The organism is Mucilaginibacter sp. GW821-FHT07G05 (assembly GCF_059418565.1).
This window is the reverse complement of sequence record NZ_JBWKQC010000007.1, coordinates 1-115,343: the sequence shown is the minus strand read 5'-3', so window position 1 is coordinate 115,343 and position 115,343 is coordinate 1. Positions and strand designations below refer to the sequence as shown.

Sequence of the window (115,343 nt, the reverse complement as noted above, 5' to 3'; positions counted from 1 at the left end):
GTTGGCTTTTGTAACACCTGGACGCTGGAAATATCGTGTACACAACCTGTTAAAATTTACGCGGGCATGCCCGTAGGTCAGTTAATTTATTTTGTGGTAGAAGGCGAGATAGAAACACTGTACAATACCAAGGCTAACGCCAAATACAACAACCCAACCACCCGCCCGGTTGAAAGCATGATGTGGAAGAACAAATTCTGACGAAACCACACTGTAAAACTTGTTGATGTAACAGCTATTTTATTTAATTGATAAAGGCTTTTTTGTAGCTTAGGCTCATTATTTACCTGAGAATGAGCTACCGTAAAACCCTTGCCTTATTATGCACCATGCTGTGTGCTGTTATAACCATTAGCTTTAGCACGGCAGATGACGACCCTATACAAAAAATAGCGGCACAGCTCGAAAAATGGCTCAGTGATAATCCGCCCGAAAAAGTTTACCTGCATTTAGATAAGCCCTATTACGCGTCGGGTGATACCATTTGGTTTAAATCGTACGTAACTATCGGCAGTACCCATCAGCTTTCGGGCTTAAGCGGTATTTTAAATGTTGATCTTATTAACGATAAGGATGTAGTAGAACAAAGCGTAAAGCTGCCTTTAATAAGCGGACTTGCCTGGGGCGATTTCGCACTGGCCGATACCATTAAGGAAGGGAACTATCGAGTACGTGCCTACACCAACTACATGCGCAATGCCGGCGAAGATTACTTTTTCGACCGCACCATCAACATTGTAAACGCTATCAGCAATAAGGTATTCACCAAAACAGATTATACCTATACCACCGTTAACGGCGTACAAAAAGTAAATGCCATTATTAATTACACCGATATTGAGGGTGCGCCCTACGCTGCTAAAGAAGTAAGTTACCAGGTAGAGTACGATGGTAAGCGGGTAGACCGCGGTAAAGGTATCACCGATAATAAGGGTAACCTCACACTTAGTTTTGATAACAAACCGCCATTTTTAAGCGGACAGGGTAAAATAGTTACCCAGGTGAGTATCGATAAAAAAGAGAAGGTAAGCAAAACGGTGATTGTAAAAGCGGCATCGGCCAAGGTTGATGTGCAGTTTTTCCCCGAAGGCGGTAACCTTGTAAATAGTCTGGCTTCGGTAGTGGCCTTTAAGGCGACAGGTGCCGATGGTTTGGGTAAAGATATAAAAGGGGTAATTAAGGATGAGCAGAATGCGGTTGTAGCCAATTTTGCTTCAGTCCATTTAGGTATGGGGCAATTTAACCTTACCCCGCAGGCCGGGCATACCTATAAAGCATACATTACTTATGCTGATGGATCAGAAGCGACGGTTGACTTGCCGAAAGCGCTTCCGCAGGGCTATGTAATTAATATTGACACGCGCGATGCCAATCGTTTAATTGTTAGGGTAGAGAATAACCTGCCCGGCGATCCTGGGATAATTTCACTGGTGGGGCAGTCGGATGGTAAGCTGTACTATGCCGCCAAAGGACGGTCGGGCGAGAAAAGCTTTGTAACCATGATCCCTAAAAGTCGTTTCCCGTCGGGCACTATACAGTTCACACTTTTCTCTGCAACCGGCGAACCGCTGAACGAGCGTTTGGTGTTCATTCAAAATAAATTTTCGATAAAGCTTGATGTTACCTCTGATAAGCAGGTATACAAAACCCGTGAGCATGTGAAGCTGAACCTGAGTTCGAAAGATGAGGAGGACAAGCCCCTGCAAGGCATATTTTCGGTAGCGGTTATTGATGAAACCAGTGTACCGATGGAAGAAGCCGCCGAGCATACCATATTTTCGGATATATTGCTTACCTCAAACATTAAGGGCTATGTTGAAAAGCCTAACTATTATTTCACTAATGTGAGCGATAAAACACGTGCCGACTTAGATGTGCTGATGCTTACACAAGGTTTCCGCAGGTTTGAGTGGAAACAGGTACTGGCGGGCAGCACAGCCCCGGAAGTATATCATCCCGAAAAAACACTTGAACTATCGGGCACGGCCACCTTTAAAGGTAAGCCCGTGGTAAAAGGCCCGGTAACCATATTTAACACAGCCGGTAACCTGTTTACCCGCGATACGGTTACCGATGCTAATGGCCACTTTAAATTTACCAACCTGCTGTTTAAAGATAGCGCAAAACTGGTAGTGCAGGTACGTACCGCCGAGGGTAAAACCGGGGTGAAAATTGAACTGGATAATACCAAGCTGCAAGCTGTCACCAAAAACAAGAACGCGCCGGATGTGAACATTAACCTCAACGAGGGCATGAACGGCTTTTTACACAATAATAAAAGCTGGTACGATTGGCAGGTTAAAAACGGCGTAGGCAACCGTACTATCTTGCTGAAAGAAGTAAACATCAGGCAAAAGAAAGAGTCGCCCGTTAAAAATTCGTCCAACATGAATGGCTCGGGCAATGCCGACCAGGTGCTCACCGCCAAGGATCTTAGTGTGGGCTGTCCGCAATTGGATATGTGTTTGCAGGGCAGATTAGTAGGGGTGATATTTAAGCAGGGGGTGCCGTATTCTACACGGAGCCAAAATACCCCGATGTCCATAGTGATTGATGGATCTCCCGTGGAAAGTGACGCGTTAAGCAGTTTATCGGTACCCGATATTGAAACCATTGAGGTATTGCGTACCATCGGTACCACAGCCATTTATGGTTCGCGCGGAGCGGGTGGTGTAATTATCATTACCACCAAAAGGGGTGATGGCGGTAGGTATGATCCGTCACGCTGGGATGCTCCGGGACTTGTCCCTTATTCGCCGAAAGGCTATTACCTGGCACGCGAATTTTATTCGCCCAAATATGATAACGAAAGCATGAGCCGTAACCAGCAATTGCTTGATCTGCGTACTACCATCTACTGGAACCCCAACATAATTACCGATGAAAATGGCAATGCCGCGTTCGATTTTTATAATGCCGATGGCAAAGGCACTTACAAGGTAGTGGTTGAAGGGATAGACAGCGACGGCGTATTGGGCCGCAAGGTATACCGGTACAAAGTACAGTAAATGTAAAACCGCACATTAGTAGCGCTTAAGCCATTTAGTTTAATAATTTTTGGTAAATTTGCGCCACTTATGCCAACCGAAGTACAGGAAGAAACATTTACACTTGAAGAGTTGCTGGCCGGGCTTAAAGAGATGCACCGCCTCATTTTGTGGAACGATGATGTGAATACGTTTGACCATGTAATTTATTGCATGATGAAGTATCTCGACTATTCGGAATCGCAAGCCGAAAAGATAGCCTGGAAAGTGCACAACGATGGCAAGTGCGCCGTACTGGAAGGTTCCTTCACTGAAATGGAGATCTACCGTAAAATATTACAACAAGAAGGGTTGACTGTTTCTGTAGAGTAATCTTCTCCCACTTACATAAAATCGTGTCATTGCGAAAATTTTAATTCTTTTTGGAATTTGAAGGAAAATGACGATGGCACACAACCACTCTCCACTGTCATGCTGAGGAACGAAGTATCTATCGGAGATAAGCATAGCCCCGCCGCTCATTTCCTCCCCACATGCAACAAGTTCGCTATGCCCGCCTTTGCACTCATGCCCTCCACAGTTCTGCACGTTTTCGCCCGAAGCTGTTTGCTGACGGAGAAGAAGAATCTATGACAGGATCGTAACTTTTCAACACCCTCTCCTTGGAGAAATTATCGGCAAATTATAGGATGAAAAGTTAAAATTGGCTCTTGCGGCAAAGCAAATCGCATAACTAACTCACCCGGTCTACGCTTCGCTGGACCACCCTCTCTCCGGCTTTGCCGCAAAGAGGGCTAAACAAAATAATAGATATAGAAACCCCTCTTTGCGAAGCAGAGCAGGGGTGACGAGCGAAGCGATGTCGGGGTGAGTCAATATTGAGCGATTCTTAGATTGACAGTCCTATTTCTTGGAGGGGGCGGGTAGGGATAACGCGATAGCAGGGGGGGGCACTATTTAATACCGACTGCCGAAGTAAAACCATTAATAAAAAAAGCTCTGAATTATATTCAGAGCTTTTTTTATTTCAATCTTGTCATTCTGAACATAGTGAAGAATCTTCTTCGCTTTATAAGGTCAGACGACAGATGCTTCGTACCTCAGCATGACAGTTGATAAGGTATACGAACTTATCTTTTATCGTTAATTATTCACCAACCGGGAAATTCCATCCATGGGTATCAGGGATAACGCCGTATTTGATATCGTTCAATGTTTTCAATACTTTTTGTGAGAACTCTCTTTCTTTAGGGTCAATTAAAAAGTACTCTTCGCCATTGTAGCTGATAGAGCCAACCGGGGCAATGGTAGCGGCTGTGCCTGCACCAAATGCATCGGTTAATTTACCGTTTTTGGCGCCTTCAACAATTTCGGCTACTGAAACGCGACGTTCTTCAACCGGTACGCCCCATTCCTGGGCCAGTTTTATCACAGTATCGCGGGTTACGCCTTTTAGTATAGTGCTTTGGGTAGATGGTGTTACCAATTTGCCATCTAATACGAACATGGCATTAGCGGCACCCATTTCCTCAATATAAGCATGATCGCGGGCATCTGTCCAGATCAATTGGTCAAAGCCTTCGTCAACCGCCGTTTTACCCGGCAGCATTGAGCTTGCGTAGTTACCGGCAGCTTTGGCAAAGCCCATACCGCCTTCGGCAGCGCGGGTAAAGTTGGTTTCAATTTTAACACGCAGTGTTTTTGAAAAGTACGGACCAACCGGGCAGGTTAATACCATGTATTTATAAGTACCCGATGGCTGTACGCCCAAAAACGGATCGGTAGCAAACATGAACGGCCTGATATACAGGGCGTGGTTATCTTGCGTAGGCACCCAATCGCGGTCGATATCAACTACAGCTGCAAGGCTTTGTAAAAATATATCCTCGGGCAGGGTTGGCATGCAAAGGCGCTCGGCAGATTTATTAAAACGCTCGGCATTTTTATCCGGACGGAAAATGACCACCTTGCCATCAGCATGTTTGTATGCCTTAATACCTTCAAAAAATGCTTGTCCGTAATGTAAAGCAGAAATTGCGGGGCTTAAACCAATCTCGCCATACGGAATGACCTGGAAGTTTTTCCATTCGCCATCGGCATAATCAGCCACAAACATGTGGTCTGAAAATATTTTACCAAATGGCAGGTTGTCGAAATCCGTTTCCTGCAAACGGGAATGAGTGGTTTTGGTTATCTGAATATCCAGCGTCTCAGTCATGATAGTACGTGTTATATAATCTTAAAATGGCAAGTTAAGTATTTTCAAGTGAAAAATACATGATATTACTTATAGATTGTTCATTATGTGAACGAAATAGTGGGAGTGTTGTAGGTTGTGTGTTGTAAGTTATGAGGATTTAGTGATGGTCAGAAGTGAATAATTGTCTTCCTCGTCAGTAAACAGCTTCGGGCGAAAGCGTGCAGAACTGTGATGGCCATAAGCGCAAAGGCGGGCATAGCGAACTTGTTGCATGTGGGGAGGAAAAGAGCGGCGGGGCAAAAGTTCCAGCCCTAAGTTCTGCACGATTTGCAGGGTAAAGGCATGTGCGGCAAAGAAGCCTTTTGCTGGACAAGGGTTTTGTTACTTTTGCCCTCAAAAGTAATGGGGCACTGCGCCCAAGAGCAGGCTGACATACATTACAGCACAAGCACAAAAAATTTATTTTAGTAGCTTGCCAAAGAGCGATAGAAGAGGCACTTCTTGCTATATGTCAACTTACAAAAAAATACTTCACTCCATTCAGCAACGCAGTTATTAAAAACTTACATCCCCAAGGCTGTCTATACAACCTGATTTTATCTCTTCATTTTTTACACAAAGCCCACAACAGCAGGCTACATATATGCACATTTACATGTATCTTTACGGCGTATTAATAATGACCATCATACTATGCTTAAAGGATTTTTCAACGTCCCTAAGCCACAAAACGAGCCCGTATTAAATTACGGTCCCAACAGCCCCGAACGCGTTACGCTTAAAGCCGCGCTCGAACAAGGCCGCTCTTATGTGGAGGACATACCCATGTACATTGGCAGCAACGAAGTACGTACCGGCAAATTAGTCGAAGTTCGTCCGCCACATGATCACCAACATTTATTAGCTAATTTTCACGAGGGCGATGCAAGCCACGTGCATGCCGCTATTGATGCAGCCCTTGCTGCCAAGGCCGACTGGGAAAACCTGGCCTGGGAACAACGCGCTGCCATATTTTTAAAAGCTGCCGATCTGTTGGCCGGCCCGTACCGTGCTACAATCAATGCGGCTACCATGCTTGGCCAATCGAAAAATGCTTACCAGGCCGAAATTGATGCCGCTTGCGAATTTATCGACTTTTTGCGCTTCAACGTACATTACATGACGGAGATATACGAGCAACAGCCTCCTATATCGCCAAAAGGTATCTGGAACCGTGTAGAGCAACGCCCTTTAGAAGGCTTTGTATTCGCGCTTACGCCATTTAACTTTACGGCCATTGCCGGTAACCTGCCTGCATCTGCCGCCATGATGGGTAACGTAGTAGTTTGGAAACCTGCTTATACCCAGGTATACGCTGCCAATGTAATTATGAAAGTGCTGATCGAAGCAGGTTTACCTGCCGGCGTGATCAACCTTATTTATGTTGATGGCCCTGTTGCGGGTGATATCATATTCAGTCACCCTGATTTTGCAGGTATCCACTTTACAGGTTCAACCGGTGTATTCCAAAACATTTGGAAAACTATTGGTACCAACATTCATAAATTCAAAACCTACCCGCGCATTGTGGGCGAAACCGGCGGTAAAGATTTTGTGCTTGCCCACGCCAGCGCCGATGCTGATGTGGTAAGTACCGCATTAGTACGTGGCGCTTTCGAGTACCAGGGACAAAAATGTTCGGCTGCTTCAAGGGCTTACATCCCGGCTTCGTTATGGCCTGCGGTTAAAGCCAATGTACAGCGCGATATCGCTTCGTTCAAAATTGGTCCGGTAGAAGATTTCAGCAATTTTGTTAATGCCGTTATCTCCGAGCTTTCTTTTGATAAACTGGCTAAATATATTGATGCCGCCAAAAACGACGAAGGTGTTGAACTGGTAGCAGGTGGTGGTTACGATAAAAGCAAAGGCTGGTTTATTGAACCTACCGTGCTTAAGGTTGACGACCCTCATTATGTAACCATGCGCGAAGAGCTTTTCGGCCCGGTATTAACCATTTATGTATACGAAGACGATAAGTTTGATGAGATACTGGACATTGTAGATAAAACATCTATCTACGCGTTAACAGGTTCCATCATATCGCAAGACAGATACGCCATTGCTAAAGCTACGCAGCAACTGCGCAACGCTGCCGGTAACTTCTACATCAACGATAAACCTACAGGTGCCGTTGTTGGTCAGCAGCCGTTTGGCGGTGCCAGGGGGTCGGGTACTAACGATAAGGCCGGTTCAATGATCAACCTGTTGCGTTGGGTATCACCACGTACCATCAAAGAAACCTTTGATCCACCGAAGGACTACAGGTACCCGTTTTTGGGATAATTGTTAGATAGAGACAAGAGTTAAGAATCCGGAATCAGGATTATATACGAAAGCCGATCAGTTTAATGCTGATCGGCTTTTTTGATTTTGTATCTTCTTGCGCTCGTTTGCAACGAGTGCTTAATATGGGTTGGCGATTGTATCGCCAAAGAAGCGTCGCAGATGCAAGACCACGGTAAGCACTCGTTGCAAACGAGCGCAGGTAAGCGTTTTCTTGTCTCCTGATTCTTAACTCTTGCGTCTTTAATTCCTGTTTCCTGATTCTTAATTCTCGATTCTAATCTCAATGCCTATCTGCTTCAGCAGCAACGAAGCGTTAAAGGTTTTACACTCGCCATGTTTAAGTTTATAGTCGAACAGCATTTCGCCGTTCACTACCTGTATATCGAAGTAGAAATTGCGTACATAATCCGGATACTTCTCTTCCAGTTTGGCAATTTGCAAGTCGTGGGTGGCAACCATGCCTACGGCACGTTTACTGATCAGTTGTTCTATCACCGCTTTCGAGCCCAGGTATTTATCTACCGAATTGGTACCACGCAGCATTTCATCTATCAAAAAGAAAACCTTTGGCTCGGTTGCTACCGCGCCAAGCAACATTTGCAGGCGGTCGAGTTCGGCTTTAAAAGTAGATGTGCTTTCGTTCAGCGAATCTTTGATTCGCATGTAACTGATAATGTTTATTACCGATACCTGCATGCTTTCCGCGCAAACAGGGGCACCGCAAAGGGCAAGCACCGTATTGATGCCCATGGTGCGTAAAAAGGTACTCTTACCCGCCATGTTCGATCCCGTAATGATATCGGCCTTAAAGGCATCATTCAGCGCATAGTCATTCGCTATTCTTTTACCCGGGGCAATTAACGGGTGTGCTATTTTATTGGCGGTAAGTGTGTAGCCATCGCCATCGGCAATTTGCGGAATAGCCCATTCGGGATAATTGATATGCAAACCTGCAATACTTATTAAGGCCTCAAACTCCGCCAATACCTCAAAAGAAGTTTCAAAATTGTGCACGTTATCGCGTTTCCATTGCTCAATAGCGATGATCTGCTTAATATCCCACACAAAAAACACATTGAGTATCACCCCCACAATAATGTTGAGGTGATAATTTAATTTATTGATCAGCAGTGATAGCTCATTAATACGTGCAGATGTATGCGCCTCACGTAACTGCTGCGACAAATTATTGCTGTATGCCGATTGCCACTGCTCATCCTCTGCCTTTTTAAAAGCGACGGCATAGCGAGAAAGTGTATCGCCAATTTTACCGGCTACCAGGTCGGTTTGCTTAATGTAGGATGCCTTTGAAAATACGATGCCCATATTGATCAGCGCCAGTATTACCGCCAATGGCTTTATCAGGGGTACAAATATGGCCGCTATGATCAGGGCAGACAACAGGTAGGGAGCTATCAGCGTATATCGTTTCAATGCTTTTTCGCCGGGCAGATTAAGCGGTACATGAAGGTAGTTAAACAGGCGTTTTAACTGGTTTACATCGGCATTGGCTGCAAATAACAGGCGTGCTTGCAAATCGAGCTTCCAGTTGTTTTTGGCCGATAGTTCTTTAACGGCTTCCTGTCTTTGTAAAATAACCTCCTTAGTGGCCGGTGCGCTTAGCCATGCGGCCAGTTTATCATTCCCCGGTGTAGTAGCCGCACGGTTAACGAGTTGAAACAGGGATGCCTTACCGAAGATATCCAGATCGGCAGTGTAATAATGCTTTTCGTTTATAAAACGTGCGCCACTATCGTACAGGTTGCCGTACGTGCGTATGTTATCGGCCTCGTTATCGTTTATTTTAGCAAGATCGTTATAATAATCGCGCTCGCGTTCAAATTTGCCCTGCCTGGCCACCAGCCACGCGAAAGCCAGCATCAGCACTACTACCGATACGGCGATGATGGTAAAGGTATCGTACATTACCCCGGCAGCAACTGCGGCGATAACCAATGCGAAAATACCAAGTCTTAAAAATGAGTAGGTATTGGCCAGTTTTTTAAACTTATCGGCCTCATTTTTCGCGGCTGCCGACCGCTGTGCGTAATCGTTTAGGATATCGTTGTTCATTATCTGTAAAAACAAAGCGGTAAAATAAAGGCTTATATTTTAAATAACCGTTTATTTGTAGGTTTTTATGAAGATTACTTTACTCACCGTTGGCAAAACCGAAGATGCTTATATAAAAGAAGGCATCGAAAAATATGTTAAGCGCCTAAAGCATTACACCAAGCTGGAAATGGTTGACCTGCCCGAGCTTAAAAACACCAAAGCCCTCACGCAGGAACAACAAAAGGTAAAAGAGGCCGAACTGATACTCAAAAAGATCACCCCGCTTGATCATGTGATACTGTTGGACGAAAAAGGCCTGGAGCTTAGTTCCACCCAATTTGCCGAGCTGATCAATAAGCGGTCGGTTAGTTCATCGGCCAATATCATTTTTGTAGTTGGCGGTCCGTATGGCTTTGATGCCACTGTGTACCAACGGGCCAATGATAAACTCTCGCTCTCGCGGATGACGTTTTCGCATCAGATGGTGCGCTTGTTTTTTGTTGAGCAATTGTACCGTGCCTATACTATTATTAAAGGCGAACCTTATCATCATTCTTAAAGCATTTAATTGATTTTCAGGTAAAATTTATACCTTGCCACTATGTCAGCAGGTCACGACCATTCGCATCATCACCATGATCATGCTCCCAAGCTCGATCATTTAAATACCGCCTTTATTGTAGGTATCACCCTCAACATGGGCTTTGTTTTGGTAGAAGCCTTCGCGGGTTTCTACAGCGGATCATTAGCTTTATTAACTGATGCCGGGCATAACCTGAGCGATGTAGCCAGTTTAGCGCTGGCATTGCTGGCCTATAAACTCACCAAGGTAAGCTCAAACAAAACTTATACTTACGGTTATAAACGCTCCACTATTATTGTATCTTTTTTTAACGCGGTGATACTTTTCGCGGCGATTGGTTTTATCGTTTACGAGGCCATTATGCGCTTCATTCACCCCGAAAAGCTGGCAGGTGGCACCATTGCCTGGGTGGCATTGGTAGGTATTGCCATAAACGGTTTTACGGCCTGGCTTTTTATGAAAGATAAGGAGAAAGACCTCAACGTAAAAGGCGCTTACCTGCACATGGCAGTCGATGCCATTGTATCATTAGGGGTGGTGATATCGGGCCTTGTTATTTACTATACCGGCTTTTACTGGTTGGATAGCGCGGTGAGCATCGTTATAGCCATTGTGATACTTACCGGAACCTGGGGCTTATTTAAGGATAGCCTGCGGTTAGAAATGGACGGTGTACCCAAAGAGCTCGACATTGAAAAAATAAAGGCCGAACTGTTAAAAACCAAAGGTGTTACCGATGTGCACCATGTACATGTATGGGCGCTAAGCACCACCGAAAATGCGCTGACTGCCCACCTCGTTATATCTCCGGAAGCTGTTGATAGTTTTGATGCCATCAAGCATGATCTCCGTCACCGACTGGAACACCTCGAAATAAATCACAGCACCTTTGAACCCGAGTTTAGTGGTAAAAAGTGTGAAGAATCGGAGTGTTCTTTATAAGTATCAGATCTTTTCTGTCATTGCTGCGAGGTACGAAGCAATCTCTACTTAGGTTGTGCTTGTGCTGTAATTAACGTTGGTCTGCTCTTGGGCGCAGAGCCCCATTACTTTTGAGGGCAAAAGTAACAAAACCCTTGCCCAGCAAAAGGCTTCTTTGCCGCACAAGGCCTCTGCGCTGCAAAACATGCAGAACCTGGGGCTGGAACTTTTGCCCCATGCTTCGCCGCTCATTCCCTCCCCACATGCAACAAGTTCACTATGCCCGCCTTTGCGCTCATGGCCTCTACAGTTCTGCCCGTTTTCGTCCGAAGCTATTTGCTGACGGGAAACGTGCTTCTGCTAATTGCTATTAACTTTGACAACTTTTTAAAAGTTGTCAAAGTTAACCTCCCCGCTGTCGCGAGTTTAGCACAGCATAACTCGTGACCCGGCATGGCGTAAGCTTTCAGCTTACTGATTGAAGTAGCACGTATGGACTGCGGCGGGACGCCGCGTAATAGTTGCCACTTGGCTATAGCCAAGCGGCGGCTGTGGTAAATTATGCAAAAGCATTACCGTAAATACCTCTCAAAATGCGGCATCGTAAGGAACGGATAGCACAAGCCCTGCCACAGCACAACTCAAACATAGTTCCTTGCGCAGCCGCGACTTTTTTCTTTGGTTACTTTCTTTTTTGAGAGAAAAAAGAAAGTAACATCCACTAACGTTCATTTAAAGCACAACCATTCCTAATGAAAAACTAACTAACGACAGGCACTTCACTCAACATACCCTCAAAAAAAACGCCATTACAAAAATTGCAATGGCGTTTCTATTATACTTTAAACCTGCTATTATTCGGCTTTTTTGGCTTTACTTTTAGCTTTCGCTTTAGGCTTTGCTTCTTCAACAGGAGCTTCTTCGGCGGCAACTTCTGCAACCGGAGTTGCTTCTTCAGGAGTTTCAGCAGGAGCGGCTTCTTCTTCATTGAAGAATGGCATATCTTTCAGGATTCCATACCAGGTAATGATCTTCTTCATGTCTGAAGCGTAAACCTTCTCCTCATCGTGGTGAGGGGCTACTTCCCTGAAAAACTCGCGAAGTTTTTTACCATCGGCTTTGGCATCGGGTACGCTGCCGGCAGCTTTTACGCGTTCAAAAACATCTTTTAGTTTAATATCTTCATCCAAACCAAAAATGGTGATCTCATCAAGCGCGGCCATTTTAGCTGTCGACAAGTTGGCTACCATTTTAGTTTTTTGCGCATCAAGGCTTTCCAGTACAAAACCGGTTTTGTTTTGCGCCAAAGCCTTCCATAAGCCCGGCTTGCCTGATACTGCTACTATTCCGTATAAATTCATTATGGTTTTATGGTAAGTAGTGAACAGTGAGTGTAATCCTATTGGTTACACCCGCTGTTCAGCAAATTAATCTTCAATTACTTCGATAGTTAAAATTTTATCGCCCTGGCGAATATCATCAACCACATCAACATTTTCAATTACTTTACCAAAGCAAGTATGGTTTCTGTCGAGGTGAGCGGTATTGTCGCGGCTGTGGCAAACAAAAAATTGTGAGCTGCCGGTGTTACGGCCTGCATGTGCCATTGAAAGTACACCACGCTCGTGATATTGGTTTTCGCCGGTAAGTTCGCAATCAATATGGTAACCAGCGCCGCCGCTGCCTGCTTTGTAAGCAGTTTCAGGCGATTTTGAGAACGGGCAACCACCCTGTATCACAAAATTCGGGATAACACGGTGAAAAGCTATACCATCGTAAAAGCCTTCTTTAGCCAGTTTTTTAAAGTTAGCTACTGTGTTAGGGGCATCCTTCTCGTAAAATTCAACAGTCATGTTGCCTTTTTCGGTCTTAATTATCGCTTTACTCATTTCTTTTAAAATAGGATGCAAAGGTAATAAAAAACGAGAAAGGGAAAAGCTTAAACCTTAAAGGTTAAAAAGGATGACACGAATATCGAAAAACACTAATTGCTGATCGTCAATCACTAAAGGAAAACCATAATACCTGAAATAATAAATCGTTACATTTGAATACACGCTATTTATACCCTGTGACGAATTACAAACTTGCAAAACATCTTTTAGCTATCGCCTTTCTGCTTTCGGCCTTTATAACCAGGGCGGCTTCAATTTTAATACCGATGGATGAGGAGCAGAAGGACCACCTTAAATCGTACGGTATCGCTTTTTTGTCGTTGCAATACGGGCAGGAGGTCGACTGGTTATTGAATTATCGAGGCGGCAGCTTTATGCTGAAGTACGATAAAAAGATAGAGGACGAATGCAAGATACGCGGGGTAAGCTACCAGGTAATTGCCGATGCCAAAGCTACCTCTATACTAACCGAGGTGAGCGATCCATCCGTTAACATGGATGTAGTAAAGCTGCAAAAGCCGCCCAAAATGGCCGTTTATTCGCCCAAAAGCAAGTTGCCATGGGATGATGCCGTAACGCTGGTGCTCAAATATGCCGAAATACCTTATACCGTTGTTTACGATGAAGAAGTAATAAAAGGCGAACTACCCAAGTACGACTGGCTGCACCTGCACCACGAGGACTTTACGGGACAATACAGCAAGTTTTACAGCACCTACCGTTATGCGCAATGGTATTTGGATGATGTGAAGAACCAGGAAGCGATGGCCAAAAAGCTGGGCTTTAAAAAAGTATCGCAAATGAAACTGGCCGTGGCCGAAAATATCCGTACGTTTTGCGCAGGTGGAGGTTTTCTGTTTGCCATGTGTGCCGGTACCGATACCTTTGATATAGCGCTATCTGCCGCTAATACCGATATTTGTGAAGCGATGTTTGATGGTGACGCGGCCGATCGCAGAGCGCAAAGCAAGCTTGACTTCAGCCAAACCTTCGCGTTTCAGAATTTCCATATCGATGTAAACCCGATGTCGCACCAGTTTAGTGATATTGATGTGAGCAGCACCCGTAATGTGGAGGCCACGCGCGATTTCTTTACGCTGTTTGATTTTTCGGCCAAGTACGATGTGGTGCCCAGTATGCTTACGCAAGATCATGATAAGGTGATCAAAGGTTTTATGGGACTAACCACCGCTTTCAACAAAAATGTAATTAAGCCCGGCGTTACCGTAATGGGCGAAATGAAAACCGCCAACGAAGCCCGCTATATCCACGGCGACTTCGGCAAAGGCCAGTGGACCTTCTACGGCGGCCACGACCCCGAAGATTACCAGCATGCCGTAGGCGACCCGCCAACCGATCTTAAACTGCACCCCAACTCACCAGGCTACAGACTGATCCTGAATAACGTACTCTTCCCGGCCGCGAATAAGAAGAAACAGAAGACGTAATGGGAGAGAGGCAAGAGTTAAGAAACAAGAATATAGAGTCAAGAAATAAGAGTTGAGAGACAAGAAATAAGAATCAGGATACAAGATGGCTGCTTACTATACCTGCGCTCGGCTCCGGACTGCAGGCTCTTAAGACGACTTGTCATCTCGAAACGCAGTGAGAGATCTTCTTCATCAAGCATGTCTGCTACTTGCTCGGAGCAGAAGATTTTTCGCTACCGCTCAAGAGAGTAGTTTCTCCTCGTACCTTGTTCGAAATGACAATATTTAATATTCCCTCCTATATTGGAGTCTGACACTTTTATTTCTTGACTCTATGTTCTTGTCTCCTGACTCGCCAGAGTTACTGATAGAAAGTCCAGCTCACCCCAAACTTCAACAGGGCATCCTGCATGGGATAGCGGTTAACTGTGTAAAACCCTTTGCTGAACAAGCCTTGGTTAGCGTAATCATATTGTACAAACAGGTTGGCGCTGTATAGCGTAGCTTTGAAAAATGCTGTAGCAACGGGGTACGATGTAAAAGTAACATCCGGTCCGTTGTAGAATTGGCCAAGGCCTATAGCATAGGATGGCGCTACGTAAGGCGTGTTGTACCTCACCGTAAGCCCTATGTTTGAATTAAGTACTTTAAACAGTGGCGTAGCGTAATACAAACTGCTGTAGGTGTATACCTCGGGCGTACGTAATACCGATTGATAATCTGTTTTTTGATATACGGCGTAGTTATCAAAATGCCACCTGCGCCATTGCAGGTTTTTACCCAAACTTACTTTCAGTAAGTTAATGGCGCTGCCCAATTGCTCCGGATGCGCGTCGTTAGCGCCCGGCGTGGCGGTGTAATACAGGTAATCATTAATCAGGAAGTACTCGGCTTTAAGGTCGAGCTGTAAGGCCTCGTTCACATAATTGAACGAGAGATTGGTAGTTTTTATATTATTAAAATCGTTATGGAAAATGTAGTGGTTACTTATCCAGTTGGTAGCCACCAGCGGTGCCGAACTGTTTTGGGTATACGCGCCGAAGATCACCTTACCAACCCGTTTACCACCCGATAGGATCAGCTTGGCATCGTACAAAAAGTTACCAAAATCGCGGCCCTGTACTATTTGTTTAATATCGGCTTCAAGCACCACAAGGTCGCTGAATTTGTAGCTGGCCTTTCCCTTTAGGGTAACATTCTGGAAGATGGTATTCTGCACCTTGTTTTTGCGGATGTACTGTGCGCCAAACTCGTTTACGGCTGTATCGGTAACTAATTGGGTGTAGTTATAAAAATCGTGCACGAGGCCTACATCCAGTTTCATTTCGTTCTTTACAAAACTTAACGATTTACCACGCAGGTAAAAACTGTACGAAAAATCGTTCTGCAAGTGGTTTACCGTAAGTGAATCGCTTGAGGTACGTGAGCTGAAATAATAATCGGGGAACACGTTATAAACATCCTGCTCATTTTGTATAAAATGATACTTACGCTTGGTAAACATAAATGTGTGTGCTACACGCTGCGTAGGCAATATCTTGCTGTTCTCGCTGCTGGTTGTGCTCAAACTGTCTTTACCATCTTTACGATTAAGGCTATCAATGTGGCCTATGTAGTAAAACTGCTTAATATACAAGGTGGTTTGTTTCCACTGCTCGTAAGTATTGGGCAGGCGCACGGTGGCATTATCTTTCAAAAATACCCGCCCGGCGGTGCTGGTAAATACCGAATCGTTCAGGATACTCCCGGTTTCGGGCGCTTTAAGATTGTTCATCAGTACGTTAGCCAACAGGTTATAACGCTTGCTTTTCGATTCGTACCAGGTAAACAAGGCACCGCTCATATCGCTCACATTTTGCTTGAGCACGCTGCTGGTAGCGTAATATCCCTTTGAGCCATTAAAGTTAAGGTTGAAACCAAAGTTCCAGTTGGGTTTAATGTTTTGGGTATGTATCACCTTCAGCATCTGCACCTTTGAACCACCGCCTACATAAAACAGGTTGGTAAACTGCACCCGGGCGTTGTAGTAATTAATATTTTCTTCGGATAACAGGTAAGGATCTAATGCGTGCAGGCCTACATCAAAACCAATAGTTTTGGCAGGCTCAAACAGTAAAGGCCTTTGCGCCACACCAATGTATCCCAAACCAATACGCGGACTACGCGGCTGGTGCAGCGGACTATAATTTTCAAAATTCACCAGGCCGGTATCCAGCGCGAAAACCTGCGTGCTATCGTTCAGCGCGTTTACGTTGGTTATTTTGATGAATTTGGAGTTGAACACTACCGAATCGTGCTTCTCTTCCTCGCGTTTACGCAGGGTGTCAATCAATTCAGAATCGGTTAGCTGCTTGGCCGCTTTACGTGTGCTGGTATCGCGCATGTAGTTGGGCTGCCGCTGACCGGGGTACTGGCTGGGGTTGTTAGTCCGGGTGGGGAACTGTGCAAACGCAGCCTGTACCGATAAACTTATCAGTAGTAGTAATATATATTTGAGCCTTGCCTGCATTAGTTATTGGCTATCAGTTCTTTTAGTATTTGCGTAAGTTTCGGCTCGGCCTCCTGTGCCACGGCCAGTATTTCTTCTAACGATACAGGTGTTAATACCTCCGGAAACCCTTCATCAGTCAACACCGATATAGCGAAAACGGGCAGCCCCATGTGGTTGGCCACAATTACCTCGGGCACGGTGCTCATGCCTACCGCGTCGCCGCCTATAATGCGGAGGTAACGGTATTCGGCACGGGTTTCCAAATTAGGGCCGGTAACGGCTACATATACGCCTTTGTGGCAAGTAATGTTATGTTCGGCAGCAATATCCAGCGCTTTGCTGATGAGGTCGATACGGTAAGGTTGGCTCATATCCGGAAAGCGAGGCCCCAGTTCGTTCTCATTACGGCCTATCAGCGGGTTTTGCGGTTGCAGGTTAATATGGTCTTCGATTACCATCAGGTCGCCTTTTTTAAAGGCCGGGTTTAACGAGCCGCTGGCGTTTGATACATACAGTGTTTTAATGCCCAATGCCTTTAGCACCCTCACCGGGAAGGTGATTTGCTGCATGCTGTAACCTTCGTAATAATGTAAGCGGCCTTGCATGGCTACCACCTTTACACCGCCCAGCGTACCAAATATTAGTTTGCCCGAATGAAACTCCAGCGTAGAAATAGGAAAATCAGGGATGTTGGCGTACATCATCTGTTTTTCAACCTCAATTTCTTTAACCAGGCCACCCAAACCGGTACCTAAAATAATACCTGCTTCGGGCTCAAAATCGCCAATGCGGCTTTTAATGTACGCCGCCGTACGTTGTATGTTCTCTAACATAGTTTATTATAAGTTGATCAAACTGCTGTTGCCCTTCATTTAAAAACTTTATGCCTATGGGCAGCACCAGTACAGGCAGTTTATTAACCTGATCGGCAAGTTCCTGTTCACCTAAACGTTGCGCGTCCTTTTCTGTTGTGATGATCAGTTTTTTTTGTGCCGTACAGGCCGAAAACTCATCAGCAAGTTTACTGATATTTTTTAAGGTAAACCGGTGATGATCGGGATAATTATGGTGGATGATATGCCTGCTTTGCTGCCCTATATAGTTAAGCATAGGCGCGGGATTAGCAATACCGGTTAATATAAATACAGTAGTATCGCCGTCAATTACCTGCTGTACGGCATCGCCCTTTAAGTTTTTTAAACGTTGATAAGCAATCGACGTGAAAAATAAAGACTGAAATGGAAAGGGTTTTACACGAGCTGCCATAGCTGCCTGTTCATCGGCAGTTAAATGATCGGGGCATTTACTTACCACAATAACATCGGCACGCCAGCGCCCCACAAGTGGCTCGCGCAGGTTGCCCGCGGGTAACAGTAATTGAGGTTCTTTGAGGCGATGGTAATCGAAAAGTAACACGCTGAACCCTGGTTTTAAGGCGCGGTGCTGATAAGCATCATCGAGGATAATAAGTTCGTGCGCCGGGGCAAGCTGTTTGATGCCCTCTACACGATCTTCACAAACGGCAACCGTAATATCCGGAAATTTTTGTTTGAACTGCGCGGGTTCATCGCCTATTTGCGTAGCCGAACTATCAGCTGTTGATGCAATAAAGCCTTTGGTTTCGCGACCGTAACCCCTGCTAAGGGTAGCTATTTTATGCTGATCTTTTAACAGGCGGATGAGGTGTTCCGTCATAGGGCTTTTACCCGCACCACCCACCTCAAGGTTGCCCACCGATATTACCGGGAGCTTGAAGCTGTAGCTTTTAAAAATGCCCGCATCATAACACCAGTTACGAATAATAACCACCAGGCCATACAGCAACGAAAACGGGAATAAAAGCAGGCGCAGGTATTTCATAATACAAGGCAAAGATAGAAAATATTAAAGAGCCTGTTATGTGCCTGTGAATCCGATATTGCAATTGGTCAATCACGCATGAGTAGTCTCTAAAATAGCTTTTAAATGGGTCGAGTTCCCCGTCAGCAAACAGCTTCGGACGAAAACGGGCAGAACGTTGGAGGCCATGAGCGCAAAGGCGGGCATAGGAACTTGTTGCATGTGGGTGGGGAAATGAGCGGAGGGGCAAAAGTTCCAGCCCAAAGCTCTGCCCGTTTTGCAGGGGTGGGCAGTGCGGCAAAGAAGCCTTTTGCTGGACAAGCCTTTTGTTACTTTTGGGCTCAAAAGTAATGGGCCACTGCGGCCAAGAGCAGACTGATGTTGATATAGCACAAGCAAAACCTAAGTAGAGATTGCTTTGCTCCTACCCATGACGTGTTAAAAAAACTGTCATTCTGAACGTTTGAAGAATCTTTTTCGCTATGCTTATCTGCGATAGATGCTTCGTTCCTCAGCATGACAGTGGAGAGTGGGTGTGAGCCATCGTCATTTTACCTTCAAAGTCCAAAAAGAATTAAAATTCTCGCAATGACGATGGTTTATAAAACGCTGATTGTAATCCCCAAATTAGGATGACAACGCATGCTCTACCCAGCTTTTACCCCAGTTATCCAATTCATCGGCACTCCAAAGAGTAGGGTAAAAAATGCGTTTTTGAAAGCGCGGAGGCAGGTACTTTTGCCAGTTGGTGCCACCTGTCGCGCTAATCTCTTCGGGTTCGCGGTGCAGGTAGCGCACTGCCGATTTATAATGCGACAGCGGCCAGTTCACGTTTACGTTCACATCAAAGCGTTTCAGTTCGGCTATTAGCTGATTTGTTAATTCGCCGTTTTGCTGAAGCACGTTGGCCAGCGCGTTAAAGTTTTGGTCTACCGTATTTTGGGCAAGCTCTATAAAGGTTTTTGAATATTTTTTTTCGAATTGTTTAAGGGTGAGGGTTTTCTTCCCGGTAGATAGTTCAGTTGCGCCAAACTTCCAGTATATGTGCTCAAACTGTTCTTCGAATGATGCATTGCTTAATTCCGCACGTTTATCTTTAGCCACAAGATTGATAAAATCGGTAGCGTAAATTTCTATCATACGGTACTGGCCCGACTGAAAACCGCTGGCCGGCAGCAACGACATCCGGAACTTCAGGAACTGCTCCTTTTCCATCCCATCCACCATAATCTCGAACGAATGGGTAAGCGCTTCAAAATAGCGGTTAATGCGTTTAAGTCGCGCCAAAAAGAAGTCCGCAGTGAGGTTTTCCCTGGCGGCTATCTGTTTGCACTCGTGCAGGGATAACTTAAAGTATAGCTCGGTGATCTGGTGGTAAATAATAAAGATCTCCTCATCCGGGAACGGGGTTTTAGGGTTTTGCAGACTTAACAGGGTATCCAGGTGAATGTAATCCCAATAGGTAAGAAAATCGGCATACAGCAAACCATCGAGATAGGAGGTCATATCCTGCCCCATGGCTTCGTATTTTTCCTGTAGCAGGGCGAGTTTTTTTTCTATTTCGGGCGAGATCATGGAACAAATATAAATGCTTATTACCTGGATTTCTTTTTCAGTTCATCAATCTTTTGTATCCTGTCCCTTATAAGAGTGGTCATTTGGCTAAAATAAACCGGGTCGTGACCGGGATCAAGCGTATGTGTGAATTTCATACCTAAAAAACGAAACCCTGCATAATACCCCCCGCCATCGGAGCAATCCGGGCAACCGAAAGATCGCATATCATACGCCAGTAATATAGGAACGCGGAATTTTAGCGAATCAAAGTCGCCTTTTATTATTTTGTGCACACTCGGGGTAGTGGTGCTGTCTGTTGAAATTTGATCTATTATGATGCTATCATCGGTGATTTCAAAGTTGCCTTTGCACAAACCTTCGCATTCACCTGCAAAATAGCCAATTACTAATGTGTTTGGCTGTATCCTGATTAATGCCGACAGAAAAATTATCGCGATAATTATTAATGTGAATTTTAAAAGCTTCGCTAATGTTTTGTTTTTGGGCATGACATAATAATATTGGTAAATATAATTTTTTGCCACATATTTGTACTATACAACAAGGTGATGGTGTGCCACCTAATTGAACCGCTGCAAAGCTGATGACGCCTACCCAAATAAGTTTTTATTTATTTGCATGTAGGTTATGGTAAAAAAACTCTTTTCGCAACACTATTCTATTTTAAAATATCTTGTCCGCTGGTCGCTGATCATTATACCTGTAGCTATAGCCATTGGCAGTATGGTAGCGCTTTTTTTGTGGCTGCTGGGTTGGGCTATACATTACCGCTTCGCCCATAAATGGCTTTTATATTTGCTGCCTGTGGCCGGTGTGGCTATTCACTTTTTATATAAGTGGTACGGCGCATCAGCAGAGCGTGGTAATAACCTCATAATCGACGAAATTCATCAACCCGGCGCGGGTGTACCTAAACGTATGGCACCGCTTATACTGATAACTACCGTTATTACCCATCTTTTTGGGGGTTCGGCCGGGCGCGAAGGCACGGCTGTACAAATAGGGGGCAGTATTGCCAACCTGTTTGCAAGCTGGTTTAAACTTACCGATGCTGACAAACAAGTAATACTTACCGCCGGTATTGCTGCCGGTTTCGGCGCGGTTTTCGGTACGCCGCTTACAGGGGCGGTTTTCGCGCTGGAAGTAATAGCCATTGGCCGCATACAATATACTGCCTTGCTGCCCTGCCTTATTGCAAGTATCATCGGCGACCTTACCGTTGCTGCCTGGGGCGTGCACCATACCCAATACCACATTGATCATTTAGCCGCCGGCGAATATTTTAACGGGCAGCACCTGCAAACCGGTTTCTTACTTTTGGGCAAGGTAATATTGGCTTCGGCAATATTCGGGTTGGCCGCATTGGCTTTCTCTAAAACCATACATGCTGTAAAAAGCATATCGCTTAAATGGATAAAAACTACCTGGCTTATACCTGCCTGCGGCGGTTTGATTATCATCGGCCTCACCTTTATTATTGGCAAGCCCGATTATTTAAGCCTCGGTGTCGACCCTGAATACCCCGGCGCGGTTACCATTGTATCGGCGTTTCAGCATGGCGGTGCCGATGCGTTCAGCTGGCTTTGGAAACTGATCTATACCGCTGTAACCCTCGGCACAGGTTTCAAGGGGGGCGAGGTTACCCCGTTGTTTTACATAGGCGCTACCTTGGGTAACACGCTTGCCACGCTGCTTGATGCACCTGTAAGCCTATTTGCCGCGCTTGGCTTTATCGCGGTATTTGCCGGGGCTACCAATACGCCGCTGGCTTGCACCATTATGGGGATAGAATTGTTCGGCAGCGAGTATGCGGTGTTATTTGGCGTAGCTTGTTTTACGGCCTATTATTTCAGCGGAAACTCGGGTATTTATAGTGCTCAAAAGGTAGCCACGCCTAAAATTATGGTAGATGAATAGCTAAATAAAATGATCATAAAAAACATATTGCGCCTGCATTGTTATAGCTTTATATCACAAACAACAGAGTTATGCAGATCAGTAAGATAATTATCGGGATAGACGACAGTAAGCACGCGGAACATGCTGCTAAATATGGTTTCGACATCGCGCGTAAGTTTAACGCTTCGGTAGGTTTGGTAAATATTATTGAACCGGTGGTAACGCCCTTAGATACCAGCGACAGCCTTTTAGCCATGCCGATAGTGACCAATACCGGCCCCGAAGAACTTGATCTGCTGAATACGCAAACTGATCAGTCCGAACGTATCATCGACCGCACCATTAAAGAACTGGCCGGTGATATCCCCGTTACCCACTTTAGCGAATACGGTTCAACTGCCGATGGCATCATTTCATGCAGCGAGCAGTTCAACGCCGACCTGATAGTTATTGGTACCCACAAACGCAGCGGCATAGACCGCCTCCTGATGGGCGACGTAGCCGAAGCCGTAGTACGCCTCGCCAAGATACCTGTGCTGGTGGTGCCGTTTGATGTGTTGTAAGTTGTAGGTTATGTGTTGTATGTGCCTGACGTAAATACTTACAACTCGCAACACACAACACACAACCTAATAAAGCAGCCTGAATTTTATAGTATGCTCAATGGCTTTTAGTTCGTTGAGTACCTGGGCGTCGTAGCCGGTGTTTACGTCGGTAATTACGTAGCCTATTTGTAGGTTGGTTACCAAAAACTCACCTACTATATTGATGTTGTGGCGGGCGAATACATCGTTTATTTTGGCCAGTATACCCGGTACGTTGCGGTGAATGTGTATTAAACGGTGCGCGTTGCTTACCCTTGGCGGTTGCAGATCGGGGAAGTTACAGCTGGTATGGGTTTTACCCTCGTTCATGAACGCGATCACCCTTTTCGGGATAAAGTCGGCATTACGGGGGTTGTATTTCGGATCGTCGAAAACGATGATGCCATTCTCGCAAGCTATTTCGGCCAGTTTACGGCTTTGCACCTTACCGAATATACCGATGATCTTCAACCTGCCAGCGTTCAGCAATTGCTCCGCTTTAGGCTGATTGTTTTCATCGCAGAGTAATATACCGGCTTCCTGCAAATATTTATCTTCAATGCTTTCACGCTGGCGGATATTGTACCCTTCCTTACGCATTTGCAGCAGGGCCTCTTCATCTACATTGCCCACTACCAAGCATTTAATGCGGTTTTTAGGGTACGATATAGCCCTCGGCAGTTTATTGATGTATAAGAATTCGTCAAAGCTCGGGGTAATGTGATCTGCCTTTTCAGCTACCGATTTACGTTCGATGTTCTCGGTAAAGGCAAAGAACTTTTTGATCATGCCCGATTCCTTTAACTGGAAATCAGAATAACCATCGCCAATGCCGTAAATATCCCCTTGCAGGTTCAGCTCTTTCAGCAGTTTTACCTTACCACCTTCCTGCGATAGCGGGTTGGTACGGTCATAACCTACAATGTTGCCATCGGCATCAAACTCAAAGGTATTGGCGTAAATGTTCTCTTTTTTGATATGATATTCGGTAACAACCGGGGTGATAAATTCTTTAAAGCCACCCGATACAATGAGTACCTCATTAGGGTGATGTTTAAAGAAAGCCGTATTACGCGAAAAGGAGGTGGATACTTTCTTTTTCAGGTGACTGATCAGCAATTTCAAATGCTCGCGGTTGGCTTGCAGTAGCTTTACACGCCCCTCTAAACTTTGACTGAAGGACAGTTTACCCTCCATGGCCAGGTTGGTAAGGTCTTCAATTTCCTGATAGATCTTTTCCCGGTCGGGATGGCTTTTGAGGGATATGCGGGCAAGCTCGTCTAATGCTTCAACTTGAGTGAAAGTGCTGTCAAAATCTATAATAAAGTGATCCATTACTGCTTATAAATGTGCGAAAGTGCAAATGTGCGATTTTTAAATTATTAACGCATGCTAAAAAATGAGCGACGTGGCTATTGGTCGCCGGGCTGAAATTAGAGGTAGTGTAACAGCGGCAAAAATAGGCATATCCGGGGCAGCCACCTAATACTTTATTAACCAAAAATAAAAAAGGGCGCTAATTGCGCCCCTGTTGTTATAATATGCTGATGACCTGTTATTGGCCAACTGTATCTTTCAACTGTTCAAGCTTGCGCTTTTCGGGTGGCAGGGCCAAAAACTTTTTGTAGCTATCGCTGATGTAAACTACCATGGTTTGTTTACTGTTGCCGGTTACAAACTCATAGGTTGGGCGATACATGGACATAAAGCTATCCAGCTCTTCGCCCCTAAGCGGTATCAGGCTGCTTACGTAAGCCTTTGAAAAAGCATCGTCAATGGCGCGTTCTTTTTCTTCTTTGGCGAAGAAACGTTTAAGGCGGCGGGCATTGCGGCCCTCGCGGCTAAACCACGATGATGGCGATAACACGTACACCTTACTTTTTGTATATATATCAGGGTACTCGGTATGCGGATCAAACTTTTGGCGGGTAGCATTAATGTTAACATCGCGCAGGGCGATAGGCAACGATACCATGCGGATCTTTTTGGGCGACATATCCGTAACGAAAACCGTATCAGACGTATAAGTAGGCGAGCTGAATACCAGCAGGTGCCCCGAAGCCGCCTTTATCTGGAAGTTACCATTCTTATCGGCCAGGAAAGCCTGTTTAGTAGTAAGATTTTGGATGAATACGTTGGGCAAACGGCTACTACCGCCGCCATCATAAACAGTGCCTTTTAAAAGCTGGGCATTAACCGAAGCCGAAGCCAGTAGCAGAATTAATAGGTAAAGGTATTTGAATTTCATAGTTGAATAATTGCTTTAAAGATAACCTGTTTAAACGGCTAATGGTTTTTTATTTAACATATTTAACACATTGATGATGTGCAAATGGCAATTAATGTATGATGAGCGTTCATTTACAACGGGATATTCCCATGCTTTTTCCTCGGGTTATTCACTACTTTATTCTCCAGCATTTTAAACGCGTGGATAAGTTTTACGCGGGTATCGGCGGGTTCAATCACCTCGTCAATAAAACCACGTTCGGCGGCACGGTAGGGGTTGGCAAATATCTGCGAGTACAGTTGTTCCTTCTCCTGCCACTTGGCTTCCTTGTCTTCGGCATGGTTTATTTCCCGTTTAAAAATGATCTCGGCCGCGCCTTTGGCACCCATTACGGCAATTTCGGCCGAAGGCCAGGCATAGTTGATATCGGCACCAATATGTTTGGAGTTCATCACATCGTAGGCACCACCATAAGCCTTGCGGGTAATTACGGTAACGCGCGGTACGGTTGCCTCGCAGAAAGCATAAAGTAATTTGGCGCCATTGGTAATAATGGCGTTCCACTCCTGGTCGGTACCCGGTAAAAAGCCCGGCACATCTTCAAATACCAATAGCGGTATATTAAAACTATCGCAAAAGCGAACAAAACGCGCGGCCTTGGTCGACGAATGAATATCCAGCACCCCGGCCAAAAACGCGGGCTGATTGGCTACAATACCAATGCTACGACCAGCTAAGCGGGCGAAGCCTACAACAATGTTTTCGGCAAAATCTTTATGTACCTCTAAAAACGAACCGGCATCTATCACCTGCGAAATTATCTCGCGGATGTCGTAGGGCTGTGAGGCGTTTTCGGGTAATATACTATTGAGGTCGGGGCGAATTTCATTTGCAGGTTGGTAAGGTAAGGCAGGTGCTTTGTCCTCACAATTTTGCGGCATGTAGCTAAGCAGGTTTTTGATGTGCTGTATGGCAACTATCTCGTTAGGGCAGGCAAAATGCGTAACACCCGATTTGGTGGCATGCGTAGTGGCACCGCCCAACTCTTCAGAAGTAACTTCTTCGTGTGTTACCGTTTTTACCACATTTGGGCCGGTAACAAACATATAAGAGGTATTCTCCACCATCAAAATAAAATCGGTGATCGCTGGCGAGTACACCGCGCCGCCCGCGCACGGCCCCATAATGGCCGATATTTGCGGCACCACACCCGATGCCAGCGTATTGCGGTAAAATATATCAGCATAACCACCTAATGATACCACACCCTCCTGTATCCGTGCGCCGCCCGAATCATTCAGGCCGACAACAGGCGCGCCGTTCTTGAGCGCGAGGTCCATGATCTTGCAGATCTTTTCGGCATGTGTTTCAGAAAGCGAACCACCGAACACGGTAAAATCCTGCGAGAAAACATACACCAGCCGGCCGTTAATATTGCCATAACCGGTTACCACGCCATCGCCGGGATAGTTTTCCTTTTCCATACCAAAATCGGTAGAGCGGTGGGTTACCAGCATGCCTATCTCCTGAAAGCTGCCTTCATCAAGCAAAAAGTGTAAGCGTTCGCGGGCGGTAAGTTTGCCCTTTTTATGTTGAGCTGCAATACGCGCTTCGCCGCCGCCAAGCAGAGCCTGTTCGCGCTTTTGCTGCAAGGTTTTTATCTTATTATCCACAATCAGGTATTAGTTAGTTGTTAAAAATAGCAATTTTATTGTAAGTATGCCGTTAATGGCGATATGCGCTCTAATCCCATTTTAATTTAATTATATTTGTGAGGATGAAAATCAGGAGATTTAAAATGTTTATTGGCCTGCTGTTTGTCGGCATCTTTTTCGGAAAGATGGTGATATCCATTGCGCCTGCATTTTTGTGTCTTGATAACAAAGCGGTAAGCGCCGTTATTTTACAGTTGGAAAGCGAAACCAAATCAGAAAAAGAATCGCCTGATAAGGACGCGTTTAAAGACAAAAAAGCATTCGACGAGTTTTATACCCACCATATTGGTTACAAACCACTTGTTGCAGAGGCTAACATACTCCATAATATGGAGAAGTCCCTCTATAAAAAAGTGTATTTCCCTACCGTAGCCACACCGCCGCCAAACGTTTAAATTGACCATTGCTACCCGGCCGCCATGCGCGTATACCGGTTAATTAGTGTTACTCAATTTTAATGTTTACATAATTATTTTATGACTCAAAATAATAATGGCGGGGGACCTAACGGCTTCTTCGACGTAAAGAAATATTTCCTGGCTAAAAATTTAACGAAGGACCTGCCTTCGAGTATAGTGGTATTCCTGGTTGCATTGCCCCTTTGTTTGGGTATTGCACTTGCATCGGGCGCGCCGCTTTTTGCAGGTATCGTCACCGGTATAATTGGTGGTGTGGTAGTAGGCGCGGTAAGCGGTTCGCAGTTAAGCGTGGCCGGCCCGGCAGCCGGTTTAACGGTTATTGTATTAAACGCGATTACGGGTTTAGGCTCGTACGAGGCGTTTTTGCTGGCCGTGTTACTGGCCGGTATAATACAAATACTGCTTGGCTTGGTAAAGGCCGGTACTATCGCCAATTATTTCCCGTCGGCAGTTATTGAAGGTATGCTGGCCGCCATTGGTATTATATTGATCATGAAGCAGTTTCCGCATGCCGTAGGGTACGATGCCGATTATGAGGGTGATGAAAGCTTTGCCCAAACTGATACGCACAATACCTTTTCGGGTATAACGGGCGCGCTTGCAAAAATTAATTATGGCGCTGTAATTATCAGCCTGGTATCATTAGCCATACTAATTTACTGGCCTAAATTTAAAAGGGGAGCAATGGTGCCCGCGCCTTTACTGGTAGTGGTAATGGGTATAATATTAGGTTTGGTATTTGGCGGAGGCAATTTAGCCCTGCTTGATAAACAGTTTGTAAACATACCCCTCGTAAAAAGCGCGGGTGAGTTTTTCACCCTGTTTAAAAGCCCCAACTTTAGCGCCATTACCAATAAAGAAGTATGGATAGTGGCCGTAACATTAGCCGTGGTAGCCAGTTTAGAAACCTTGTTGAGCCTTGAAGCTGTTGACAAGATTGACCCTATAAAAAGGATCTCGCCTACCAATCGTGAGCTGGTAGCGCAGGGTATAGGTAATATTACCAGCGGTTTGCTGGGCGGTTTACCTATGACGGCCGTAATTGTGCGTTCATCGGCTAACGTAAATGCCGGTGCCCGTACCAAAATGAGCGCTATATTTCATGGTGTGCTGTTGTTGGTATCGCTATTGCTTATACCGGGCGTTATCAACCTGATCCCGCTTTCGTGCCTGGCAGCCATCCTGCTCATGACGGGGTATAAGCTGGCCCGCATCAGCCTGTTCAAACATCTATGGCACAAAGGGCTCGATCAGTTTATCCCCTTCGTGGTAACCATTTTGGCCGTAGTATTTACCGATTTGCTGAAAGGCGTTGCCATAGGTATGTTGATCGGGGTGTTCTACATACTGCGTACCAACCTGCGTAACCCTTATTTTTACCAGATCATTAAAGATGGCGACAAAAAGGTTATCCATATTAAATTGGCCGAAGAGGTATCGTTCCTTAACAAGGCCGCTATACAGGTAACGCTTACCAGCCTGCCAAAAGGCAGCGATGTGATCATCGACGGATCAAACTCGCGCTTTATTGACCAGGATGTGCTGGAAACCATTTTTAACTATAAGCATAACGCTTACACCAAAGGCATTATAGTGCAGCTTGTTGATATTAAAGACAAGTACGACGTGCCTAAATTGAAAGAACTGAACTATAAACCTTAAAAAGGAAAACCTAACTACGCGGCCGGCAAAGTAAACAATAGCGGATATGTAAATGATCACATAAACTTTGAGGCTGCAAATTAAAAATGATTGTTTTACGTTTTTAAACAATAAAAGGGGAGTTAGCCCGGCTGCTTTGTTGGCAGCCGGGTTTTATTAACTATTTTATTGCTTATCCATCAACCAGATGCAAGTTTTACTGTTATACTCTAAAGCGCACGTTTTACTTTAACCTGCGGTTTTGTAAAGTGCTTTTTATAACTATTGAGTTTGTAATATTTTGCTTTGTTCCTGTTATATTGGCAATCATTTTTATACTATGAATTAATACCGGTAGCCCGTGGAAATAACGAGGCGTTCCGGACTGATAATCACCTGAATTACTTAAGCGATAAATAACTAAACTATGAGCGCTAAAATTGAAAACAATATGCACGATACCAGTCACATCACCTATGAGGGATTGCTTGAGGGCAACAAAACGTTTATTGCCAACGCATTAAGCGAAGATCCTCAATATTTTGAAAAACTGGCCAATGGCCAAAAACCACCAGTATTATGGATAGGCTGCGCCGATAGCCGCGTACCTGCCAACCAGATCACCAACACCAAACCGGGTGAAATATTCGTACACCGTAACATCGCCAACATGGTGATCCATACGGATATGAATATGCTATCGGTACTGGATTACGCAGTGAACGTACTTAAGGTAAAACACGTAATAGTAACCGGGCATTATGGTTGCGGTGGTGTAATTGCCGCCATGACGCATAAACAATTCGGCTTAATTGATAACTGGCTGCGCCATATTAAAGATGTGTACCGTGTACATGCCACAGAACTGGATGCCATAGCCGACGAAACCGAACGCGGTAACCGCCTGGTAGAGTTAAACGTTATCGAAAACGTGAACAACCTTTGCAAAACTTCCATCGTGCAAAACGCCTGGAAGAGCGGACAGGAAGTTAACGTACACGGCTGGGTTTACGCCCTAAGCACCGGCGCCATCAAAGATATGAACGTAAGCAGCAACAATAATTCAGCTTTGAGCAACGTGTTCCAGTTTGAATAAGCAAAAGCGTTGGGAAGGCCATAAAAGGTCATGCTGACTTGTGTAAAAGGTAGGTGCTGTATGGCCTGTCACACTGAGCAATGTGATAAGTTAAGCGCTTGGCGATTTCAACTCACCCGGTCTTAGCTTCGCTCGACCACCCTCTCTATGCTACGCATAAAGAGGGGACTCAAATTTTCACCATCTTTGCATAGCAGAGAGGGTCGACCAGCGTAGCGTAGTCGGGGTGAGTTGACTAAACGCGCGATTGGTTTAAATATGGCCTGTTACCCTGAGCTTGTCGAAGGGTGTGTGGATGAGAGGCCTCTGCGCACGATCCTTCGACAAGCTCAGGATGACCCCAATAGTAGCTTAAGCGTACTAATGAGATGCCGAAATGCTTCGGCATGACGGATTAAAAAAACCTACAAAACAAACAAGGCCCGCGTTAAGCGGGCCTTGTTTGTTTTGTTATAATAGGTAGTTGAAAATATTATCTTGAACCGCCGCGGCCGCCGCCTGATGGGCCACCGCCCATGCCACCGCCTTGATCGTCTTGTTTAAGGTCGTCGTTGTTTACGCCCTTTTTCTTTTGCTGGGTACCGTAGCTTACTTTACCAAAGTTGTAGCTAAACGTTACACCGAAAGATTGTAGCGGGTACCTGATTTTTTGTGTTTGCGAGAAATTTTTGCTGCTCACATCCTGGTCAAGTTTCAGGTATTTCTGGAATGGTGATAAAGCGTTTATACCAACAGTAAGTTTCTTGGCGATGATCTCTTTCTTCACACCGAAACCGAACAGGTTAAAGGCCGGGTTTTTACCTTGAATGGTACGTTTTGGCGAGTTAAATACACCAAAGCCTTCCGCTGTAAAACCACCTTTTAAAGTAACCGATGCACTCAGGAACGCGTTGTACATAAAGTACGCGCCGTTGTTTTGGTTTGAACTTTCGGTAAGCGTGGTTGATGGATCGTAAGTATAAGCATTGATGCTACCGCGTATGGTTAATATCTTAACCGGGTTAACCGAACCGAAGAAGCTTGCGCCAAACGAGTTGTTTTTACCAATGTTAAGGTAGTTAGTACGGGTGATGTTACGCTGTAAATCCTCATCAAAAAACGGACTTGAAATGCTTTCGATCAAATCGCTGGTGTGTTTGTAATAAACCGCCAGGTTAATCATCGAGCTTTTGATGAATGTGTTGTAACCTAACTCCACTGTTTGGCTCACCTCAGGTGACAGGGTAGGATTACCTTGCGACTGGTTATCAGGGTTAGCCCTGTTGATGAACGGGTTCAAAAACTGTAAGCTTGGGCGTTGTATACGTTTGTTATACGTTAACTTAAGCGTTTGTGTAGGCGTTAAGTTTTTTGATAAGATAAAGCTCGGTACAAAGTTAGTGTACGATTGGCTGAACGGTGATAAGCTTTCCTGGGTCGAGTTTCTCGGGTCGCCTTTAATGTGGGTACTTTCAATACGTCCGCCAATTTGTAACGAGTAGTTTTTAGGTAACGTGAAACTCAATACGGTATAACCGGCGTAAACATTCTGGCTGTAATCGTATTGGTTTGACGCGGTATCATTAGGCAGGAATGGGCCTTGGTTATCAATCTGGTTAAATACGTTATAATCACTATTGATCTTCCTGAAGATCCCTTTACCACCTGCTTCCAGTTTTATTTTGGCAGTGATCGGTAAGGCGTAGTCGGCTTGCGCGGTGTACTCATCGTTTATACCATCGTTATTACCTAACTGGTTAGCGAACTGTCGGGTATCGGCAACACCGAAATAAGAACTGCTATAGTCTGATTTAATGCTGCTATGGCTCCACTGACCGGCAATGGTTAACTCTTCGCCTTGTTTTTTAAACTTGTGGGTATAATCGCCACTCCAGTCAAAACCACCAAAGTTAGCTTTGTTAAAGTTGGCTGTAGTGTAGGCAGGGTTAGTTAACGCGCTGTTGGTAGCCGTGCTGGTACCGTCAGTTTGAAAATGGCCTGTATTTAACCTGAAGGTTGAGGTGATGCTGTTGAAATCGTTAAAATCGTAGCTGCCGATCAACGAGCCGATAGTACCGCCACGTTTAGTTTCAGATGTTGAATTTTGGGTACGTACCACATCGCCTATCTGGCTGCGGAAATCAACCAGTGAGGTTTGCGGCCACGCGAAGTTGGTACCAATGTTGGCGGTTAAGCTCAAACGGTTTTGTTTGTAGTTAACGTTGGCGTTACCATTGTTTTGGCGTGTGCCTATACCACCGCTTACCGTACCGCTTAAGCCCGATACATTTTTGCTTTTGGTAACAATGTTGATGATACCGCCTGAACCTTCCGCATCATATTTGGCAGATGGTGAAGTGATCACCTCAATATTTTTGATCTGATCGGCAGGGATGGTACGCAATACGTCGGCCAGGCTGCTTGATAATGCACCCGATGGCTTGCCGTTAATTAATACACGTACGTTTTGATCGCCGCGCAGAGATACATTACCATTGATGTCAACCGCAACCAAAGGCACCTTACGCAATACATCGGTAGCGTTACCACCGGCAGAGGTAAGGTCTTTTTCGGCATTGAAAACGATCTTATCGATCTTGTTCTCTACCAGCGGAACCTGGCCCTGTATCTCTACCGCATTAAGCACTTTGGTGCTTGGCGCAAGCAATACTTTACCCACGTTATTATCCAGCTTTGATGAAGTGGTAATAACCGGATCGATGATCTTTGTTGGGTAACCAATAAAAGTAATGGCTAATTTATATTTGCCGGCTTTAATATTATCCAGCTTGAAGTTTCCTTTATCATCGGTTAGTACACCGGTAATAGGTGAGCTGCCGCCGCTGTTGAACAAGCTGATGGTAGCATAGTCCAGTGGTTTTTTGCTAAGGGAGTCAATAACGGTGCCCGATATACGACCCGTGAGCCCCGATCCGCCGCCACCCAACTGGGCTTTGGCCGAAATAACCGTGCAGATAAGGAGTAGAATTATGTAAATACGTTTCATTTTAATCAGTTTCGTAATAGGAGGCGAAATTGATTAAAATGTTACATGATGACATTACATTTTTTGTAATAAAAATGTAATGTCATTAACTCGTTACAAAGCTTACACTACCATGTTTACGATACGGCCTTTCACCACAATTACCTTTTTAGGGGTTTTGCCTTCCAGATAACGTTGTACATCGGCGTTAGCCAACACAAAAGCTTCAATATCCTTAATATCAAGACTTAACGAAATGCTTAAGTTCATTTTAGTTTTACCGTTGATAGATATCGGGTAAGCGAAATCGTCCTCCACCAGGTATTCCGGTTTAAAGGTAGGATATGGCGCGTACGATAAGGTTCCTTCACCGTTACCTAACAATGCCCAAAGCTCCTCGCAGATGTGCGGCGCGTAAGATGCCAGCACAATGGTAAGCTCCTGTAGTATGGCGCGTTTGTTACACTTAAGTTCGGTAAGCTCGTTAACAGCTATCATAAAGCTGGATACCGAGGTATTGAACGAAAAGCGTTCTACATCTTCCTCCACCTTGCGGATGATCTTGTGCAGGGCTTTCAATTCGGCTTTGGTTGGCGCGTCTTCGCTTACGCGGAAGTTCCACTGGTCATCGTGGAATAAACGCCAGAATTTACGCAGAAACTTGAACACGCCCTCAATACCATTGGTATTCCAAGGTTTGCTTTGCTCCAGCGGACCTAAGAACATTTCGTACATGCGCAGGGTATCGGCACCGTATTGTGATGCAATATCATCAGGGTTAACTACATTGTAGTAACGCTTCGACATTTTTTCTACCTCGTGTCCGCAAACGTATTTGCCGTTTTCCAATATAAATTCAGCGTCAGCGAACTCAGGTCGCCAGTTTTTGAATTTTTCTATATCAAGTGTGTCATTCTTCACAATGTTTACATCAACATGCAAAGGCGAAGTTTTGTGATCTTTGATCAGTCCGTGCGATACGAAGGTATTGGTACCTCTTCCTTCTGCATCAATTAAACGATATACAAAGTTTGAACGCCCCTGTATCATTCCCTGGTTGATCAGCTTTTTGAAAGGCTCTTCTTCGTTCACTTTGCCAATATCCTTCAAAAACTTGTTCCAGAAACGACTGTACAGCAAGTGTCCGGTAGCATGTTCCGATCCGCCGATGTACAAGTCCACATCTTTCCAGTACTCAATCGCTTTTTCCGATGCAAACTCGCTGTCGTTATGGGCGTCCATATAGCGGTACCAGTACCAGCTGCTGCCCGCCCAACCCGGCATGGTGCTCAACTCGTACTCACCTTCAGGGTGTTTCCAGTCCGTAGCGCGGCCCAATGGCGGTTCGCCGGTTTCGGTTGGCAGGTATTTATCAATTTCGGGTAACAACAAAGGCAGCTCGCTTTCATCTATCAAATACGGCAAGCCGTCTTTAAAGTAAACCGGCACCGGCTCGCCCCAGTAACGCTGACGGCCAAATATGGCATCGCGCATCCTGAAGTTCACTTTCGCTTTGCCCGCGCCAATGGCTTCCAGTGTGGCAATAATGGCCGCGGTAGCTTCTTTATAAGTTAAGCCGTTAGCAAAGTCGGAATTAATATAAGTACCCTCTTTGGTAGGGTCGGCCTCGGTTTCAATATTTTGTATGTCGATAATAGGTACTATCGGCAAATTATAATGCTTGGCAAACAGGTAATCGCGCTGATCGCCCGATGGAACGGCCATTACCGCGCCTGTACCATAGCCTGCCAAAACATAATCGGCTATCCAAACCGGGATAGGCTCGTTATTCAGCGGGTTCAATACATAGCTGCCCGTAAATGCACCCGATACAGTCTTGGTATCGGCCATACGGTCAAGCTCCGATTTCTTTTTGGTTTGGGTAATATAAGCCTCAATATCAGCCTTCTGCTCCGGCGTGGTCAGCTCGTTCACCAACTCATGCTCGGGCGCGATCACCAAAAAGGTAACACCAAAAATGGTATCAACACGGGTGGTGAATACTTCTATGTTGTGAGTTGTAAGTTGTGAGTTGTGAGCCGCCTCATCTGAAGTTGCGGGGTTTGAGGTTCCTGGTTCCGGTGTGTTGCCGGCCACTGAAGCCTGGCCACCCGAACCTGATTTTATCGGGAACTTTACACTTGCGCCTACACTTTTGCCTATCCAGTTGCGTTGCATCTCTTTCAGGGGTTCGGGCCAGTCAATGGTATCCAGGCCTTGTAATAAACGCTCGGCATAAGCGGTAATGCGCATGCTCCACTGCATCATTTTCTTTTGCTCAACAGGGTAGCCGCCGCGCTCGCTAAAGCCGTCTTTCACCTCGTCGTTCGCTAATACGGTACCCAATGCCGCGCACCAGTTAACGGTGCTTTCGCGCAGGTAGGTAATGCGATATTTTAGTAATTCTTCCTGTTGTTGGTTATGGCTGTAAGCCTTCCACTCACCGGCAGTAAAAGTGGCGGTATCTTCGTCGCTCACGGCATTAATACCTGCCGAGCCTTTGCTTTCAAAGTGTTCAACCAGTTTGGCAATGCTTTCGGCTTTTTCTTCGGCCTTGTTGTACCACGAGTTAAACAGCTGCATAAAGATCCACTGCGTCCACTTGTAGTAACCGGGCGAACTGGTTCGCACTTCGCGGCTCCAGTCGAACGAGAAACCTATCTGATCGAGCTGACGACGGTAGGTGGCAATATTTTCTTCGGTAGTAAGTGAAGGGTGCTGACCGGTTTGTATGGCATACTGCTCGGCAGGTAAACCAAACGAATCGTACCCCATTGGGTGCAATACGTTAAAGCCCTTAAGGCGTTTATAACGTGCAAAAATATCAGAAGCGATATAGCCCAGCGGGTGCCCAACGTGCAGGCCCGCGCCCGATGGGTACGGAAACATATCCAGCACATAGTATTTTGGTTTAGTACTGTTGTTGTCGGCTTTAAAGGTTTGCTTCTCTGCCCAAAACTGCTGCCACTTTTGCTCTATATCTTTAAATTGATAATCCATAGTATATTCCGAAAAATAAAGTCTGCGAAAATAACAAAGTTTGGCGACTAAGGGTAGCAATTAGCTGATTAAGTTGAGTAGTGAGTGGTTAATGGGGAGTAGAGAGTAGTGAATGGGGAATAGTAAGTTGTGAATGGTTAGGGGCGGGTGGTGAGTTGGGAATGGTTAATGGTGAATAGAGGATAGGTAGGGGGAGTAAGCAGTACATTGTTACCAGTTAAGTGGGGTAGTGGCGGGTGATAAGTTGTATTATTTACCAAGTACGATTATGGTTACATACACGTTGCGCTCAATAGTATTTAGAAAATCAGTGACAGTGGTTCTTATTTCCCGGCAGTCCCGTTTTTCGCTTATACGCCACCGGCATTAGGCGCGGGGCTGGTATCGCTGCAATCGGGCTTAGGGTGGGAGAGGTAAGTGCTCATCGTAGTAGTTGACTCACCCGATCTTCGCTTCGCTGGATCACCCTCTCTACTACGTAAAGAGGGATTTATCAGGGTGCTCTTTTTTATTGTAGTTTTCTGTATGCCCTCTTTTTCGCTTGCGAAAAGAGGGTCGCCCAGCGAAGTGTAGGCGGTGTGAGTTAGCCGGAACAACAAGGCCCCCAAAAAACTCCGCGTAACTCCATGGAAACCTCTGTGTAACTCTGTGCAAACCTTTGTGTCCTTTGTGGTTAAATCACCAATATCCCAAATCCTTCAAAATCAAAAAGCGGTGACAAATAATTGCCACCGCTTTCAAAGTAAAACTATTAAAAAATATTATGCGGAGCAGGTTACACAACCTTCTTCCATTGAGCAGCTTGGGCCTGCCGGAATTTCGTCAACAACCTGGCTAACATGTTCCGGAATTACTGGATCCATGTTTTTACCGCCCTGGTTCTCTACTGTAAATTTAACCGCTTGCGATGCTGCTTGTGTACGCAGGTAGTACATGCCTGTTTTTAAGCCTTTCTTCCATGCGTAGAAGTGCATTGAAGTAAGTTTTGAAGCATTCGGCGCATTGATGAACAGGTTTAACGATTGCGACTGGCATACATAAGCACCCCTATCGGCAGCCATATCAATAATGTTACGCATCTTAATTTCCCAAACTGTTTTGTACAGTTCCTTGATATCGGCAGGTATTTCGGCAATATCCTGTATAGATCCGTTAGCGCTGATGATCTTATCTTTCATGGCCGGGGTCCATAAACCAAGGTTTACCAAATCGCGCAGCAGGTGTTTGTTTACAATGATAAACTCGCCGCTTAATACCCTGCGGGTGTAAATGTTTGAAGTATATGGTTCAAAGCACTCGTTGTTACCCAGTATTTGCGAAGTTGACGCGGTTGGCATTGGCGCAACTAACAGTGAGTTACGTACACCATGGTTCATTACATCTAAGCGCAGGTTTTCCCAATCCCAACGGCTGCTGGCCGGTGATACATTCCAAAGATCGAACTGGAATTTACCTTTTGACAATGGTGAACCTTCAAATGTAGCGTAAGGACCATCTTTTATAGCCAAGTCTTTTGAAGCCGTCATGGCTGCAAAATAAATGGTTTCGAAGATCTCTTTGTTCAGTTGTTTAGCCTCATCACTTTCAAACGGCATGCGCAGTTGAATAAAGGTATCGGCCAAACCTTGTACACCTAAACCAATTGGGCGGTGCCTCAAGTTTGAATACTCGGCTTCGGCAACCGGGTAGTAGTTATGATCAATAATACGGTTAAGGTTAATGGTAGCCTGGTAGGTTACATCATATAACTTATCATGATCAAACACTCCGTTATTTACATAGCGTGGCAATGCTAATGATGCAAGGTTACAAACCGCAATTTCGTTAGCATCGGTATACTCCATAATTTCGGTACAAAGGTTTGAGCTTTTTATAGTACCTAAATTTTGCTGGTTTGATTTCGCGTTGGCAGCATCTTTATATAACAGGTATGGTGTACCGGTTTCTACCTGGGCATCTAACACGGCAAACCAAAGTTCCTGTGCTTTTACCACGCGGCGGGCACGGCCTTCTTCTTCGTATTTGGTATACAGGGCCACAAACTCCTCGCCAAAGCAATCAGCCAAACCGGGTGCTTCGTGCGGACAGAACAGGCTCCAGTCTTCATTAGCCTCTACGCGTTGCATAAACAAGTCAGATACCCAAAGGGCGTAGAACAAGTCGCGGGCGCGCATTTCTTCTTTACCGTGATTTTTACGCAGGTCTAAAAACTCGAAGATATCGGCATGCCAAGGCTCCAGGTAAATAGCGAAAGCGCCTTTACGTTTACCACCACCCTGATCAACATAACGGGCAGTATCGTTAAACACACGCAGCATCGGGATAATACCGTTGCTGGTACCGTTAGTACCGCTGATGTATGAACCTGTAGCCCTTACATTGTGGATGCTTAACCCTATACCGCCTGCACTTTGCGATATTTTAGCGGTTTGCTTCAAAGTATCGTAAATACCATCAATGCTGTCATCTTTCATGGTTAATAAAAAGCACGACGACATTTGTGGTTTTGGCGTACCCGCGTTAAACAAAGTTGGCGTAGCGTGTGTAAACCAGCGCTCGCTCATCAGGTTATATGTTTTGATAGCGCTTTCAACATCCTCTTTATGGATACCTACCGATACACGCATGAACAGGTGCTGCGGACGCTCAACAATTTTACCGTCAATTTTTAACAGGTATGATTTTTCGAGGGTTTTGAAACCGAAGTAATCGAACCCGAAATCGCGATCGTAAATGATGGTACTATCCAGCAGTTCGGCATTGTTTTGTATCACTTCCCAAACGTCATCGGCAATAAGCGACGCGTTTTTGCCTGTTTTGCTATCCACATACTCATAAAGCATGCGCATAGTTTCAGAGAACGACTTTACAGTATTTTTATGTAAGTTAGATACGGCTATACGAGATGCAAGCAAAGCATAATCCGGGTGTTTGGTAGTTAACGATGCCGCTGTTTCGGCCGCAAGGTTATCCAGTTCAGATGTGGTAACACCGTCAAATAATCCTTCAATTACCTTCTTGGCCACATCAATGGGGTCAACCAAATTAAAACCGTAGCACAATTTTTCAATACGCGCTGTGATCTTGTCGAATTTTACAGATTCCTTTCTGCCGTCTCTTTTTATTACAAACATATTTTTCAGTTATTTAGCTGTTAGTAACAATTCACTAACCTGTTTATATTAAACTATTAATCCTTTTTTCTTGTTATTTGTTCAGTGTAGTCTGAACTACTATCCACTAACTATTTAGAAATCTTCATCCAATGAGAAAGATTTGCTATCGGCGGTTGCATTAAGCACACCGCTTTTTTGGTAATCGCCAACCCGTTTTTCGAAGAAATTGGTTTTACCTTGCAGGGATATCATTTCCATAAAGTCGAACGGATTGCTTGCACCGTACACTTTATCGTAGCCCAGTTCGCCCAGCCATCTGTCGGCTACAAACTCAATGTACTGGCCCATTAATTTGGCATTCATACCGATAAGGCTTACCGGTAATGCATCACTTATAAATTCTTTTTCAATTTCAACCGCATCAGTAATAATGGCGGTAGCAGCCTCTTTCGATAGTTTATTCTCCAGCATTCTGTACAATAAACAAGCGAACTCGCAGTGCATACCCTCATCGCGGGAGATCAGCTCGTTGCTGAAAGTAAGACCCGGCATTAAGCCACGTTTTTTAAGCCAGAAGATTGAGCAAAAGCTGCCCGAAAAGAAGATACCTTCAACAGCCGCGAAAGCGATAAGGCGCTCTGCGAATGTTCCGTTATTGATCCAGCGCAGTGCCCATTCTGCTTTTTTACCTACACAAGGCACGGTATCAATAGCATGGAATAAACGGTCTTTTTCTGATGGATCTTTAATATATGTATCGATTAACAGCGCGTAGGTTTCAGAGTGGATATTTTCCATCATGATCTGGAAACCGTAGAAACAACGAGCTTCGGGAAGTTGCACTTCACTCATAAAGTTTACTGCCAGGTTCTCGTTCACAATACCATCGCTCGCCGCGAAAAACGCCAGGATATGCGATATAAAATGACGCTCGCCGCTGTTCAGGTTTTCCCAATGTTTCATGTCATCAGAAAGATCTATTTCTTCGGCAGTCCAAAAACTCGCCTCGCATTTTTTGTACATCTCCCAAATTGCGGGATACTTGATGGGCAGTATAACAAACCTGTCCTTGTTTTCTTTTAGTAATAGTTCTTCTGTCTCCTGGCTCATAGTATTACTTTGTTCTTAAAAGGTAGCTATTCATTTATCTAAAGTTTACAGACAACAAATCCGGCTTCATTTGTCTATAAAGCTTTTTAACTTTTTATTAACTTAATTTATTTATATACAGGCAGTTACTTGCCCAGTGCTGAAATTAAAATGGCTGTTTGTCAGTATAGGGCTCGTCCCGGTAGCACTAATAGCCATTTGTAAATTTTTTACTAAAACAAAGTTAAGTTATGATACCGGGGTTATGATGTGATAGTTTTAAACAAAAAGCCGAGTTATCAACAATCGTAAAAAATGGCTGATTTATGGAAAACACCGTGTAAAAAAGTGAGAAATTTTCTTTATAAAAAGAAAGGGAGCAATAAAACCACGCTGTAAAACAGCCTGATAATTAAGCCCTCACGCGACGGTTAAAGTACAACGCCGATTCATGATGACCAATGAACCGGCGTTGGATATTCTTATAAGTTTTAGAGAAAATAGGGTAAAGAACTTATCTCATCAGCACCTCGCAGGATCACCTTAAATGCTATGCAAAAAAGGTACAAATTTATTGCGAAATTTTATGCCAGCGGCACAAATTTCATCGACACTGAATTTACACAATGACGGGTGTTTTTCGCGGTAAGGTATTCGCCTTCAAAAACGTGCCCAAGGTGCGCGCCGCAATTATTGCAAAGTATCTCTACCCTTCGGCCGTCGGCATCAACTTCGCGTTTTACCGCTCCGGGTATTTCATCATCAAAACTTGGCCAGCCGCAAAAACTGTCAAATTTATCTGCACTATTATATAGCGGTGCATCGCAGCGTTTGCATACATACACGCCCTGCGCCTTATTGTTGAGCAAAGTACCTGTAAACGGGCGCTCTGTTCCTTTGTATAATATTACTCTTTCTTCTTCGGGTGTTAACTCGTTATATGGCATTTTTTATATCGTTTTTGTAGTTTTTATACATAAATATACGCATTTATAATGGTTAAGTTTTTATGGTGATACGCTTGTTTACAAACAGGTGACGAGAGGATTTGTTGGTTATTTTACCGCTGAGTTAACGGAGTTGAAAACGCTGAGATATATGAGTTTTTCGGAGCCCTGTTTTAATATAAGGAATAAGAACTTAGTAAAATACATAAAACCTCTGCGTAACTCTGCGTAAAACCTCCGTTACCTCCGCGGTTAAAAATTCGTCGGTCATTAACACAGTTTAACACAAATATATCCGCCGGTATTTATTATGCTGTTACCTTTACTGCTAAATATCATCTATGGCTATCCCAAAGGTTATCTATCAAACTTTTAAACGCAGGCAGTTGCCTTTCATTAACCGCCTGGCTATTCAATGGCTAAAGTTCAGGAATAAGGCTTACCGTTATGAGTTTTACGATGATGCCCGCATAGAAGCCTTTATGAACGCCGAGTTTGCAGGCGAAGTAGCCGATGCCTACAACAAGCTGAACATTGGCGCGGCTAAGGCCGACTTTTTCCGGTATTGTATTCTCTATAAAAAAGGCGGTGTGTATTTGGATATCGACGCTTATGTACCGGGTACGCTGGATAGCTTTATTAGGCCCGATGATTCGGCCGTGATTACCGAAGAACGCCATCCCGGTATTTTTGTGCAATGGGCGATGATCTACGAGGCCGGGCACCCGTTTTTAAAACGCGCTATTGATATTGTGGTAGATAACATCAAAAACAACCGCTACCCCAACAGCGTACACGGCATGACGGGCCCTACACCTTACTCACAAGCCATACATTCACTTATGAGTGATAAAACCATCCGCTACCGCGTAATGGGTGTAGATTATAACAAGGCCATCCGCTCGCGGCTACCGTTCAGTAAACTGCTCTACAAAAAAGGCGAACACTGGAAAGCGATGGAGAAGGTGGTAACAGTGTTGAAGTGAGTTGGTGAGTGGTGAGTTGTGAATGAGAAAGTGTTTTTAATCACAGAGAGCACAGAGGTTTGCACGGAGTTACACAGAGATTTTAATAGAGTTGTGAGGTTCGGGGATCGGGGTTTGAGTGTAAAAATCAGCATTATAATGATAAAAACCTCCGCGTAACTCCGTGCAAACCTCCGTTACCTCCGCGGTTAATCATCTGTAGAATCCTGTAAAACAAAAAATCCCGGCCAAAGCCAGGATCTTTCTTATATCTCGAAGTTGAAATTTAAACTGACAGTTTCGCCAATTCTTCTGCCATTGCAGCGCCAATTTCGGCAGGTGATTCTACCACGCGGATACCACACTCGGCCATAATTTTCATCTTAGCGGCAGCTGTATCATCGGCGCCGCCAACAATAGCACCGGCATGGCCCATACGACGACCCGGAGGCGCTGTTTGACCTGCGATGAAACCTACAACCGGCTTAGTACCGTGTTCTTTGATCCACCGGGCAGCTTCAGCTTCCATACCACCACCAATTTCACCAATCATGATGATACCGTGAGTTTCAGGATCGTTCATTAATAACTCAACAGCCTCTTTAGTAGGTGTACCAATAATTGGGTCGCCACCGATACCGATAGCGGTAGTGATACCTAAACCGGCTTTAACCACCTGGTCAACCGCCTCGTAAGTTAAAGTACCTGATTTTGAAACTACACCAACGTTACCTTTTTTGAAGATAAAGCCCGGCATAATACCAATTTTAGCCTCATCGGCAGTGATAATACCTGGGCAGTTAGGGCCAATTAAGCGGCTGTCCTTATCAGTAAGATATTCTTTCACCTGTATCATATCCTTTGTAGGGATACCTTCGGTAATACAAACAATAACTTTGATGCCGGCTTCGGCAGCTTCCATAATAGCGTCAGCAGCAAATGCCGGTGGCACAAAAATAATAGATACATCAGCACCTGTTTGGTCAACCGCGTCTTTAACGGTATTAAAAACCGGTCTTTCCAAATGTTGCTGACCGCCTTTGCCCGGGGTTACCCCGCCAACAACCTGCGTGCCGTACTCAATCATCTGTGATGCATGGTATGTACCCTCATTACCGGTAAAACCCTGAACTATTACTTTGGAATCTTTATTTACAAGAACACTCATTGGCTTATTTTCTTTAATAATGGCAAAGCTAAAGTTATTGGGTATAATGTCAAATTATTTTTTGGGCGGCTACCCATAAATGACGTTAATTTAATACTGGGCAAACTTTATACAGTAAACTACCTTATAATTAACACTATTTATTTATTTTGCCTCCACCTTAAAAAACATTCTAACCATGAAAAAAAGTTTCCTGATCATCGGAGCGGCTTTATCACTCCTGCTCCATACACAAACCAGCTTAGCGCAATTTGGCAGCTTAGGCAAAAGCATACTCGATAAAGGCGCCGAATTTGCAGGCAAGGGCGGTCTTAACAAGATACTAAAACAGCCCGCCGCCATTACCACCAACTTTAAAGATGTAAATATGGAAGGCACCAAGCCGCCATCTTTTCAGGAAGGACAAAAACCGCAAGCCTTATACCTGCTGCCCAAAGCACCTACCGGCGGCTTTTACCTGTGCGCCGGTTTTTACGAAATGACCAATAAAAGTTATTGCCTGCATGCCGGTACCCACGGCCCAAGCAGCGGCGACGGCTACATGCTGGCCCCGGTTTTAGGCCCCAAGCAGGAAGTAGTAGTTCTTATTTTAAAAAGCGCCGAAAAGCATGCCGAAGTAAATCAACACAGCATACAAATATTACTATGGGCCATTATTGCCCGCACCCGTTTTGTTGATTTCAGCACCGAAATTAAGGCTACTGCTGCCGTGCTATTAACACCGCAGCAATTATTGATGCTGGAAGGCGGCGCGTTAGGTGTATTACCGGCCAACATAATGGAGCAAGCAAAAAGCAAACTGCCTGAACCTATACAAGCGGTATTTGAAGCCGAAAATAACATTCGTAGACTGGCCGCATCAGGCAATGCCAGCTACGAAGAAATGGAAAAGTACGCCGTACTTGCCGGTATAGCAGCGCCAAACAGCGCTGTGGCTTCAGGAACCTGGGCTCTGCATCCCGATGGTTATTACATTCGCTATTTCCCACAGGGGTATTCCATTACAAGGGTACAGATCTACGTTCCGCAGGAGTTGATCGATAAGTTGGGTAACAAACCGCTGATCTATGACGGTCCGCATGGTATAGCCTGCCCGGCCAGTACCGGTGCTCAACGTTTGGCACAAACCAATGAGCCGCTTAATCCTGATTATACGCTAAAACTGGTGAATAAGTGTACACCGCCTATGTAGTTTTGTTAACCGCGGAGTGAGCTGAGTTTTTTCGCAGAGCGCGGGGAATTGAGACTTACGAAGTTTTTAAAACTTCGTAAGTCTTTTTTATTTTATAAACTACAGATACTTACAAGACACACGCGGCACGCGTGCGCCAGCTCTTTATATATTATTACCTTCTTCAACTGCCTGCTCTACAAACTCGCCCTCACTTTTAGCCACCACTATAGTAGCAATGCCGTTACCTATTAGGTTGGTGATAGCGCGGGCTTCCGACATAAACCTGTCTACCCCCAGCAATATGGCTACGCTTTCTACCGGGATAACTTTTATAGCCGCGAGGGTTGAGGTGAGCACGATGAAGCCGCCGCCTGTTACCGCTGCTGCGCCTTTGGAAGTTACCATCAGGATCCCGATGATGGTAAGCTGCTGCTCCAGCGATAACGGGATATCAAATACCTGCGACAGAAATATGACCGCCATAGACAGATAAATGGTTGTACCATCCAGGTTAAATGAGTACCCGGTAGGGATCACCAACCCTACCACCGACCGCGAGCAGCCGAACTTTTCCATCTTATCCATCATACTCGGCAGTGCCGATTCGGACGACGACGTACCCAGCACGATCAATATTTCCTGCCGAATATATTTAAGGTATCGCCACAGGCTGAACTTGTACAGGTAGCAGATAATATTGAGCACCACAAAAATGAACAGGAACATAGTAAGGTAAACCGAACCCATCAGTTTTACCATGGGTAATAATGCCTTGGTGCCGTAAGTGCCCACTGTAAAGGCCATGCCGCCGAAAGCGCCAATAGGTGCCAGCGCCATTACCACTTTCATAATGTTGAAGAACACCTTTCCTAATTTATCAAACGTGTTGATAAGTGATTTCCCCGCTTCGCCCATTTTACTAAGGCCATAGCCGAATAGTATAGCGATGAAAAGAATCTGCAAAATATCGCCTTTGGCAAAGGCATCAAATATATTATGCGGAATAATATGCGCGAAAAAGTCGCCCCATTGCATTTCTTCGGCGGCCTTTTGATAACCGGCAATTTTGGAGGCATCGGCCCCCTTGCTTACGTCTATACCCTTGCCCGGTTTTAAGATATTGGCTACCGCTATGCCGATCACCAGCGCGAAGGTGGTTACGATTTCAAAATAAAGCAGCGCTTTGCCTCCTACCCTGCCCACCTTTTTCATATCGCCCATGTTGGCTATACCCAGCACAATGGTGAAGAATATGATAGGCGCTATCAGCATAGTGATCAGGTTGATAAAGGTTTTGCTGATCACTTGCGCGGCCGGTGCAAAGTCTTTAAAATACAAACCGACTATTACTCCTAAAATAATAGCTACAATAACCTGGAAGGTAAGATTGGATATCAGGCGTTTCATGGTTTAGCAAGTATACGTTTTTTAAATGTGATGTGTTGGAGGGCTCTTCTGCAAGGTTATTATTTTACTACAGAGGATGGGGAGATAAAAAACACGGAGTTACACAAAGCTTTGCAATTAAAAAAGATCTCTGTGTAACTCCGTGCAAACCTCTGTGTACTTTGTGGTTAAAAAAAACTCTACGGTTAAAAAATCTGTAATTAAAAAACACTTTGTAGTCCATCCGTCACAAAGGAGCCCACCTATTTATTTGCATCGTGCAGAATACTATTTTTGTATATGGCATTAGTACATTCAAAACACGAGATCATATCCTGCGAGCGTTGCGGCGACAGGATAGAATGTAAAGCCAACTCTTACACCAAGTGCCAGTGCAGCGTGGTGCAGCTCACCCTCAACGAAACCCAGTACATCAGCGAAATTTACGATGGCTGCCTGTGCGCCAAATGCCTGTTAGCTTTACAGCAGGAATATAAAGAGATGGAATAAGGGCCAATTCTGGTGCCTTGCTGCTTGCATTGTTACAAAAACATTGCAATCGAATTCAGATTTAATTAATCTACATAAAGTCAATTTTATATATTTGGTGCCATTAAGAAATTAAACAATAACAGTTACTTATGTCAAAAATAAAAGTAGAAAATCCGGTTGTTGAGCTGGATGGCGATGAGATGACCCGCATTATCTGGAAATTCATTAAGGATAAACTGATCATTCCTTACCTTGATCTGGATATTAAGTATTACGATTTAGGTATTGAATACCGTGATGAAACTAACGACCAGGTAACTGTTGATGCTGCTAACGCTATTAAACAATATGGTGTAGGTATCAAATGTGCTACTATCACGCCTGATGAAGAGCGTGTAGCTGAGTTCGGCTTAAAACAAATGTGGAAATCGCCAAACGGAACTATCCGTAACATACTTGACGGTACCGTTTTCCGCGAGCCTATTGTAATGGCAAATGTACCCCGTTTGGTTCCAAACTGGACTGCGCCTATCTGCATCGGTCGTCACGCTTTTGGCGATCAGTACCGCGCTACCGACTTTTTAACTAAAGGCAAAGGTAAACTTACAGTAACCTTCACTCCTGAAGATGGCGGCGAAGCACAATCATTTGAAGTGTTTAACTTTAAAAGTGACGGTGTTGCGTTAACCATGTACAATACTGATGAGTCAATTAAAGGTTTCGCTCACGCTTGTTTTAACCAGGCGCTGATGAAAGGCTGGCCTTTATATCTTTCAACTAAAAACACCATCCTTAAAAAATACGACGGCAGGTTTAAAGATATCTTCGAAGAAATCTACCAAAACGATTATAAAGCGAAATTTGCTGAAGCAGGTATCACTTACGAACACCGCCTGATTGATGACATGGTTGCATCGGCCTTAAAATGGAACGGTAACTTTGTATGGGCTTGTAAAAACTATGATGGCGACGTACAGTCTGACACCGTAGCACAAGGTTTTGGTTCATTAGGTTTGATGACCTCTACGCTGGTTACACCTGATGGTACTGTAATGGAAGCTGAGGCTGCACACGGTACAGTAACCCGCCACTACCGCGAGCACCAAAAAGGCAGACCAACTTCAACCAACCCAATCGCGTCTATCTTCGCGTGGACACGTGGTTTGGAGTTCCGTGGTATACTGGATAACAACCAGGAGCTGATTGATTTTTGTAAAGCTTTAGAGCAGGTTTGTATTGAAACTGTTGAGAGCGGCAAAATGACCAAAGACCTTGCTATCACCATTAAACCAAATGTGGAGCACGGTACCGATTATTTATATACCGAAGAGTTTTTGGCAGCTATCGATGATAACCTGAGAGCTAAGTTGGGTAAATAATTTCAATTGATTTATATAAGAAAAGCCTGTCGTATTAATTTATAACAGGCTTTTCTTATATTGGTATACCTTAATTATATACCGATGCAACAAAATAGCAATGATTCACATTCTTTGAGATTAGAAGCGCATTTAAAAAGAAATGAATTAGTCAAAAATATGTTCTTCCTTTTGCAAAAAAGGATTCTCAATTTGGATAAGAATATTGAGGAAATAGTAACAAAACCATATATCGGCTATAAATCCTCACGTCGTAAGCTGCCGCGGAATTTCGCAGAGTTACATATTCAAAAGAATAAAATATCAGTGCATCTAAGGCCAATAGTTCAGGATGATCCTAAAGTTTTTGAAGTGCCAGATACCCATAAATGGACACTAACTCAAATTGTGGATTTCGAATTTGAAAGCGACATTGAATATGTAATGAGATTAATTGAGAAATCATATAAGGATGTTTTGTAATAATATTCGGCCTGCATAAATCAATTTAGCATTTTCCTTTTCAGTATTAACTAATAACTTAGCGGCAATAAAACAATCAATCATGTCAGCATTATATCCGTTAAAATTCAAAACCATCTATAAAGACAAAATATGGGGCGGTAACAAAATAAAAACCTACCTGCATAAAGATTTCGGCGACCTGCCAAACTGCGGCGAAACCTGGGAAATATCAGGCGTAAAGTCTGATGTATCAGTAGTAGCCAACGGCGAGCTGGAAGGCGAATCGCTGGCCGAACTGCTGGAGAAATTCCAGGGTGAACTGGTTGGCGAGAAAGTGTACGAGCGCTTTGGCAATACCTTCCCGCTGCTGATCAAATTTATTGATGCTAATGAGGATCTTTCTATACAGGTGCATCCTGATGACGAACTGGCTAAAAAACGCCATAACTCTTTCGGTAAAACCGAAATGTGGTACGTAATTGAGGCTGACAAAGGCTCAACACTCATCACCGGTTTTAACCAGGAAGTTAACGAGCAAATTTACCTTGATAAATTTAACAGCGGCCACTTAACCGACATACTTAACCGCGAAGAGGTTACTGCCGGTGATATTTACTTTTTACCCGCCGGCCGTGTGCATACTATCGGTGCGGGTTTACTGATCGCTGAAATTCAGCAAACATCAGATATTACGTACCGTATTTACGATTTCGACCGTGTTGACGATAAAGGTAACAAGCGCGAACTGCATACCGAAGAAGCTTTAGCCGCTATCGACTACAAGTTTTACCCGGAATACAAAACCCAGTACGAACATACCAAAAACAAAGCGGTAGAAGCGGTTACCTGTCAATACTTTACCACCAGCATACTTGACTTTACCGAAAACACCTCACGCGATTGCACTAACCTCGATTCATTCGTGATACACGTTTGCGTGGAAGGTGCCTATACCCTTAAATACGATGGCGGCGAATTAGCCGTTAAAATGGGCGAAAGCATCCTGCTGCCAAAAACAATTAACCACGTAGAACTGGTTACCGAAGGCGGCTTCAAAATATTAGAAAGCTTTGTAGGCTAAATTCCCTCTTTCAACTTTGGCAACTTTTTAAAGTTGCCAAAGTTTTCTTTTACTGTCGCGAGTTTAGCATAGCGTAACTCGTGACTAAGCATGGCGAAAGCTTTCAGCTTTCGTTACCCTCTAAATTTGTTGTTGTTAATTCGTTAAGCTGAAAGCTTAACCCATGTGTCATCACGAGTTACGCTATGCTAAACTCGCGACAGCGTGGGGCTACTTTTAAAGTGAGAGGATTTAGGTGAGGCTTCCTTCCCGTCAGCAAACAGCTTCAGGCGAAAACGGGCAGGACTTTGTTGGCCACGAGCGCAGTGGCGGGCATAGCGAACTTGTTGCATGTGGGTGGGAATAGGGCGGTGGGGCAAAAGTTCCAGCCCCAAGTTCTGCACGTTTTGCAGGGGAGGCCTTGTGCGGCAAAGAAGCCTATTGCTGGACAAGCCTTTTTGTTACTTTTGTGGCGACAAAAGTAATGGTGCCCTGCGCCCAAGAGCAGACTAACGTTAACTACAGCACAAGCCTAACCTACGTAGAGATTGCTTCGTACCTCGCAATGACGAAAATTTATCAATAATTTATTCGAGAGGTACTACTAAACCTCTCCCTCTCTCTTTCTCAAAAACCACTCAGTACTTAAAAGAACCAGTATCAGTAGGAACACCCATTTCACATCAACCAGGTCGCTGTAGTTTTTATCCTCGTATACTACGGTTTTGATGTTATCGTTTTTGCGGATGAGGCCGGCGAGTTTGCCGATGTCTGATGCTTGCAGCATTGCGCCGCCGCTTTGTTTGGCTATGTTTTGTAATAACTGATGGTTGGCGGTACTTTGCCTTGCCTCTAAATTAAGCTGTTTGATGGTAAGCTGTCCGGTGGCATTGAACGCGTGTTCGCCAAGTTTGGCGGCGGCGGTATAGCTGTACTCGCCCGATGGCAGCGCGCCTGCATCTAAGCTATAACTTTGGCCGTTGCGGGTAAACAGGTAGTTGTAATGTTTACCGGTTTGGCTTTTCAGGTCTATTTTTATATCGGGTGTGTTTACCAGTTCGAGGGCATCGTTATATAGTTCTGCATTAATGAGGATGCTTTCGCCTTCATCAAACACATTGTTGGCCGGGTAAACCCTGAACTGTTGTTTATTGGCGTTAGCTGTTAAATACTGTACCGACTGACTCAGCAATTCATCAATAGCATGGTTGCTGCCATAAGTATTAAACTCGGCCAATTTCCACCGCCAGAGGCCTTCACCTGCAAGCACCGCGGTACGCCTGCCATTATCATCACCGAAGGCCAGTAGGGGGTAAGAGGTGCTCACGTTGCCTATTCGCTGTTTTAACAGCACGCCCGATGCCGTCACCGAACCATAGTTGCCGAAAGGCACCTGTAAAGGCGGCAGATGGCTTAACTTATTGCGGGTGGAATCAGACAGCGTAAAGGCCGAGAACTCGTTTACAGGCTGAGCGAATACCTCCTGCATTTCACCGCTGCCGCTTATTTTTACTGTTTTTTGGCTGCTGTTAAAATCGCCGATATTGCTTTGTGCGCCAATGGTGTACCAAACCGGAACTTTAGCGCTGCCGATAAACTTTTGCGCCACCGCCGAACTGCCGCCCGAAAGCTGGTACAGGATAATCAAACTATAATCGCCCGGTTTTACCTGCGACAGATCAGTTAGCGAAGTGGTTTTCACTTCGTAATTTTTGTTGCTTTCAATCCCCGTTTTTATCACGCTGATATCGGGATGAACGGCCTGGTAAACCAGCAACACCTTTTGTTTGGCATCCAGTACATCTATGTAGATCAGCTCGGTATTGTTTTCGGTTGATAGCTCGTTTTTAACCGGGGCAATGCTGATGCTAAATTTATGCAGACCCTTTTTATCAGCCGTAAGCTTAACCGGAATTACTTTTTTAAATGAGTTGCCGGTAACCGCTATGCTTTGCGAATGTACCTGCCTACCATCCTCGGTAACTGATAGGCGCATGGTTTCGCCATTGCTTTGGTAAGCTTCGGCCAGTACCTCTATAATAAAATCGTTGCCTAAAAAGGCGGTTTTGTTGTAGCTGATATTGCCTATCAGCAGGTCGCGTTTTGGGATGGTATCTCCGAGGGCGATAGTGTAGATGCTACTTTTGAAATTGCGCGCCTCGTATTGCGGATCGGCTCCCTGGTTGTACAAGCCATCGGTAGCTAATACCACCGCGCCAATGTTGCGGTTTACAAAGCGTTCGTTAAGTTGCTTTAATGCCGATGATATATCGGTTTGCTTGCCTGAAAAGGTAGCCGACAAGCCATTGTTCAATTTACTATCGAAATTAAAGGTATGTACCTCGTAATCGTCGCCCAGTTGTTGCTGAAGTTTGGATAGCGAGCTTACTAAATCTTGCTTGGATAGGGCAGGACTAAGGTTTACAGATTGTGAATTATCCTGCGCGATAAGTACCAGCGGTTTTTCGGGTTTATAATTTACCGACTTTACCAGGGGCGATAACAATAACAGCGCGATAATAAATACCGCCAAAGCCCGCAAAGCGAACAACCCATTTCTGAATTTATTGCTCAGGTTAACCGGCTGGCGGTACATGAGCCAGGCATACAGTAAACCGGTAAGCGCACCAACAGGCAGCCACCATACCGAAACCGAACCCCATGTTATTGAAAATAAAAACAGCATATCTGGATTAACCAAATATGCTGTTTTTATTTTAAAGGTTTAAAATGCCTTTAAGCTATTTAACTATATTTATGTTATTATCCATCGAGTAACATACAAGATATAGCAAAGGTATATTCCATCGGTACTTTTTTCTTATTACACATTCCGGGTAGCCATTTAGCTTTTTTAAGCAATTCAAACAACGGTTTTCCAAATAATCGCTTTTCTCCTGATGGATCTCTTATTATATTTAATCCGGTTAGCGTTCCGTTTGGTTCTACTACGAACTGTAAGATAGTTTTGCCTGTATAATTCCCTTTGGGATATTTGAAGTTTTTCAATACGAGGTCATTTAACTTCTGGCGCCCGCCCTCAACATCGGGCAATTGATCGCCGAATGTATAAATAAATCTCTGTGATAAGTTATCCGTTCTTCCGGGGCATGATCTTGCCTTTAACTGCGCCGATACAGAACCGGGCATAATAAAAAATGACAGGCTAAAAGCCCACAATACCCAATGATACCGCCGAACCCTGCCTGTCATTTTTTTGATTTTTGAATTTTAACTTTTGACTTATCTCTACAGCATACCGCCGTCAACAGGGATAACCTGTCCGGTGATGTAAGCTGCCATGTCTGAAGCCAGGAATACGCAGGCGTTAGCTACGTCTTCTACTTCACCGGCACGTTTAAGCGGAATTGCCGCTGCCCAGCCTTCAACCACTTTAGGGTCTAATACATCGGTCATTTCGGTACGGATAAAGCCCGGTGCAACCACGTTAGTGCGTATGTTACGTGAGCCTAATTCTTTAGCTACCGATTTTGAGAAACCAATAATCCCCGCTTTTGATGCCGCGTAGTTTGATTGGCCCGCATTACCCTGTACACCCACTACCGAGCTCATGTTGATGAATACACCCTTACGGTTCTTCATCATAATTTTTGAAGCGGCTTTGGTTACGTTGAAAATAGATTTCAGGTTCACATCCAGCACTTCGTCCCATTGTTGTTCGGTCATGCGCATTAACAGGCCGTCTTTGGTGATACCGGCATTGTTAACCACTATATCCAGTGTGCCAAAATCGGCAACGATATCATTGATCAGTTTTTCGGCCTCGTCAAATTTCGACGCGTCAGAACGGTAACCTTTTACCTGTGTGCCAAAGCTTTGCAGTTCGGTTTCTAAGGCTTGTCCTTTTTCTACCGACGATAAATAAGTGAACGCCACGTTTGCGCCATGCTCTGCAAATTTTTCCGCTATTTTGCGGCCTATACCTTTTGAAGCGCCGGTGATGAGCGCGGTTTTTCCTTCTAATAATTTCATTATTCCAGAATTGATTTCGAGGGGGTGAAGTTAGGAAAATTAGTCCGAAAGTTGGAAAGGCTGTAAAAGATGGAGTGTGCGTATCGATTGGAATCTTATTATTAAGTTGATGATTGATGCAATAAGCTATTGGGCTTTCATGATTATATCACATCTTTGTTGCAACTTTTATACTGAAAAGGTAGTAATAGGGTAGTGGATTGAAAGTTTTGAACTACTTTTATAAAACATATATACCTTTTAAACAGTTTATACCGTTTAAGTGAAAGACGCCATTATAATTATATGATGAAATTTTATACCCGTGTAGTGATATTAACGTTTTTGGCCGGTTTTATAACCCTGGCATCAAAGGCGCAAATAGGGTTTAATTACGATCAGTACGATCTGGGTTTTGCCATAAATGCCAACCAGGTATTCAGCGATGCCGAAAAAACTACCACCACCGTTTCCGGAACTGTTAACTTTACCTTTAACGCTACACCGTATACCAATTTCGTATTTGAATTTCAGGCAGGTAAATTAAAAGGCGGGGATTCGGTTAAGTATGCATCGGGCCGTCAGTTCGAAAATAATTATAAAGCTGTAGTTTTCAGAGGGCAGGTACAGGCAGGTGAGTTTATCGATTACTCGCAAAGCCAGATCGCCAACTTCCTGAAAAACGTATACGTTTCATCCGGTTTAGGGATGACGTTTAACAGCATCACTAAAATTAGCCGTACTTCGCCGCAAATAGCCGGCTATTATAGCCCCGGCGAAAATGTTTCAAAAGTACTCTTTATCCCGCTTAGGGTAGGTTACGAGTTTAAGGTATTTAACCAGTATGATATCCCTACTTTTAAGGTTGATCTGGCTTACCAGTATAACCTGATGATGGGCGATAACTTGGACGGTTATAATGCGGGTCAGCGTAATGATACCATGGGGCAAATTGTGTTAGGTATGAAATTTAGCCTGGGTGGTACTACCTCTTACCGCAAAAAAGTTTCTTACTAATTCTGCTCATTTAATATAGCTGCCGTAAAACTTTGGCAGGGTTTTTAATGTTGATACTATAACATATAAACTGAAAAGCTATGAAAATAGATGAAACATATCCCGGTTTTGATGATGAAAGCCCGGATCGCGATGAGAAACTAAAATACACATTGGGTGATGACGAACCGGGTGAAACTACCGATAAGGACGACCTGAAATATAACCCCGAGGATGATAGCTTTGAGTATGATGTTGAAAGCGAAGATCCTGATTATGATCACCCGGATCCATACAATACTTCCGTTAAAAACGGCGACGATATAAACTCAACCTACGACGAATCAAACCCTTACGCGGTTGATGAATACATCCCCAACGAAAGCCTCGAAACCGATGTTGATAAACTGGGAATGCACATTGATAGCGGCAAAATTGTAGAAGTTGACCCGGCCGACGAAGCCATATCACGCACCCCCGAAGATGATCGTGACGACCTCGATGAAGAAGGTTATCCTAAGAATGACCGCGAGAATTTCAAGTAATTGATCAGTATAAAAAGAGCTGTCATTCTGAGGAACGAAGAATCTATTATTCGATTAGCATATCGAAGAAGATTCTTCACTATGTTCAGAATGACAGCTTTATAATAGGTTCCCTCTTAATCAAACTCCAAATTAAACCTGCTCCTTAACTCCAATAATTTCGGGTTTTTATTGGCCATGTATTGGAACTTCTCTACAGCGGTATAAGGGCGGCGGGTTACGGCAAGTTGTTGTTCATCTACCCTTATCTCCACCTCCACATCAAAATTGCGCAGATTGGTACGCAGGTAATTGAGCAGATACGGTTTTTCATCTCTTACGGCAGCTTCCTGTACCTTGTTTTCTACCACTACCTCAAACAGTACAGGGTTAAGCATGGTTGGCCTGCTTGCCGAAAACACGGTACTTAAGCTCATTGGTTTGCCTTCACTTTTTATCTTTTCAGCGTAGTTTCCCCAGTGTTTTAAAAAGTCTTCGGGTGTAAAAGCCTCCTTGTCGTTACCTTTCAGGTAGGGATCTTCCTCTTCTTCCAATACCTCTGTATCAGCCCCCATATCGTTAAGCGACGGAATTTTTATCGACGATGATGTTACCTTTAAATTGGGTATCATCACTTTAGGCCGTTCTGTAGCTACCACCGGGGCGGGCTCTTTTACAATCGCTTTTGCTGGTTCGGCAGGTGCCGGTACAGCAGTAGGCTGCGCCCGGTTATAAGTTAAGGGCGTATCGCTTATTACGGGGATACTATTATTAACAGCCGCGGTTTGTACGGGTGGCGGAGTGCTTATTGCTGAGGTATCAGGTTTTTTTTTTAGCTCCCCTTCGGGCAGCGCTGCGGATGGTGAAAGGGCCGCGTTAAATAAAGCGCCGAGGTTACACATCTTTAGCAGTGCCAGTTCAACCTGTAAACGCTGGTTTTTGCTCAGCTTATAATTAAGGTCGCACTGGTTGGCGATGTTCATGGCCGAGAGCAGAAACGATACCGACGATGCCTGTGCCTGCTGCATGTATTTGGCTTTAATACCTTCGCTTACTTCGAGCAATTTTAAAGTGGCGGTATCTTTACCCACCAACAGGTTGCGGAGGTGTTCGGACAGGCCCGAAATAAAATGAGCGCCATCAAAGCCCTTGTTCAATATCTCATCAAAAAATAGCAGTGTTTTGGCGCTGTTCTCCTGCAATAAGCTATCGGTGATATTAAAGTAGTAATCATAATCGAGTATGTTCAGGTTATTGATTACCGACGAGTAGGTAACGTTACCACCCGAAAAGCTCACGATCTGATCGAACATGGACAGGGCATCCCTTAAACCACCATCAGCTTTTTGGGCGATGATGTGCAGGCCATCCTGTTCATAAGTTACACTTTCTTTTTGTGCGATGGATGCCAGGTGCGATGCCATATCTTCCACACGGATGCGGTTAAAATCAAATATTTGGCAGCGCGAAAGTATGGTTGGCAGTATTTTATGCTTCTCGGTAGTAGCTAATATAAATATGGCATAGTTAGGCGGTTCCTCAAGCGTTTTCAGGAAAGCGTTGAATGCCGCCTGCGATAGCATGTGAACCTCATCTATAATATATACCTTATATTTTGCGGCCTGGGGCGGTATGCGTACCTGTTCTATCAGGCTGCGGATATCATCAACCGAGTTGTTTGACGCGGCATCAAGCTCATGTATATTAAAGGAGTTGCCATTCATGAACGAACGGCACGAATCGCAGGTGCCGCAAGCCTCGCCATTAGGTTGCAGGTTAAGGCAATTAATGGTTTTCGCGAGTATACGTGCACAGGTGGTTTTGCCCACACCACGCGGACCACAGAACAAAAATGCCTGCGCCAGCTGGTTGTTTTTAATGGCGTTTTTGAGCGTGTTGGTTACATGTTGCTGACCTACAACGGTTTCAAAAGTAGCCGGGCGGTATTTGCGAGCCGAAACAATAAAATTATCCACAGGTATAAAGGTAGCAAGAAAATAATACTAATTAAAGTGCCCGGTAAACCTTTGTTCAATTAGTAATATGAACAGGTTATTGCAGCTCTTCTTCAGGCAGATGATCGTCGTCATCTTCATCACGGGTTAGCCAGTCGGCCCCGGTTTTAATAAGGTTCATATCATTTTCATCGGCCATCAGGTCGTCAAAAACCTCATCATCTTCATCATCCCAGTCGCCCTCAATGGGCGCGCTTCCCCGGCCTGCAATAATAATGGTATCGGCTACAGGGGCATCATCATGTATATATTGATTTTGTAAAGTACTCATAAGTAATGTGTGCAATAGCGGCACCCAAAATAGGGCTTTGTTAGCGCCCAATAATCATGGAATTATAATATTTGTATCCCGGTTATCTCTTTTACCTTATAATAGCCTTTGGCCTGCGGCAAATACACCTCAATTTCCTGCCATGTTATCTTCAGCTTTTTACCCGCAAGCTTAGTGGTAACGCCCATAAATGCCTCCGACCCGGCAAACTGCTTTAGCCAAATAAATGATTTTTCGCTGCCACCTTCGGTCACTACTATATAATTAAAGCCTTTATTGTCTATACGCTTAAAAGTACCTGTGGTGATTTCGGTTTTAACCGCTGCGTCCTCCTTGTCGTCTGCCATGATCATGGCAAGTTTCATAAATACACCGCATTTTTGGGTCAATAATTTTTTACCTATCGTTTCACCCAAAGCATTGCCGGCGTCTTCGTCGTTCATGTCGATACCGCGTTCGGCTGCAACCTCCAGCAACAAGTCGGCATGACTTGTAAAGCAGGTCATGAATGCCTCGTTGGCTTGGGCCGATGTGGTGATCTTGGTCATGTCTAACACCGTCATACAGTTACAAAGCGAATCGAGCATCTTTTTTTCGGCCGGGCCGGTTTTTTCTTGGGCTAAAGATGCTTGCTGAATTGCGAAGAGAGAAAGAAGGACAAACAGTAGTTTTTTCATGCTTATGATAAAGTTTTTGATGCTGTTAAATTACAGATTAACTATGGTTGCATAAAATAAAATTTCTTCTTACATTTGCGTCCCCGTTTGTGCGGGGATAAATAATTAAAAATCAAAGTATAATAATGCAACAGTACGAAATCGTGATCGTTCTAACCCCGTTGTTATCAGAAGACATTGCTAAAGAGGCTATCGCCAAATACAGCAAAACCTTAACTGATGGCGGAGCCGAAATTGTCCAGGAGGATAATTGGGGTTTGAGAAAATTAGCGTACCCTATCCAAAAGAAAACTACAGGGTACTATCACTTAACTGAATTCAGGGCTCCAGGTGAATTAATTAACAAATTGGAGATTGAATTAAGACGCGATGAGCGTGTTTTGCGTTTCCTTACTATCGCTTTGGATAAACATGCCATTGCTTACAATGAGAAAAAACGTAGCGGTGCTTTCAATCAAAAGAAATCAGCTAAAACAGAGGAGGGCGCAAACTAATGGCAAACGACCAAATTAAATACGTTACCGCTCCTAAAGTGGAGGATAACCGTAAAAAATATTGCCGTTTCAAGAAAAACGGTATCAAATATATCGATTACAAAGACGCTAACTTCCTTTTGAAATTTGTTAACGACCAGGGTAAAGTATTACCTCGCCGTTTAACAGGTACTTCATTGAAGTTTCAGCGTAAAGTGGCCCAGGCTGTTAAGCGTGCACGCCACATCGGTTTATTACCTTATGTTACAGATTCATTAAAATAATAATAGGAGGTAAAACAAATGGAACTTATTTTAAAACAAGATGTAAAAAACCTGGGTGATAAAGACGATGTAGTAAGCGTTAAACCAGGTTATGGCCGTAACTTCCTTATCCCTAAGGGTTATGCTATATTGGCTACTGTGTCTGCACGTAAAGTTTTAGCAGAAAACATTAAGCAGGCTCAATTTAAACAAGATAAAATTCGTAAAGATGCTGATGCTATCGCGGCTCGTTTAGAAGGTGTTAAACTTACTATCGGCGCTAAAGCAGGCGAAAGCGGTAAAATATTCGGAGCTATCAACACCATTCAGATTGCTGACGCGTTGAAAAAAGAAGGCTTTGATGTTGACCGTCGCCGTATCACTTTCGAGCAGGAGCCAAAAGTAATTGGCGAGTACGTTGCAAACGTAAACCTGCACAAAGAAGTGAAAGTTCAGGTACCTTTCGAAGTAGTAGCTGAATAATTTCAATTTCGGATTTTCAAATTCGAATTTTTGATATAGATTTAAAAGGTGTTTAGTGAAAGCTAAACACCTTTCTTTTTTGGTTTCGGATTTTTTTTATGAAGCGTAAAACAACTAATAAACGTGCGGGCAAGAGTGGCAGGGGGATATTTAATAACGGTATTGTTAGGCTGCTGCTGCGGGTAATAAAGCTTGCGGTTATTATTTTTGTAGGCGCCAGCCTGTTTGGCGTACTGCTGTTCCGCTTTGTTAACCCACCCTTTACCCTGTTGATGATTGAGCGCGGCTTTGAACGTAAAGCCGATGGTAAGGATTGGAAGATTGACAAAGACTGGGTAAGCTTCGAGCAAATTGCCGACCCCATGAAACGCGCCGCCGTAGCCGGTGAAGATCAGCTATTTTTAGAGCACCACGGCTTCGACTTTAACGCCATTGAAAAAGCCATCGACAGAAACCAGCACAGCCGTAAGCTGATTGGCGGCAGTACCATATCGCAGCAAACCGCCAAGAACGTTTTCCTTTGGCCTGGGCGCTCCTACATCCGCAAAGGGTTTGAGGCCTATTTTACTATGCTGATAGAGGTGTTTTGGAGCAAGAAACGTATTATGGAGGTTTACCTCAATGTAATTGAAATGGGCGATGGCATTTACGGCGTTGAGGCCGCGTCGCAAGCCTACTTTCACAAGCACGCTTCAGAATTGAACAAGTACCAGGCCGCGGCTATAGCGTCTATATTCCCAAGTCCGCTGAAATGGTCGGCCACTAACCCGAGCAAGCGGGTAAAGCACAGGCAGTTCCTGATCAGGAAAAATATGCGGAGATTGGGGCCGTTAGATTTTTAAGATTACAGAAAAAATATTTCGGATAGTTTTATTCAGCCATCAGTTAGCCGTAAATAATGTTTCAAGCTTTTTTATAGCATTACCACGGGCTTTAATGTAGAGGAAATGCAATAAGATGCGCAATACAACTACGCCCGAAATAATCACCAGCAGGGGGATTGCTGAAAACTGCCGTTCGGCATCCTTTATCAAAGGCACAATTACTGCCATAATCATCATCAGGGCAAGCCACACAGCTATCATTATAAAAAATACACTTTGTGTACGGGTTTCAATGGCTATTTCCGTGCCCTTAGCTTTAGTATTACCCGGGTTTGGATTAAACCGGCCGGTTACAGCGCAAACCACGCCCAATGCTGTTGAGGCAATTATAACAAACCCTGTTTGTGTTATTTGGCCTATAAATGCTTTATCAGTTTTTTCGCGTGTAAGTTTATTTTTTTCTAAAGTATTTTGCTTTAGTCGTTTCTTTATTTCGGGCAAAGCATGATTGCTTTTTATCAGGTAATTATTACGGATATTCATTCGTGTTTACTTATACTTCCAATGTCTTGATTTACCCTCGCTGATCCATTCTATGGCTGTATCTAAACGTTTTTGGCGGGTGGCATCGCTTTTGGCATCTTCAAACCAGGTAATATATTCTTTGCGTTGCGATGGACTAAACTTATCGAAGTAAGCCTTTGCTTCCGGGTTTTTATCGAGTAATTCTGCAAAGTACTGCGGTGCTTCTGTGGGGATAGTTTTTATCGCTGCTTTCTTTATGGCCGCGGCAGGTTTTACTACGGGGCTCATGTCTTTAGCGGCGATAGCTTCGCGGATATACCAGATCAGGATATCGTCGTCCGGCAGATCGGCCAAGGCAATGAGCTTACCCAAATTTCCGGCAGATTCCCCGGCTTCGGTTTGTAAAATACCATGCGGGTCGGGTAGCAGATCGGCCTTCCAGAAACCAAAACCACAGTGCTGTTTAAAGGCCATCATGTGGCATAATATGCCTTTGTACTCAAAAAATGGCGCACTCCACTTCATGGTTTCCTTTATCTCCGGCGAAGCCAGGTGCACCAGTTTGCGCAGGTGAGTTAAAATGGGTTTGGCAAAATCGGCAGCCTTGTCAATGTAAACATCAATGCGGTTATCGTACTGTTCCATAATGCAATATAAAAAATATAGGTTTTATATATCGACCATCATTTTCGTAATCAGCGATTTGTTTAAACTGCCCATCAAAATGACCAACAACTACTGACCAATGACTATACTGTAATCAAGTCCCGGAATAACTGGGGATGCCAGCTGTTTTTAAACGGTACTTCCCATTTAGTTTCCAGCTCGGTCACGTTTTGTACCAGGTTGTTATATACAATGGTATCGGCATTAATTACGCCTGTTTTTATCAGTTCTTCAAATTGGGCGCGTGGAGCCGATAGTACTTCGTTGCCGCTGCGGTAAGCCAGGTTAAACCTGTCGAACAGGTTGATATTGAACTGTTGTTCCAGCTGCTTCATAAAGTTTACCGACTTATCAATAGAACAACCACTGGCGCCTGCCTGCTCTTCGTCAACTATCAGTATCAAAAAGCGATTGTATCTTATTTCGGCACCGGCCTTTAGCTGATTATTATGTGCTGTCCAGTTGCGAACAAAATTATCTAACTGTTGTTGTATCAGCAGGGTTTCGTCGGCTAATAATTGCCTGTCCGACTGGTAGATCCACACTCTTGAATTTTCAGAATAACGCATATGCAAATTTATTGATTTCTTAACTTCGAAACTGGATTTTGTTGTCATGAGAAAAACACTTCTTTCAGCACCCAAAAAAGTTGTTTTACTGGTTTTAATGCCCTTGTTGTGCGTGGCTAATTTAGCCTTTAACCAGGATATGAGCGAGCAGGAACTACTGGGCTGGAGCAATAAGTGTTTAACGCAATGTTTTAATGCCGATGCGGCCGACAAACTGAAGAAGTGGGAACTTACCCTTACACCCGATGCCTTTGTGCGCTTGCGCAAAACCTATGCGAACGGTAAGCAGGAATATTTTTCGATGCATCTGCGCCGGTTAGAGGATCTGGACTATTGGGGCACAGTTGCCGCCGGTAACATGGTACTGCGGGCCAAGGGCGACGACGTTATTGTACAAACCTATAACGACCGAAGCGGCAATGTCGATTCCATGGCTACCGTGTTCAGCATCCCGGTTAAAAACATGGAGCCTGAAAGACTGGACAGCCTACGCAACGCGCTGCTGTATTTTAAAAAGAAGAATTTATAAGCCGTTTGCCCTCGCAGTGATCTCGGCAATATCCAATACCTGTATCTCCTGCTCTTTTTCGTGGGCCTTTAGACCATCGCGCAGCATGGTCATACAAAACGGACACGCGGCGGCTACTACAGTCGCTTTTGCTTCCAGCACATCTGCAATGCGCTCTATGTTGATGTCTTTAGTGCCTTTTTCGGGTTCTTTAAACATTTGCGCACCGCCTGCTCCGCAGCACAGTCCGTTGCTCTTGCAGCGCTTCATTTCCACCAGTTCGGCATCCAATACTTCTAAAGCCTTGCGCGGGGCTTCGTAAACGTTATTGCCGCGACCTAAATAGCAAGGATCATGATAGGTGATGCGCTTGCCCTTAAAGCTTTCGCCGCCTTCTGTTTTTAGCTTGCCCTCGTTAATGAGTTGCTGAATAAGCTGCGAATGATGGATGACCTCATAATTACCGCCCAGGCCGGGGTATTCGTTTTTTAGCGTATTGAAGCAATGCGGACAGCCGGTGACTATCTTTTTAATATTATAAGCATCAAGCACTGCAATATTGTTCATGGCCTGCATCTGAAATAAAAACTCGTTACCGGCACGTTTGGCCGGGTCGCCGGTACAGCTTTCTTCGGTGCCGAGCACCGCGAAGCTGATACCCACGTGATGGAGTATCTTGCAAATATCGCGGGTGATCTTCTGCGCCCTTTCGTCGAAACTGCCCGCGCAGCCTACCCAAAACAAAATTTCGGGTTCAAGACCGTGCGCCGTCATTTCGGCCATGGTAGGTATTTTTAGTATGTCCATAGTCGATGGTCGATAGACCATAGTTTTAAATTTTATTACTATCGACCATTGTCTATCGACTATGGTCAACTCAAAAAATGCTAATCCTTCTCCGCCCAGTTAAACCTGTCGGCATTGCTGTATTTCCAGGGCGCGCCGTTATTTTCCATATTGCCGAACATGTTGTTGAGGCTTGCCGGTGCCTGCGATTCTTCCATTACCACATAGCGCCGCATTTCGGTGATTATTTCCAACGGATTAATGTTCACCGGGCAAGCCTCGGCACAGGCATTGCAGGTGGTGCAGGCCCAAAGCTCCTCTCGGGTAATGTAGTTACCTAACAGCGACTTATCGTCGGTATACTCATTGCCGTTTTTGTCAATACCCTGGCCTATCTCGGTAATGCGGTCGCGGGTATCCATCATGATCTTTCGGGGCGATAATAGTTTGCCCGTTTGGTTGGCCGGGCAAACCGACGTACACCTGCCGCACTCGGTGCAGGTATAGGCCTCCATGAGGTTTTTCCAGGTAAGGTCGGTAGCATCCTTGGCGCCAAACCTGCCGGGCGGTGTAGCCTCCGGAACGTACGAAGGATTAAGCATGGCCTTCACCTCATTGGTAACCGAAGCCATATTAGTAAACTTGCTCTGCGGATTAAGATTGGAATAATACGTATTTGGAAAAGCCAGCAAAATATGGAAATGCTTGGAGTAGGGCAGGTAATTTAAAAATGCCAGTATGCCCACAATGTGAAACCACCAGCAACCGCGCTCAACAATTACCAAAGCCTCCGTGCCCGAAGGCAGCAGCGGAGCCAGTACCGAACTCACCGGGAAACTGCCGGCTTGTATATAATGGCCGTAATGCAGGGCTTGTAATTTATAGTCGGCAGAGTTCATGGTTAAAAAGGCGGCCATGAGGCAAATTTCAATCAGCAGGATATAGTTGGCGTCGGATTTTGGCCATCGCGTCATCTCCGTGCCCGTAAAGCGCTTTAAACGGATTATATTGCGGCGGACCAGGAAGCCGATGCAGGATACAAGCACCAACACGGCCAGTATTTCAAAGCCGCCTATCAACAAGCCATACAAGCTGCCCAATGGTTTCGAGAAAATGCGGTGCGAACCGAACAGGCCGTCGATAAGTATTTCCAACACCTCAATATTGATGATGATAAAGCCCGCGTAGATTAAAAAGTGGAGCAGGGCGGCAACCGGGCGTTTGGTCATTTTGGTTTGGCCGAGGGCTACCCTGGCCATGGTTTTCCAGCGCAGGGCAGGGTTATCGCTGCGGTCGGTATCGCGGCCGAGCAGAATATTGCGCCTTATTTTACCCGCGTTTTTGCTGAACAGGTAAACCGCAATAGCCAATATCACCAAAAAGATCAGTTGAAAAAACATTATGCGTGCATAGTAATTTTAGATAAAGGTATATTTTATTTGTTTAATTGGTGAGTATGGCGCTGGTATGAAAAAATATTTTTAAGTGTTTCGGCCTGATTGTCTGCCTGATAGATTTAACGTGAAAGAAGATTGAAAAGTTTTTTCAAAAAAAGTTTCCATAAACAAAAAATCACACTACATTTGCAAACCCAAACGGAACAGGGTATCATAGCTCAGTTGGTAGAGCAAAGGACTGAAAATCCTTGTGTCGCTGGTTCGATTCCAGCTGATACCACAAAAATCCTCTCAGAAACATCTGAGGGGATCTTTTGCGTTTATGAATGTAGTCCCAGATTACTGCCATGAACGTTCAAAATTGCAAGCTTCAAACAACGGAGCTGATAGGTTTTTCATTTAACAGCTCGGTCACAAAAATGAGAGCCGAGCCAAAGCAAAAACCAAAGCAAAAGCACCAATCCGTACCAATAAGGAAATTAATTCGCGTTTAAAAAATAAAAAAGGCCTTCTGTTGAAAAACCTTTGGTACAATAACACAAAAATGAAAGCTATAAATACTGGAATCTCAATGAAACTAAGCCAAAATAACAATAAATAAATATATCGGTCTTCTCCTTTTAAGAGCCCGATAATTGCAATTAGAAGACATAATACCGTTCCCGTGGTAAAAACTATTCTCAAAGTAATTTTAAATGCTTCCATAGTCTAAATATTTTTCATATAAATTATTAGTTAGTTTATCACAATACTTAGCTATGAACTAATTTACTAAATGACATTTTTCTTTTTAGATGCAATATCTAACGAGTGAATATATAAAAATCATCAATGATTTGAACTAAAAAAATTATAGGTGTAAATCCGCTATTAGGGCGTAAATCACGCAGGAATAGGAGATTTGTAAAACGCCCACCACAAAGAGGCTGTATCATAAATCAATTTTCCAAGAAGGGTGCCAGATTTAATTTGGCTGAACTCACAATAAGTCAAAAGGGTAATTTTCGGATTGAAAAAAAACCTTTTTCTCTATCAAGATAAACGGGAAGTACGTAAGGCCAAATAAATTCCGAGAAAGCGACTGCGTTTTTACTTATGATACAGCCTCTTTTGCATTAGAAAGGGTTGTTGTGAATTTTACTATCAACTTTATTCGTTACAACGTTAGTGGAGGTCCTATCACCTTCATTCCGCAGGCTTCATGAATTTTGTCTACTTCTTCTTTTGTTGGGGCATGCTTCAGGTTATTCATCGTTCTGAAAAACTCCTCGGCTTTACCAGCCGGTTGCACAAAATAAACCAGTTTGCCTTTATCGGTCAATTGTATCCAGGTATGCGGGATATTGCGCGGTAAAAAGATGGTGTCGCCGGGGTTCATCAGCATAGTTTCTTCACCCACCACAAAACGATAGTTTCCTTCTACCACATAAAAAACTTCGTCCTGGTGAAAATGAACATGCAGAGAAGGCCCGATTTTTTCATAGCCAATATATTCGAACATCGCTACTTGGTTATCAGTATCTTTTCCGGATATTTTGATATCGTTGGGGTTTTTGCCTTTGTATAAAAAAGATTCGCCAAAGCGCCCTTTACCAGCCGCTATTTTAAAAGGTTTTTCTGTGGCTGCATGCGCCGCAGCTGTTTTTCCCAAGACCAGCAATGCTGCTGCACCCAGGCCGGTCTTTAAAAATCGTTTTCTTTTCATACCCTAAAGGTCGAAAGCCGGAATGGGCCTTTAATGGTAAGAAATGGACATTTTAATAGACTTCTTCTGTCCCCAATGTTCGTTCCGGAGAATCCATAGCAAAAAATGCGGCGGGCGTATGGCCGGTAAAGTCTTTATAATCTTTGCTCAAATGCTGGTAATCATAATAGCCGCAATCAATAGCGATATTAAACCAACTCATTTGTGGGTAACGGTTCTTCATCCGGTAGGCCTTATCGAAACGAATGATCCGCAAATATTCTTTTGGTGCAATACCCATCCGTTCGATGAACTGGCGGTCGAACTGGCGATGAGAAAGATATGCGTTGGAGATATAAGCGTCTAAAGATCTCGATAAATCCAACATTTGCCGCGACACCACATCTATAGGCAAAAGCTGCCTGGTTAGCTTCTTTGCCAATTTGGTAACGAAGCTTTCGGCTATCATGATCATTTCATAATGGTTTTTAGCATGATAAAGCTGGTCGTTAATGTGTTCTGCATCGCTCGCAAACACATCAGCGGCATCAATGGATCTATCGGTTAACTCAGCAAGTGAAAAACCAAATAGGCGGTGTAAGGCACCCGGTTGAAACACGATCTGTAGAGACAGAAATTTTTTAAAGACGGTGCGGTTATTGATCATGGTATGCTGCCCCATCAGCAGCGCATTCATGGGTTGAATGGTTTGACCATCGGTGTAGCTGATAATCGTCGGTGTTGGAAAAAATTGCAGGCATTGTTCAGGCCGGGGCGTATAAGCTTTTGGCGGTATCGGGTTATTATGCAAAAATTCGAAATCAATAATCCGGTAGAGCCTCACCAATTGGGCTAATGCTGGACTGGGTTTGATCTCGCGCAGAAACATATCTTCCTAAATGATAAGGTTAAAATTAACTAAAGTATGGGGGTTTACTATGATTAACCTAAAATTTGCACCACCGATTTATAAATCCTAATCGATGATTAAACGCAAATCAAAGAGTAAAACTTATTGTTGTGATGCAGCAGCCCTGTGCTTCGGCGTGGGTTTGATCAATTTAGCTGCTGTTGTTCCCCAGCTATCCATAAAAACATAACGCCCGCTTGTAATCTGAACTAAGTGTTTATCCTTATCAATTACAATGTGCATATTTTTAGGGTTAATATTTTCTATAATATCCGTTTCCCGAAAAACGTGTTTATTATCGGCACCGTATATCCCACTGTTATCCGGTAGTAACTTAAAATATTTAACATTAGCTTGGTGCATTGTGATGCAAAACATTCCCGAATCATTTTCCCGGTAGTTATATACAAATTTTTTGTCATGAGCAAACCAACTGTCGCCACCTATAACCTCAAAGGTTAATGGGTCAATGTCCGGATTCGTGACTTTAAAAAACGTTACCATGCCTGCATCTATATCGCTCGCGTTTTTGGGCGCTTGCATTTTTTCAAATAGCTTGCCTGCTTTACTTCGGTAAAATTGACCTTTAATATGTACTAATTTGGCGCTATCTCTCAATGCCACATATTTAATGCTCTCGCCGGGCGGCCATGAGTCGGGTTCAATGTTTTTATGCGTTGTATCGGCAACTATGCTGTTCGTTTGTGCGCTGCATCTACCGAAGGTAAATGAAAACAATAATGCACACATGCAATAAATAATGTGAAAGTTCATATCAGGTACTAATAAACCAAGATATAAAATTATCGGCATGATCCGGATCAGATTCAATAATGCAAATTGAACCCAATGTTTTATATAGTCTGAATCTGCTATTAGGCAAAAATCACGCAGACACCCATTGGCTGATGCAAGTCAGCTGGTAACAATTGCAGAAGCATCATCCAACAAAGAACATTATCTCCCGACAATTTTCTTTCGGTGCACAATTCCCCAAGCTGAAAGTTCGCTGATGATGGTTTGCAGCGTATTGCCGTGTTCCGTAAGTTCATATTCAACCGTTATAGGTTGTGTAGCTAAAACGGTTCGCTTTATCAACTCGTTTATTTCCAGTTCCTTTAGTTCTTTACTCAGCATCCTGTTAGAAACCCCCTCAACATCGTTCAGAATATCAGAAAATCGCCTTTTGCCATAACAGCAGATGGACGAGATAATAGCGATTTTCCACTTGCCGTTCAATGCGTCCATAGCATCCTGAACCGACCTCATCCTCTTCTTTTGCTCCTGTTGAAACTCTGTTATTTTACACCTCATTATGTTACTTGGTTACACCTGTGTTACTGTTATTTTTCAGTACAAAGTTACTAAAAGTAACTTAACAAGTATACCTTCGCTGCTCAAATATTAATAATTAAAAAAATGAGTAAACTAAAAAATAAGGTCGCCGTTATTACAGGTGGCAACAGCGGTATCGGGTTTGGCATTGCCCGGGAATTTAAAAATGAAGGTGCTAAAGGAGTTATTGTCGGCAGAAACCAGGAAACTTTAGATAGTTCCGCGGCGCAGCTTGGCGATGACTTTATAGCCATAAATGCCGATGTAACCAACCTTGCCGATCTGGAAAGGGTATTTAAAGAAACAGCTGATAAATTTGGTAAAATAGACGTGATCGTAGCCAATGCAGGTGGCGGAACTATAGGAACCGTGGCAGATATTAGCGAAGCCGACTATGACCAAACAATGGATTTAAACCTGAAAAGTGTTTACTTCACTGTTCAAAAAGCACTGCCCTACATGAATGATGGTGCTTCTATTATCCTCATCGGGTCAAATGCCGCACACCGGGCTTATTCCTCATTTACACTTTATGGCGCTGCAAAAGCGGCGGTGATCTATTTAGCAAAAGGATTTTCAAGCGATCTTTTAGATAGAAAGATCAGGGCAAATGTAATAACACCGGGCACAACAGATACACCGGCGTTTGACAAGTTTGTTCCCGCAGAGCAAATTGAAGCTGTAAAAAAACACTATGCAGGTGTAATGCCTACAGGCAGAATAGGGCAACCATCTGACATTGGTAAAACAGCGGTTTTCCTCGCTTCTGATGATTCTTCTTTTATGCTGGGGGCTGAACTATTGGTTGATGGTGGTATGACCTATTTATCTAAATAATTAAACATTAAAAAAATGGACAGATTAAAAAATAAAGTAGCGGTAGTCACCGGTGCTTCAAAAGGAATAGGTGCAGCTATAGCAAAACACTTTGCGGCAGAAGGCGCAAAGGTGGTTGTAAATTATGCTTCAAGTAAAGAAGGGGCGGATAAGGTAGTGAAAGCCATAACCGACAATGGAGGCACAGCTATTGCAGTGCAGGCCGATGTATCGAAAGAAGCCGATGTAAACAGGTTGTTTGAAGAAACCAATGCGGCTTTCGGCACGTTGGATGTTTTGGTAAACAACGCGGTTTCTCAGGGATATGCACCTATTGAACTCATCTCGGTAGAAGGCTTCCATCAGAGTTTCAATGTCAATGTGCTGGGGCCAATTCTTACTATCCAGGCAGCGCTGAAACTTTTCGGCGATAAGGGTGGGAACATTATCAATATCAGTTCGGGGGCAAGTAAATACCCTCTTCAAAATGCCTCGTTGTACTCTGCAACCAAAGCGGCACTGGATGCCTTTACAATTGCTTTATCTAAGGAGTTGGGTGCGAAAAACGTTCGTATCAATTCTGTTTTACCGGGCGCTACCGAAACAGAAGGAGCAACCAGCGCGGGCGTTACCGCCGGTAGTGAGTATGAAAAAATGTTTGTCGAAAAAACACCGCTTGGCCGCAGGGGCCAGCCTGAAGACATTGCAAAAGCCGTTGTCTTTTTGGCTTCCGATGACGCCGCATGGATCACGGGAGAGCAAATTTCTGTTTCGGGTGGTATGTATGGTTTTTAAACTCAAAAATTGAAAAACATCGGGACGGGATTATTGGCTAATGGCGGTATCATCAAAATGTGCTGAAATGATTGTTCCAAGAGTATAAGTTCCTTTCAAATCCCTGTTCCTTGCGGAAGCAGGGATTTTTGTTGCTTCAGATAATTTTGCCCAAAAAAGATGTGACTTTTTCTTTGTCACAGCCCCGGAATATGGGGAATTTGAGCAACTTACCATCCAATAAAGAATTATATAATCTTATAAGGCACAATGCCCTATTTGCCATGTAACTCTTTCAAAATGAAAAAAAGCATTCCATTTTGAAGGATAAAATTGTGCAATGTAATAGCTTAAAAAATATATTATGAAATATAGATACAGCCATATGCAATTGTACACAAGCTATGGTTTAAGGCATCGCTTTTGAATTATGGTTTCTTATTTAAAGCATGAATTTAAGATATCGCTTATACCGAAAACCGGACGAATATTATATTACTGAAATATAGGTTGACCTCACCGTAATGGTAATAAACCCTTCCAAAATGGAAGGGTTTATTGTTTTAGTGAAACTCCATTAATTGTATTTTTTATTGTAGTTAATTAATAGTCAATGCTTTGTAAATAAAACATCGTTGTTGGCATGCCGGTTGGCTATGGTGTTTTATAAAAATTAAAACTATGGTCATCGTACTTCTCATCGCTATGCTTGTTTGCATGTGGTTATTCTTTAAATCCATCAACTGGTTCGAAAAAATCTAACAATCATGATCGCATTATTCATTATCTCCATCGCGGTTTTCATATACATGGTATATGTGCTGCTTAAACCCGAAAAATTTTAATTAAACGTTATGAACACAGAACTACTTGGCGTAATAGCGACCTACCTCATCACCCTGGTGATCGCTGTTCCCCTGGGCAAATACCTGGCAAAAGTTTTTGCCGGCGAAAAAACCTGGACCGACTTTTTGAAACCTATTGAAAACGGTATTTATAAACTTTCCGGCATCAACCCTAACCAGCAGATGAACTGGAAACAGCATATGCTGGCCCTGTTAACCATTAACTCGGTTTGGCTGGTGTACGGCTTTTTTGTATTGCTGTACCAGGATAAGCTTCCACTTAATCCCGACGGTAATCCGGGTATGACTCCCGACCTGTCTTTCAATACGATCATCAGCTTCGTGGTTAACTGTAATCTGCAGCACTATTCGGGCGAAAGTGGCGTGAGTTACCTTACACAGCATTTTGTGTTGATGTTCCTGCACTTCACCAGCGCGGCTACAGGTATTGCCGCCGCTGTAGTTTTCTTTAAAGCCTTCCGCGAAAAAACCACAACCAATTTGGGTAACTATTGGGAGTTTTTTGTAAAATCGATCACCCGCCTGTTACTTCCTCTAACCATTGTAGTTGCTTTAATATTAACGTTTAACGGCACCCCATCAAGCTATGCCGGTAAAGACCAGTTCATCTCCTTACAGGGCGATACTGTTAATGTATCACGTGGGCCGGCTGCGCAAATGATAGCTATCAAGCATTTAGGTACCAACGGTGGTGGCTGGTTCGGCGCTAACTCGGCTCATCCATTAGAGAATCCGAACTACATCACCAACATGACCGAGGCCATTTCGCAAATGATCATACCTATGGCAATGATCATTGCTTTCGGTTATTTCATTCGCCGTAAAAAATTGGCCTGGACAATTTTTGGTGTAATGACGATAGGCATGTTCCTGCTGCTCATCCCTACCATCAGCAGTGAGTTGGGCGGTAACCCTGCCATTGCTAAAATGGGCATTTCGCAAACTACCGGCGCCATGGAAGGTAAAGAAGTACGTTTCGGTCCGCTGGCAACCGCTTACTGGAGCACCATTACCACCATTGTATCTACCGGTTCGGTAAACGGAATGCATGACAGTACCATGCCGCTAACCGGTTTGTGGCAATTGCTGGCCATGATGATCAACTCCTTCTTCGGTGGTTGCGGCGTAGGTTTGCTTAATTACTTTGTATACCTAATTGTAGCTGTGTTTATATCCGGATTGATGGTTGGCCGTACACCGGAGTTTTTAGGCCATAAAGTAGAAGCAAGGGAGGTAAAGATTGCCGCGCTGATCACTTTATTAAGCCCCTTCCTTATTATGGCCGGTACAGCGATTGCCAGTTTCGTATTTATGAACTATGGCAATGCCGATTGGGCGGTTAAACCGGGTAACTGGCTCAATAACCCTGGCTTCCACGGTTTTTCGGAAATGCTGTACGAAATGACCTCATCCAACGCCAACAACGGCTCCGGCTTTGAAGGTTTGGGCGATAATAATATCTTCTGGAACGTATCTACCGGCTTTGTGCTGATACTGGGCAGGTTCCTGCCAATCATCGGGCCTATAGCGATAGCAGGTTTACTGGCACAAAAGAAATATATCCCCGTAAGTGCAGGTACCCTGCAAACCGATACCAAAACTTTCGCCCTGATGACCTTCGCGGTGATCCTGGTGCTGAATGCTTTATCTTATTTCCCGGCCCTGGCGCTTGGCCCTATTGCAGAATACTTTACCATGCTTAAGTAAGAATATAAATGAAAACTCAATCTAATAAATTATTTGAAGGCGCGCTGGTTAAAACCGCGCTTAAAGAATCCTTCATTAAGCTCGACCCACGCGTAATGGTACGCAACCCGGTAATGTTTACCGTGGAGATAGGTACCGTTATTATGGCCTATGTTACCTTTTACTCTTTTAGCCATAGCGGGCAGGGATCGGTAGCTTATAACTTTATCATTTTCCTGGTGTTGCTGCTTACTGTATTGTTTGCCAACTTTGCCGAAGCCATTGCCGAAGCAAGGGGCAAGGCGCAAGCCGACAGCTTACGCAAAACCCGAGAGGAAACACCTGCCAAAGTAGTTTTATCGAAGGGTAATTTCGAAATGCGCTCATCAAGCCAGTTAAAAAAAGGTGATGTGTTCATTTGCGAAACAGGTGATACCATCGCCACTGATGGTGAGATAATTGAAGGTATCGCTACCATTGATGAATCGGCCATTACGGGTGAATCAGCCCCGGTGATCCGCGAAGCGGGTGGCGATAAGTCATCGGTTACCGGCGGTACCAAAGTGCTGTCTGATCAGATTAAAGTACAGGTAACTACCCAGCCGGGCGAAAGCTTTTTGGATAAAATGATCGCCCTGGTAGAAGGTGCATCACGTCAAAAAACACCCAACGAGATAGCTTTGACCATTTTGCTGGCCAGCTTTACATTGATCTTTGTTATTGTTTGCGTAACCCTCAAACCCTTTGCAGATTATGCCAACACGCCTATCACTATAGCGGCTTTAATATCACTGTTCGTTTGTTTGATACCTACTACCATCGGCGGTTTATTATCGGCCATAGGTATTGCCGGTATGGATAGGGCACTACGTGCCAACGTGATCACCAAATCGGGTAAAGCGGTTGAAACAGCAGGCGATATCGACGTATTGCTGTTAGATAAAACCGGTACCATAACCATTGGTAACCGTAAAGCAACGCAATTTTGGCCTGCTACGCATGTATCGCCCGAAGAGTTGTTGAAAGCTTGTGTGCTATCGTCGCTTGCTGACGAAACACCCGAAGGTAAATCGATCATTGAACTGGCTAAATCACATGATGCTAAAACATCTGTAACCACACCTGAAGGCTCTGAATTTATAAAATTTACAGCCGAAACCCGTTCAAGCGGCATCAATACACCTGATGGGCTGCGCATTCGTAAAGGCGCTTATGATTCTATTCGCAACATCGCCCAAAAAGCAGGCAATCCTTTCCCGGCCGAAGTGCAGGAACGTGTGGAGATAGTTTCTTCGAATGGCGGTACACCGCTGGTTGTTTCGCAAAATGAAAAGGTACTGGGTGTTATCGAACTTCAGGACATCATTAAACCGGGCATTAGCGAACGTTTTGAGCGTTTGCGTAAAATGGGTGTAAAAACCGTAATGGTAACCGGCGATAATCCGCTTACCGCCAAATACATTGCCCAAAAGGCGGGTGTGGATGATTTTATTGCCGAGGCCAAGCCCGAAGATAAAATGAACTACATTAAAGCCGAACAATCAGCCGGTAAACTGGTAGCCATGATGGGCGACGGTACCAATGATGCCCCGGCACTTGCCCAGGCCGATGTTGGTGTGGCCATGAACAGCGGTACACAAGCCGCCAAAGAAGCCGGTAATATGGTTGACTTGGATAACGACCCAACCAAACTGATAGAGATCGTAGAGATCGGCAAGCAATTGCTGATCACTCGCGGTACGCTTACAACTTTCTCTATCGCTAATGATGTGGCCAAATATTTCGCTATCGTACCGGCATTGTTCATCGCCTCTATACCTGCCTTACAGGGCTTGAATATCATGGGCTTGCATAGTCCGGAGAGTGCGATACTTTCTGCGGTAATATTCAACGCCATTATTATCCCAATACTGATACCACTGGCTTTAAAGGGCGTGGCTTACAAACCTATAGGTGCCAGCGCTTTATTGAGAAGGAACCTATTTATTTATGGTATAGGAGGTGTTATAGCCCCATTTATAGGTATAAAATTAATTGACCTCGTTGTTGGTCTGTTCGCTTAAAATATTTAGAAATCATGAAAAATTACATAATCCCCTCTATACGTTTAACAGTTGTACTAATGGTATTGCTGTGTGTAATATATCCATTAGCCATTACTTACGCCGGCAAGTTTGCAAAAGGCAAAGGCGATGGTGAAACCCTCACAAAAAATGGTAAGGTGGTTGGCTATGCGCTGTTGGGCCAGTCATTTACCAAACCGGAATACTTTTGGGGCCGTCCATCAGCTGTTGGCTACAACGCTGCCGGTTCAGCAGGTTCCAACAAAGGCCCGTCAAATCCCGATTATTTGAAAGATGTGGCTAACCGGGTAGATACTTTGTTAAAATATCATCCTTACCTTAAAAAGGCCGATATCCCTGCCGATATGGTAACTGCATCGGGCAGTGGCCTTGATCCGGATATTTCAGTGCAGGGCGCAACCATACAGGTAAAACGTGTAGCAGAATACCGTAAGCTGGATGAAAAAGCCGTAGCTAAACTGGTAGCAGAAAATACGCACAAGGGTGCTTTCGGCCCTGAAGGTGTGAATGTATTAAAACTGAACCTGGCCCTTGATCAGCTAAAAAGCAAATAAAGCTTCACCCGCGCCGGCAGTTCCATGTTTGGTACGCAGCCACTGTTGGCGCGGCAGGCTTTTAAACTTATTCTTTATAAAATAATATGAAAAAACTAATACTTTGTGCAGCCGCATTAACAGCTGCTTTACATTCTTACGCGCAGGATAGCGCATCTACACCGCTGTCTATCTCAGGCTCTGTAGATACCTACTTTAAATATGATTTTGCCAAAAGGGCCAACATAGGTACCAGTTTCGCCGGCGACCAAAACTCGGTTTCGTTGGGTATGGTAGATCTCGCCCTTAAAAAATCAACCGGTAAAGTATCTTTTGTAGGCGAATTATCGTTCGGCCCGAGGGGGCAGTTCCAATCGATCCCGAATGGTGACGACACGGATGCCAATAATAGCAACTCGTTCCATATCCAAAACCTGAATGTGAACTATGCTGTAACTGATAAGTTGTCGATGGCGGCAGGTTACTTCGGTACGTTTATCGGTTACGAGGTGATATCGCCGGTAGGCAATTTCAACTATTCTACCTCTTACCTGTTCACTAATGGGCCGTTCCAAAACGCGGGTGTAAAAGCAACCTACGCCTTCTCGCCTAAAGTGAGCCTGATGGTAGGTTTATTTAACGAATGGAACACCTATAAAGCAGCAAACGGCGTATCAAGCATTGGCGCCCAGTTGATGGTGGTGCCGGTAGAAGGCTGGACCGCTTACCTGAACGTTTTAGATGGTGGTGATGCTTATGGTGGTTACGGAACCATATTTGACCTTACTACTGCATACCAGGTAACGGATAACTTTAAGGTAGGACTGAACGCGGCAGATTTTAATAAGCGGGAAAATGAAGACGGCGGCTTTTCGGGCGCGGCTTTGTACTTGCAAAACTCATTTACCAAAAGCTTTGCTTTAGGTATGAGGGGCGAATACTTTAAATCGAAATCAGGCGCTAACGGTTTAACCCTTGCAGGTGTTACGCAAGGTGAATCTGTTACGGCTATCACTTTATCGGGCAACTTTAAAGCGAGCGGTTTAACATTTATACCAGAGGTTAGGCTTGATAACGGCTCGGCCAGCCAGTTTTTTAAAGCAAACGGCTCGGCAACAAAAACAGCCTCTCAGTTCAACCTGGCAGCGGTTTATGCCTTTTAATAATAGCTATAACAGTGCATTGATGTAATGGTAAAGATAATATGACTTTATATACAACAGGATACCTGGGTATCCTGTTGTACTGTTTTTATAGTATGCCCCAGCAAACAATAAATAAAATGCCCGAGGAAGAACCTAAAGAAAACTCCGTAAAGAAATTTCTCGATCTGGTAAAAAAATCCAGGCGCGGAAAATTTAAAGTCTACATAGGTATGAGTGCCGGCGTGGGTAAAACCTACCGTATGCTGCAAGAGGCACATGCCTTGCTGCGCAACAATGTGGATATTCGTATTGGCTATATTGAAACGCATAACCGTGCAGAAACGCATGCGTTACTTAACGGGGTTCCCCTTATTTCCAGGCGTAAGATATTTTATAAAGGGAAGGAACTTGAAGAAATGGATGTACAGGCTATTATCAGCATACACCCTGAAGTGGTGATTGTTGATGAACTGGCACATACCAATATTGAGGGCAGCAAAAACAGCAAACGCTGGCAGGATGTGGTGGATATTTTAGAGGCAGGCATCAGTGTGATTTCGGCTGTAAACATACAGCATTTGGAAAGCCTGAATGAGGAGATTGAAAAGATAACCGGCATCCCGATTACGGAGCGCATCCCTGATAAGATATTGGAACTTGCTGATGAAATTGTGAATATTGACCTAACCGCTGATGAACTGATAGACCGGCTCAAGGATGGTAAGATTTACGATAGCAGCAAGATACAGCGCTCGCTGCAAAACTTCTTTCAATCCGACCGGATCCTTCAGCTTCGGGAACTTGCCTTAAAAGAGGTGGCACATCATGTGGAACGCAAGATAGATATCGAGATACCCAAACAGATCAAACTCCGGCCGGAACGTTTTTTGGCCTGCATTTCATCCAATGCAGAAACGTCGAAAGTGGTGATCCGTAAAACTGCCCGTTTAGCTTCTTATTACCGCTCGCAATGGATCGTATTGTATGTGCAAAGCAGCAGCGAGAGTATGGACAAGATAAAGCTGGATAAACAACGGCACCTCATCAATAATTTCAAACTGGCAACCGAACTGGGTGCCGAGGTTATCAAAATTAAAAGCGACCGCATTACTCAAACTATTATGCAGGTTGCCGAAGAGCGGGAAATTACCACTATTTGCATAGGTAAGCCGCACCTGAGTTTGTTCCAGGTTATTTTGCGTACCGCCATATTCAACCAGCTGCTGCAAAAAATAGCAGCTACAGAAACTGATTTAGTCATATTGTCATGAAAATAAAAACCAAACTCCGACTGGGCTTCGGATTTCTCTTCGCCGTTGTGCTGTTCTTTGGCGCGCTTTCCCTGTTTTACATCAATGAAATATCAAAAAGTGCCGAGGTTATTCTGAAGGACAATTATAAAAGCCTGCGCTACACGCGTGATATGCGCAAGATATTGGACGAACAAACATTTCCATTATCCCCAAAGGCCGTTAATATGTTTCAAAATCAGCTTAAAAGAGAAGAAAACAATATCACAGAGCACGGAGAGGGCAACGAGGTTCGCGCCCTGAAAAATGCTTTCCTGGAACTGGCCGCCACGCAAGCTTCGGTGCAGGCCAGGCCGGCGGCAGAAAGAGATGTGCGTATCCGTTTGCAAAATATTGATGACATTAATATGCAGGCCATAGTGCGTAAAAGCGATGCCGCTCAAGATTCTGTACAGAAAGCGGCGCTGTTACTTGCTTTGGTAGGTACCATTACTTTCTTAATCCTGTTTTCTTTCAGTGTAAACTTTCCGGGTTTTGTGGCCAATCCAATGCGTGAACTTTTACAGGGTATCCGTGAAATCAGCCAGAAGAATTACCGTCAACGCCTGGAGTTTAAATCAAATGATGAATTTTCGGAACTGGCCGATGCATTTAATGAAATGGCAAAACGCCTTAATGAGTGGGAAACAAGTAACCTGGCCAAACTGAAATCAGAGAAACTTCGGATAGAGGCCATCATTAGCCAGATGCAAGATGCTATTATTGGCTTAAATGAAAAGCATGAAATTTTATTCATTAATACAGTGGCGCAGCAAGTACTTAATCTTAACGGGCAACAGGCCATAGGACGTAATGCCGCAGAATTGGCCAAAACCAACGACCTGCTTCGCAATATCCTGGATAACGGTACAGCCGGTAAGCAACTTAAAATTTATGCGGATGGTAAAGATTCTTATTTTCAGCTCGATACCCGTGCCATCACGGTACCACTCATGGAAAATAACGAAGACAAGCCGGTAGCTAAAGCCGCCAGGCCCGCCGGTACGGTATTTATATTACGTAACATTACCCAATTCAAAGAGCTGGATACCGCCAAAACAAACTTTATCGCTACGGTATCGCACGAACTTAAAACGCCGATATCATCTATAAAAATGAGCCTCAAACTGTTGGGCGACGATAGGATAGGGGTAATGAACACTGAACAGGCAGACCTGATAAAACATATTCGGGAAGACAGCGACCGGTTGCTGAAAATAACCAGTGAGCTGCTCGACCTGTCAAGCGTGGAAACAGGCAACCTTCAATTACAGTTTAGCCCCGTTGACCCGGAAGTGATTGTGAATTATGCCCTGGATGCCGTAAAATTCCAGGCTGAGCAAAAAGAAGTCAGGCTGGAGCTGATAAGCCGCAGCAAACTGCCTAAAGTATCGGCCGATACGGAGAAGACCGCCTGGGTGCTGATCAATTTTCTTTCCAATGCCCTGCGTTATAGTCCGGCCAAATCCAAAATTGTGATACAGGTATTGGAGAAGAACGGCGTTATCGAATTTTCAGTAAAGGATTTTGGAAACGGGATAGATCCGCAATATCAGAAACGCCTCTTTGACCGCTATTTTCAGGTACCAACCGATGGAACAAAAAAGTCAGGCTCGGGCCTTGGCCTGGCCATCTCCAAAGATTTTATAGAAGCACAAAACGGGCGTATCTGGGTAGAGAGTGAGCTTGGGGAGGGTAGTAAATTTAGTTTTGCCCTGCCAGCCGTGGCCGAGACTGCAATTTCTTAACCATTAAATTATAGCCATATTTTTTTAAGGTGATTAATAGTAGTGAGGTGGATTTTTAAAAATATAGTCAACCACATTAAATTCTCTTTTTTTAACCCTTGTAATCATATCCTGATTCATCGATAAACACCGTGCTTTAAACAATATCCAATCCTCTTCATTTTTTAAGAATTTAATTTTTGTAGAATGCATTTTAAACATCCTCACCTTTATATAATTGACAAAAGTATCCGGGTTTTTAACATCTAATTTAAAATCGGAAGCAATAGGTGAAACGAAAAAGTTACCGCTAAAGAATTTCATAACTTTTGTAACCTTATTTATGCCGATCAAATAATCACGGTCAAAAGCGAATGTGATGAAATTGAATGCGGCAAAAGAAGTATCTGCTTTCTTTAGGAACGCTTGTTTTTCAAGATGATAAAACTCATAAGTATCATTTGGATATTCGATGTCGATTTTTTTAATTGTAGAAATTAGCTCTCGCGGCCCGGTAGGCCAAAAACCCGCAAATGTTTCATCGTTGTCTTGTAATACATCATTTTTTAAAGATAATTCGAAAGGTTTAGCGAATTTAAAGTGATAGCTAATAATGTTGTTTACCACTATGCGTTCGTTCGTACTATCTAAACCATTAGCATTTTGCGCATTTGCTAAATTAAACGGTACACAAAAAATAAATGCAGAAATAACCGTAATCAGACCAGGTATTATAAATTTGATCTTTATCATATTTATAATTGAGTATGCGGCTTATAACTTCCGCCAAACTTCTGTAGAAGTTACCCCATCTTTGTAGATCAATTTAAGCGTCAGGCTCTTTTTGTCATCGCTGAACGCGTAGTTTATTTTAAAGCCTTTGCCAAGCTGATCATCCGCGTTTTCCGTTATTCTGTATAAAGCTGTTTCCGTATAACTCTGCGTGTTATCAACGGTGTACTTTCCGCTATGGGAAATTACCGAACCGGTATTCAGTACTTTTGTATTGGCAAAGGTGCCGTCGGCATTAAACAATTTTAAATAGCCCGGACCGGTAGCCTGTAAAGGCTGTCCGTTGGTTTCTATCATCGATAGCTCCCAAATACCTATGATTGTTTTCTTGTTGGCTTTTTTGTTTTGCGCGAATGCAGTAGTAGCCACGAAGTAAAAACATAATAGCGCGGCAATAAATTTCAGGTTGATCTTCATGATGTTTTTAGGTTTACTCAAATGTATAAAAAATGAAAATGCAGATGGGGCCTTTCTGTTGCTAATTTACTTGTTGGCCTGCATCAAGGCGAGCAAGTTATGCCTTAGTCGCCTATTTTTTACAAAAACATGCCACTTCATTTAACACATTTCATCTGCCCAACCTACTTAAGTTGATTTAGTATTTGTAACACCTTACCACGTTTTAAGCATTTCTTCGATGCGTTGCTTAATCAATTTACCTGAAAAATCTCTCCCGTTTTAGTTAAATAGCTCTCGTTTAGGCATTCAAGTGTATTTTATGCGATGAATAAATGATAATAATGCTGTCAAACTGACAATTTTTATCTTAAAGCTTGAAAAAACGATTTACTGACCAATATAAAAGACATAATATTCGTTAAGTGGCAATTCTTTCTTAAAAAATTAAGAAGAAATAGTTAGTTTGTGATTATATCATTCAAAAATTATTAATCTTTTGTATATTTTTTTGAAATTACTTGTTCTTTATATAACAGAATTGTTAACTTGCATTTGATAATTGTTATCTGACATTACTTTATTTGACGAATTATGGAAAGTTCAACTACTGAAAACGTTGTCCTGTGGAACAACATGTGTTCAAGAAATGATATCAGATCATTTGAGATACTTTTTCATAAATTGAACACTAAGCTTATTAAGTTTTGTGTTTTTTACATCAACAATAAAGAAGCTGCCGAAGAGATAGTCTCTGATGTATTTGTACGATGTTGGGAAAACCGCTTAACACTCGCCCATATCAATGATCCGAGCACTTATTTATTTGTAGCGGTAAAAAACGGATCGTTAAATTATCTTAAAAAATACTCCCAGGTACATTTGGTACAAATTGAAGATTCGCACGAGTTGGTATTTGTCAACAGTTATGATCCGGTAAAAGCGCTCGAACGTAAAGAACTTCATTTTATACTGGATAGGGCAATCGATTGCCTCCCAATGCAATCAAAACTTATATTTCGGCTAATTAAAGAAGATGGCATGAGGTATAAACAAGTTGCCGAAATTTTAAATATATCAACCCGCACTGTACAAACGCAGCTTTTCAGGGCTATAAAAAAGCTTACTACCACGTTGGTTGCGCACCACATACCTTCTCAGCATAAGGCTGCCAATGCGGCTAATTGAAAAATATAATTTTTTGTTGTAGGCAATTTTTATTTTTTAGTTGTCCTTACATCAAACATCAACAAATAAATGCTTAACGAAAGGTTCGAGTTATTGCTTACAAAAAAGTTAGCCAACGAGTTAACTCCCGAAGAACACCTGGAGTTTTTGGAGATGGTTAACAGCGATCCTGAGTTAAACAAAATATACACCAACCTTAAATCGTATTGGACACCGGATGAAGAAACGTATGCAAACAATGCAAAAATGTTTCAAAACATCCTTAATAAGATCGATTCGGGCAACGAGCCGCAATCTGAAGATGTAATTCCGATAACGCGTAAGGGATATTCGAAATTTACCCGCATGATAGCCGCTGTTTTGGTAACAGCAGCATTAGGCGCCGGTGCATACTATTATACAAACTACCGCAGCGCGGTTCAAAATACAAAGGTTGCTAACCTGGAGGTATTGCATACCCCGAGCCGCCAAAAATCAAAAATTGTATTGAGCGATGGCTCGGTTGTTACCCTTAACTCGCAAAGTCAGTTAAAATACCCGGCCTCCTTTAGCGGTAAAACACGTGAGGTTTACCTTAACGGCGAAGCATTTTTTGATATTAAGAAAGACCCGGAGCATCCTTTTATAGTGCATGCCGATCAAATGAAGATAAAGGTTTTGGGAACGGCATTCAACGTTAAGTCGTATGCTAACGATGAATCTTGCGAAACCACTTTGATTCGCGGAGCCATTGAACTTACCCTGGCCGATCGCCCGGCCGACAGGATCATATTAAAACCGAACGAAAAATTAGTATTGCACAAACGCGTCGCGCTGAAACATACAAAACGGGGTAATGTAAAATTTCCGGTGCCCGATACCAGCGGCACCAGTTACTTGCTTACCAATTTAACGCATCTTAAAATAGGCGATTCCACAGTTATCGAAACCTCGTGGACCAATAATAAACTGATATTTAAAGATCAGGATATGGAATCATTGGCCAAACAGATGGAAAGATGGTTCGGGTTGAAAATTGTTGTGAAAAGCGAACTGATAAAAAAATATAACTATACCGGGGTTTTTGAAAAGGAGAGTATTACGCAGGCGCTTTATGCCTTGCAAATGATAGAACCCTTCCATTACAAAATAAATAAGGAGATCGTTTATATATATTAACTCATCAAACCACCAAATTAAAAAATATGAAGTAAAAGGATACTAAAAACAAAAAGCAGGAACTATGAATAGCCCCTGCTGTAAAACCAATTAAATTAATAGGGCAATACTCCCGTGGAAAGGCAATTGCCGTCTTAATCAATTCACTTTAACTAAGTAAAATTATGAAATATTTTAAACACCTAAATGGTGTAAGGGATAAATATTGGCTAATAAAGTCTGTATTAATAATGAAATTGACTACTATATTAGTAATAGCCTTAAATCTTCAAGCAGTTGCCGGTGCGTTTTCACAAACAACGGTCACTATTAAAACAAAATCGGCCGATTTTGCAAAAACAATTGCCCAGATACAAAAGCAAACCAAGTATCATTTCGTATTCAGCGAAAAAAAGATACCTGTAACAAAAGGCATCGAGCTAAACTTTGAAAATGCCGAGGCCACAACCGTGCTTGACAGGCTTTTAAAGAACACCGAATTTACTTACACCCAATTACAGAACGACCTGATTGTAATAAGCAAAAAAGGTGAGTTTGTAAACGACGCTGTTGTAAAAGGTAAGGTTGTTGATGAAAATGGCGACCCGATGCCGGGTGTATCTGTTACCGTTAAAGGTACTACAACCGGTACACAAACAGGCGGCGATGGTACCTTTAGCATCAACGCGCCTGATAACGCTACTTTAGTATTCTCATCAATAGGTTATACCTCGCAAGAAATTGTTGTTGCCGGTAAAACAGTGATCAACGTTAGCCTGGTGCCTTCAAAAAACGACCTTAAAGAGGTGGTTGTAACAGCATTGGGTATCAGCAAAGAACAAAAGAAATTAGGTTACTCAGTAACTACAGTAAATGGTGAAAACCTTAATAAAGCTAAGGAAAGCAACGTTGCCTTATCATTACAAGGTCGTGTAGCCGGTTTAAGTGTAAGTGGTTCAAATGGTGGTCCGGGCTCATCAGCTAAGGTATTGCTGCGTGGTTTAACCAGCTTTACCGCCAGCAGCCCGCTTTACGTTATTAACGGTGTGCCAATGGATAACACCCAGCGTGGTGCATCAGGCGAGTGGGGTGGTGCCGATTATGGTGATGGTATATCAAACATCAACCCTGATGATATCGAGTCGATGACTGTACTGAAAGGTCAGTCGGCTTCGGCACTTTATGGTTCACGCGCGGTAAACGGTGTAATTTTAATCACTACCAAAACCGGTAAAAAGAATTCACCATTCGGTATCGAATTTAATACTAACATACAGTTTGACCAGCCGGTTGATAATACTGATTTTCAACAGGTGTATGGCCAGGGTATGCTGAACCCTACAACAGGTGTGGCCGAAAAACCAACTACGCTTGATTTGGCACGCAGCTCGGGCAGCCTTGCATGGGGAACCAAAATGGACGGTTCTGATGTGATGCAAATAGACGGTAAAACGCACAAATATTCTCCGGTAAGCAATTACATCAATTTTTACCGTACAGCGCCAAGCTTTACCAATACCGCGTCATTTACAGGTGGTAACGAAACCGGTGCTTTCCGCTTATCTCTTTCTGATCTTCGTGCCAATTCAATGGTGCCGAACAGCTATTTGGACAGAAAGACATTTAACTTTAACGGCAGCCAGCAGGTAACTAAAAAATTGAACATCAATGTTGTAGCCAACTATGTGATGGAAAATTCTAAAAACAGGTCTGGCTTGAGCGATGGTCCGGGTAACCCTAACAACGTTCAGTTTTTAGCGCCTAACCAGGATCAGGCTACCCTGTCTCCCGGTACAAACGCTGCCGGCAGAGAATTAACATTTACGGATGATCCTTATGTGACCAACCCATATTTCGCTGCAAACAACTTTATAAAAAATGTTAACAGAAACCGTTTAATTTCATCATTATCTGCAAAATACGATTTAACTACCTGGTTGTACCTGCAAGGTCGCTTAGGTTATGACGACAGTAACGATAAACGTGTAGATATTGAGCCAACCGGTACCGCTTACCGTAGCGATAACGGTACAATGAACCAAACTAATACGCATATTTCTGAGTTTAACGCCGACGTTTTAATTAACGGTAAACATTCTCTTGTTGAAGATTTCTTAAACTTAGATATGTCTATCGGTGGTAACATTCGTAAAAGCCAGTTGGAAGGTACTTTTGTTAATGGCCAAAACGGCTTTATCATTCCTTACTTCTACAGTTTAAAGAATTTCAGGACACGCGATTCTGGACCACTTATTGATCCTGCAAGCAAGAAACAAGTTAATTCGGCTTACTACTCAGCAGATTTCTCTGTTAAGGATTTCCTGGTAGTAAGTACAACAGGCCGCTATGATTATTACAGTTCTATCGGTAAATCTGTTGGCCCGGGTATCTTCTCGCCATCGGTTTCAGGTAGCTTTATCTTCTCTGAGCTTTACAAAATGAACGGTGTTGATTTGGGTAAAGTAAGGTTATCATACGCGCAAACCAGTAACGATGCCGATGCTTTTGCGAACCGTGTTTATTATGATATAAACAACTCGGTAAACGGTACACCTACTTTAGGTTTCAACTCACTGCTTCCAAACTTGTTTTTACAACCTTTCAGACTTAATGAGATCGAGGCAGGTTTAGAAATGAAATTCTGGGGTGACAGATTTGGTTTCGACGTTACTTATTTCTCCCGCAAAACGAAAAATGAGATCATCAAAGCTAACCTTGACCCATCAACAGGTTACAACCAACGTTACATAGGTACAGGTTCAACTCAAAACCGCGGTATCGAGGTAGAGATACATGGCTCACCTGTTAGAAAATCAGGCTTTAGCTGGACACCGTCATTCAACTTTACCTATGTTAAAAACAAGGTACTGCAAACTGACGACATCAACGGAAACGTAGCATTTGGTACTTACCGCCCGATGAATGCCAACCTTGCACTTGTTGCTGGTATGTCTGGTCCGCAAATTCTTGCTTATGATTACAAACGCGACGCGAGCGGCAATATCGTCATCGGTGCTGATGGTATCCCTGTAAGGGGCGATCTGAAACCGGTAGGTACAACAATTCCTAACGTTTATGGTGGTTTAAACAACACATTTAACTACAAACAGTTCAATTTAGGCTTCCTTATTGATTACCGGTTTGGCAGCAAAGTGCTTTCAGCTACGGAATATTACAGCATATTCAGAGGTTTAAATAAAATGACGCTTGATGGTCGTGAAACTGGTGTTGTTGCTACAGGTGTTAACGCGGCAGGCGCGGCAAACACGGTGAATGTACCTGCGCAAACTTACTATCAGGGTTTAGCACGTAATATCTCTACACTTGATGTATTAAACGGCGACTTTATTAAACTGCGCCAGGTAACATTGGGTTACACGTTCAATTCTACCTTCCTGAGAGGTACTCCATTTAGCAGCATTGGCGTATCGGCAGTTGCCCGTAACCTTTGGACTATCATGAAGCATACCAAAAACATCGATCCGGAATCCGGCTTCTCTAACGATGTGCGTTACTCGGGTATTGAGGGTACCAGTTTGCCTTTCGCAAGAACTTATGGTTTAAACGTAAACTTTAAATTCAAAAACTAAACAAATGAAAAAACGATATATTTTCAGCTTTCTGGTAGCAGGCGCTACGTTTATGGCAAGCTGTACCAAGAATTTCGAAGAGATAAATACACAGCCCGATAAAGTATCAGGTGAACTTGTTGTACCCGACTATTTAATGTCGCAGGCGCAGATAACCTTTTCACAAACCGGGTATGATCAATTACTTTTTCAAAGTATGTGGATCCAGTCGTTATCATCAACATACAGCTATTATAGCAATGGCGATAAGTATGTACTTGGAGGCAGCGGTACAGGTTATTATAACCGTACCTGGAACAGGTCGTACCAGGCGCTTACTTTGGTTGATGAAATGAAAAACCTGATCAAGGATAAGGCCGAATACACCAACCTTGACGCCTGCGGTACCATCTTACGTGCCATGTTCATACAGCGTATAACCGACCTGTACGGCGATGCGCCATACTCGGAAGAAGGTCAGGCTAAAAACGGTGTTTTTACCCCTAAGTTTGATAAACAACAGGATATCTATACCGCGATACTTACCCAGCTTGAAACTGCTACCGCGGCACTTGACGCATCAAAACCTGCTCCTACTGCCGATTTATTTTACGGCGGTACAGGTGCTGATCAAATTACACACTGGAAACATTTAGGTTATTCTTTGATGTTAAAAGCTGCTATGCGTTTAACTAAAGTTGACGCGAACACAGCAAAAACCTGGGCCGAAAAAGCGGCTGCCGGTGGTACCATGAATAACATTAGCGATAACGTTAAAGTAATGACAGATGCTAACGGTAATACCAGCAGCAACTCCGACGCATTATTGGTAACAGACGATTTCAGGGAAGTACGTTGGGGTAAAACGCTTATCGATTATATGAAAACAACCAATGATCCGCGTATTCCTGCTATTGCCGAAATTACCGCGGGTAATGGCCGCGCGGCAAATGAAAACCGCGATCTTCCGGGCGATAACACCGCGAGCCTGCAAACAGGTATGCCAAACGGTTATACTACAGGTAATATTGCCACTGCTCCGGGTTACCCTGGCGCTACACCGGCTGCCAATGCAGATGATGCACCGGCACCGCTGGGTAAGTACTCTCGCCCACGCCTTCGTGTATATGCAGAAAGAACAAGCGCCAACTTTATATTTACTTATGGCGAATCTGAACTACTGCTTGCCGAAGCAGCTACCAGGGGCTGGTCTGTTGGTACAGCTACTGCAGCGCAGCACTACGAAAACGCTTTAACTGCTGATATGGCTACACTGGCGCAATACAATACGTCAGCCGCGGCAGCAGTATCAGGCATTGCTACTTACGTTGCAGCCCATCCGCTGGTACCGGCAACAGCCTTACAGCAAATAAACATGGAGTACTATGTTATTACATCAACAACATTCAACTTCAACGAAACATTTGCTAACTGGAGAAGGTCTGGATTTCCGGCACTTACCGCGATTACCTATCCCGGTCAATACATAGCTGGTCAGGTGCCGCGCAGGATGCCTTATCCGATCACTTTACCGCAAACTAACGGTGCAAACTACGCAGCCGCTGTAACCAGTATGGGTGGAAGCGACGATTTCGCTACCCGTGTTTGGTGGGATAAACAATAAATCTTAATAATTACCGGCATGGCGTCAAAATATTTGTGCCATGCCGGTTTTTATCTCCTTTCTTTTTTCGCTCACTTAATTTCCGGGGCAAATGTTAATTAATGTTATACGTTTTTCTTATAGCCTAAGCCGGTTGTGCCTTGTAGTGGCCTTACTTTTTGCCTTAATAGGTACGGCAACCGCGCAACAGCAGCTGTTTAAACAGGTGCTGGCTAAAGAGAGCGGTATAACTTTTAGCAATAACATTAACGAGAACGAATCACTCAATGTGCTTTCGTACGAGTATTTTTACAACGGCGGCGGTGTTGCCGTAGGCGATATTAATAACGATGGCCTGCCCGACCTCATGTTTACCGCCAATATGCAGCCCAATAAATTATACCTCAATTTGGGCGGTATGAAGTTTAAGGACATCACCAAAGATGCCTGCAAAGAACTACCCGGCCGCAGCAATGGCTGGAAAACCGGTGTAACCATGGCCGATGTTAACGGCGACGGTTTGCTTGATATTTATATATGCTATTCGGGCAAAACAGAATTGGATGTTCGCCGAAACCAACTTTTTATCAATCAGGGTAACAATAAATTTAAGGAAGAAGCCAAAGCTTATGGTTTGGATGATCCGGGATATAGTACCCAGGCCGCTTTTTTTGATTACGACAACGATGGCGATCTGGACATGTTCCTGCTGAATCATAACATTAAAAAGATTGATAACATGGAGCTGGCTCGCTATAAAAGCGAAACAGACCAGTTTGCGAGCAATAAGCTTTTCGAGAATAATGGCAACCATTTTACCGATGTTTCGCAAAAAGCAGGTATTATACAAAACCCGCTTACGTTTGGCCTCGGTATAGCCATAGCTGATATCAATAAGGATGGCTTTGCCGATGTATACGTTACTAACGATTATAACGAACCCGATTACATCTACATAAACAATAAGAACAAAACCTTTACCGATGCCTCAAAAACCATGTTGAGGCACATGGCCCATTTTTCGATGGGGGTTGATATTGCCGATATTAATAACGACGCGCAGCCCGATATCTTAACACTCGATATGCTGCCCGAAGATAACCATCGCCAAAAATCATTACAGCTTGAAGAAAATTACGAAGCTTTTGAGCTGATGCTAAGGCAGGATTTGCACAGGCAATACATGCGCAACATGCTGCAATTAAATAATGGCGACGGTACCTTTAGCGAAATAGCTAACCTTGCAGGTGTTGGCGCTACCGACTGGAGCTGGTGCCCGCTTATTGCCGATTTTGATAACGATGGTTACAAGGATATTTTTATAAGCAACGGTTACCTGCGCGATTATACCAATAAGGACTTTTTACGCTATTGGGGCGACTATAAGATAAAAAAGGCCATGAACCGCGAACCATTTTTACTGATGGATCTCGTTATGGCTATGCCGTCGACCGCGCTGCCCAACTACATATTTAAAAACAATCACGACCTTACTTTTACCAATAAAAAAACAGACTGGGGTATTACCGAGGCGGCAGTATCAAACGGGGCAGTATATGCCGACCTGGATAATGACGGCGATCTCGACCTGGTGATCAATAATATTAACAAGCCTGCATCCGTATATCAGAATACGTTAAACGATAACAAGGCGAACACTTATCTGGCAATAAAGCTAAACGGTACTAAGCCCAATGTTAACGCCATAGGGGCAAAGGCTTATGTGTACGCCAACGGTAATACACAATACCAGGAAGTTAACCCTAACAGGGGCTATCTGTCGTGCGTATCAACAACGCTTAACTTTGGTTTGGGCGGCAAAACCGTTGCTGATTCGGTAACCATTGTATGGCCCGATCAATCTAAACAAACACTGAAAGCGGTTAACGGTAATCGGTTACTTAAGGTAGATATGCCGGCCAGGGCGGCAAAAGATAAAAAGGAAGTGGCTGTTGCCAAAACAGTGTTCCAAAAGTCGGCGGCGCTTATTGATTTTAGTCCCGAAGAAATTACGCTTAACGATTTTAAGCGCCAGCTGCTGATGACGTTCATGCTATCGAAAACCGCCCCTGTGATAGCTAAAGCCGATGTGAATAAAGACGGGCTTGAAGATATATACGTTAGCGGCGATAAGGATGGCGTAGGTAAAATATACCTGCAACAACCCAACGGTACGTTTAAGCAGATTGATATTATCCGTGGCAAAACTGAAAACATGGGTACCATTGCCGCAGCCGCGTTTTTTGATGCCAATGGCGATGGCGCTCCCGATCTGTACCTGGCAAGGGGAGGATACGCCTTATATCAACCCAATGCAGCCGACCTTAACGACGAGCTATACCTTAACGATGGCAAGGGCAAATTCGTTTTAACGGTAACAGCCCTGCCCGATCAACTAAATGCCAGCGCGAAATCGTGCGTGCGGCCATGTGATTTTGATAACGACGGCGATATCGACCTGTTTGTAGGCGGTCGTGTTATACCGGGAAAATACCCGCTGGCACCGCAAAGTTATTTACTGGTTAATGATGGTAAAGGGCACTTTACAAAGGCCGAGATACCGTTTGCAACAATAGGTATGGTTACCGATGCGCAATGGGTGGATCTGGATAATGACAAACGCAAGGATCTGGTTATTTGCGGCGAATTTATGCCAATAACCGTTTACCTGAATGGTAAAACCGGCTTTGAAGATAAAACCGCCGCGTACTTCAGCAGTCCGCAAAAGGGGATATGGTTAAGCATGGCGGTTGCCGATGTAAATGGCGATGGACTGCCCGATATTATAGCCGGTAACCTCGGTTTGAACACCCAGGTACGCGCTACCGAAAAACAACCTGTCGAACTTTACTTTGCCGATTTTGATAACAATGGTTCTGTTGACCCTTTCCTTAATTTTTATGTGCAGGGCACCAGTTACCCCTTTGTAAGCCGCGACGAGATCAATGAGCAGATCTACCCGATGCGGAGAAAGTTTACATCGTACAAAGATTATGCTGATGTAACCATAAAAGATATTTTTAGTGCCGACGATCTTAAAAAAGCGGGCTATCTCGCCGCTACCGAAACCCGTACCATGTGCTATATCAACAAGGGCGGAAAGTTTGAAGCGGTTAATCTGCCTGTAGAAGCCCAATTTTCGGCAGTAACACAAATACTCACTGCTGATTTTGATAAGGATGGCAAAACGGATATCCTGTTGATGGGTAACCATGCCGATAACAGGCTTAAGCTGGGCAGTTTTGATGCCAACTACGGCTGCCTGTTAAAAGGCGATGGCAAAGCCGGGTTTACTTATGTGCCGCAAACATTGTCAGGCTTATCGGTTGCAGGCGATGTAAAGTCGGCTTTAACGGCAACTATCGGCAAAGCATCTTATTTATTGATCGGCCTTGCGCAGGGGCCTCTGCAATTTTATAAAATTCCATGAGCATCCGTAAAACTATAGCATTGTTGGTTATGCTTATGCTGGGGCAATATGGCATGGCGCAAAAACGCGATAAAGGTTTTCCTGATTACCTGTCGCCCGAGCACGCGGTAAACACCGTAACCATGGTAATGGTGCACGATGTGGTTGGTCCGCCTATAGCGGCACGGTACTATGCTTATTGTATGATGGGCGCATACAATATTGTCGCCGCGCACGATCGTCAGTTTCCGCCGCTGAATAAATTTTTAAAGAGTTATAAAACACCCTACGAGCCCGATACTGCCAATAAAGCTTATGATTACCGCATAGCCGCTTATTACAGCATCCTCGAAAGTGCCAAACTGCTGCTGCCATCGGGTTATACAATCAAAGACGATCAGGGGGCATTTGTAAGCCTGTTGCTTAAGGTAGGGATTAAACAGGCGGTGATCGACAATTCCATCGCGGCAGCCGAAAAAGCATCGATGCAGGTGGTAGCCTTTTCTAAAGGCGACCATTACGGACAATTGAGCGCGCTTAAAAGGTATACACCTTTAAAAGAAGAAGGCCACTGGTACCCAACGCCACCGGGATATTTTGAAGCGCTTGAGCCTAACTGGCGCACCATACGCACTTTGGTAATTGATACTTCAACGCAGTTTAAGCCCGCGCCGCTCATCGCTTTTAGTAAAGATACCGCGTCGGCATTTCACAGGCAGGTACTGGCTGTTTACAATGCCTCAAAGCACTTAACCGATGAGCAGATAAACCAGGCCCTGTTTTGGGATTGTAACCCCTTTGCCATTACCACATCGGGCCACATGTCTATTGGTTATAAAAAGATCAGTCCCGGAGGGCATTGGATGCACATTACAGGGCTGGTGGCCAAACAAGCGAAGCTGACCTTCGGGCAATCAATTGTGGCCCTAACATTAGAAGGGGTTACCTTGATGGATGCCTTTATAAGCTGTTGGGAAGAGAAATTTGCCAGCAACCGCATTCGCCCCGAAACTTATATAAACAAGTACATGGATATTAAGTGGAAGCCCGTATTACAAACACCGCCGTTTCCTGAATATACCAGCGGCCACGCGGTTATTTCGCAGGCATCGGCCGAAATACTTACTTACTTGCTTGGTGATAACTTTAAATATGAGGACGATACCGAGATACCGTTTGGCAGCGGCAAACGCTCGTTCAGTTCTTTCAGGCAGGCCGCCAATGAGGCGAGCATGTCGAGGTTTTATGGTGGTATACATTATTTCGACAGTATAAATAACGGAAATGCGCAGGGCAAGGCTGTGGCCGGTTACATAGTAACGAAAGTTGCTGATGCCGGTATAAAGCCTTTTAAATAATGATGAGATTAATTTTTAGAACCACGTGAGAGTATTAAGTGCTAATTTTTCTTTGTTAAATGAATATCCGCAGCTGATAAAGCTTTTGAGTTATCACGGCTCACTGTCGGCTACGGAGTTGAGTAACCTTTTGGGCAAAAGCATACCTTACGTAAATAAGTTGGTAAGCGAACTGCTTGATGCCGAAATAGTGGAGCGCAAGGGTTACGCCACATCGAGCGGCGGGCGCAAGCCGGTTAAGTTTTCGTTGGTGGCCGATAGTTTCTACATCGTTTCTGTTGCCATGAGCCAGTATGATATGGAATACGTAGTGCTTGATATGAAGGGCAACTTTGTAAGCGATGTAAAAAAGCATAAGATAGACATCTATACCATGCACGCTAAAGAGCTTGCAGATTTGATCAACGCTTTCCTGTATACAGTCACTATTCCGGTAGAGCGGGTAATCAGCATTAGCATTTCTATGCCGGGTTTTGTATCAACCGAGCGGGGGATGAACTTAACCTATTTGCCCGTAACAGGTTCATCGCTTACAAGTGTGTTACAAGAGGCCATACAGATTCCCGTTTTTATCGAAAATGACTCTACCGCGATAGCCTTGGGCGAGAAAACCTTCGGTACGGCCATCGGTCAAAACGATGCCATGGTATTAAATTTAGGCTGGGGGATAGGCTTAGGGATGATATTGGATAATAAGGTGTTCAGAGGTCACAGTGGCCTGGCGGGGGAATTCAGTCACATCTCATTATTTAATAATGGTAAAATATGCGCCTGTGGTAAACGTGGCTGTTTGGAAACCGAATCGTCCATGCGGGCGCTTACCGGCAAGGTACGCACCGAACTGGAGAGCGGCCAAAAAAGCAGCCTGATGAATTATGAAGAGATAGATATTGATGCTATTGTTACCGAAGCCTTAAAAGGCGATATGCTTTCGGTAAGGCTGATTTCGGAAGCGGCATACAACATTGGCCGTGGCCTGGCTATGCTGATCCACATCATGAACCCTTCGATCATTTTATTGAGCGGCAGGGCAAGCGTAATTGGCAAACTGTGGCTTTCGCCCATACAGCAGGCTATTTATGAGCATAGCATACCACAACTGGCTAATGATACTCAATTGCTGATATCAGAGCTGAATGTGAAAGCGCAACTACTGGGCGGGGCTGTTTTGGTGATAGAAAACCTGGGCCAGCCGCTAAAAAATAAAATTAACGAGATAGAAAAAAACTAAAGCGATTATAATGCATAAAAATATTACCCCTTTTAAATTGATAGCGCTGTTATCGGCATTTCTGTTAAATGGCTTTTTGGCCGCTGCGCAGGTGCACGATATTTCAAAAAAATACCAGAAACCAACCGACGCGGCCGTACTTAAGAAACTCGATCAATGGCAGGACCTAAAGTTTGGCCTGTTTATGCACTGGGGAACCTACAGCCAATGGGGCGTGGTTGAAAGCTGGAGTATTTGCCCCGAAGACGAAGGATGGACGCAGCGTAAAGACCCTTACGGTGCCACTTATAACGGGTATGTAAAGGCTTATGAAAACCTGCAAACCACGTTTAATCCTACAAAATTCGACCCGGATAAATGGGTTAAGGCTGCCGAACATGCCGGTATGAAGTATGTGGTTTTTACCACCAAGCACCACGATGGTTTCGCCATGTTTGATACCAGACAGTCGGACTATAAAATTACGGATGCCAAAACGCCTTTCTCTACTAACCCTAAAGCCAACGTTACCAAAGAAATCTTTTCGGCCTTTAAAAAGAAGGACTTTATGATAGGCGCTTACTTCTCCAAGCCCGACTGGCATTCAAAAGATTACTGGTGGCCATACTTTCCGCCTAAAGACAGGAACGTGAATTACGACCCTGCCAAGCATCCCGAAAACTGGAACAAGTTTAAGGATTTCACTTACAACCAAATTCAGGAGTTAATGACGGGTTATGGCCTGGTAGATATACTATGGCTTGATGGCGGTTGGGTGAGGCCAAAGGCTACCATTGATACCGCGGTTGAATGGCAGCGCACCATTCAATTCGATCAGGATATAGATATGCCTAAAATTGTGGCCATGGCCCGTAAAAACCAGCCCGGTTTAATAGTGGTTGATCGTACCGTTCCCGGCGAATTTGAAAACTATACCACGCCCGAGCAGGAAGTACCCGAAAAACCGTTGAGCTATCCGTGGGAAAGTTGTATCACCATGGGTAATTCGTGGAGTTACGTACCCGACGATCATTACAAATCGGCACATGATATTATAGAGTTATTGGTGAAGATCGTATCTCGTGGAGGTAACTTGCTGATGAACATTGGCCCCGGTCCGGATGGCGACTGGGATCCGGAAGCTTACAAACGCCTTGATGCTATTGGCAACTGGATCACCATAAACGGCGAAGGGATCTATAACTCACGCGCGGTAGCCCCTTATGGTAATGGCAATGTGTATTATACCAAATCAAAAGACAAGCAAATAGTTTATATTTATGTACTGGCAAACGATAAGACGAAAGCCGTACCTGCCGAAGTAAACATTGATTTGCCCGGTATTAATGGTGTTAAAAAAGTAACCCTTTTGGGTGGTAAACAAGCCTTAAAGTGGAAAAAGTCTGCCACAGGCATCACTGTGGCTAACTACGCTACAGCATATAATAAAGCAGGCCTGTTAGAAGCAGGCTGCATAAAAATAGAATACAAATAACCTTACCTTTCAATTAAATCATTCATTAACAGTAATTATCAGTTTTGAAAAAAAGGAATTTAAATTGTACGGCATTGCCGGTTGCGTCACTTTTTAAGGTTTGTTTGGGGATTGTTATGTTGGCAGGCAGCATCAACACGGCGTTCGCTCAAACAGAGTATGAACTTAACAGCGGCTGGAAGCTGAAAAAGGCAGCAGATGTAAGCAGTAACGGAAGCGTGATATCTAAAACAGACTTCGCCCTTACCTCATGGGAGAATGCTACAGTACCCGGAACGGTTTTAACCTCACAGCTAAATAACAAGCAGGTGCCCGACCCATTCTACGGACTAAATAACGAACATATCCCCGATATTTATAAAACCGGTCGCGATTATTATACCTACTGGTTTTCAAAAGATTTTAAAGAAGCGGCTCCCGCGGGCACTAACCAGGTTTATCTGAACCTGCGTGGCGTTAACTACAGCTGCGATGTGTTCCTGAACGGGCATAAACTTAACGCGAAACTGCATAAGGGTATGTTTTTACGCCAGCGTTATAACATAACCAAATGGATAGCTAAAGACGGCAACAACCGTTTGGCCGTTATCGTTTATCCGCCCGATGTGGTTGGCAATGCCAATGGCGGGCAGGGCGGCGATGGTACTATTGCCAAAGGCGTTGGCCTGCAATACACCGCCGGCTGGGACTGGATACAACCTATCCGCGACCGCAATACCGGGATATGGGATAAGGTGACCATTGAGCGCACAGGCGCGGTAGCCATAAAAGACCCGCATGTGATTACGCTTGTAAAAGGGGTACGTAACCCCGAAGGGCCGCAACAACCGGCTATCATACAAATGAGTGCCGATGTTGAAAATGCCGCCGACGTACCTGTTACCGGTACGCTGCAATATAGTATCGACGGCAAACCGGTTGCGAAAAAAGTGACGCTGAAAGCTAAATCGATGCAAACGGTACAGCTTGACGATTATACCCTTAATAATCCCAAACTATGGTGGCCAAACGGTTACGGCGAGCAATACCTGTATCCTGTAAAATTACAGTTTGTAGCAGGCGGCAAGGTGTCTGACCAGGAAGAGATTAAAGTAGGCGTACGCCAGATCACTACCCAATGGAACGACAAGACCGAAAGCAAGCAGGTAAATGTTAACGGGCAAAAAATATTTATAAAAGGCGGCAACTGGATCATCTCTGACGCCATGCTGCGCTTTACCGATAAGCGTTACGATGCCGAAGTACGTTTTCACCGTGATATGAACCTTAACCTGATAAGGGTTTGGGGAGGCGCACTGATTGAACGCCCCGAATTTTACGAGGCCTGCGACAAATACGGCCTGTTGGTTTTCCAGGATCTTTGGGGATCGGGCGATTGCAATGGCCGCTGGGTTGACCCGATGAAGCTGGAAGATCAGTGGACACGCCGCAAGTACCCGGATGACCATAACCTGTACCTTGAATCGGTAATTGACCAAGTGAAGATGGTGCGTAACTATCCGTCGCTGGCTATGTGGTGCGGTGGTAATGAGATCACCCCGCCCGAAGATATATTGATAGCCCTGCGCGACAAGATTATGCCGCAACTGGATAATACCCGCTGGTTCATTGAATATTCTAACTCCGAAACCATGTCGCGCAATGTATTGGGTGGCAACGGCGACGGGCCTTACGGCATTCAGCCACTTTCGGTATTCTGGGATTTTAAAACTTTTCCTTTTAACTCCGAGGTTGGCTCGGTTGGGGTTGGCGATATCGAATCGTTAAAACGCTTTATGCCCGCGGCCAATATGGAGGCACTGCCCGAGTTTGACGAGGCCAACGGCAAAACAAAAACAGACCCGGTTTGGGATTACCATAAATACATAGGTTACGATGCCGTTATCAATAAGTACGGTAAACCAAAAGACGCTACCGATTTTACAGCCAAAGCGCAGCTGGTAAACTACGATCAGTACCGGGGCCTGATGGAAGGTTTCAGTTCGCATATGTGGGATTGGTATACAGGCGTGATCATCTGGAAAACACAAAACCCGTGGACTTCCATGCGCGGGCAGATGTATGATTATTACCTCGACCCTAATGCCTGTTTGTATGGCCTGCACAATGGCAGCCAGCCGCTGCATATCATGTACAATCCCGGCGACGGTATGGTAATGGTAGCCAATAATACCTTTAAGGCACATACCAATATGATGCTGGTAGCCAAAATTTTCAACATGGCGGGTAAGGAAACCATGATCACGCAGGTTTTCTCCGACGTTACCGAAACTATCACAAAGAGGTACCTGTCGGTTAAAAAACAACTGGACGAGGCCGCTAAAGAAGAGGGCGCTTTCCTGATGCTGCAACTGGTAGATCATGATAAAAAAGTGATCAGCGAAAATATTTACTGGGTAGCCGATGAAAAAGGCATGTACTCGGGGCTGCAAAAAATGCCGGCGTCGCAGGTGAAAACTGTAGCTAAGCAAACAGTGCCGGGCAAAATAGAAGTCACGCTTACCAATCCAGAGAACGCTCCACTTGCATTCTTCAACCGTTTATCATTGGTTGAAGCACAGGGCGGCAAACGCTTACTACCTGTTTTTTACAGCGATAACTATGTATCGGTATTGCCGGGTCAAAGCAAAACGGTAACCATTACTTATGATACCGCGCAGTACAAAACCTTACCGGCAGTAAGTGTTTACGGCTGGAATTTAAAGGAACAAACCATACAAATAGCTAACTGATACCCCATATTAATTTAACCACCATAACATGAGCACACTAACGCAGGCGGCAGAAATAGAAACTGTTGAAACAAAAAAAACGGGCGGGGCCATATACATTATAGGCGCGCTGTTCTTCGTGTTCGGGTTTGTTACCTGGATGAACTCGGTACTTATTCCGTATTTAAAGATAGCCTGCCAGCTAACCGATTTTGAATCGTACCTGGTAGCCTTCGCTTTTTACATATCTTATTTTATAATGGCTATCCCTTCGGGCTGGTTGCTGAAAAAGATCGGCTTTAAAAAAGGCATGTCGATAGGGTTGGCGGTAATGGCCGCCGGTGCCTTGTTGTTTATACCCGCGGCACTAACGCGCACCTATGCTATTTTCCTGCTGGGTTTATTTGTGCAGGGCATGGGGCTTACTGTATTGCAGGCGGCATCAAACCCTTACATCACCATTTTGGGGCCTATTGAAAGCGCCGCCAAACGTATCAGCATAATGGGGATCTGTAATAAAATTGCAGGCGCGCTTGCCCCCATCGTATTAGGTGCCATCGCCCTAAAAGATACCGATGCTTTAAAGGAACGCCTGCTAACCATGACCGATTCAGAAAAAGTTGTTGAACTTAATATATTGGCGAGCCGTGTTATAACGCCTTATATCTGTATCATCGTTATCCTGGTGATACTGGCCATAGCGGTAGTGTTTTCATCACTGCCGGAAATTGATACCGATAAAGAGGACGAAAGCACAGCCATCGCTAACGTAAATAAAACGAGCATCTTTCACTTTCCATACCTGCTTTTGGGTGTGTTAACCTTGTTTTTGTACGTAGGTGCCGAGGTTTTGGCAGGCGATTCCATCATCGGCTACGGTTCATCGCAGGGCATTCCGCTGGATACAGCCAAGTTTTTTACTACCTGTACATTGTTGTGTATGATATTGGGCTACGTGGCCGGTATTATCTGCATCCCTAAATATTTCAGTCAGCAGGCCGCGCTTAAAGTATCGGCTGTGCTGGGGCTGATGTTTTCACTGGCGGCTATTTTTACACATGGCTATATATCGGTGTTATTTATCGCTTTGCTTGGTTTGGCCAATTCATTAATGTGGCCGGCTATATGGCCGCTGGCAATAGTAGGGTTGGGGCGTTTCACCAAAATAGGGTCATCAATGATGATCATGGCCATCGCGGGCGGCGCGGTTATACCGCCAATATATGGTTTGCTGGTAGGTAAGTTCAATGCCAGCTCGGCTTACTTTGTATTGGTGCCTTGCTATTTGTTCATATTGTATTATGCTACCAATGGGCATAAAACAGGTTTGGCAGGCAAAAAAGCTAATTAATAATGAGGATATCTGCCATTAAATATAGCGTAGCGCTTGTTGCTTTCTTATTGTGCGGCCGCGATTCCGTTTTTGCGCAAAGCGAATTTAAAGGCTTTGAAGCCATGTTTACGCAGCCTAAAAGCTATGTTGTACAGCATATCTCTAATGCTATTAAGGTTGATGGTATATTGCAGGAGAGCGACTGGCAAAAAGCCGAATGGACAAGCAGCTTTGTAGATATTGAAGGGGCTGCCAAACCGCTGCCTGCTTTTGATACCAAGGTGAAAATGCTTTGGAACGACAGCACTTTATTTATCGCTGCCAAAATGGTTGAGCCGCAGGTATGGGCCACGCAAACCCATCACGATGATATTATTTATAAGGATAATGATTTTGAGATCTTCATCGACCCTGATAATGATACGCACCAGTATTTTGAGATTGAGGTAAACGCGCTTAATAAAATATTCGACCTCTTTTTATCAAAACCATACCGCAACGGCGGCGATGCCCTCATCAGTTGGGATATTGCCGGGTTAAAAAGTGCGGTAACCGTACAAGGTACGCTCAACAACACAAAAGATACCGATAAAGGCTGGACGGTAGAAATGGCCATCCCCATGAAAGCCCTAATGTTTGGTTTTAATACCGGCATACCAAAAGAGGGCGCAACCTGGCGTATCAATTTTTCGCGGGTGGAGTGGGATACCAAAATCGTGAACGGTAAAAATGTTAAACTAAAGGATAACAGCGGGAAAAACCTGCCCGAACGGAATTGGGTATGGTCGCCGCAGGGGGTGATAAATATGCACTGCCCCGAACGCTGGGGCTACCTGCAATTTAGCCATAACACGGGCCAAACCTTTACCATGCCTTACAGCGAAAAGCAAAGGCAGTGGTTATGGCTGGTTTACTACAAACAGAAAGAGTTTTTTGCAAAGAATAAAAAATACGCCATTGATTTGCCGGCTTTAGGTCTGCCTGCTGAGGTTGATATAGATGGTAAGGTAAATCAACTCAACTTAACAGCTTCGGCCAGGCAGTTTGCCGCCGCTATAAATACGCAGGCAGGTGATATGCTGATTATTAACGATGAAGGACTGGTAAAAACACAAACATACACGCCATGATAAACAGAAGGAATTTTGTTACAACAAGTTTGTTGGGCCTTGCAGCCGCTTCGGTACCGCTTAAAGGCAGTGCCGATAGTTTAAGCCCTGTAAAAAAGAAAGCGTATAAACACTGGCTCTGGATAAATCCGGATATGAAGGATACGCCCGAACAGTTAAGCGCCACCTATAAAAAGTATTACGATGCCGGTATCCGCGGGATCTTTTTTGAAGCCGATAGCGAAATGCACTTCCGTACAGCTAAGGCGCAAAAGCTGGAAGCGCACCGCTGGATGTGGACCATGAACCGCGGCGAAAAAGAACTGATGGCCGCCCATCCCGAATGGTATGCCAAAAACAGGAAGGGCGAATCGTGCGTGGATAAACCGCCTTACGTGGGTTATTACCGCTGGTTGTGCCCTTCAAAACCCGAAGTACTCGAATACCTGTCGAACCAGGTAAACAGCATTTTGGATAAGGATTATGTTGACGGCATCCATTTAGATTATATCCGCTTTTGCGATGTGATACTGCCCGTTAATTTATGGGACAAGTATAAGATAGAGCAAACCCGCGAACTGCCCGAATATGATTACTGTTATTGCGATGATTGCCAAAAAAAGTTTAATGAGCAGTATGGTACACCGCTTAATACAATTGAGTACCCGGAGGCCAGCCTTTCGTGGCGCTTGTTCAGGTATAATGCCATCAATAATGTAGTAAATGGCATTGCAAAAGTGGCCGGGGCGCATAAAAAACAAATTACAGCGGCTGTGTTCCCTACGCCCGAAATAGCCCGCCGCAACGTACGGCAAGACTGGACAAACTGGAACCTCAACGGTATTTGCCCCATGATATACCACGGCTTTTATAAAGAAAAGGTAGGCTGGATAGGCGATGCCGTAACCGAAGGTGTCCATTTTTTAAATAACAAGTTCCCGCTGTATGCAGGCTTGTTCCTGTCCGATTTTAATAATATTGACGAAGTAAAACAAGGTATTACATTGGCGCTAAGCAAAGGCGCGGCAGGGGTATCATTATTCGGTTCGCCTAATGATGATGTGCTGAACGCCCTCAAGACGAGCAGTGCCGGGGTTTAATGATATGAGAAGTGTTTTTTTAACGGCTTGGTTAGTAACTGCCCTGGCTTTAACAGGCTTTGGTCAGCAGGCTAACATCACCAATAATTACCATAGCGATAACCATATCAAGCGCTTAAATATTGAACGCAGTATGGTGTTTACTCCCGGCGATAGCTGGCTGTATTCGCACCATCAGTCGGTGATCAGGTTTAAGGGGAAGCTTATCGCCCTATGGTCCAACGGAATTAAGGATGAAGATTCTCCCGGGCAGCGGGTAGTATACGCCGTATCTAAAGATTTTAAGCACTGGAGCGCGCCCGCCGTACTGGCCGATCCCTCAAAATACAACGATACACTCAACGTACTTACCGCGGCCGGGCTGTACCAGTATAACGGTACCTTGGTGGCCTACTATGGCGAATACACCAAATATCGCACCCAAACTAAACTGTGGGCAAAAACATCAACCGATGGCGAACATTGGAGCGCGCCTATTGATCTGCACATCCCGGTTATACCCAACCATGGGCCGCAAAAATTAAAGAGCGGCAGGTTGCTCATTTGCGGTAACTTCACGTTTCCTTATACCGATGATCCTTCGGGGATAAGCGGCTGGAAGATGAGCAGCTTTTATCCGCAGAAAATGTATACCGAAGATAACCCCTCAACCTTTTACGCCCCTGCCGAAAAAAGTGGTTATCCGCCCTTGTGCGAGGGTGCTTTCTATCAATCGGCAAATGGGGTAATACACATGCTGCTGCGGGTAACAGGTAAGGGCTGGAAGGGCCGCCTTTGGCTAACCGAAAGTAAAACTAACGGGCAAAGCTGGTCGGCACCAACCGAAACCACGTTTACTGATAACGACAGCAAATTCCATTTCGGGCACCTGGCCGATGGCCGCACGTATTACGTGGGTATCCTCGATACCCTGCACCATTATGATCGTAACCCGCTGGTGTTAAGCATTGCCAGTGATGAAAAAACCTTCAACCACAATTATATCGTTAGCGATGAGTTATATCATCTGAAAAAAGAAGGCTTATGGAAAGGCGGGCAATATGGCTATCCCTTCAGTATAATTGACGGCGCTTATATGTATATTATCATATCGCGCCAAAAAGAATCGGTAGAGTTATTACGTTTTAAAATTGATCAGCTTAAATAATAAGCTTCCAAAAAATATTAAATGAAAAAGTTCTGTTTATTGCTGCTTGCCGCCTGTACTTCGGCAAGTGTGTACAGCCAGGTAGCAACCGGGCTTGCCAAATATGTTGATCCGTTTATTGGTACGGGTTTTCACGGGCATGTGTTTATGGGGGCTAATGTGCCTTTCGGTGCGGTTCAGTTAGGGCCGGCCAACCTTTCCGAAGGGTGGGACTGGTGCTCGGGCTACCATATATCCGATTCAACTATTATCGGCTTCGGCCATACCCACCTAAGCGGTACCGGTATCGGCGACCTGGGCGATATTGTGCTGATGCCTACCACCGGCGACATCAAGGTGTACAAAGGCAGCCTTAACAATATGGAAGCTGGCTACGTATCCAAGTTCAGCCATAAAGATGAAACCGCGTTCCCGGGGTATTATGCCGTAAAATTGCAGCGGTATAATGTAGGGGTTAAGCTTACCGCTACTAAAAGGGTGGGCTTTCACGAATATACCTTCCCTAAAACCGACCAGGCTCACATCGTGATCGATCTGCAACAGGGGATAGGCTGGGATGCGCCTACCGAAACATCGGTACAACAGGTGAACGATACTACCATTACAGGCTATCGCTATTCTAAGGGATGGGCAAAAGATCAGCGTATTTATTTCACCATGATATTATCAAAACCGGTAAAAAACTTCACCGTTTATGATAGCACCGCCCGCGATGGCAAAGCGGTTACCGGCAATAAGGTAAAAGGGGTGGCCACTTTTGCCACTGCCGATAACGAAAAAATATATGTTAAGGTAGGTATATCGCCGGTAAGTATAGCCAATGCCATGCTCAACATTAAAACCGAACTACCCGGCTGGGATTTTAACAAAACAGTTACCGCCGCCAATGCCGATTGGAATAAAGAGTTTAGTAAAGTAGCTGTAAAAACTACCGACGATGTTAAAAAGAAGGTGTTTTACACCGCCATGTACCACACCATGATAGCGCCATCTGTTTTTAACGATGTTAACGGCGAATACTGGGGGACAGATAAGGTGGTACATAAAAATGCAGGTTTTACTAATCTTACCACCTTTTCGTTATGGGATACCTACCGGGCGGCCAATCCTTTGTTTACCGTATTGCAGCCGCAGCGCGTAAACGATATGATTAATACCATGCTGGCCATCTATCAGCAGCAAGGCAAACTACCGGTATGGCATTTAATGGCTAACGAAACCGATTGTATGGTGGGTTACAGCGCCGTACCCATTGTGGTTGACGCGTTTTTAAAGGGCTACAAAGGTTTTGATGCCAAATTAGCCTACGAGGCGGTTAAAGCTACCGCGATGAAAGAGGAGCGTGGCATTAATTACGTAAAAAACTTAGGCTTTATACCTGCCGATAGCACTGCCGAGTCGGTATCGATGGGTTTGGAGTATGCTATTGACGACTGGTGTATTGCGCAAATGGCCAAAAAGCTGGGTAACGTGGCTGATTACAACTACTTCCTGAAAAGGGGGAACAACTATAAAAACTACTTTGATACCAAAACATGTTTCATGCGTGCCCGCTTGTCAAAAACAGCATTTCGCGAACCGTTCGATCCTTTCCAGTCGCGCCATATCCACGGCGATTTTACCGAGGGTAACTCGTGGCAATACACCTGGCTGGTACCACAGGATGTGGAAGGGCTGATAAAATTATTAGGCGGCGATAAAGCATTTGTAACCAAGCTCGATCAGTTTTTTGTAGCCAAGGGCGATATGGGGCCGGAAGCATCTAATGATATTTCGGGTTTGATAGGGCAGTACGCGCATGGTAACGAACCGAGCCACCACATTACCTATATGTACGCCTACGCAGGGCAGCCATGGAAAACCGCCGAAAAGGTACGCGGCATAGTTAAAGATTTTTATACCGATAAAACAGATGGTATAATAGGTAACGAAGATGTTGGGCAGATGTCGGCTTGGTATGTGTTTTCATCGCTGGGTTTTTACCCGGTAAATCCGGCCAACGGCAACTATGTTTTTGGCAGTCCGCTGTTTGATGAGGCTACTATTAGCCTGGCAGATAACAAAAAATTCACGCTGATTGCCCGCAATAACAGCGAGCAAAATAAGTATATTCAAAGCGTAAAATATAACGGCAAACCCTACACAAAAAGCTATATATCACATGCCGACCTGATAAAAGGCGGCACCTTAATTTTTGAAATGGGGCCGAAACCAAGTTTAACATGGGGCGTAAAACCTGCCGACAGGCCTTACTCCGCACCTAAATTTAAATAACTAATTTAAGATGTTTGCACCATCTGCATTGCCCGGGGCAGCCAAACCGGTTTATTATACTTTGCGTGTAGCGGTAGCCATGTGCTTTATAGGGCATGGCGCCTTTGGTATAATTACTAAGGCGGTATGGTGTAATTACTTTGCCGTTTTTGGTATTGATGCTGTTACAGCCTACAAACTGATGCCCCTTGTTGGTGCTGTTGATGTTTTGATGGGCATCAGCATGCTGGTGTACCCTACAAGGGCCATTGCTTTGTGGCTGGTAATATGGGGGCTGTTTACGGCCTCTTTACGCCCGGCATCAGGCGAGCCCTTTGCCGAAATGATTGAGCGCGCGGGCAATTACGGCGCGCCGCTCGCTTTATTGCTTTTGTGCGGTATGCAGGCAAAGTTTAAAACATGGTTTACCTTAATCCAGCCATCCGGTAATGTTGATCTCAATATTAAAAGCACGGTGGGTATCTGCCTGCGGATTGCGGCATTCTTGCTATTATCAGGCCACGGCTGGTTAAACCTGCTGCATAAAAAGGGACTGATAGGGCAATATACCGGTTTGGGTTTTCAGCAGGCCAATACGGTAGCCACAGTAGCAGGTATTACCGAAATTGTTGCGGCTATATTGATATTGATTCGCCCATCGCGTAGTTTACTTTTCGCTTTCCTGATCTGGAAGATTGGTACAGAGCTTTTATACCCCAACCACCTCCTTTTTGAGTGGGTTGAACGCGGCGGAAGTTATGGAACACTGCTTGCCCTGTGGTTTATTTGCGCGCCGGCTATTACGGCACAAAATAAAACAGGGCAAGCAGTGTTAAAGCCTGTTGGCTGATTAAATTACGATCAGCCCGATATTAATGTTTTAACCATGTTGATGGTACATCGGCAGGTGCCGAGCCATCCTTACTGTATTTTAATTTTAACGCGAAACCGCCTCCGCCTTCAATAAAATCAAGCGCTATGGGTTGCAGGCCTTGTTTCAGGGCAACCTGTCCGTCTTTTTCAATAGCCGAGTGCATACCCTCATTATCTACCACTGTGCGGCCTGCAATTTTTAATATGCCGCCATCATCGCAGGTAAGGTAAAAAGTATATATCCCTGTTGACGGCACATCCAGGTACCCGCTATATTTCAGGCCGAAACTTGGCGCGGTAGCTTCGGCAGGTACAATAACACTGTTTACTACATATTGGGCCGCAGGCGTGCCTGTTATTAACGAGCTTTTCTTAAAAAAGGCAGGGAAATAACTGCAGTTTAAACCCGCTGCTACATTGTTGGCGGTAACAGGTTCGGCAAGTGTTTGCTTGTCGTAATTAAGCTCATAAACATCGCTGCGTATGCCCGATGGGGTGATGCCCAGCAAGCGGATATGCTGCGTACGGTTGATGTTTAAAGGTGCTGTTAATTGAGTAGATTTTTGATTGGGCAGGCTGCCATCAAGGGTGTAATATAATTTCAGGCCGGGCAAAGGCTTTTTAACATCAAGCGTAGTTGATTCGGTAAACACATTGTTTTGTACCAATCCCGGAAAATCGGGCACACGGTAATTAACCTTCAATGCCTCTAAAAGCGAATAATGTTTATCCAGCCGTGCAAGGTAGTTATCGTAATCCTGCGTGTTCGTCCACAAGCGTTCTGCCAGCGCGGTAATGCGCGGGAAGATCATGTAGTCGGCACGGTTCTCGGTAGGTATACGTTCGCTCCATGTATTAGCCTGCGCACCTATAATGTTTTGGGCTTCCTGCGCGTTCAACTGGCTTGGCACCGGATTAAAGTGATATACATTATAGATTGAATTTTGATCGGGCTCGTTATCAAAATAAAGCGGGTTACCGGGTGTCATGATCACCTTATTGCCGTTTTTTGCCGCTTTTATAGGCGCGTTTGGCACCCAGCTGCGCCAGTACATCACCATAGCGGTAGGACTTATGCCATCCTCCAAAATCTCATCCCAGCCTATCAGCTTTTTGCCATGCTTGTTAAAGTATTTCTCCATGCGGTTAATGAAATAGCTTTGCAGTTCGGCCGTAGTTTTAATGCCCTCTTTAGCCATCAGCGCTTTGCATGTTTCAGATTCGCCCCAGCTGGTACGGTCAACTTCGTCGCCGCCAATGTGAATGTATTTGCTTGGGAATAGCGCGAAGATCTCATCAAACACATTTTGCGCGAACTCAAAGGTGCTTTCGTTACAAGGGCAGATGGGCGTTGTGAAAAGCTCGCCCCATTTGCTGCCGCCAGCACACGATAAGAAAGGGTAGTTATTAATAGCCGCCATCATGTGCCCCGGCATATCAATCTCCGGGATAATATCGATATGGCGTTTTGCAGCATAGGTAATCACATCTTTCATTTGGGCCTGCGTGTAAAAGCCGCCGTAAAGTTTTTTACCGTTCTTCACTATAATATGCTGCGGATCGATAGCGAAATCGGGGTTGTTCTTTGATTTCTCGATGCAGACCGAATCCTGGTTATTAAAGGTTCGCCATGCCCCCAGTTGGGTAAGCTTAGGGTATTTCTTTATCTCGATGCGCCAACCCTGATCGTCGGTTAAGTGCAGGTGCAGTTTGTTAAATTTATAAAGCGCCAGCAAATCAAGGTAACGTTTAATGTAGGCTATAGAAAAGAAATGCCGCGATACATCAAGATGCATCCCGCGCCATTCGTAAGCAGGCTTATCGCTTATTTTTACCACCGGTAAACTGAACGAAGCAACCGGCGCCGACCCAAAAGGCATCAGTTGGCGCAGGGTCTCAATCCCCCTGAAAATACCTGTTCCGTCTTTAGCTGCAATAGTAATGGCTTGCGGGGTAATGGTTAAGCTGTATGCCTCCGGGTTGGTGATGCCTGCATCAGTAACCAACTTAATGGTGTTTGCCGTGCCTGCCGAAGTTACCTTTAGGCTTTTGCCTGTTTTTTGCAGTATCAAACTATTCAGTAAAGCGGCTTCATTTGCAAACTTGCCTGCGGTGAGGCTGATAGTTGTACTGCCGCTGACCTTGAACGAACCTGTGCCGGTTTGTACCTCCTGCGGGTAGGGGATCAGCGGAAGTTTGGCATCCGTTTGCTGTGCATGCAAAACGGCAGACCATGAGGTTAAAAAGGTTAGTACTAATAGCGCAAAAGCGGGTTTCCATCGGTATGGTATCATGTAATATTATTTCGTTTTTAAATGGATGTTGAATAATGAGGTACATGTTAATAACACTTTTTGTGGTTTAATTGCCTACAGCCATCTCAAATAAATTTACATCATCCGCTAAAAGGAGATAGATGTTCACCTTAATATCAGTCGCTTGTTGTTTTTTACAATGCTGTAGGCAATTATTGCATTTATATTGTCCTGCTATTAAACTGTTGGCATTTGCCATGGTAAACTCACTATATACAGGTTAAGCAACCCTCATGGTTAAATTCTTTATGAAATTACGATCTTCCTTTTTATTTATCGTGTTTGTTTTATTGTTAGGCGCTGATGCGGTTAAAGCGCAGCAAAAGCCCTACTTGAACCCTGCACTACCTATTGATACACGCGTAAACGACCTGATATCAAGGTTAACGCTTGCCGAGAAAGCCTCATTGCTGGGCTACCGCAGCGCGGCAGTACCAAGGCTTAACATACCGGCTTATAACTGGTGGAACGAAGGCTTGCATGGTGTGGCGCGTGCCGGGCAGGCGACGGTATTTCCGCAGGCTATAGCCATGGCTGCCACGTTTAATGATGATTTGCTGAAGGAGGTAGCCAACGTAATATCGACCGAGGCTCGTGCGAAGTATAACCTCGCGTTGGCTAAAGATCAGCATATTCAATATATGGGCTTAACATTTTGGTCGCCCAATATCAATATATTTCGCGACCCACGCTGGGGCCGCGGACAGGAAACCTATGGAGAAGACCCATACTTAACCTCGTTAATGGGTACCGCTTATGTGCAGGGCTTGCAGGGTAACGATCCCAAACACCTTAAAGCCGCCGCCGCTGCCAAACATTTTGTAGCACATAGCGGCCCCGAAGCTACACGCGATTCGTTTGATGCACTTGTAGATGAAAAAGACCTGCGCGAAACCTATCTGTATTCGTTTAAAAAGCTGGTTGATGCCGGTGTTGAATCGGTAATGAGTGCTTATAACCGGGTAAATGGTGTGCCCATTTCAGTAAGTAAAACCTTACTTACCGATGTGTTGCGTAAAGAATGGGGCTTTAAAGGCCATGTGGTGACAGATTGCGGCGCTTTAGATGATGTGTATCTAACCCATAAAACACTCCCTAACAAAGTAGAGGTAGCCGCCGCAGCTATTAAGGCTGGTGTGAATCTCGATTGTTCTTCCATTTTTCAATCGGACATAGAGAACGCCATCAAACAGAAGAAACTGACCGAAAAAGAAGTAAATATCGCATTGGCTACCTTACTGAAAACGCAATTTAAACTCGGCTTTTTTGATGACCCTAAGGCCTCGCCGTTTTACAGCTACGGGGCAGATAGTATCCATAATGATAGTCATGTGAACCTGGCGCGTAAGGTAGCGAGCCAGAGTATGGTGTTGTTAAAAAATGATAATAGTTTGCTACCACTTAAAAAATCCGATTATTCAAGTATCATGGTATTGGGCCCAAATTCAGCTTCGCTGGATGCATTGGTGGCGAGCTATCATGGGGTGAGCAGTAAAATGGTGAATTTTGTAGAGGGCATCACAGCCGCCGTTGGCCCGGCAACAAGGGTTGAATATGATTTAGGCGCGGGCAATAAAGATACCACTCACTTTGGCGGTATATGGGGCGCGGGCAATGCCGATGTTACCATTGCTGTTGTGGGGCTTACCCCGGTACTGGAAGGTGAAGCGGGCGACGCGTTCCTCGCAGAAAATGGCGGCGACAAGAAAAACCTGAGTATCCCCGCGCAGGATATCGCCTTTTTAAAGGCACTGCGCAAAGGAGTTAAAAAGCCGATAATAGCGGTTGTAACCGCAGGCAGCGATGTGGATATTGCTGCCATTGAACCCTATGCCGATGCTATTATACTGGCCTGGTACCCGGGCGAGCAGGGCGGCAACGCTTTGGCTGACATTGTTTTCGGCGATGTTTCGCCATCAGGTCACCTGCCGGTTACGTTCTATAAATCAATTAACGACCTGCCCGACTATAACAGCTACAGCATGAAAAACCGAACCTACCGCTATTTTGGCGGAGAGGTACAGTATCCGTTCGGTTTTGGCTTAAGTTACACCACATTTAAATACGATTGGGGCACTCAACCTGCAAAAAGCTACACCGCTAAAGATACCATTACTATACAGGCAACAATCAGTAATACAGGCAACATAAATGCCGACGAGGTAGTACAGGCTTACATTAAATACCCTTCAATTGACAGGATGCCCTTAAAGGAACTGAAAGGCTTTAAGCGCGTAACCGTTAACAAAAACGGACAACAGGCAGTTGAGTTTAAAATACCCGTGCAGGCACTACAAAAATGGGACTTAAAAACGCATCGCTTTAAAGTATATCTGGGTAACTATAAATTGTTTTTAGGCAGCAATGCCAATGATGAAAAGTTATTGGCCGAGTTTGCAGTGAAGTAGTAAGTCTGCGATCATTGTAGGTATAACCTTCAATTTAGACGGTTGATAGATTGAATACCCTATTGTGTCAACTCACCCCGACATTGCTTCGCTCGTCGCCCCTCCCTCCGCAAGCGGAAAGAAGGGCGACGAGCGTTTTTTATTTCTTCTAACCCTCTTTGCGCTTGCGCAGAGAGGGTGGTCCAGCGAAGCGTAGACCGGGTGAGTTGCCTATACGATTTGCTTTAATGAAAGATATATCTTAACAGCTATTCCGTCATAATTATAAAATAAATCCTTAGTTTTTAGCATTCCACAACTTTGTATGCCCGCCTGTTTGTACTTTTATTCATATGATCTCCAAAGGCGAACTAAAAAACATATTCTTCAAGAAAGAGCATGCCGATCTTGACCGGTACCCTTTTTCATTGCCATTCTTCAGAATCAACAGCGGGCTTAAAATAAACCCGGCTGTAACCTTTTTTGTGGGCGAGAACGGAACCGGCAAATCAACCCTGCTGGAGGCTATTGCGGTGGCATCGGGTTTTAACCCGGAGGGCGGCTCTGTTAATTTCAGCTTTGGTACCAGGCCTTCGCATTCTGTTTTGCACGAATATATCACCACATCAAGGGGAACGCAACGGCACAGCGACGGTTACTTTTTACGGAGCGAAAGCTTTTTTAATGTAGCCACAGAAATTGAGAATATGGATGCCGAGCCGCTGGGGGGCGGCAAGATTATTGACTCGTACGGTGGTCGTTCATTGCACGAGCAATCGCATGGCGAATCTTTCTGGAGTTTGTTCATACACCGTTTTAGCGGGAACGGATTTTATATACTTGATGAGCCCGAGGCAGCGCTTTCCCCATCGCGACAAATGGCTATGCTCATCAAAATGCACGAACTGATAGCCACCGGATCGCAGTTTATCATAGCCACACATTCGCCAATTTTGCTGGCTTACCCTAATGCCCTCATCTATGAATTTAGCGAATTTGGCATGGAACCCCGCCGGTATGAGCAAACCCAGCTGTTTCAATCATACAACGATTTTTTTAGAGATCCTGCTTATGTGGTTAGGGAGTTGTTGAGTTAGGCAACTACGTGCCAAGAGCTAAGATTGTTGCTGCTTCTTTATCTTTGAAACGCTGCTGTTCTTCAATCGGCTTACTTGCTTCCGCATGTCTTCTAAAGAAGTTTTGGGCTGTTTTGAGCTGGCTGTCTCTGCCAGTTTGTTCATCTCGGAGAATGATATCCTGTAATTCATTTTTACTGATCTTCATTTAAGCAATAATCAAATATACAAGTTCTAAACATGTTATCAAAGATAACGACCCGGTATTATCGGTTGCTGTTTTATCAAAAGCGATATTTACAAGAGCTCTAATCACTTTCCCCAATTTTTTTAACATCCCTCCTTAAACCTTATTTCATAACAACAGTCATACCCATACATTTACCAATTATACTTGTACCTAAATACTCTTCCCGAAAAAACAACTTGTTTTGGCATTGCATTAGGTAAAGAATAGCTGATAAACTGTAAACCTGTAAATCACATCTATTATGAAGAACTTAAGCTTATGCCTGGTGCTTGTATTGCTGATACAATCAAAGCTGTCTTTCGGGCAAAATGACAAATCACCCGCTTTGCGCCACCTCATTAGCGTGGTAGAGCGTTATCAAAAACGTTTAACTCCCGAAAAGGTATACATCCATACCGATAAGGCAACTTATTTTATTGGCGACACGATATGGTTTAAAGCCTACACGCTTGATAAACGCGACCTGTCGGCATCAGACAAAAGCCAGCTACTGTATGTAGAGCTTAACGACGATAGCCTGGTAAACGTAAAACGTGTGAGCATTCCACTAAGTTATGGCATTGGCTGGGCACAAATCCCGCTGTCGGTTAAGCAGTTTCATGAAGGTACTTACACCCTGCGCGCCTACACCAACTGGATGCAGAACCTCAGTGAAGATCGCTTTTTTAAACAACGCATTTACATAGGCAAACCCACTGCCGAAACCTGGCAGATACAGGCCAATACCCAATTGGTAGATAAAGCGCCTTTAACAGAGGTGCAGGTGAAAATGAATATTGCCAGGCTCAATAAGCAGCCTGTTACCTCGCAAAGCGTACAAGCCATTGTGATGGAAAAAGATAAGGTTTTAATACGTAAGGACCTGAAAACAACCCCCAATGGCGAACTTGATCTTGCTTTCGATTTAAAAGATAAGGTGCGCAGCGAAAACCTGCGCCTGTATATAGTAAACACCCAAAAAGGCGAACGCGGCCAAACGCAGTCGGTGCCGCTGTTGTTTAACCGGCCGCAAAATATCGATCTGCAATTCTTTCCTGAAGGTGGTAACTGGGTTGCCGGTATCAGTTCAACGGTTGGATTTAAGGCCATAAATGAGGATGGCCGCAGTGCCAATGTCAGCGGTGGTATCTACGACAGTCAAAATAAAAAGGTGAGCGATTTTAAAACTACCCACAACGGCATGGGTACAGTAGAAATGGCACCGGTTGCAGGCGAAACATACACTGCCCGTATAGATGCGCCTAACGGTAATGGTGTAGTTTACCAGTTGCCAAAAGTAAATGCCGAGGGCACGGTAATTCATTTTGAGAACCGCGAAAAAGATGATAGCCTTACCGTTAAGTTTGCCTTTTCGCCCGGCTTAAAAGGCAGGGATAAGTATAGCCTGGTAGGCGAAGCGCGCGATTTTGTAAGCTACTCAGGTATGGTTGAGCCCAAAGATGGCGCGTACAGCATACCTAAAAAGATATTCCCGAGCGGTATTGTACACTTTACCCTTTTTAAAGATACCATCCCGGTAAGCGAAAGAATTGTGTTTATTGATCATAAAGATCAGTTTAAGTTGAACGTAACGGCAGATAAGCCTATTTACGCTACTAAAGACAGCGTGGTACTCAACCTTGCGGTGAACGACAGTAAGGGGAAACCGGTTAAAGAAGGCAGCTTCTCGCTCAGCGTAACTGATGATTCAAAGGTACGTGCCGATACCGCTGGCAATAGCAATATAGCGACAACGCTGCTCCTAACGTCCGATTTGAAAGGGTATGTGGAAGACCCCGCTTATTACTTTAATCCCGGCAATGCCGACCGCCTAAAAGCGCTCGATAACCTGATGCTCACCCAGGGATGGATTGGTTTGAGCTGGAAAGACGTATTTAAAACCACCAAGCCGAAATTCAGGGCCGAGGAGCAATTTGTAATTACAGGTAAGGTGATTAGCGCGTTCAAAAAACCGGTAGAAGGTGCCCAGGTGTTGGTATCGTCAAAAAAACCGGTATTTATAAAACAAACACTTACCGATAAAAAAGGGGTGTACACCTTTAAAGATCTGCCGCTGTTGGATACCTCCTCATTTTTGATAGTGGCCAGCACACCTAAAGGTAAAATGATGCGTTACGGTGAGCTTACGGTTGACAGGTTTGAACCTGCCCCAATACCCGATGAGCTGGTAACACCCATGCAGCCATGGTTTGTAAATACAGATAGCATTACACAACGGGCTGTTAACGCCACCATAGAGAAATTGGGTGATGAAATGCCGAAAAACTCGGGCCAGATACTTAAAGGAGTTACCATTACCGGCAGAAAAGTGATTCCTCATTCCGATAATATCAACGGGGCCGGAAATGCCGATATCGTGTTCGATGAAAAGGATATAAAAGAGGCCGGGGTGATTGATCTGTACGAGTTTTTACAACAGCAGCTACCCGGTTTTAGGGTAGTAATGAAAGATGGTTTCCCGGCTATCATGTTTGATAAATATTATATGGGGATCAAAATAGATAACATTCCGCTATCGCTAAATGTGGATGGCCCTGTACCCACGGTGGCAAGTGTTATAGCGGCGATGAAAGAGCATGCAGTTGATTCTTATATTGGGGTAGAGGTGATGACCAGTCGCAAATTTACACGCATCGGTCCATCAGGTACTTCAATTGGTATTGCATCTTACAGTCCCGATGCGCAAAAAGTAGCGATGGCTGCTAATTCTGTTAAGCCATGGGGTTATAATCGGGAAGAAGGCCGCGACGATTACGTTTTCTGGCGCCTTGCCCGCGCTATAGGGCGCGATCTTGATGCGGGAATTATAGAAATAACCACACGCTTTAAAACCGGGCAATACCGGTATGACTTTGGTCCGCTTAACCGGGTTAAATATCGCCCGATATACACGCTTTACGCCCGTGACTTTTACAGCCCTAAATACACCGTAAAAGACAAACCTACCGAACCCGACCTGCGCACCACCATTTACTGGTCGCCCGACATAGTAACCGACGATAAAGGCAGGGCAAGGGTAGTATTTTACACAGGCGACAAAGCCGGCAAATACTCCGTTATACTACAAGGCGCCGACTTACAGGGCGGCATCGGCTCGCAGTATATGAAATTGAATGTAGAGTAAATAAGCTATTTAGCGTAATACAGCATGGGCGTTGCCTTCGGCCCGTGCTGTACGCTCATACGCGCACAAGGCATTAGGCACAAGGCCGGTATCCGCTACCATCACTAACGCGGGAACCGTATAAAAAACCGTGTCATTGCGAGAATTTTAATTCTTTTTAGACTTTGAAGGTAAAATGACGATGGCTCACACCCTCCACTGTCATGCTGAGGAACGAAGCATCTATCGCAGATAAGCATAGCGAAGAAGATTCTTCACTGCGTGGAATGACAGTTTTTAACACGTCATGGGTAGAAACGAAGCAATCACGTCGTCATCTAAACCGCTCTGTATAGTTCGCGATTGCTTCGTACCTCGCAATGACATTTTGGATAGGGACTCTACCCGTCAGCAAGCAGCTTCGGGCGAAACGGGCAGAACCGTGGAGGCCAAGAGCGCAAAGGCGGGCATAGTGAACTTGTTGCATGTGGGATGGAATAGCGCGGCGAAGCATGGGGCAAAAGTTCCAGCCCGAAGTTCTGACCGATTTGCAGGGTAATGGCCTGTGCGGCATAGAAGCCTTTTGCTGGACAAGGGTTTATTCGCTGTTTGTTTGTTTTTTATAGGTGCTCATGAGATCGCTTCGCTTAGTATGTTA

Annotated in this window: 90 protein-coding genes, 1 tRNA gene, 1 pseudogene and 1 riboswitch (1 of these 93 running past the window's edge); of the genes and pseudogenes, 54 read left to right on the top strand and 38 right to left on the bottom strand. The window is 44.4% G+C overall.

The annotated features are described in order from the left end of the window. The 3 genes from dcd to AC07NA_RS17970 form a co-directional block, all read left to right on the top strand. Positions 1-201 carry the 3' portion of a dCTP deaminase gene (dcd, locus tag AC07NA_RS17980; RefSeq protein WP_494898974.1) on the top strand. The gene continues 336 nt to the left of window position 1, outside the view, so only the last 201 of its 537 coding nucleotides appear in the window; its start codon lies beyond the left edge, outside the window; it ends in the stop codon at positions 199-201. Between the two features lie 92 nt (positions 202-293). Next, positions 294-3,008, top strand: a complete 2,715-nt coding sequence (locus tag AC07NA_RS17975; protein ID WP_494898973.1) for a TonB-dependent receptor plug domain-containing protein — start codon at positions 294-296, stop codon at positions 3,006-3,008. Between the two features lie 69 nt (positions 3,009-3,077). Next, positions 3,078-3,359 (top strand): ATP-dependent Clp protease adaptor ClpS, encoded by a 282-nt coding sequence (locus tag AC07NA_RS17970; RefSeq protein WP_345212545.1) that lies wholly within the window; start codon positions 3,078-3,080, stop codon positions 3,357-3,359. A 775-nt stretch (positions 3,360-4,134) separates the two neighbouring features. On the opposite strand, the gene AC07NA_RS17965 is transcribed toward AC07NA_RS17970, so the two are convergent. Further along, a complete protein-coding gene (locus AC07NA_RS17965) occupies positions 4,135-5,205 on the bottom strand; it encodes a branched-chain amino acid aminotransferase (RefSeq protein ID WP_494898972.1) in 1,071 nt (356 codons plus the stop codon). Between the two features lie 675 nt (positions 5,206-5,880). Here AC07NA_RS17965 and pruA point away from each other — a divergent pair. Beyond that, positions 5,881-7,509, top strand: a complete 1,629-nt coding sequence (pruA, locus tag AC07NA_RS17960) for an L-glutamate gamma-semialdehyde dehydrogenase (RefSeq protein WP_494898971.1) — start codon at positions 5,881-5,883, stop codon at positions 7,507-7,509. Positions 7,510-7,773: 264 nt separating this feature from the next. On the opposite strand, the gene AC07NA_RS17955 is transcribed toward pruA, so the two are convergent. Further along, positions 7,774-9,585, bottom strand: a complete 1,812-nt coding sequence (locus AC07NA_RS17955) for a MutS-related protein (RefSeq protein WP_494898970.1) — start codon at positions 9,583-9,585, stop codon at positions 7,774-7,776. Positions 9,586-9,652: 67 nt separating this feature from the next. Between AC07NA_RS17955 and rlmH the strand changes: the two genes are divergently transcribed. Next, positions 9,653-10,126, top strand: a complete 474-nt coding sequence (gene rlmH, locus AC07NA_RS17950; protein ID WP_494898969.1) for a 23S rRNA (pseudouridine(1915)-N(3))-methyltransferase RlmH — start codon at positions 9,653-9,655, stop codon at positions 10,124-10,126. A 42-nt stretch (positions 10,127-10,168) separates the two neighbouring features. Then, positions 10,169-11,092 (top strand): cation diffusion facilitator family transporter, encoded by a 924-nt coding sequence (locus AC07NA_RS17945; RefSeq protein WP_345212540.1) that lies wholly within the window; start codon positions 10,169-10,171, stop codon positions 11,090-11,092. 833 nt (positions 11,093-11,925) lie between these two features. Here AC07NA_RS17945 and AC07NA_RS17940 read toward each other — a convergent pair. Next, positions 11,926-12,432, bottom strand: a complete 507-nt coding sequence (locus AC07NA_RS17940) for a DUF5606 family protein (RefSeq protein ID WP_494898968.1) — start codon at positions 12,430-12,432, stop codon at positions 11,926-11,928. Between the two features lie 66 nt (positions 12,433-12,498). Further along, positions 12,499-12,960, bottom strand: coding sequence for a peptidylprolyl isomerase (locus tag AC07NA_RS17935; protein WP_345212538.1), 462 nt, complete (start codon positions 12,958-12,960; stop codon positions 12,499-12,501). Between the two features lie 272 nt (positions 12,961-13,232). On the opposite strand from AC07NA_RS17935, the gene AC07NA_RS17930 reads away from it, so the two are divergent. Then, the gene (locus AC07NA_RS17930; RefSeq protein ID WP_345212609.1) at positions 13,233-14,414 is read left to right on the top strand and encodes an asparagine synthetase B; all 1,182 of its coding nucleotides are present in this window, start codon (positions 13,233-13,235) and stop codon (positions 14,412-14,414) included. Between the two features lie 343 nt (positions 14,415-14,757). Here AC07NA_RS17930 and AC07NA_RS17925 read toward each other — a convergent pair whose 3' ends face one another. From AC07NA_RS17925 to AC07NA_RS17905, 5 genes are all read right to left on the bottom strand, one after another. Beyond that, entirely contained in the window at positions 14,758-16,905 is a 2,148-nt protein-coding gene (locus tag AC07NA_RS17925; protein WP_494898967.1) for a putative porin, read from the bottom strand. Then, a complete protein-coding gene (locus AC07NA_RS17920) occupies positions 16,905-17,720 on the bottom strand; it encodes a purine-nucleoside phosphorylase (protein ID WP_345212536.1) in 816 nt (271 codons plus the stop codon). Before AC07NA_RS17920 ends, AC07NA_RS17925 begins: the two co-directional genes overlap by 1 nt. After that, entirely contained in the window at positions 17,683-18,747 is a 1,065-nt protein-coding gene (gene lpxK, locus AC07NA_RS17915; protein WP_494898966.1) for a tetraacyldisaccharide 4'-kinase, read from the bottom strand. Before lpxK ends, AC07NA_RS17920 begins: the two co-directional genes overlap by 38 nt. A 606-nt stretch (positions 18,748-19,353) precedes the next feature. Further along, entirely contained in the window at positions 19,354-20,301 is a 948-nt protein-coding gene (locus AC07NA_RS17910) for a tryptophan 2,3-dioxygenase family protein (RefSeq protein ID WP_494898965.1), read from the bottom strand. Between the two features lie 20 nt (positions 20,302-20,321). Then, a complete protein-coding gene (locus AC07NA_RS17905) occupies positions 20,322-20,792 on the bottom strand; it encodes a hypothetical protein (protein ID WP_494898964.1) in 471 nt (156 codons plus the stop codon). A 47-nt stretch (positions 20,793-20,839) separates the two neighbouring features. Further along, positions 20,840-20,904, top strand: a riboswitch (Fluoride riboswitch). A 27-nt stretch (positions 20,905-20,931) separates the two neighbouring features. On the opposite strand from AC07NA_RS17905, the gene AC07NA_RS17900 reads away from it, so the two are divergent. Further along, the gene (locus AC07NA_RS17900) at positions 20,932-22,221 is read left to right on the top strand and encodes a voltage-gated chloride channel family protein (RefSeq protein WP_494898963.1); all 1,290 of its coding nucleotides are present in this window, start codon (positions 20,932-20,934) and stop codon (positions 22,219-22,221) included. A gap of 71 nt (positions 22,222-22,292) precedes the next feature. Beyond that, positions 22,293-22,766 (top strand): universal stress protein, encoded by a 474-nt coding sequence (locus AC07NA_RS17895; RefSeq protein ID WP_494898962.1) that lies wholly within the window; start codon positions 22,293-22,295, stop codon positions 22,764-22,766. 66 nt (positions 22,767-22,832) lie between these two features. Here AC07NA_RS17895 and AC07NA_RS17890 read toward each other — a convergent pair whose 3' ends face one another. The 3 genes from AC07NA_RS17890 to AC07NA_RS17880 all read right to left on the bottom strand — a co-directional run bounded on the left by AC07NA_RS17890 (position 22,833) and on the right by AC07NA_RS17880 (position 26,690). After that, positions 22,833-24,122, bottom strand: coding sequence for an HAD-IB family phosphatase (locus AC07NA_RS17890; RefSeq protein ID WP_494898961.1), 1,290 nt, complete (start codon positions 24,120-24,122; stop codon positions 22,833-22,835). Between the two features lie 220 nt (positions 24,123-24,342). After that, positions 24,343-25,035, bottom strand: coding sequence for a peptidase associated/transthyretin-like domain-containing protein (locus AC07NA_RS17885; protein ID WP_494898960.1), 693 nt, complete (start codon positions 25,033-25,035; stop codon positions 24,343-24,345). Between the two features lie 113 nt (positions 25,036-25,148). Then, positions 25,149-26,690: an acyl-CoA carboxylase subunit beta gene (locus AC07NA_RS17880; RefSeq protein ID WP_494898959.1), complete on the bottom strand. Its 1,542-nt coding sequence runs from the start codon at positions 26,688-26,690 to the stop codon at positions 25,149-25,151. Between the two features lie 104 nt (positions 26,691-26,794). Here AC07NA_RS17880 and AC07NA_RS17875 point away from each other — a divergent pair, with 104 nt between their 5' ends. From AC07NA_RS17875 to can, 3 genes are all read left to right on the top strand, one after another. Next, complete coding sequence (locus AC07NA_RS17875) at positions 26,795-27,127, top strand: hypothetical protein (protein ID WP_494898958.1); 333 nt, start codon at positions 26,795-26,797, stop codon at positions 27,125-27,127. Positions 27,128-27,208: 81 nt separating this feature from the next. Continuing rightward, positions 27,209-28,813 (top strand): SulP family inorganic anion transporter, encoded by a 1,605-nt coding sequence (locus AC07NA_RS17870; RefSeq protein ID WP_494898957.1) that lies wholly within the window; start codon positions 27,209-27,211, stop codon positions 28,811-28,813. 406 nt (positions 28,814-29,219) lie between these two features. After that, positions 29,220-29,888 (top strand): carbonate dehydratase, encoded by a 669-nt coding sequence (gene can, locus AC07NA_RS17865; protein ID WP_494898956.1) that lies wholly within the window; start codon positions 29,220-29,222, stop codon positions 29,886-29,888. A 472-nt stretch (positions 29,889-30,360) separates the two neighbouring features. On the opposite strand, the gene AC07NA_RS17860 is transcribed toward can, so the two are convergent. From AC07NA_RS17860 to AC07NA_RS17840, 5 genes are all read right to left on the bottom strand, one after another. After that, positions 30,361-32,874 (bottom strand): TonB-dependent receptor, encoded by a 2,514-nt coding sequence (locus tag AC07NA_RS17860; RefSeq protein WP_494898955.1) that lies wholly within the window; start codon positions 32,872-32,874, stop codon positions 30,361-30,363. Positions 32,875-32,976: 102 nt separating this feature from the next. Continuing rightward, positions 32,977-35,853 carry a leucine--tRNA ligase gene (gene leuS / locus AC07NA_RS17855; RefSeq protein ID WP_494898954.1) on the bottom strand — a complete coding sequence of 959 codons (2,877 nt, stop codon included), beginning with the start codon at positions 35,851-35,853 and terminating at the stop codon, positions 32,977-32,979. Positions 35,854-36,614: 761 nt separating this feature from the next. Then, positions 36,615-38,987 (bottom strand): ribonucleoside-diphosphate reductase subunit alpha, encoded by a 2,373-nt coding sequence (locus AC07NA_RS17850; protein ID WP_345212514.1) that lies wholly within the window; start codon positions 38,985-38,987, stop codon positions 36,615-36,617. Positions 38,988-39,101: 114 nt separating this feature from the next. After that, on the bottom strand, positions 39,102-40,079 hold the full coding sequence (locus tag AC07NA_RS17845; protein WP_345212515.1) for a ribonucleoside-diphosphate reductase small subunit: 978 nt from the start codon (positions 40,077-40,079) through the stop codon (positions 39,102-39,104). Positions 40,080-40,642: 563 nt separating this feature from the next. Beyond that, positions 40,643-41,005, bottom strand: coding sequence for a methionine-R-sulfoxide reductase (locus AC07NA_RS17840; protein ID WP_494898953.1), 363 nt, complete (start codon positions 41,003-41,005; stop codon positions 40,643-40,645). A 341-nt stretch (positions 41,006-41,346) separates the two neighbouring features. Here AC07NA_RS17840 and AC07NA_RS17835 point away from each other — a divergent pair, with 341 nt between their 5' ends. Then, on the top strand, positions 41,347-41,991 hold the full coding sequence (locus AC07NA_RS17835) for a glycosyltransferase family 32 protein (RefSeq protein ID WP_494898952.1): 645 nt from the start codon (positions 41,347-41,349) through the stop codon (positions 41,989-41,991). A gap of 265 nt (positions 41,992-42,256) precedes the next feature. Here AC07NA_RS17835 and sucD read toward each other — a convergent pair whose 3' ends face one another. Beyond that, positions 42,257-43,138, bottom strand: coding sequence for a succinate--CoA ligase subunit alpha (gene sucD / locus AC07NA_RS17830; protein WP_494898951.1), 882 nt, complete (start codon positions 43,136-43,138; stop codon positions 42,257-42,259). Positions 43,139-43,316: 178 nt separating this feature from the next. Between sucD and AC07NA_RS17825 the strand changes: the two genes are divergently transcribed. Next, positions 43,317-44,330 (top strand): hypothetical protein, encoded by a 1,014-nt coding sequence (locus tag AC07NA_RS17825; RefSeq protein ID WP_494898950.1) that lies wholly within the window; start codon positions 43,317-43,319, stop codon positions 44,328-44,330. A 144-nt stretch (positions 44,331-44,474) separates the two neighbouring features. On the opposite strand, the gene dctA is transcribed toward AC07NA_RS17825, so the two are convergent. Next, positions 44,475-45,719, bottom strand: a complete 1,245-nt coding sequence (dctA, locus tag AC07NA_RS17820; RefSeq protein WP_494898949.1) for a C4-dicarboxylate transporter DctA — start codon at positions 45,717-45,719, stop codon at positions 44,475-44,477. Positions 45,720-45,998: 279 nt separating this feature from the next. Between dctA and AC07NA_RS17815 the strand changes: the two genes are divergently transcribed. The 4 genes from AC07NA_RS17815 to AC07NA_RS17800 all read left to right on the top strand — a co-directional run bounded on the left by AC07NA_RS17815 (position 45,999) and on the right by AC07NA_RS17800 (position 49,094). Next, positions 45,999-46,208 (top strand): cysteine-rich CWC family protein, encoded by a 210-nt coding sequence (locus tag AC07NA_RS17815; protein ID WP_345212513.1) that lies wholly within the window; start codon positions 45,999-46,001, stop codon positions 46,206-46,208. A gap of 131 nt (positions 46,209-46,339) precedes the next feature. Then, complete coding sequence (locus AC07NA_RS17810) at positions 46,340-47,569, top strand: NADP-dependent isocitrate dehydrogenase (protein WP_494898948.1); 1,230 nt, start codon at positions 46,340-46,342, stop codon at positions 47,567-47,569. Positions 47,570-47,653: 84 nt separating this feature from the next. Continuing rightward, entirely contained in the window at positions 47,654-48,031 is a 378-nt protein-coding gene (locus AC07NA_RS17805; protein ID WP_494898947.1) for a DUF5655 domain-containing protein, read from the top strand. An 82-nt stretch (positions 48,032-48,113) separates the two neighbouring features. Then, complete coding sequence (locus tag AC07NA_RS17800; RefSeq protein WP_494898946.1) at positions 48,114-49,094, top strand: type I phosphomannose isomerase catalytic subunit; 981 nt, start codon at positions 48,114-48,116, stop codon at positions 49,092-49,094. Positions 49,095-49,677: 583 nt separating this feature from the next. Here AC07NA_RS17800 and AC07NA_RS17795 read toward each other — a convergent pair. From AC07NA_RS17795 to fabG, 3 genes are all read right to left on the bottom strand, one after another. Further along, complete coding sequence (locus AC07NA_RS17795) at positions 49,678-51,759, bottom strand: vWA domain-containing protein (protein WP_494898945.1); 2,082 nt, start codon at positions 51,757-51,759, stop codon at positions 49,678-49,680. 77 nt (positions 51,760-51,836) lie between these two features. Further along, positions 51,837-52,286, bottom strand: coding sequence for an energy transducer TonB (locus tag AC07NA_RS17790; RefSeq protein WP_494898944.1), 450 nt, complete (start codon positions 52,284-52,286; stop codon positions 51,837-51,839). A gap of 36 nt (positions 52,287-52,322) precedes the next feature. Beyond that, complete coding sequence (gene fabG, locus AC07NA_RS17785; protein WP_345212508.1) at positions 52,323-53,066, bottom strand: 3-oxoacyl-[acyl-carrier-protein] reductase; 744 nt, start codon at positions 53,064-53,066, stop codon at positions 52,323-52,325. 285 nt (positions 53,067-53,351) lie between these two features. Between fabG and AC07NA_RS17780 the strand changes: the two genes are divergently transcribed. Then, positions 53,352-54,062 carry a hypothetical protein gene (locus AC07NA_RS17780; protein WP_494898943.1) on the top strand — a complete coding sequence of 237 codons (711 nt, stop codon included), beginning with the start codon at positions 53,352-53,354 and terminating at the stop codon, positions 54,060-54,062. An 80-nt stretch (positions 54,063-54,142) separates the two neighbouring features. Then, the gene (locus AC07NA_RS17775; RefSeq protein ID WP_494898942.1) at positions 54,143-54,586 is read left to right on the top strand and encodes a hypothetical protein; all 444 of its coding nucleotides are present in this window, start codon (positions 54,143-54,145) and stop codon (positions 54,584-54,586) included. Between the two features lie 116 nt (positions 54,587-54,702). On the opposite strand, the gene AC07NA_RS17770 is transcribed toward AC07NA_RS17775, so the two are convergent. From AC07NA_RS17770 to AC07NA_RS17760, 3 genes are all read right to left on the bottom strand, one after another. Then, positions 54,703-56,541 carry a DNA polymerase III subunit gamma/tau gene (locus AC07NA_RS17770; protein WP_494898941.1) on the bottom strand — a complete coding sequence of 613 codons (1,839 nt, stop codon included), beginning with the start codon at positions 56,539-56,541 and terminating at the stop codon, positions 54,703-54,705. 76 nt (positions 56,542-56,617) lie between these two features. Further along, on the bottom strand, positions 56,618-56,851 hold the full coding sequence (locus tag AC07NA_RS17765) for a hypothetical protein (RefSeq protein WP_345212503.1): 234 nt from the start codon (positions 56,849-56,851) through the stop codon (positions 56,618-56,620). A gap of 62 nt (positions 56,852-56,913) precedes the next feature. Next, positions 56,914-57,528: a hypothetical protein gene (locus AC07NA_RS17760; protein WP_494898940.1), complete on the bottom strand. Its 615-nt coding sequence runs from the start codon at positions 57,526-57,528 to the stop codon at positions 56,914-56,916. Between the two features lie 125 nt (positions 57,529-57,653). Between AC07NA_RS17760 and rpsF the strand changes: the two genes are divergently transcribed. The 4 genes from rpsF to mtgA all read left to right on the top strand — a co-directional run bounded on the left by rpsF (position 57,654) and on the right by mtgA (position 59,589). Further along, positions 57,654-58,022, top strand: coding sequence for a 30S ribosomal protein S6 (rpsF, locus tag AC07NA_RS17755; protein WP_345212501.1), 369 nt, complete (start codon positions 57,654-57,656; stop codon positions 58,020-58,022). Then, positions 58,022-58,285, top strand: coding sequence for a 30S ribosomal protein S18 (rpsR, locus tag AC07NA_RS17750; RefSeq protein WP_095705209.1), 264 nt, complete (start codon positions 58,022-58,024; stop codon positions 58,283-58,285). Before rpsF ends, rpsR begins: the two co-directional genes overlap by 1 nt. 18 nt (positions 58,286-58,303) lie before the next feature. Beyond that, positions 58,304-58,747 (top strand): 50S ribosomal protein L9, encoded by a 444-nt coding sequence (gene rplI / locus AC07NA_RS17745; protein WP_345212500.1) that lies wholly within the window; start codon positions 58,304-58,306, stop codon positions 58,745-58,747. A 98-nt stretch (positions 58,748-58,845) separates the two neighbouring features. Further along, on the top strand, positions 58,846-59,589 hold the full coding sequence (mtgA, locus tag AC07NA_RS17740; RefSeq protein ID WP_494898939.1) for a monofunctional biosynthetic peptidoglycan transglycosylase: 744 nt from the start codon (positions 58,846-58,848) through the stop codon (positions 59,587-59,589). 39 nt (positions 59,590-59,628) lie between these two features. Here the strand turns inward: mtgA and AC07NA_RS17735 are convergent, their stop codons facing one another. From AC07NA_RS17735 to AC07NA_RS17725, 3 genes are all read right to left on the bottom strand, one after another. Next, positions 59,629-60,114 carry a hypothetical protein gene (locus AC07NA_RS17735; RefSeq protein WP_494898938.1) on the bottom strand — a complete coding sequence of 162 codons (486 nt, stop codon included), beginning with the start codon at positions 60,112-60,114 and terminating at the stop codon, positions 59,629-59,631. A 6-nt stretch (positions 60,115-60,120) separates the two neighbouring features. Continuing rightward, a complete protein-coding gene (locus AC07NA_RS17730; protein ID WP_494898937.1) occupies positions 60,121-60,741 on the bottom strand; it encodes a YdeI/OmpD-associated family protein in 621 nt (206 codons plus the stop codon). Positions 60,742-60,845: 104 nt separating this feature from the next. Next, a complete protein-coding gene (locus AC07NA_RS17725) occupies positions 60,846-61,331 on the bottom strand; it encodes an ABC transporter ATPase (RefSeq protein ID WP_494898936.1) in 486 nt (161 codons plus the stop codon). Positions 61,332-61,377: 46 nt separating this feature from the next. Here AC07NA_RS17725 and AC07NA_RS17720 point away from each other — a divergent pair, with 46 nt between their 5' ends. Further along, positions 61,378-61,860: a hypothetical protein gene (locus tag AC07NA_RS17720; RefSeq protein WP_345212495.1), complete on the top strand. Its 483-nt coding sequence runs from the start codon at positions 61,378-61,380 to the stop codon at positions 61,858-61,860. Here AC07NA_RS17720 and AC07NA_RS17715 read toward each other — a convergent pair. Together AC07NA_RS17715 and AC07NA_RS17710 are read right to left on the bottom strand one after the other, a co-directional pair. Then, complete coding sequence (locus AC07NA_RS17715) at positions 61,855-62,646, bottom strand: (Fe-S)-binding protein (RefSeq protein WP_494898935.1); 792 nt, start codon at positions 62,644-62,646, stop codon at positions 61,855-61,857. The genes AC07NA_RS17720 and AC07NA_RS17715 overlap by 6 nt on opposite strands. An 80-nt stretch (positions 62,647-62,726) precedes the next feature. Continuing rightward, positions 62,727-64,025, bottom strand: a complete 1,299-nt coding sequence (locus AC07NA_RS17710) for a 4Fe-4S dicluster domain-containing protein (RefSeq protein ID WP_494898934.1) — start codon at positions 64,023-64,025, stop codon at positions 62,727-62,729. A 204-nt stretch (positions 64,026-64,229) separates the two neighbouring features. On the opposite strand from AC07NA_RS17710, the gene AC07NA_RS17705 reads away from it, so the two are divergent. Continuing rightward, positions 64,230-64,302: transfer RNA gene (locus AC07NA_RS17705), tRNA-Phe, on the top strand. An 876-nt stretch (positions 64,303-65,178) separates the two neighbouring features. Here the strand turns inward: AC07NA_RS17705 and AC07NA_RS17700 are convergent. The 4 genes from AC07NA_RS17700 to AC07NA_RS17685 all read right to left on the bottom strand — a co-directional run bounded on the left by AC07NA_RS17700 (position 65,179) and on the right by AC07NA_RS17685 (position 67,930). After that, on the bottom strand, positions 65,179-65,727 hold the full coding sequence (locus tag AC07NA_RS17700) for a cupin domain-containing protein (RefSeq protein WP_494898933.1): 549 nt from the start codon (positions 65,725-65,727) through the stop codon (positions 65,179-65,181). Positions 65,728-65,779: 52 nt separating this feature from the next. Then, entirely contained in the window at positions 65,780-66,595 is an 816-nt protein-coding gene (locus AC07NA_RS17695) for a helix-turn-helix domain-containing protein (RefSeq protein ID WP_494898932.1), read from the bottom strand. Between the two features lie 123 nt (positions 66,596-66,718). Continuing rightward, positions 66,719-67,390 carry a hypothetical protein gene (locus AC07NA_RS17690; RefSeq protein WP_494898931.1) on the bottom strand — a complete coding sequence of 224 codons (672 nt, stop codon included), beginning with the start codon at positions 67,388-67,390 and terminating at the stop codon, positions 66,719-66,721. Between the two features lie 183 nt (positions 67,391-67,573). After that, the gene (locus tag AC07NA_RS17685; protein ID WP_494898930.1) at positions 67,574-67,930 is read right to left on the bottom strand and encodes a winged helix-turn-helix transcriptional regulator; all 357 of its coding nucleotides are present in this window, start codon (positions 67,928-67,930) and stop codon (positions 67,574-67,576) included. 105 nt (positions 67,931-68,035) lie between these two features. Between AC07NA_RS17685 and AC07NA_RS17680 the strand changes: the two genes are divergently transcribed. The 9 genes from AC07NA_RS17680 to AC07NA_RS17640 all read left to right on the top strand — a co-directional run bounded on the left by AC07NA_RS17680 (position 68,036) and on the right by AC07NA_RS17640 (position 78,892). Continuing rightward, the gene (locus AC07NA_RS17680) at positions 68,036-68,788 is read left to right on the top strand and encodes an SDR family NAD(P)-dependent oxidoreductase (protein ID WP_494898929.1); all 753 of its coding nucleotides are present in this window, start codon (positions 68,036-68,038) and stop codon (positions 68,786-68,788) included. Positions 68,789-68,803: 15 nt separating this feature from the next. Then, positions 68,804-69,562 carry an SDR family NAD(P)-dependent oxidoreductase gene (locus tag AC07NA_RS17675; protein ID WP_494898928.1) on the top strand — a complete coding sequence of 253 codons (759 nt, stop codon included), beginning with the start codon at positions 68,804-68,806 and terminating at the stop codon, positions 69,560-69,562. 746 nt (positions 69,563-70,308) lie between these two features. After that, positions 70,309-70,386 carry a K(+)-transporting ATPase subunit F gene (gene kdpF / locus AC07NA_RS17670; RefSeq protein ID WP_377145610.1) on the top strand — a complete coding sequence of 26 codons (78 nt, stop codon included), beginning with the start codon at positions 70,309-70,311 and terminating at the stop codon, positions 70,384-70,386. Positions 70,387-70,395: 9 nt separating this feature from the next. Beyond that, positions 70,396-72,114, top strand: coding sequence for a potassium-transporting ATPase subunit KdpA (gene kdpA / locus AC07NA_RS17665; protein WP_494898926.1), 1,719 nt, complete (start codon positions 70,396-70,398; stop codon positions 72,112-72,114). A gap of 8 nt (positions 72,115-72,122) precedes the next feature. Beyond that, a complete protein-coding gene (kdpB, locus tag AC07NA_RS17660; RefSeq protein WP_494898925.1) occupies positions 72,123-74,156 on the top strand; it encodes a potassium-transporting ATPase subunit KdpB in 2,034 nt (677 codons plus the stop codon). Between the two features lie 14 nt (positions 74,157-74,170). Further along, positions 74,171-74,731, top strand: coding sequence for a K(+)-transporting ATPase subunit C (locus AC07NA_RS17655; RefSeq protein ID WP_494898923.1), 561 nt, complete (start codon positions 74,171-74,173; stop codon positions 74,729-74,731). An 86-nt stretch (positions 74,732-74,817) separates the two neighbouring features. Then, positions 74,818-75,873: an outer membrane beta-barrel protein gene (locus AC07NA_RS17650; protein WP_494898922.1), complete on the top strand. Its 1,056-nt coding sequence runs from the start codon at positions 74,818-74,820 to the stop codon at positions 75,871-75,873. Positions 75,874-75,992: 119 nt separating this feature from the next. Then, positions 75,993-77,126: a sensor protein KdpD gene (locus tag AC07NA_RS17645; protein WP_494898921.1), complete on the top strand. Its 1,134-nt coding sequence runs from the start codon at positions 75,993-75,995 to the stop codon at positions 77,124-77,126. Further along, positions 77,123-78,892 carry a HAMP domain-containing sensor histidine kinase gene (locus AC07NA_RS17640; RefSeq protein ID WP_494898920.1) on the top strand — a complete coding sequence of 590 codons (1,770 nt, stop codon included), beginning with the start codon at positions 77,123-77,125 and terminating at the stop codon, positions 78,890-78,892. The genes AC07NA_RS17645 and AC07NA_RS17640 overlap by 4 nt, the downstream gene beginning before the upstream one ends. 33 nt (positions 78,893-78,925) lie before the next feature. Here AC07NA_RS17640 and AC07NA_RS17635 read toward each other — a convergent pair whose 3' ends face one another. Beyond that, complete coding sequence (locus tag AC07NA_RS17635; protein ID WP_494898919.1) at positions 78,926-79,624, bottom strand: hypothetical protein; 699 nt, start codon at positions 79,622-79,624, stop codon at positions 78,926-78,928. 21 nt (positions 79,625-79,645) lie between these two features. Beyond that, positions 79,646-80,101, bottom strand: a complete 456-nt coding sequence (locus tag AC07NA_RS17630; protein WP_494898918.1) for a DUF4488 domain-containing protein — start codon at positions 80,099-80,101, stop codon at positions 79,646-79,648. A 552-nt stretch (positions 80,102-80,653) separates the two neighbouring features. On the opposite strand from AC07NA_RS17630, the gene AC07NA_RS17625 reads away from it, so the two are divergent. The 15 genes from AC07NA_RS17625 to AC07NA_RS17555 all read left to right on the top strand — a co-directional run bounded on the left by AC07NA_RS17625 (position 80,654) and on the right by AC07NA_RS17555 (position 105,531). Further along, positions 80,654-81,247 carry an RNA polymerase sigma-70 factor gene (locus AC07NA_RS17625; RefSeq protein ID WP_494898917.1) on the top strand — a complete coding sequence of 198 codons (594 nt, stop codon included), beginning with the start codon at positions 80,654-80,656 and terminating at the stop codon, positions 81,245-81,247. 69 nt (positions 81,248-81,316) lie between these two features. Further along, positions 81,317-82,405: a FecR family protein gene (locus tag AC07NA_RS17620; RefSeq protein WP_494898916.1), complete on the top strand. Its 1,089-nt coding sequence runs from the start codon at positions 81,317-81,319 to the stop codon at positions 82,403-82,405. Between the two features lie 230 nt (positions 82,406-82,635). After that, positions 82,636-85,974: a SusC/RagA family TonB-linked outer membrane protein gene (locus tag AC07NA_RS17615; protein ID WP_494898915.1), complete on the top strand. Its 3,339-nt coding sequence runs from the start codon at positions 82,636-82,638 to the stop codon at positions 85,972-85,974. 4 nt (positions 85,975-85,978) lie between these two features. Further along, entirely contained in the window at positions 85,979-87,577 is a 1,599-nt protein-coding gene (locus AC07NA_RS17610; protein WP_494898914.1) for a SusD/RagB family nutrient-binding outer membrane lipoprotein, read from the top strand. A gap of 91 nt (positions 87,578-87,668) precedes the next feature. Continuing rightward, a complete protein-coding gene (locus tag AC07NA_RS17605; protein WP_494898913.1) occupies positions 87,669-90,986 on the top strand; it encodes a VCBS repeat-containing protein in 3,318 nt (1,105 codons plus the stop codon). Beyond that, entirely contained in the window at positions 90,983-92,323 is a 1,341-nt protein-coding gene (locus AC07NA_RS17600; protein ID WP_494898912.1) for a vanadium-dependent haloperoxidase, read from the top strand. Before AC07NA_RS17605 ends, AC07NA_RS17600 begins: the two co-directional genes overlap by 4 nt. A gap of 25 nt (positions 92,324-92,348) precedes the next feature. Next, a complete protein-coding gene (locus AC07NA_RS17595) occupies positions 92,349-93,554 on the top strand; it encodes an ROK family transcriptional regulator (protein ID WP_494898911.1) in 1,206 nt (401 codons plus the stop codon). A gap of 10 nt (positions 93,555-93,564) precedes the next feature. Continuing rightward, positions 93,565-95,028 carry an alpha-L-fucosidase gene (locus AC07NA_RS17590; RefSeq protein WP_494898910.1) on the top strand — a complete coding sequence of 488 codons (1,464 nt, stop codon included), beginning with the start codon at positions 93,565-93,567 and terminating at the stop codon, positions 95,026-95,028. A 44-nt stretch (positions 95,029-95,072) separates the two neighbouring features. Next, positions 95,073-97,760 (top strand): glycoside hydrolase family 2 protein, encoded by a 2,688-nt coding sequence (locus AC07NA_RS17585; RefSeq protein WP_494898908.1) that lies wholly within the window; start codon positions 95,073-95,075, stop codon positions 97,758-97,760. 28 nt (positions 97,761-97,788) lie between these two features. Further along, complete coding sequence (locus tag AC07NA_RS17580; protein WP_494898907.1) at positions 97,789-99,090, top strand: sugar MFS transporter; 1,302 nt, start codon at positions 97,789-97,791, stop codon at positions 99,088-99,090. Positions 99,091-99,092: 2 nt separating this feature from the next. Further along, positions 99,093-100,202 carry a carbohydrate-binding family 9-like protein gene (locus AC07NA_RS17575; protein ID WP_494898906.1) on the top strand — a complete coding sequence of 370 codons (1,110 nt, stop codon included), beginning with the start codon at positions 99,093-99,095 and terminating at the stop codon, positions 100,200-100,202. Beyond that, positions 100,199-101,281, top strand: coding sequence for a family 10 glycosylhydrolase (locus AC07NA_RS17570; protein ID WP_494898905.1), 1,083 nt, complete (start codon positions 100,199-100,201; stop codon positions 101,279-101,281). Before AC07NA_RS17575 ends, AC07NA_RS17570 begins: the two co-directional genes overlap by 4 nt. Before the next feature lie 4 nt (positions 101,282-101,285). After that, positions 101,286-102,428 (top strand): exo-alpha-sialidase, encoded by a 1,143-nt coding sequence (locus tag AC07NA_RS17565; protein WP_494898904.1) that lies wholly within the window; start codon positions 101,286-101,288, stop codon positions 102,426-102,428. A gap of 21 nt (positions 102,429-102,449) precedes the next feature. Then, positions 102,450-104,702 (top strand): GH92 family glycosyl hydrolase, encoded by a 2,253-nt coding sequence (locus tag AC07NA_RS17560; RefSeq protein WP_494898903.1) that lies wholly within the window; start codon positions 102,450-102,452, stop codon positions 104,700-104,702. Positions 104,703-104,712: 10 nt separating this feature from the next. Further along, positions 104,713-105,531 (top strand): hypothetical protein, encoded by an 819-nt coding sequence (locus AC07NA_RS17555; protein ID WP_494898901.1) that lies wholly within the window; start codon positions 104,713-104,715, stop codon positions 105,529-105,531. 22 nt (positions 105,532-105,553) lie between these two features. Here the strand turns inward: AC07NA_RS17555 and AC07NA_RS17550 are convergent, their stop codons facing one another. Next, entirely contained in the window at positions 105,554-107,848 is a 2,295-nt protein-coding gene (locus tag AC07NA_RS17550) for a family 20 glycosylhydrolase (protein ID WP_494898900.1), read from the bottom strand. Positions 107,849-108,117: 269 nt separating this feature from the next. Here AC07NA_RS17550 and AC07NA_RS17545 point away from each other — a divergent pair, with 269 nt between their 5' ends. From AC07NA_RS17545 to AC07NA_RS17535, 3 genes and pseudogenes are all read left to right on the top strand, one after another. Continuing rightward, a complete protein-coding gene (locus AC07NA_RS17545) occupies positions 108,118-110,277 on the top strand; it encodes a glycoside hydrolase family 3 N-terminal domain-containing protein (protein ID WP_494898899.1) in 2,160 nt (719 codons plus the stop codon). Between the two features lie 416 nt (positions 110,278-110,693). Then, positions 110,694-110,879 (top strand): annotated as a pseudogene (locus AC07NA_RS17540) (AAA family ATPase); the annotation flags it as partial. 84 nt (positions 110,880-110,963) lie between these two features. Continuing rightward, positions 110,964-111,353: an AAA family ATPase gene (locus AC07NA_RS17535; RefSeq protein ID WP_494899112.1), complete on the top strand. Its 390-nt coding sequence runs from the start codon at positions 110,964-110,966 to the stop codon at positions 111,351-111,353. A 4-nt stretch (positions 111,354-111,357) separates the two neighbouring features. Here the strand turns inward: AC07NA_RS17535 and AC07NA_RS17530 are convergent, their stop codons facing one another. Next, positions 111,358-111,540, bottom strand: a complete 183-nt coding sequence (locus AC07NA_RS17530; protein ID WP_494898898.1) for a hypothetical protein — start codon at positions 111,538-111,540, stop codon at positions 111,358-111,360. A gap of 283 nt (positions 111,541-111,823) precedes the next feature. Between AC07NA_RS17530 and AC07NA_RS17525 the strand changes: the two genes are divergently transcribed. Next, the gene (locus AC07NA_RS17525; RefSeq protein WP_494898897.1) at positions 111,824-114,706 is read left to right on the top strand and encodes a carboxypeptidase-like regulatory domain-containing protein; all 2,883 of its coding nucleotides are present in this window, start codon (positions 111,824-111,826) and stop codon (positions 114,704-114,706) included. Positions 114,707-115,343: the final 637 nt, after the last annotated feature.

Coding starts and splice junctions, on each gene's coding strand:
- AC07NA_RS17975 (WP_494898973.1), top strand. CDS start 294: ATGAGCTACCGTAAAACCCTTGCCTTATTATGCACCATGCTGTGTGCT.
- AC07NA_RS17970 (WP_345212545.1), top strand. CDS start 3,078: ATGCCAACCGAAGTACAGGAAGAAACATTTACACTTGAAGAGTTGCTG.
- AC07NA_RS17965 (WP_494898972.1), bottom strand. CDS start 5,205: ATGACTGAGACGCTGGATATTCAGATAACCAAAACCACTCATTCCCGT.
- pruA (WP_494898971.1), top strand. CDS start 5,881: ATGCTTAAAGGATTTTTCAACGTCCCTAAGCCACAAAACGAGCCCGTA.
- AC07NA_RS17955 (WP_494898970.1), bottom strand. CDS start 9,585: ATGAACAACGATATCCTAAACGATTACGCACAGCGGTCGGCAGCCGCG.
- rlmH (WP_494898969.1), top strand. CDS start 9,653: ATGAAGATTACTTTACTCACCGTTGGCAAAACCGAAGATGCTTATATA.
- AC07NA_RS17945 (WP_345212540.1), top strand. CDS start 10,169: ATGTCAGCAGGTCACGACCATTCGCATCATCACCATGATCATGCTCCC.
- AC07NA_RS17940 (WP_494898968.1), bottom strand. CDS start 12,432: ATGAATTTATACGGAATAGTAGCAGTATCAGGCAAGCCGGGCTTATGG.
- AC07NA_RS17935 (WP_345212538.1), bottom strand. CDS start 12,960: ATGAGTAAAGCGATAATTAAGACCGAAAAAGGCAACATGACTGTTGAA.
- AC07NA_RS17930 (WP_345212609.1), top strand. CDS start 13,233: ATGGATGAGGAGCAGAAGGACCACCTTAAATCGTACGGTATCGCTTTT.
- AC07NA_RS17925 (WP_494898967.1), bottom strand. CDS start 16,905: ATGCAGGCAAGGCTCAAATATATATTACTACTACTGATAAGTTTATCG.
- AC07NA_RS17920 (WP_345212536.1), bottom strand. CDS start 17,720: ATGTTAGAGAACATACAACGTACGGCGGCGTACATTAAAAGCCGCATT.
- lpxK (WP_494898966.1), bottom strand. CDS start 18,747: ATGAAATACCTGCGCCTGCTTTTATTCCCGTTTTCGTTGCTGTATGGC.
- AC07NA_RS17910 (WP_494898965.1), bottom strand. CDS start 20,301: ATGATCTCGCCCGAAATAGAAAAAAAACTCGCCCTGCTACAGGAAAAA.
- AC07NA_RS17905 (WP_494898964.1), bottom strand. CDS start 20,792: ATGCCCAAAAACAAAACATTAGCGAAGCTTTTAAAATTCACATTAATA.
- AC07NA_RS17900 (WP_494898963.1), top strand. CDS start 20,932: ATGGTAAAAAAACTCTTTTCGCAACACTATTCTATTTTAAAATATCTT.
- AC07NA_RS17895 (WP_494898962.1), top strand. CDS start 22,293: ATGCAGATCAGTAAGATAATTATCGGGATAGACGACAGTAAGCACGCG.
- AC07NA_RS17890 (WP_494898961.1), bottom strand. CDS start 24,122: ATGGATCACTTTATTATAGATTTTGACAGCACTTTCACTCAAGTTGAA.
- AC07NA_RS17885 (WP_494898960.1), bottom strand. CDS start 25,035: ATGAAATTCAAATACCTTTACCTATTAATTCTGCTACTGGCTTCGGCT.
- AC07NA_RS17875 (WP_494898958.1), top strand. CDS start 26,795: ATGAAAATCAGGAGATTTAAAATGTTTATTGGCCTGCTGTTTGTCGGC.
- AC07NA_RS17870 (WP_494898957.1), top strand. CDS start 27,209: ATGACTCAAAATAATAATGGCGGGGGACCTAACGGCTTCTTCGACGTA.
- can (WP_494898956.1), top strand. CDS start 29,220: ATGAGCGCTAAAATTGAAAACAATATGCACGATACCAGTCACATCACC.
- AC07NA_RS17860 (WP_494898955.1), bottom strand. CDS start 32,874: ATGAAACGTATTTACATAATTCTACTCCTTATCTGCACGGTTATTTCG.
- leuS (WP_494898954.1), bottom strand. CDS start 35,853: ATGGATTATCAATTTAAAGATATAGAGCAAAAGTGGCAGCAGTTTTGG.
- AC07NA_RS17850 (WP_345212514.1), bottom strand. CDS start 38,987: ATGTTTGTAATAAAAAGAGACGGCAGAAAGGAATCTGTAAAATTCGAC.
- AC07NA_RS17845 (WP_345212515.1), bottom strand. CDS start 40,079: ATGAGCCAGGAGACAGAAGAACTATTACTAAAAGAAAACAAGGACAGG.
- AC07NA_RS17840 (WP_494898953.1), bottom strand. CDS start 41,005: ATGCCATATAACGAGTTAACACCCGAAGAAGAAAGAGTAATATTATAC.
- AC07NA_RS17835 (WP_494898952.1), top strand. CDS start 41,347: ATGGCTATCCCAAAGGTTATCTATCAAACTTTTAAACGCAGGCAGTTG.
- sucD (WP_494898951.1), bottom strand. CDS start 43,138: ATGAGTGTTCTTGTAAATAAAGATTCCAAAGTAATAGTTCAGGGTTTT.
- AC07NA_RS17825 (WP_494898950.1), top strand. CDS start 43,317: ATGAAAAAAAGTTTCCTGATCATCGGAGCGGCTTTATCACTCCTGCTC.
- dctA (WP_494898949.1), bottom strand. CDS start 45,719: ATGAAACGCCTGATATCCAATCTTACCTTCCAGGTTATTGTAGCTATT.
- AC07NA_RS17815 (WP_345212513.1), top strand. CDS start 45,999: ATGGCATTAGTACATTCAAAACACGAGATCATATCCTGCGAGCGTTGC.
- AC07NA_RS17810 (WP_494898948.1), top strand. CDS start 46,340: ATGTCAAAAATAAAAGTAGAAAATCCGGTTGTTGAGCTGGATGGCGAT.
- AC07NA_RS17805 (WP_494898947.1), top strand. CDS start 47,654: ATGCAACAAAATAGCAATGATTCACATTCTTTGAGATTAGAAGCGCAT.
- AC07NA_RS17800 (WP_494898946.1), top strand. CDS start 48,114: ATGTCAGCATTATATCCGTTAAAATTCAAAACCATCTATAAAGACAAA.
- AC07NA_RS17795 (WP_494898945.1), bottom strand. CDS start 51,759: ATGCTGTTTTTATTTTCAATAACATGGGGTTCGGTTTCGGTATGGTGG.
- AC07NA_RS17790 (WP_494898944.1), bottom strand. CDS start 52,286: ATGACAGGCAGGGTTCGGCGGTATCATTGGGTATTGTGGGCTTTTAGC.
- fabG (WP_345212508.1), bottom strand. CDS start 53,066: ATGAAATTATTAGAAGGAAAAACCGCGCTCATCACCGGCGCTTCAAAA.
- AC07NA_RS17780 (WP_494898943.1), top strand. CDS start 53,352: ATGATGAAATTTTATACCCGTGTAGTGATATTAACGTTTTTGGCCGGT.
- AC07NA_RS17775 (WP_494898942.1), top strand. CDS start 54,143: ATGAAAATAGATGAAACATATCCCGGTTTTGATGATGAAAGCCCGGAT.
- AC07NA_RS17765 (WP_345212503.1), bottom strand. CDS start 56,851: ATGAGTACTTTACAAAATCAATATATACATGATGATGCCCCTGTAGCC.
- AC07NA_RS17760 (WP_494898940.1), bottom strand. CDS start 57,528: ATGAAAAAACTACTGTTTGTCCTTCTTTCTCTCTTCGCAATTCAGCAA.
- rpsF (WP_345212501.1), top strand. CDS start 57,654: ATGCAACAGTACGAAATCGTGATCGTTCTAACCCCGTTGTTATCAGAA.
- rpsR (WP_095705209.1), top strand. CDS start 58,022: ATGGCAAACGACCAAATTAAATACGTTACCGCTCCTAAAGTGGAGGAT.
- rplI (WP_345212500.1), top strand. CDS start 58,304: ATGGAACTTATTTTAAAACAAGATGTAAAAAACCTGGGTGATAAAGAC.
- mtgA (WP_494898939.1), top strand. CDS start 58,846: ATGAAGCGTAAAACAACTAATAAACGTGCGGGCAAGAGTGGCAGGGGG.
- AC07NA_RS17735 (WP_494898938.1), bottom strand. CDS start 60,114: ATGAATATCCGTAATAATTACCTGATAAAAAGCAATCATGCTTTGCCC.
- AC07NA_RS17730 (WP_494898937.1), bottom strand. CDS start 60,741: ATGGAACAGTACGATAACCGCATTGATGTTTACATTGACAAGGCTGCC.
- AC07NA_RS17725 (WP_494898936.1), bottom strand. CDS start 61,331: ATGCGTTATTCTGAAAATTCAAGAGTGTGGATCTACCAGTCGGACAGG.
- AC07NA_RS17720 (WP_345212495.1), top strand. CDS start 61,378: ATGAGAAAAACACTTCTTTCAGCACCCAAAAAAGTTGTTTTACTGGTT.
- AC07NA_RS17715 (WP_494898935.1), bottom strand. CDS start 62,646: ATGGACATACTAAAAATACCTACCATGGCCGAAATGACGGCGCACGGT.
- AC07NA_RS17710 (WP_494898934.1), bottom strand. CDS start 64,025: ATGTTTTTTCAACTGATCTTTTTGGTGATATTGGCTATTGCGGTTTAC.
- AC07NA_RS17700 (WP_494898933.1), bottom strand. CDS start 65,727: ATGAAAAGAAAACGATTTTTAAAGACCGGCCTGGGTGCAGCAGCATTG.
- AC07NA_RS17695 (WP_494898932.1), bottom strand. CDS start 66,595: ATGTTTCTGCGCGAGATCAAACCCAGTCCAGCATTAGCCCAATTGGTG.
- AC07NA_RS17690 (WP_494898931.1), bottom strand. CDS start 67,390: ATGAACTTTCACATTATTTATTGCATGTGTGCATTATTGTTTTCATTT.
- AC07NA_RS17685 (WP_494898930.1), bottom strand. CDS start 67,930: ATGAGGTGTAAAATAACAGAGTTTCAACAGGAGCAAAAGAAGAGGATG.
- AC07NA_RS17680 (WP_494898929.1), top strand. CDS start 68,036: ATGAGTAAACTAAAAAATAAGGTCGCCGTTATTACAGGTGGCAACAGC.
- AC07NA_RS17675 (WP_494898928.1), top strand. CDS start 68,804: ATGGACAGATTAAAAAATAAAGTAGCGGTAGTCACCGGTGCTTCAAAA.
- kdpF (WP_377145610.1), top strand. CDS start 70,309: ATGATCGCATTATTCATTATCTCCATCGCGGTTTTCATATACATGGTA.
- kdpA (WP_494898926.1), top strand. CDS start 70,396: ATGAACACAGAACTACTTGGCGTAATAGCGACCTACCTCATCACCCTG.
- kdpB (WP_494898925.1), top strand. CDS start 72,123: ATGAAAACTCAATCTAATAAATTATTTGAAGGCGCGCTGGTTAAAACC.
- AC07NA_RS17655 (WP_494898923.1), top strand. CDS start 74,171: ATGAAAAATTACATAATCCCCTCTATACGTTTAACAGTTGTACTAATG.
- AC07NA_RS17650 (WP_494898922.1), top strand. CDS start 74,818: ATGAAAAAACTAATACTTTGTGCAGCCGCATTAACAGCTGCTTTACAT.
- AC07NA_RS17645 (WP_494898921.1), top strand. CDS start 75,993: ATGCCCGAGGAAGAACCTAAAGAAAACTCCGTAAAGAAATTTCTCGAT.
- AC07NA_RS17640 (WP_494898920.1), top strand. CDS start 77,123: ATGAAAATAAAAACCAAACTCCGACTGGGCTTCGGATTTCTCTTCGCC.
- AC07NA_RS17635 (WP_494898919.1), bottom strand. CDS start 79,624: ATGATAAAGATCAAATTTATAATACCTGGTCTGATTACGGTTATTTCT.
- AC07NA_RS17625 (WP_494898917.1), top strand. CDS start 80,654: ATGGAAAGTTCAACTACTGAAAACGTTGTCCTGTGGAACAACATGTGT.
- AC07NA_RS17620 (WP_494898916.1), top strand. CDS start 81,317: ATGCTTAACGAAAGGTTCGAGTTATTGCTTACAAAAAAGTTAGCCAAC.
- AC07NA_RS17615 (WP_494898915.1), top strand. CDS start 82,636: ATGAAATTGACTACTATATTAGTAATAGCCTTAAATCTTCAAGCAGTT.
- AC07NA_RS17610 (WP_494898914.1), top strand. CDS start 85,979: ATGAAAAAACGATATATTTTCAGCTTTCTGGTAGCAGGCGCTACGTTT.
- AC07NA_RS17605 (WP_494898913.1), top strand. CDS start 87,669: ATGTTAATTAATGTTATACGTTTTTCTTATAGCCTAAGCCGGTTGTGC.
- AC07NA_RS17600 (WP_494898912.1), top strand. CDS start 90,983: ATGAGCATCCGTAAAACTATAGCATTGTTGGTTATGCTTATGCTGGGG.
- AC07NA_RS17590 (WP_494898910.1), top strand. CDS start 93,565: ATGCATAAAAATATTACCCCTTTTAAATTGATAGCGCTGTTATCGGCA.
- AC07NA_RS17580 (WP_494898907.1), top strand. CDS start 97,789: ATGAGCACACTAACGCAGGCGGCAGAAATAGAAACTGTTGAAACAAAA.
- AC07NA_RS17575 (WP_494898906.1), top strand. CDS start 99,093: ATGAGGATATCTGCCATTAAATATAGCGTAGCGCTTGTTGCTTTCTTA.
- AC07NA_RS17570 (WP_494898905.1), top strand. CDS start 100,199: ATGATAAACAGAAGGAATTTTGTTACAACAAGTTTGTTGGGCCTTGCA.
- AC07NA_RS17565 (WP_494898904.1), top strand. CDS start 101,286: ATGAGAAGTGTTTTTTTAACGGCTTGGTTAGTAACTGCCCTGGCTTTA.
- AC07NA_RS17560 (WP_494898903.1), top strand. CDS start 102,450: ATGAAAAAGTTCTGTTTATTGCTGCTTGCCGCCTGTACTTCGGCAAGT.
- AC07NA_RS17555 (WP_494898901.1), top strand. CDS start 104,713: ATGTTTGCACCATCTGCATTGCCCGGGGCAGCCAAACCGGTTTATTAT.
- AC07NA_RS17550 (WP_494898900.1), bottom strand. CDS start 107,848: ATGATACCATACCGATGGAAACCCGCTTTTGCGCTATTAGTACTAACC.
- AC07NA_RS17545 (WP_494898899.1), top strand. CDS start 108,118: ATGAAATTACGATCTTCCTTTTTATTTATCGTGTTTGTTTTATTGTTA.
- AC07NA_RS17535 (WP_494899112.1), top strand. CDS start 110,964: ATGGATGCCGAGCCGCTGGGGGGCGGCAAGATTATTGACTCGTACGGT.
- AC07NA_RS17530 (WP_494898898.1), bottom strand. CDS start 111,540: ATGAAGATCAGTAAAAATGAATTACAGGATATCATTCTCCGAGATGAA.
- AC07NA_RS17525 (WP_494898897.1), top strand. CDS start 111,824: ATGAAGAACTTAAGCTTATGCCTGGTGCTTGTATTGCTGATACAATCA.